The organism is Bacteroidota bacterium (assembly GCA_016706255.1).
GTDB lineage: Bacteria > Bacteroidota > Bacteroidia > Chitinophagales > BACL12 > UBA7236.
Window position 1 is genome coordinate 57,672 of sequence record JADJJZ010000011.1, and the last position, 115,343, is coordinate 173,014.

Annotated in this window: 89 protein-coding genes and 1 tRNA gene (2 of these 90 cut by a window edge); 52 read left to right on the plus strand and 38 right to left on the minus strand. The window is 37.1% G+C overall.

Going from position 1 to position 115,343, the window contains the following annotated elements; genetic code table 11:
• Positions 1-725, plus strand: partial view of an 8-amino-7-oxononanoate synthase gene (locus IPI65_14775; GenBank protein ID MBK7442736.1) — the 3' portion only. Its footprint begins 430 nt before the window's first position; only the last 725 of its 1,155 coding nucleotides appear in the window; its start codon lies beyond the left edge, outside the window; the stop codon is at positions 723-725.
• 8 nt (positions 726-733) lie between these two features.
• Positions 734-2,281 (plus strand): FAD-dependent oxidoreductase, encoded by a 1,548-nt coding sequence (locus tag IPI65_14780; protein MBK7442737.1) that lies wholly within the window; start codon positions 734-736, stop codon positions 2,279-2,281.
• Here IPI65_14780 and IPI65_14785 read toward each other — a convergent pair.
• The 3 genes from IPI65_14785 to IPI65_14795 form a co-directional block, all read right to left on the minus strand.
• The gene (locus IPI65_14785) at positions 2,273-2,764 is read right to left on the minus strand and encodes a 2'-5' RNA ligase family protein (GenBank protein MBK7442738.1); all 492 of its coding nucleotides are present in this window, start codon (positions 2,762-2,764) and stop codon (positions 2,273-2,275) included. The genes IPI65_14780 and IPI65_14785 overlap by 9 nt on opposite strands.
• 84 nt (positions 2,765-2,848) lie before the next feature.
• The gene (locus IPI65_14790) at positions 2,849-4,384 is read right to left on the minus strand and encodes a serine hydrolase (GenBank protein MBK7442739.1); all 1,536 of its coding nucleotides are present in this window, start codon (positions 4,382-4,384) and stop codon (positions 2,849-2,851) included.
• A complete protein-coding gene (locus IPI65_14795; protein ID MBK7442740.1) occupies positions 4,374-4,997 on the minus strand; it encodes a WbqC family protein in 624 nt (207 codons plus the stop codon). Before IPI65_14795 ends, IPI65_14790 begins: the two co-directional genes overlap by 11 nt.
• A gap of 64 nt (positions 4,998-5,061) precedes the next feature.
• On the opposite strand from IPI65_14795, the gene IPI65_14800 reads away from it, so the two are divergent.
• Both IPI65_14800 and IPI65_14805 read left to right on the plus strand, forming a co-directional pair.
• Entirely contained in the window at positions 5,062-6,531 is a 1,470-nt protein-coding gene (locus tag IPI65_14800) for a GWxTD domain-containing protein (GenBank protein ID MBK7442741.1), read from the plus strand.
• 17 nt (positions 6,532-6,548) lie between these two features.
• On the plus strand, positions 6,549-7,616 hold the full coding sequence (locus IPI65_14805; GenBank protein ID MBK7442742.1) for a glycosyltransferase family 2 protein: 1,068 nt from the start codon (positions 6,549-6,551) through the stop codon (positions 7,614-7,616).
• Between the two features lie 1,172 nt (positions 7,617-8,788).
• Here the strand turns inward: IPI65_14805 and aroQ are convergent.
• Entirely contained in the window at positions 8,789-9,235 is a 447-nt protein-coding gene (aroQ, locus tag IPI65_14810; protein MBK7442743.1) for a type II 3-dehydroquinate dehydratase, read from the minus strand.
• Positions 9,236-9,318: 83 nt separating this feature from the next.
• Between aroQ and xerD the strand changes: the two genes are divergently transcribed.
• Both xerD and IPI65_14820 read left to right on the plus strand, forming a co-directional pair.
• The gene (gene xerD, locus IPI65_14815) at positions 9,319-10,221 is read left to right on the plus strand and encodes a site-specific tyrosine recombinase XerD (GenBank protein MBK7442744.1); all 903 of its coding nucleotides are present in this window, start codon (positions 9,319-9,321) and stop codon (positions 10,219-10,221) included.
• A 189-nt stretch (positions 10,222-10,410) separates the two neighbouring features.
• Positions 10,411-10,494 (plus strand) — tRNA-Leu (locus tag IPI65_14820).
• Between the two features lie 68 nt (positions 10,495-10,562).
• Here the strand turns inward: IPI65_14820 and IPI65_14825 are convergent.
• The 7 genes from IPI65_14825 to IPI65_14855 form a co-directional block, all read right to left on the minus strand.
• Entirely contained in the window at positions 10,563-10,784 is a 222-nt protein-coding gene (locus tag IPI65_14825) for a PspC family transcriptional regulator (protein ID MBK7442745.1), read from the minus strand.
• A gap of 23 nt (positions 10,785-10,807) precedes the next feature.
• A complete protein-coding gene (locus IPI65_14830) occupies positions 10,808-12,073 on the minus strand; it encodes a DUF2851 family protein (protein MBK7442746.1) in 1,266 nt (421 codons plus the stop codon).
• A 60-nt stretch (positions 12,074-12,133) separates the two neighbouring features.
• The gene (pyrF, locus tag IPI65_14835) at positions 12,134-12,952 is read right to left on the minus strand and encodes an orotidine-5'-phosphate decarboxylase (GenBank protein MBK7442747.1); all 819 of its coding nucleotides are present in this window, start codon (positions 12,950-12,952) and stop codon (positions 12,134-12,136) included.
• A gap of 448 nt (positions 12,953-13,400) precedes the next feature.
• Positions 13,401-14,399 carry a hypothetical protein gene (locus tag IPI65_14840; protein MBK7442748.1) on the minus strand — a complete coding sequence of 333 codons (999 nt, stop codon included), beginning with the start codon at positions 14,397-14,399 and terminating at the stop codon, positions 13,401-13,403.
• Positions 14,400-14,434: 35 nt separating this feature from the next.
• A complete protein-coding gene (locus IPI65_14845; GenBank protein ID MBK7442749.1) occupies positions 14,435-17,539 on the minus strand; it encodes a hypothetical protein in 3,105 nt (1,034 codons plus the stop codon).
• A 145-nt stretch (positions 17,540-17,684) separates the two neighbouring features.
• Entirely contained in the window at positions 17,685-18,260 is a 576-nt protein-coding gene (locus IPI65_14850) for a hypothetical protein (protein MBK7442750.1), read from the minus strand.
• Positions 18,261-18,292: 32 nt separating this feature from the next.
• Complete coding sequence (locus IPI65_14855; protein MBK7442751.1) at positions 18,293-20,029, minus strand: T9SS type A sorting domain-containing protein; 1,737 nt, start codon at positions 20,027-20,029, stop codon at positions 18,293-18,295.
• Positions 20,030-20,679: 650 nt separating this feature from the next.
• On the opposite strand from IPI65_14855, the gene IPI65_14860 reads away from it, so the two are divergent.
• From IPI65_14860 to IPI65_14870, 3 genes are all read left to right on the plus strand, one after another.
• Positions 20,680-20,937, plus strand: coding sequence for a hypothetical protein (locus tag IPI65_14860; protein MBK7442752.1), 258 nt, complete (start codon positions 20,680-20,682; stop codon positions 20,935-20,937).
• 395 nt (positions 20,938-21,332) lie between these two features.
• The gene (locus IPI65_14865) at positions 21,333-21,713 is read left to right on the plus strand and encodes a hypothetical protein (GenBank protein ID MBK7442753.1); all 381 of its coding nucleotides are present in this window, start codon (positions 21,333-21,335) and stop codon (positions 21,711-21,713) included.
• Positions 21,714-22,010: 297 nt separating this feature from the next.
• A complete protein-coding gene (locus IPI65_14870) occupies positions 22,011-23,486 on the plus strand; it encodes a T9SS type A sorting domain-containing protein (protein ID MBK7442754.1) in 1,476 nt (491 codons plus the stop codon).
• Between the two features lie 214 nt (positions 23,487-23,700).
• Here the strand turns inward: IPI65_14870 and IPI65_14875 are convergent, their stop codons facing one another.
• Positions 23,701-25,179: a T9SS type A sorting domain-containing protein gene (locus IPI65_14875; protein ID MBK7442755.1), complete on the minus strand. Its 1,479-nt coding sequence runs from the start codon at positions 25,177-25,179 to the stop codon at positions 23,701-23,703.
• Between the two features lie 1,110 nt (positions 25,180-26,289).
• On the opposite strand from IPI65_14875, the gene IPI65_14880 reads away from it, so the two are divergent.
• Entirely contained in the window at positions 26,290-26,547 is a 258-nt protein-coding gene (locus IPI65_14880; protein ID MBK7442756.1) for a hypothetical protein, read from the plus strand.
• Positions 26,548-26,956: 409 nt separating this feature from the next.
• Positions 26,957-27,349 carry a hypothetical protein gene (locus tag IPI65_14885; GenBank protein ID MBK7442757.1) on the plus strand — a complete coding sequence of 131 codons (393 nt, stop codon included), beginning with the start codon at positions 26,957-26,959 and terminating at the stop codon, positions 27,347-27,349.
• Between the two features lie 524 nt (positions 27,350-27,873).
• On the opposite strand, the gene IPI65_14890 is transcribed toward IPI65_14885, so the two are convergent.
• The 3 genes from IPI65_14890 to IPI65_14900 all read right to left on the minus strand — a co-directional run bounded on the left by IPI65_14890 (position 27,874) and on the right by IPI65_14900 (position 29,956).
• Positions 27,874-28,242, minus strand: a complete 369-nt coding sequence (locus IPI65_14890) for an ORF6N domain-containing protein (GenBank protein MBK7442758.1) — start codon at positions 28,240-28,242, stop codon at positions 27,874-27,876.
• 331 nt (positions 28,243-28,573) lie between these two features.
• Positions 28,574-28,819: a NifU family protein gene (locus tag IPI65_14895; GenBank protein MBK7442759.1), complete on the minus strand. Its 246-nt coding sequence runs from the start codon at positions 28,817-28,819 to the stop codon at positions 28,574-28,576.
• A 30-nt stretch (positions 28,820-28,849) separates the two neighbouring features.
• Positions 28,850-29,956, minus strand: a complete 1,107-nt coding sequence (locus tag IPI65_14900) for an Mrp/NBP35 family ATP-binding protein (GenBank protein ID MBK7442760.1) — start codon at positions 29,954-29,956, stop codon at positions 28,850-28,852.
• Positions 29,957-30,094: 138 nt separating this feature from the next.
• Here IPI65_14900 and topA point away from each other — a divergent pair, with 138 nt between their 5' ends.
• From topA to IPI65_14920, 4 genes are all read left to right on the plus strand, one after another.
• Entirely contained in the window at positions 30,095-32,452 is a 2,358-nt protein-coding gene (gene topA / locus IPI65_14905) for a type I DNA topoisomerase (GenBank protein MBK7442761.1), read from the plus strand.
• Between the two features lie 54 nt (positions 32,453-32,506).
• Complete coding sequence (locus IPI65_14910; protein MBK7442762.1) at positions 32,507-33,382, plus strand: transglutaminase family protein; 876 nt, start codon at positions 32,507-32,509, stop codon at positions 33,380-33,382.
• A 39-nt stretch (positions 33,383-33,421) separates the two neighbouring features.
• Positions 33,422-34,363 (plus strand): hypothetical protein, encoded by a 942-nt coding sequence (locus tag IPI65_14915; protein MBK7442763.1) that lies wholly within the window; start codon positions 33,422-33,424, stop codon positions 34,361-34,363.
• Between the two features lie 2,736 nt (positions 34,364-37,099).
• Positions 37,100-37,846 carry a TonB family protein gene (locus IPI65_14920; protein MBK7442764.1) on the plus strand — a complete coding sequence of 249 codons (747 nt, stop codon included), beginning with the start codon at positions 37,100-37,102 and terminating at the stop codon, positions 37,844-37,846.
• An 18-nt stretch (positions 37,847-37,864) separates the two neighbouring features.
• Here the strand turns inward: IPI65_14920 and IPI65_14925 are convergent, their stop codons facing one another.
• Entirely contained in the window at positions 37,865-38,485 is a 621-nt protein-coding gene (locus IPI65_14925; GenBank protein MBK7442765.1) for a TetR family transcriptional regulator, read from the minus strand.
• A gap of 53 nt (positions 38,486-38,538) precedes the next feature.
• Here IPI65_14925 and IPI65_14930 point away from each other — a divergent pair, with 53 nt between their 5' ends.
• Positions 38,539-39,090, plus strand: coding sequence for a cupin domain-containing protein (locus IPI65_14930; GenBank protein ID MBK7442766.1), 552 nt, complete (start codon positions 38,539-38,541; stop codon positions 39,088-39,090).
• Positions 39,091-39,401: 311 nt separating this feature from the next.
• Here IPI65_14930 and IPI65_14935 read toward each other — a convergent pair whose 3' ends face one another.
• Positions 39,402-40,556 (minus strand): IS4 family transposase, encoded by a 1,155-nt coding sequence (locus IPI65_14935; GenBank protein MBK7442767.1) that lies wholly within the window; start codon positions 40,554-40,556, stop codon positions 39,402-39,404.
• Positions 40,557-41,822: 1,266 nt separating this feature from the next.
• Here IPI65_14935 and IPI65_14940 point away from each other — a divergent pair.
• The 3 genes from IPI65_14940 to IPI65_14950 all read left to right on the plus strand — a co-directional run bounded on the left by IPI65_14940 (position 41,823) and on the right by IPI65_14950 (position 43,622).
• Positions 41,823-42,107 carry an N-acetyltransferase gene (locus IPI65_14940; GenBank protein MBK7442768.1) on the plus strand — a complete coding sequence of 95 codons (285 nt, stop codon included), beginning with the start codon at positions 41,823-41,825 and terminating at the stop codon, positions 42,105-42,107.
• Between the two features lie 409 nt (positions 42,108-42,516).
• Positions 42,517-42,816 (plus strand): hypothetical protein, encoded by a 300-nt coding sequence (locus IPI65_14945; GenBank protein MBK7442769.1) that lies wholly within the window; start codon positions 42,517-42,519, stop codon positions 42,814-42,816.
• Positions 42,813-43,622, plus strand: a complete 810-nt coding sequence (locus tag IPI65_14950; GenBank protein MBK7442770.1) for a hypothetical protein — start codon at positions 42,813-42,815, stop codon at positions 43,620-43,622. The genes IPI65_14945 and IPI65_14950 overlap by 4 nt, the downstream gene beginning before the upstream one ends.
• Here IPI65_14950 and IPI65_14955 read toward each other — a convergent pair.
• The 3 genes from IPI65_14955 to prfB form a co-directional block, all read right to left on the minus strand.
• Positions 43,563-44,384 carry a hypothetical protein gene (locus IPI65_14955; protein MBK7442771.1) on the minus strand — a complete coding sequence of 274 codons (822 nt, stop codon included), beginning with the start codon at positions 44,382-44,384 and terminating at the stop codon, positions 43,563-43,565. The genes IPI65_14950 and IPI65_14955 overlap by 60 nt on opposite strands.
• Positions 44,385-44,483: 99 nt before the next feature.
• The gene (locus IPI65_14960; protein MBK7442772.1) at positions 44,484-45,257 is read right to left on the minus strand and encodes a hypothetical protein; all 774 of its coding nucleotides are present in this window, start codon (positions 45,255-45,257) and stop codon (positions 44,484-44,486) included.
• A gap of 146 nt (positions 45,258-45,403) precedes the next feature.
• Positions 45,404-46,481 (minus strand): peptide chain release factor 2 gene (gene prfB, locus IPI65_14965; protein ID MBK7442773.1). Its coding sequence is split into 2 segments (ribosomal slippage): positions 45,404-46,432 and positions 46,434-46,481, totalling 1,077 coding nucleotides; the frame shifts between segments, so codons are not numbered across the junction.
• A 354-nt stretch (positions 46,482-46,835) separates the two neighbouring features.
• Here prfB and IPI65_14970 point away from each other — a divergent pair.
• From IPI65_14970 to IPI65_14980, 3 genes are all read left to right on the plus strand, one after another.
• Positions 46,836-48,476, plus strand: a complete 1,641-nt coding sequence (locus IPI65_14970; GenBank protein MBK7442774.1) for a glycerol-3-phosphate dehydrogenase/oxidase — start codon at positions 46,836-46,838, stop codon at positions 48,474-48,476.
• A gap of 96 nt (positions 48,477-48,572) precedes the next feature.
• Positions 48,573-49,922 (plus strand): PhoH family protein, encoded by a 1,350-nt coding sequence (locus tag IPI65_14975; protein ID MBK7442775.1) that lies wholly within the window; start codon positions 48,573-48,575, stop codon positions 49,920-49,922.
• Between the two features lie 362 nt (positions 49,923-50,284).
• On the plus strand, positions 50,285-52,165 hold the full coding sequence (locus tag IPI65_14980; GenBank protein MBK7442776.1) for a type IIA DNA topoisomerase subunit B: 1,881 nt from the start codon (positions 50,285-50,287) through the stop codon (positions 52,163-52,165).
• Between the two features lie 66 nt (positions 52,166-52,231).
• On the opposite strand, the gene IPI65_14985 is transcribed toward IPI65_14980, so the two are convergent.
• From IPI65_14985 to IPI65_14995, 3 genes are all read right to left on the minus strand, one after another.
• Complete coding sequence (locus IPI65_14985) at positions 52,232-53,779, minus strand: hypothetical protein (protein ID MBK7442777.1); 1,548 nt, start codon at positions 53,777-53,779, stop codon at positions 52,232-52,234.
• 11 nt (positions 53,780-53,790) lie between these two features.
• The gene (locus tag IPI65_14990) at positions 53,791-54,420 is read right to left on the minus strand and encodes an RNA polymerase sigma factor (protein MBK7442778.1); all 630 of its coding nucleotides are present in this window, start codon (positions 54,418-54,420) and stop codon (positions 53,791-53,793) included.
• 89 nt (positions 54,421-54,509) lie between these two features.
• The gene (locus IPI65_14995; protein MBK7442779.1) at positions 54,510-54,797 is read right to left on the minus strand and encodes a hypothetical protein; all 288 of its coding nucleotides are present in this window, start codon (positions 54,795-54,797) and stop codon (positions 54,510-54,512) included.
• Positions 54,798-54,990: 193 nt separating this feature from the next.
• Here IPI65_14995 and IPI65_15000 point away from each other — a divergent pair, with 193 nt between their 5' ends.
• The 10 genes from IPI65_15000 to IPI65_15045 all read left to right on the plus strand — a co-directional run bounded on the left by IPI65_15000 (position 54,991) and on the right by IPI65_15045 (position 67,882).
• Positions 54,991-57,645 carry a DNA gyrase/topoisomerase IV subunit A gene (locus tag IPI65_15000; protein ID MBK7442780.1) on the plus strand — a complete coding sequence of 885 codons (2,655 nt, stop codon included), beginning with the start codon at positions 54,991-54,993 and terminating at the stop codon, positions 57,643-57,645.
• A 581-nt stretch (positions 57,646-58,226) separates the two neighbouring features.
• On the plus strand, positions 58,227-59,897 hold the full coding sequence (locus tag IPI65_15005) for a T9SS type A sorting domain-containing protein (protein ID MBK7442781.1): 1,671 nt from the start codon (positions 58,227-58,229) through the stop codon (positions 59,895-59,897).
• 542 nt (positions 59,898-60,439) lie between these two features.
• Complete coding sequence (locus tag IPI65_15010; protein MBK7442782.1) at positions 60,440-60,748, plus strand: hypothetical protein; 309 nt, start codon at positions 60,440-60,442, stop codon at positions 60,746-60,748.
• A 2-nt stretch (positions 60,749-60,750) separates the two neighbouring features.
• A complete protein-coding gene (locus tag IPI65_15015) occupies positions 60,751-60,894 on the plus strand; it encodes a DUF2256 domain-containing protein (protein ID MBK7442783.1) in 144 nt (47 codons plus the stop codon).
• Entirely contained in the window at positions 60,895-61,581 is a 687-nt protein-coding gene (locus IPI65_15020; GenBank protein MBK7442784.1) for an SDR family oxidoreductase, read from the plus strand. It abuts the gene before it with no gap.
• Between the two features lie 4 nt (positions 61,582-61,585).
• Positions 61,586-62,053, plus strand: coding sequence for an SRPBCC family protein (locus IPI65_15025; protein MBK7442785.1), 468 nt, complete (start codon positions 61,586-61,588; stop codon positions 62,051-62,053).
• Between the two features lie 68 nt (positions 62,054-62,121).
• Positions 62,122-63,978 carry a gliding motility-associated C-terminal domain-containing protein gene (locus tag IPI65_15030; protein ID MBK7442786.1) on the plus strand — a complete coding sequence of 619 codons (1,857 nt, stop codon included), beginning with the start codon at positions 62,122-62,124 and terminating at the stop codon, positions 63,976-63,978.
• Between the two features lie 177 nt (positions 63,979-64,155).
• Positions 64,156-65,238, plus strand: a complete 1,083-nt coding sequence (locus IPI65_15035) for a DUF4118 domain-containing protein (GenBank protein MBK7442787.1) — start codon at positions 64,156-64,158, stop codon at positions 65,236-65,238.
• Positions 65,231-65,914, plus strand: a complete 684-nt coding sequence (locus IPI65_15040) for a response regulator (protein MBK7442788.1) — start codon at positions 65,231-65,233, stop codon at positions 65,912-65,914. The genes IPI65_15035 and IPI65_15040 overlap by 8 nt, the downstream gene beginning before the upstream one ends.
• Before the next feature lie 18 nt (positions 65,915-65,932).
• Positions 65,933-67,882 (plus strand): KUP/HAK/KT family potassium transporter, encoded by a 1,950-nt coding sequence (locus IPI65_15045; protein ID MBK7442789.1) that lies wholly within the window; start codon positions 65,933-65,935, stop codon positions 67,880-67,882.
• Positions 67,883-67,949: 67 nt separating this feature from the next.
• Here IPI65_15045 and IPI65_15050 read toward each other — a convergent pair whose 3' ends face one another.
• Positions 67,950-68,390 (minus strand): SRPBCC family protein, encoded by a 441-nt coding sequence (locus IPI65_15050; protein ID MBK7442790.1) that lies wholly within the window; start codon positions 68,388-68,390, stop codon positions 67,950-67,952.
• Positions 68,391-68,528: 138 nt separating this feature from the next.
• Here IPI65_15050 and IPI65_15055 point away from each other — a divergent pair, with 138 nt between their 5' ends.
• The gene (locus tag IPI65_15055) at positions 68,529-69,476 is read left to right on the plus strand and encodes a galactose oxidase (GenBank protein MBK7442791.1); all 948 of its coding nucleotides are present in this window, start codon (positions 68,529-68,531) and stop codon (positions 69,474-69,476) included.
• A gap of 2 nt (positions 69,477-69,478) precedes the next feature.
• Here the strand turns inward: IPI65_15055 and IPI65_15060 are convergent, their stop codons facing one another.
• Positions 69,479-72,340 (minus strand): SBBP repeat-containing protein, encoded by a 2,862-nt coding sequence (locus IPI65_15060; GenBank protein MBK7442792.1) that lies wholly within the window; start codon positions 72,338-72,340, stop codon positions 69,479-69,481.
• A gap of 526 nt (positions 72,341-72,866) precedes the next feature.
• Between IPI65_15060 and IPI65_15065 the strand changes: the two genes are divergently transcribed.
• From IPI65_15065 to IPI65_15075, 3 genes are read left to right on the plus strand one after another with little or no spacing between them, the layout of a single operon-like run.
• Entirely contained in the window at positions 72,867-74,096 is a 1,230-nt protein-coding gene (locus tag IPI65_15065) for a T9SS type A sorting domain-containing protein (protein ID MBK7442793.1), read from the plus strand.
• A 20-nt stretch (positions 74,097-74,116) separates the two neighbouring features.
• Positions 74,117-75,382 carry a T9SS type A sorting domain-containing protein gene (locus IPI65_15070; GenBank protein ID MBK7442794.1) on the plus strand — a complete coding sequence of 422 codons (1,266 nt, stop codon included), beginning with the start codon at positions 74,117-74,119 and terminating at the stop codon, positions 75,380-75,382.
• 1 nt (position 75,383) lies between these two features.
• Positions 75,384-75,770, plus strand: a complete 387-nt coding sequence (locus IPI65_15075) for a DUF4907 domain-containing protein (protein ID MBK7442795.1) — start codon at positions 75,384-75,386, stop codon at positions 75,768-75,770.
• 60 nt (positions 75,771-75,830) lie between these two features.
• On the opposite strand, the gene IPI65_15080 is transcribed toward IPI65_15075, so the two are convergent.
• Positions 75,831-76,484, minus strand: coding sequence for a response regulator transcription factor (locus tag IPI65_15080; GenBank protein MBK7442796.1), 654 nt, complete (start codon positions 76,482-76,484; stop codon positions 75,831-75,833).
• Between the two features lie 39 nt (positions 76,485-76,523).
• A complete protein-coding gene (locus IPI65_15085; GenBank protein ID MBK7442797.1) occupies positions 76,524-79,544 on the minus strand; it encodes a hypothetical protein in 3,021 nt (1,006 codons plus the stop codon).
• A 132-nt stretch (positions 79,545-79,676) separates the two neighbouring features.
• On the opposite strand from IPI65_15085, the gene IPI65_15090 reads away from it, so the two are divergent.
• The 4 genes from IPI65_15090 (at position 79,677) to IPI65_15105 (ending at position 82,198) form a co-directional block, all read left to right on the plus strand.
• Positions 79,677-79,739: a hypothetical protein gene (locus IPI65_15090; protein ID MBK7442798.1), complete on the plus strand. Its 63-nt coding sequence runs from the start codon at positions 79,677-79,679 to the stop codon at positions 79,737-79,739.
• Positions 79,736-80,407, plus strand: a complete 672-nt coding sequence (locus IPI65_15095; GenBank protein MBK7442799.1) for a hypothetical protein — start codon at positions 79,736-79,738, stop codon at positions 80,405-80,407. Before IPI65_15090 ends, IPI65_15095 begins: the two co-directional genes overlap by 4 nt.
• Positions 80,408-80,735: 328 nt before the next feature.
• Positions 80,736-80,933 carry a T9SS type A sorting domain-containing protein gene (locus tag IPI65_15100; GenBank protein MBK7442800.1) on the plus strand — a complete coding sequence of 66 codons (198 nt, stop codon included), beginning with the start codon at positions 80,736-80,738 and terminating at the stop codon, positions 80,931-80,933.
• A gap of 29 nt (positions 80,934-80,962) precedes the next feature.
• Complete coding sequence (locus IPI65_15105) at positions 80,963-82,198, plus strand: ankyrin repeat domain-containing protein (GenBank protein ID MBK7442801.1); 1,236 nt, start codon at positions 80,963-80,965, stop codon at positions 82,196-82,198.
• 186 nt (positions 82,199-82,384) lie between these two features.
• Here the strand turns inward: IPI65_15105 and IPI65_15110 are convergent, their stop codons facing one another.
• Positions 82,385-83,239, minus strand: a complete 855-nt coding sequence (locus IPI65_15110; GenBank protein MBK7442802.1) for a phosphatase PAP2 family protein — start codon at positions 83,237-83,239, stop codon at positions 82,385-82,387.
• A gap of 17 nt (positions 83,240-83,256) precedes the next feature.
• Positions 83,257-87,111, minus strand: coding sequence for a TraB/GumN family protein (locus tag IPI65_15115; protein ID MBK7442803.1), 3,855 nt, complete (start codon positions 87,109-87,111; stop codon positions 83,257-83,259).
• A gap of 170 nt (positions 87,112-87,281) precedes the next feature.
• On the opposite strand from IPI65_15115, the gene glgB reads away from it, so the two are divergent.
• A complete protein-coding gene (gene glgB / locus IPI65_15120) occupies positions 87,282-89,246 on the plus strand; it encodes a 1,4-alpha-glucan branching protein GlgB (protein ID MBK7442804.1) in 1,965 nt (654 codons plus the stop codon).
• 67 nt (positions 89,247-89,313) lie between these two features.
• Here the strand turns inward: glgB and IPI65_15125 are convergent, their stop codons facing one another.
• On the minus strand, positions 89,314-89,505 hold the full coding sequence (locus tag IPI65_15125) for a cold shock domain-containing protein (GenBank protein MBK7442805.1): 192 nt from the start codon (positions 89,503-89,505) through the stop codon (positions 89,314-89,316).
• Between the two features lie 430 nt (positions 89,506-89,935).
• Here IPI65_15125 and IPI65_15130 point away from each other — a divergent pair, with 430 nt between their 5' ends.
• The 3 genes from IPI65_15130 (at position 89,936) to IPI65_15140 (ending at position 93,922) form a co-directional block, all read left to right on the plus strand.
• Positions 89,936-90,535, plus strand: coding sequence for an outer membrane beta-barrel protein (locus tag IPI65_15130; protein MBK7442806.1), 600 nt, complete (start codon positions 89,936-89,938; stop codon positions 90,533-90,535).
• Positions 90,536-91,607: 1,072 nt separating this feature from the next.
• Positions 91,608-92,675: a tetratricopeptide repeat protein gene (locus IPI65_15135; GenBank protein ID MBK7442807.1), complete on the plus strand. Its 1,068-nt coding sequence runs from the start codon at positions 91,608-91,610 to the stop codon at positions 92,673-92,675.
• Between the two features lie 845 nt (positions 92,676-93,520).
• On the plus strand, positions 93,521-93,922 hold the full coding sequence (locus IPI65_15140; GenBank protein ID MBK7442808.1) for a hypothetical protein: 402 nt from the start codon (positions 93,521-93,523) through the stop codon (positions 93,920-93,922).
• Positions 93,923-94,398: 476 nt separating this feature from the next.
• Here IPI65_15140 and IPI65_15145 read toward each other — a convergent pair whose 3' ends face one another.
• From IPI65_15145 to IPI65_15180, 8 genes are all read right to left on the minus strand, one after another.
• Positions 94,399-94,548: a hypothetical protein gene (locus tag IPI65_15145; protein ID MBK7442809.1), complete on the minus strand. Its 150-nt coding sequence runs from the start codon at positions 94,546-94,548 to the stop codon at positions 94,399-94,401.
• Positions 94,535-95,119, minus strand: coding sequence for a zeta toxin family protein (locus IPI65_15150; GenBank protein MBK7442810.1), 585 nt, complete (start codon positions 95,117-95,119; stop codon positions 94,535-94,537). The genes IPI65_15145 and IPI65_15150 overlap by 14 nt, the downstream gene beginning before the upstream one ends.
• A 30-nt stretch (positions 95,120-95,149) precedes the next feature.
• Positions 95,150-98,638 (minus strand): glycosyl hydrolase, encoded by a 3,489-nt coding sequence (locus IPI65_15155; protein MBK7442811.1) that lies wholly within the window; start codon positions 98,636-98,638, stop codon positions 95,150-95,152.
• 155 nt (positions 98,639-98,793) lie between these two features.
• A complete protein-coding gene (locus tag IPI65_15160; GenBank protein MBK7442812.1) occupies positions 98,794-99,519 on the minus strand; it encodes a hypothetical protein in 726 nt (241 codons plus the stop codon).
• A 115-nt stretch (positions 99,520-99,634) separates the two neighbouring features.
• A complete protein-coding gene (locus IPI65_15165) occupies positions 99,635-100,879 on the minus strand; it encodes a T9SS type A sorting domain-containing protein (GenBank protein MBK7442813.1) in 1,245 nt (414 codons plus the stop codon).
• A 110-nt stretch (positions 100,880-100,989) separates the two neighbouring features.
• Complete coding sequence (locus tag IPI65_15170) at positions 100,990-101,565, minus strand: hypothetical protein (protein MBK7442814.1); 576 nt, start codon at positions 101,563-101,565, stop codon at positions 100,990-100,992.
• A gap of 2 nt (positions 101,566-101,567) precedes the next feature.
• A complete protein-coding gene (locus IPI65_15175) occupies positions 101,568-102,293 on the minus strand; it encodes a T9SS type A sorting domain-containing protein (GenBank protein MBK7442815.1) in 726 nt (241 codons plus the stop codon).
• Positions 102,294-102,347: 54 nt separating this feature from the next.
• Positions 102,348-105,200 carry a TonB-dependent receptor gene (locus IPI65_15180; protein MBK7442816.1) on the minus strand — a complete coding sequence of 951 codons (2,853 nt, stop codon included), beginning with the start codon at positions 105,198-105,200 and terminating at the stop codon, positions 102,348-102,350.
• A gap of 257 nt (positions 105,201-105,457) precedes the next feature.
• Here IPI65_15180 and IPI65_15185 point away from each other — a divergent pair, with 257 nt between their 5' ends.
• The 8 genes from IPI65_15185 to IPI65_15220 form a co-directional block, all read left to right on the plus strand.
• Positions 105,458-107,608 (plus strand): T9SS type A sorting domain-containing protein, encoded by a 2,151-nt coding sequence (locus tag IPI65_15185; GenBank protein MBK7442817.1) that lies wholly within the window; start codon positions 105,458-105,460, stop codon positions 107,606-107,608.
• A 10-nt stretch (positions 107,609-107,618) separates the two neighbouring features.
• Positions 107,619-109,556 carry a T9SS type A sorting domain-containing protein gene (locus IPI65_15190; protein MBK7442818.1) on the plus strand — a complete coding sequence of 646 codons (1,938 nt, stop codon included), beginning with the start codon at positions 107,619-107,621 and terminating at the stop codon, positions 109,554-109,556.
• A gap of 27 nt (positions 109,557-109,583) precedes the next feature.
• Positions 109,584-111,071, plus strand: coding sequence for a T9SS C-terminal target domain-containing protein (locus IPI65_15195; protein MBK7442819.1), 1,488 nt, complete (start codon positions 109,584-109,586; stop codon positions 111,069-111,071).
• Positions 111,043-111,444, plus strand: coding sequence for a T9SS type A sorting domain-containing protein (locus IPI65_15200; GenBank protein MBK7442820.1), 402 nt, complete (start codon positions 111,043-111,045; stop codon positions 111,442-111,444). Before IPI65_15195 ends, IPI65_15200 begins: the two co-directional genes overlap by 29 nt.
• A 16-nt stretch (positions 111,445-111,460) precedes the next feature.
• Entirely contained in the window at positions 111,461-112,069 is a 609-nt protein-coding gene (locus tag IPI65_15205; GenBank protein ID MBK7442821.1) for a hypothetical protein, read from the plus strand.
• Between the two features lie 71 nt (positions 112,070-112,140).
• On the plus strand, positions 112,141-112,617 hold the full coding sequence (locus tag IPI65_15210) for a T9SS type A sorting domain-containing protein (protein ID MBK7442822.1): 477 nt from the start codon (positions 112,141-112,143) through the stop codon (positions 112,615-112,617).
• An 8-nt stretch (positions 112,618-112,625) separates the two neighbouring features.
• Positions 112,626-114,842, plus strand: a complete 2,217-nt coding sequence (locus tag IPI65_15215) for a T9SS type A sorting domain-containing protein (GenBank protein MBK7442823.1) — start codon at positions 112,626-112,628, stop codon at positions 114,840-114,842.
• 48 nt (positions 114,843-114,890) lie between these two features.
• Positions 114,891-115,343: the 5' end (the start) of a T9SS type A sorting domain-containing protein gene (locus tag IPI65_15220; protein ID MBK7442824.1), read on the plus strand. Its footprint extends 1,692 nt past the window's final position; 453 of the gene's 2,145 nt are visible here — the first part of the coding sequence; its start codon is at positions 114,891-114,893; the stop codon falls past the right edge of the window.

The following is a 115,343-nucleotide window of genomic DNA, read 5'->3' on the forward strand; positions in this document are numbered from 1 at the left end:
TGGCTGTTTTGGAAGATAAATTACAAAAAGCAAAAGGTGAAAAATTTATTGTTATAGAGTCCGTTTATTCCATGGACGGGGATATTTGTCCCCTTCGTGAAATTGTAACATTAGCCAACCTGTATCAGGCTGCAATTATTTTAGATGAAGCACACGCAACAGGAGTGATAGGAAATAAGGGTGAAGGATTGGCACAACATTTAGGTTTACAGCATCAAATTTTTGCACGCGTACACACCTTTGGAAAAGCCATAGGCAGCAATGGTGCTGTGGTTTTGGGGGAGCCGGTATTACGCAATTATCTGATTAATTTTTGTAAACCATTTATTTACTCTACTGCACCAAATTATTTGCAGGTATTGGCTGTTTCTAAAGCATATCATTTATTACAAAACGGTGAGGCTGCAATCGCTCAGTTATGGGAAAATATTAATCGATTTAAATTTCTCACACAACGATTTTCACATATTTCGATTTTAAAAAGTGATTCCGCTATTTTCAGTGTAATTATTCCGGGAAATGAAGCGGTTAAATTAGCAGCAAAATATATTCAAAATGCGGGTTATGATGTACGTGCTGTGTTATCACCGACAGTTCCGGCAGGAAAAGAACGTTTACGCATTTGTTTGCATAGTTTTAATACAGAATTAGAAATTTTGCGATTGGTAAAATTGCTTGAACAAATTGTAACAATTATTGATAACGATTCAACTGAGGAAGCCTGAATAACATTATGGAGCAAATAATAGATATCATTGTTACACCGGAAATTGCTGCAAATATGCAATCCATTAAAAATGTTGTTGCAGAAAAAGCAGGAATTGCGGAACCAATTTATTGCGAATTGGTGAAACGTTCTATTGATGCACGTTCCAGGCAAATTAAAGTGAATCTGCGTGTGAAATTTGATACCATTCCTTTAAAGGAAACAAGCTGGGATTTACCACAATATCCGCAGGTATCAAATGCTGAAACTGTTGTGATAATCGGAGCAGGTCCTGCAGGATTATTTGCAGCATTAACATTACTGGAGCGCGGATTTAAACCCATTATTTTTGAAAGAGGAAAAGATGTTCGTGAGCGCAGACATGATCTTGCGGCCATTAATAAATCAGGAATCGTAAATCCGGAAAGTAATTATTGTTTTGGAGAAGGTGGTGCAGGTACTTACAGCGACGGAAAATTATATACCCGTTCCGATAAACGCGGAAATATCAGTAAGGTGCTCGAATTATTTGTGCGATTTGGTGCAAGTCCTGAAATATTAATTGAAGCACATCCGCATATCGGAACAAATAAATTACCGAAAATAATTACCCAAATGCGCAACACCATAATTGATGCAGGCGGGGAAATACATTTTAATACTAAAGTAACCGATATTAAAACTTCCTTTGGAAAGGTTACCGGTGTGCAGTTAAATGGGGATACTGATTTTAATTGCAGCAATGTGATTTTAGCTACAGGTCATTCTGCAAGAGATATTTTTGAGTTATTACATCGCAATCAAATACTCATTGAAGCAAAACCATTTGCGCTTGGGGTAAGGATAGAACATCCACAACAAATAATTGACCGCATGCAATATCATTGTGATGACCGCGGACAATATTTACCACCTTCATCGTATGCCTTGGTGCAACAGGTAAATGGGAGAGGCGTGTATTCATTTTGTATGTGCCCCGGTGGCATTATTGCACCATGCGCAACTGCTCCGGGCGAAGTGGTAACCAATGGTTGGAGCCCGAGTAAAAGAAATAATCCGTTTGCCAATTCGGGATTTGTGGTGAGTGTGGAATTAAAAGATACCAAACCATTTGAAGATTACGGACCATTGGCTGCATTACAATTTCAAAAAGCTACGGAACAACTTTGTTATGATGCTGCAGGCGGAAATCAAAAAGCTCCTGCACAACGTCTGGTGGATTTTGTTGATGGAAAATTATCATCTAGGTTACCCGATTGTTCCTATCAGCCCGGATTGACATCTGTACACCTTAAAAACGTATTACCACAATTTATTGCAGGACATATCAAACAAGCATTAATTCAAATTAAATCTACTAAGCGCGAATATTTTACCAACGAAGCCGTTTTAGTTGCTCCTGAATCAAGAACTTCATCTCCCGTAAAAATTCCACGTGATGCTACTACATTGCAGCATGTTCAAATAGCGGGATTATTTCCTTGTGGAGAGGGTGCCGGATATGCCGGTGGCATTGTAAGTGCTGCTATGGATGGTATGCGAATAGCGGAATATATTGCAGTGCATTCAAAATAAACTTAAGTTTTTATTAGCCATTTCGAAGCTGCGAATCGTGTTGTATTTCGTTACCGTATTTGTTTTAATTAATTTCCGCCATGTAATTACATTACATTCAAACGATGCAGTAAAATTGCGACCCGTAAAATATTTGCGTGCTACTTTATATTGATCTTCTGTTAGTCCGCGCGCAATAGTAATATGTGGTGTTTTGCCGACATTAAAATCAACTAATTCATCATATTTCGCCATTTTAATTTCTGCCGCAATTTTTTTTCTGAAGGTGGTTATGGCAGATTTACTTTGTTCGGATAATTCAACAAAAATGGTTTTATTATTATAAAATTCACCGAAATTATTGCACTCCACTATTATTGGTAATTGGTTGCGACAAATAATTTCCAGTTTTTTCTCCAGCATTTTAACCCGCTCATCATCAGCCATTGCAGCAAACAGCATGATAGAAGGGTCAGCTTGTGCGGTAGGAAATTTACCTACCACACTTTCTAAGCCTTGTTTAAATATTTTAACTGTTTTCTACAATCTCCGTATTGGGAACAATTGCAGCAGAATAAACTTCATCCATCATTCCTGTTTCACAAATTCATAAGGTAAAAAATCAATAAAATCATTGATGGTGATGGTCACACTTTTTACTTTATTATTTTCCACAGTAAATGGCGTTTCCTTAACTCCCCAGCTTACAGGATTGTAATAACAGATAAATTTATTTTCACCAACCGATTTTAAATTGCCTGTTAATTGTGGGTGATGTGCGAAATGAATTTCCAAAGCGCCGTTTTTATTTTCAATAGTAATTTCACCGTAAACACTGTTGTAATATTTTCCGGTATAAGCATTTAAATCAAGCGCAGGTTTGTGATTTTTTTCAATCAGTTTCGCCCATTCTGCCAATTGAATATCCGTTTCCTGATAACCCGGCGCATAAAATCCATAATAAATAGATGATAAATTGCGATATGGTAAACCTAAGTAAGCTTCGAAAATTTGATTTTGTAATGCTTCGTATAATCCATTCGCATCTGTGTTAGTGAGTACAATTACACCAAGTTGAGCTTCCGGAACTACCAGTGTTGTAGTAACAAATCCGTTTGCGCCACCGCTATGTGTCATTAGTTTTTTGCCTTCGTAATCTTTTAAAAACCAACCTAATCCGTACAAATTAAAATGTTGTGATTTATACAACCCAGATGAACCGGAACCGGCGACAGATCTTGGTAATCTGGTATTTTTAATTGCGTCGGCAGAAATTATTTCTTTGCCTTCAAATTTTCCATTCGCTAATTGTAATAACAACCAGTGTGAAAGGTCATTAACGCTAGAATTGATGCTTGCAGCCGGACCTAAATTATCTAAATTGTCATAATCCAGTTTCACCAGTTTGCCATTAAAAATGGTATAAGGTGAACATTTATTTTCATCTTTTAATAAGGCTGCATAAGTTGTAGATGTGCGTGTCATTTTTAAAGGATTAAAAAAATGATATTTTAAATAATCGTCCCAACTGGTATCGGTTACAGCTAAAATTATTTCGCCTGCTGTTAAAAATCCGGCATTACAATATCCATAGGTATCACGAAAATCGTAAGGCGGAATATTTTTTTGCATGTTCTGAATTAATTCTTTTCTGCTTAAATTACTATCCCAGTTCAGAAAATCGCCCTGAAAGGTTTCAAAACCCAAACGATGCGACAAAACATCTTCAATCGTTACCATTTTGGTTATTTCAGGATTATTTAGTGCGAAATAGGGGAGGTAATTAATCACTTTATCATTTAAAGAAATACGGCCTTGTTTTTCGAGAATAGCGAGTGATGTGCCTGTAAATGCCTTGGTATTACTGGCAATCATAAACAAGGTATTTGCATCAACAGGTTTTTTAGTTTCCAAATCGGTAACACCATAACCTTTGGTTGCAACTACTTTTCCGTCTTTAACAATGGCAATCGCTAATCCGGGCACCTGCCAGCGCTGCATTTCACGTTGAATGTAAATGTCCAGACTATCGGTAATAAATGCCGGTTGCTGTGCAGTTAAGCAATATCCTGTTATCAGAAACAAGGATAGTAAACAATATTTTAGCATAATTTTAAATTTCATTGAGTTCAAATTTACCTTTATTAAAAATAGCATCAATAATACTCAGGTTTTCAAAAAAAGGAAAGCGATCGGAAAATACCTGATTGTATGGTTCAAAATTGGTATTTTCCGGATAAATTTTTGGTTTAATTAAATCTCTATAATCTTCATAACCATCAACACCTTTTTCGAGGTATTGTTCCGTAAAAGTAATTTCAGGTTTTAATTTTAAAATAGTGAACACCACCTTTAACGCTGCCATATTCAATTCAAGCAGGGTTTCGAATTTTTTATGATATAAGGGCGCAATTAAATCTTCAAAGTATTCAAAATAGGCACTTCTGCGATAGCAACTCGTTAATGTCATCCAATGATTTTTTTGCCAGTTCATTTCATAACTGATTTTGGTATTGCCTACTGTTTTACGTTCATCATGTTTGTGTTGTAAAGGTATGCTGAGGTGTAAAACGCCGTTGGGACTCAAAATATGACAACGATTGCGATAACTTGCTTTAACAAAACTCGAACTGATGTCCAGACAAATACGGTCACGGCCATCCAATAATTTCATCCAGGCAACCGGGGGCAGATAATGGGGTTCAATTAACAGAATTTTGCTGTTATTTTCTGACATTAAAATGATAGTTTAATTCCGTCTCAATCAAAATAAACTGTAATTTTAACATAATTTTCGGTCTATGAAAAAAATCCTACTTGTCGCCTTTGTGGTAATGATTGCCAAAAGCCTTGTTTTTGGGCAATCGCTCAACCAAAACACCACCGTAAGGGCATGTATGTTTCTGCATCCTGAAGATGGCGCCTACTTTGAAACTTACCTCATTGCAGGTGCTAATGCATTAAAATATGTTCCGGTAAAACCCCGCGGTTTTGCTGCCGGAGTCGATGTGCAAATTTTAATTACACAAGGTGATAAAGTGCTCAATTTCGATAAATACCGACTCAATACACCAACCGTTTACGATACAGCAAAAATTGATTTCAGCATTATTGACCAAAAACGTTTATTCGTGCCAAATGTAGCTTCTGTAGTAGAAGTTAAAATTACAGATATCAACGATTCATTAAATAGTTTTACCTACACCGAAGTATTCAGTTCATTTATGACCGGTGTTGTGCAGATTTCAGATATTCAGTTTGCGGATACGTATAAAATGACATCGGTAAAAAATAATTTTACTAAAAATGGTGTTGAATTACAGCCATATCCATTAAACTTTTTTCCTTCAGGAAGAAATAGTATTATTTTTTACGGAGAAGTTTATAATACCGATAAATATCTTACCGATGATCAGTTTATGATTACGTATTCGATAAAAAATGCCAGCACTGATGAATTTAATCAGCAATTTTATCAATACACAAAAGCAGATAAACAACCGGTATTTTCATTCGTTAAAGAAATGGATATTGCTGATTTACCGGGCGGAAATTATAATTTAATTGTTGAGGTCAGAAATAAAAAAAATGAACTGCTTGCTATGCGCAAAGTATTTATTCAACGCGCAAATGCCGGAGCAATCAACAATTGGGAAAATATTCAGATGATTAATACATCAGGCACTTTCGCCGATAATTATACGGAAGAACAACTCAATTATTTTTTAGATGTTATTAAACCGGTTGCTTCTGAATCGGATCGAAATTTAATTGAATCGTTGAGCGACAGGGTAGAGCCGGATATGAAAAAGAAGTTTCTATACAACTTCTGGGTTGAACGCAATCAGGTGGATCCTTATGCAGAATGGCTGGCTTATCTCGACAGGGTGAAAGAAGTAAACAGTAGTTTCGGAACACCATCACGCCCCGGATATAAAACTGATCGAGGAAGGGTATTTCTGCAATACGGCAGACCTTATGATGTTGTTACCAGTGTGAATGAACCGGGCGCTTACCCGTATGAAATCTGGTTTTACACGACTTTACCGGATAAACAAACCAATATTGGCTTCGCGTTTTATGAGCCTTCCATGGTTTCCAACGACTATATTCTGATGCATTCCAATGCCCGCGGCGAAATAAACGACGAGCGCTGGAAGGTGAAACTTTACGAAAATGTGGCTTCTCCGTCCGAATTAATGGATTTTGATAATACCAAGGTGGAAGATAAAATTGGCGGCTACAGGGCAGTTGACATGTATGAATTTTAGTATATCTTTATCCGTTCATGCATCAGGAAGATATTCTGCAAAAACCGCTGGTTGCGGTGGTTATTCTTTCGTGGAACGGACAACAATACTTGGAGCAGTTTCTGCCTTCGGTTGTTAAGCTGAGTTACCAGCCTTTGGACATTTATGTAGCGGATAATGCATCTACAGATAATACGATAACATTTCTCGAACAACATTATCCTGCAATTAAAATTATTCGTATCAGCAAAAATGAAGGTTTTGCTAAAGGATATAATGTTGCGTTAAAAGATGTAGTTGCTGATTATTATTTACTCTTAAATCAGGACGTTGAAGTTGAGCCTAATTTAATTGAGCCATTATTGGAAAAAATGGAATCGGATGTAAATATTGCGGCTGCACAACCTAAATTATTAGCTTACCATAATAAAAATCAGTTTGAATACGCCGGAGCTGCCGGTGGCTATATCGATAAACTGGGATATCCGTTTTGTAAGGGAAGAATTTTTGATGTTGCGGAGATGGATGAAGGGCAATACAACACAGCAGGTGAAATATTTTGGGCTAGTGGTGCTGCATTATTTGTGCGGGCCGATTTATTTAAACGGTTTAAAGGATTTGATCCCGACTATTTTGCACACATGGAAGAAATTGATTTGTGTTGGCGATTTAAGCGTGCAGGATATAAAATCTGGTATGTCCCTGAATCCGTGGTTTATCATGTTGGTGGTGGTTCTTTGCCAAAAGAAAATCCGCATAAAACCTATCTCAATTTCAGAAATAATTTGTTCATGATTTTTAAAAATTATGAAACGCAGGAATTAATCTGGAAGTTACCGGTAAGAATTTTATTAGAAAATGTTGCATTTTTAAAAGCCTTGTTGCAGGGAAAATGGAAAGAGGCTTTTGCAATATTTAGGGCAGATTGGCATTTTGTTATTTCAATACCATTACAATTAAAAAAGCGCTACGATAACTGGAAAAATTATCATCGCAACCGCATCGATACCACTCGTGTTCGCAAAACCGGCTATTTTTCCGGCAGCATCGTCTGGCAGTTTTTCATCCGCAAGCGCAAGCGGTTCAACGATCTTCCAAGTGAGTAATGAGTGATGAGTAATGAGTGGTGAGGAAGTAAAAAGCAAATTACTTGCACTTAATTTCATTTTTATAAAACAGCCGAAACCACAAAGAAAATACAAAGAGAACAGCCCACTGAGGACACAGAGGGGTTTATAGTAAGATTAAATTATTTATATTAATTGAAATTAAATACTAAAAATATAAATGGTTGAAAAATTTCTCCGCGAACTTTGTGTGCATTTTCTCTGTGGGCTCCGTGGTTACGGCTGTTTCAGAAATTTACTTACTCTTAATTTTATTTTTAAAACAGCCGAAACCACAGAGAACAAAGAGAGCCCACTGAGGACACAGAGGGGTTTATAGTAAGATTAAATTATTTATATTAATTGAAATTAAATACTAAAAGATAAATGGTTGAAAAATTCTCCCGAACTTTGTGTGTATTTTCTTGGGCCTTTGTGGTTTCGGCTGTTTCAAGAAAGTAAATTACTTGCACTTAATTTCATTTTTATAAAACAGCCGAAACCACAAGAAAATACAAAGAGAACAGCCCACTGAGGACACAGAGGGGTTTATAGTAAGATTAAATTATTTATATTAATTGAAATTAAATACTAAAAATATAAATGGTTGAAAAATTTCTCCGCGAACTTTGTGTGCATTTTCTCTGTGGGCTCCGTGGTTACGGCTGTTTCAAGAAGGTAAATTACTTACACTTAATTTTATTTTTTAAAACAGCCGAAACCACAGAGAAAATACAAAGAGAACAGCCCACTGAGGACACAGAGGGGTTTATAGTAAGATTAAATTATTTATATTAATTGAAATTAAATACTAAAAATATAAATGGTTGAAAAATTTCTCCGCGAACTTTGTGTGCATTTTCTCTGTGGGCTCCGTGGTTTCGGCTGTTTCAAGAAAGTAAATTCCTTGCAATTAATTTCATTTTTTAAAACAGCCCAAACCACTAAGACGCTGAGGCCACAAAGAAACACGAAGATTTAAATACACTTAACTTAGCGACCCTTAGCGGCCTTCGAGCCTTCGCGGTTACGGCTGTTAAAAAAATGTATTAGCTAAGAATAATTTACAATCAAAGAAGAAATAAAATCCATCAATCCCCATTATCCCCAAATTGAAATCGAGTAACACTTCACCTCATATCTTGCAGTCCCCACTCATCTCTCATTACTCATTACTCATAATATCCGCTCAGCGGATCACTCTGCTTCAAAAAATATTTAATCGCCAATGCATAACCTTCCAAACCTAAACCAACAATCAAACCTTTACATTTTGCAGTGAGCACATCATTATGGCGATACGCTTCTCTTGCAAAGGTGTTGGAAATATGCACTTCAACCACAGGCGTATTTATTGAACTAATCGCATCAGCAATTGCAATAGAAGTATGCGAATAACCACCCGCATTAATCACAATTCCATCATAAATAAATCCCACCTCATGCAGTTTATCAATTAAAATACCTTCCACATTACTTTGAAAGTATTCCAATTCCACATTCGGAAATCGCAGTTCAAGTGTTTTGAAAAAATCTTCAAATGTTTCGCTGCCATAAATTTCAGGTTCGCGAACACCAAGCAGATTTAAATTCGGACCGTTTATGATGATGATTTTCATTAGTGGACAAATTTACAATTATTCACAATTCGAAATAGCATAAGGAATAAAAGCGTTGAGTAAAATGCATCTATCTTTTCACCGTGAACTGGAATGCTGCGATAAAGGAATTTAAAAACTACCTCCAATTGGAGAAATCACTATCCGCCAACTCGGTAGAAGCCTACATGCGCGACATTGGAAAATTAGCTACCTTCCTCGAAAAAAATTACCCCAACACAGCCCCCGAAAACGTCAACCGCGAACATCTGGAAGGTTTTTTAATCTTTTTACACGAAATCAGCATGAACGACCGCAGTCAGGCCAGGATTATCAGCGGTGTAAGGGCGTTTTACAAGTTTTTGCTCATGGAAGACCTTATAGACAACGATCCGAGTCAGCTGCTGGACTTGCCCAAACTGAGTAGAAAATTGCCTGACACCCTCTCTTACGACGAAATAAGCGCTATTATCTCCGCAATTGACCTCAGTACACCGGAAGGTCAGCGCAATAAAGCCATTTTTGAGACCTTATACAGCTGCGGACTACGAGTAAGTGAATTAACAGGTTTAAAAATCAGCGACATGTTTATGGACGATGGTTTCGTAAAAGTCCGGGGTAAGGGCAACAAAGAACGTTTGGTACCAATAGGGGATAGTGCTATAAATTATATCAATATCTATAAACAAACCGTTCGCAGTCATATTGGTGTGCAGCGGGGTTTTGAAGACCATTTATTCCTGAACCGCAATGGTAGAGCACTTTCCAGGGTTTATATCTTCATGCTCATCAAACAACTCGCCGAAAAAGCCGGCATCAAAAAATCCATCTCCCCCCATACCTTCCGCCACTCCTTCGCCACCCACCTCATCGAAGGCGGTGCCGACCTCCGCGCCGTCCAGGAAATGCTCGGCCACGAATCCATCACCACCACCGAAATCTACACCCACATCGACCGCGAATTCCTCCGCGCCACCTTAATTCAATTCCATCCGAGATTCAAATAATTAACAAGGAACACAGATATAACAGATTTAACGGATTTAACAGGATTAATTTTTCTACTTCAATAGCAAATTGAGTTAAAATTTAAAAAATCCGTCCATACCCGTTTAATCCGTTTAATCAGTGCCTGCCTGCCGTGGTAGGTTCCTTTTTGAACATTCCGGAATTCGTATTACCTTTGCACCCGCCTTGCCCAGGTGGTGGAATTGGTAGACACACTAGCTTGAGGGGCTAGCGCCCGCAAGGGTGTGCAAGTTCGAATCTTGTCCTGGGCACTTCTTACCTCCCAAAACAAAAATTAGTATAATATTCTGATTAACAAATAATTAGGCAGACTTACCTATTATAAATCACGAATCGGATCAATTTTATCGCGCAGGTAATTTTTAAGATTTACCCAAAAAGCAATTATCATATAAATAATCACCGGTGACCCCAGTGCTAAAAATGAAGCATACACAAAAAACAATCGCACACGACTCGACGCTATACCCATTTTTTCTCCCAACCAGGCACAAGCACCAAAGGCGCCGGTTTCTATAAGGTGTTTGATTCGATATAACATAGTTGGTTGTTTTTACAAATATATTAAATTTTCCCGCTTTTCAAAATAGTGAAACCAACACTACACTCCAGGCAACGTTTATTGCTGCAATAATTTTTTTTCAATTCGAGCAGCGCCTGACTGTCACCCGCGTGTTTTGCTTTTATGCCTAAACGTTCCCACTGCCTAGTGATGGTATTGTTTTCCGCTTCTAAATGTTCGAGCAAATCAACAGCATTTACGCAAATTTGTTCATTGCCGGTTTTTTTACCGTACAAAAAAAGTAAAGGCGCAATGGTATTTATCAAAATCAAATCGATAGTATCCTTTCCCAGTGTTGCCGATTTAACTGCTGCTGCTTTTTTAAAATGATAATGTTCCTTCCAATATGCCGAAGCCTCCGCCTGAAATATTTTTTTTATCGATTTACTATCTACACAACTTAATATTGCTGAAAATAAACGGTCGTGCGCGGATAAAAATGACGCGAGCTGACTCATCCGAACCGTCGGGAAATTTGCAGGCCGCATCCGCAAAAATTTCCATTCCAGCGGACGAATTCCTTCCAACCGGTATTTTGATTTCAGAAAAACATATTCCGCCTGCAACTGATGCGGATATAATTCGCGGAAACTGCCTTCCAAAAATCCGGCCTGACCAAACAATAATGCTTCAATTTGTTTGGGCTGATTTAAATGTTTTAAAATAATTTTATAAGGCAAACTTCTTGCAACACCTTCAAATGGATCAGCATTAATATTGGTGCCGAAATTTCTTGCAATTAACTGATAACAGGTTTCTTCCCAATCCTGATTATTTAATATTAATCTGTTTTCTACATTAAGCGCTTTTTGTTCCAGCCTTTCTGTTAATAAGCGGTTAAGTTGTTGTTTAATCGTAATTTCATTTACTGCATGCAAACTTTTTTCACAAGGAATCCACGCAGCAGTTTGCATCATAAATTTATAAGTATCAATTAATTTTTCATCGATTAAATTTTTTAATACCAGCGTTGGCATTTTACTTTTTTCATCGTCGTGTATATACACCGCATGTAATATCACATTGTCGTAAGCCCTGTCGCTGCTGTGTTTGTGCTCATTCCATTCCGATGAACGGATATGAATTTCAACATTACCGGCCCAGGTAGTTCCTCCAATTTTAATACGTGCATTCGTAAAATCCGGACCACTATGTGTATTGTGGTCGCCATTGTGAATTAAGGTGATTGGGTCACCGTCAGTTGTAAAAATACCGGTAGTGGTAAACAACTTCATCTTCCAGATAAACTGGAGAAATGCTTCGTTCATAAACAAATTTTTAAGGGTAAAACAATAAATTTTTATTATCCTGCGATAATAGCACGCAAGTTATAAAAATTTATTTTCCAACAAAAGATTTTCCATTTCTTTTTGCACTGCCTGTGCTTTTTTGGAAGCTGCTTCAGCAAAGTCCGTTCCCTTGCTTGCATAAATAATATCGCGTGTAGAATTAATTAATAATCCGCAATCTTTATCTATTCCGTTCCGCGTAACCGCGGCTAAGTCGCCGCCCTGTGCACCAACGCCCGGAACCAGTAAAAAATTATCAGGTGCAATTTTGCGTATGCGTGTAAAATAATCCGGATGTGTTGCACCAACAACAAACATCAAATTTTCGGGATTTCCCCAAGTGTTAGCTTTTTTTATAACGCGTTCAAATAATTGCTCATCATTTTCCTGCATCAGTTGAAAATCGCTGCTGCCTTTATTAGATGTTAATGCCAACAAAATAACCCACTTGCCTTCAAATTGTAAAAAAGGTGTAACGCTATCCTCACCCATATAAGGCGCAACGGTTATGGAATCAAATGGCATATTTTTGAAAAAAGCCTCCGCATACCGCGACGAAGTATTACCAATATCACCACGTTTGGCATCAGCAATAGTAAAATGGGTTTTGCCGATATACGCTACCGTTTTTTCCAGACTCGTCCAACCCTTAGCGCCATAAGCCTCATAAAACGCCACATTGGGTTTATAAGCCACACAATAATCGCGCGTAGCATCAATTATTTGTTTATTAAACTCAAAAATCGGATCTTCCGTATCCAGCAAATGCGCCGGAATTTTATCTAAATCAGTATCCAAACCTACACAGAGGTAGCTTTTTTTATCCCGAATTTGTTGTATGAGTTCAGCTTTGTGCATAATGTTTTGCAAAGTAAATGAATTATTAGCATTCACCAACAAGCATTTAAACACCACCCCAAAAAACCGATATTAAAAAGTAACTGCATCCTCCTAAATCAAATTATTAATATTTGGAGCATCAACATCCCCCACGCCGGCAAAATCTGCACCGGCTTTGCGCTCCAACAAACTTATTTTCTCCAATCTTACGGCGAACCGGCTGTTCCATTGGTACATCGGTACATTAAATCATTGGTACATTAGTTTGTTTCCGCTTCAATCCGGGCTAGATGAACATTTCTACAATTCATCACAAATAACCAATTAAATTTAAAAACTGCGGTGTTATTGATTGAAATTCGCATACAATTTAATATTTATTCAACAACCAATGTTTCCGATCCAATCATTACATTATTGCTCAATATTTCAATAATATAAAGTCCTGATTGCAAATCTATAATACTTAACCATGATAAAAATAATCACTTCGGAGTTGCTGCGATTTTATTTTTATCCCAGTAAGATTATATATATTTACAATGTTGTTTACATTTAAATCGATATTATTTAATTGAATATATACAATCTCATCTGTAGGGTTAGGGAATACTTTAAAAGTTGGTTGTTGATCTTTTATAATATCTGATCCCTTTCGTAATTCTATTTCAGGTATATCGTCAATTATTTCAGGGTAGTTTTCCCTATATACATAACTAAGTATATTTTGTGCTGCCACGCCTGCGGGAGTTTCTTTATTAGCTATGTTTCTGATAATTGATTCTTCTATCAGAGAGATTTCATTTAATAACCTTCCTGAACTATCGATACTCAATATTATTGAATAAAGCACTTTGAAGTCACTGCCATTTTGATCAGTTTCGTTGTAGTTATTTAACAATTCAAATGCATCACTATATTGAGTGGTTGATGCCAATAAGCCAATTTTATTTTGAATTGCCCAATCTCCGGATTCCAAATTCAGGATTGCAAACGCAGAATCTAAATCACTTTCCTTGATACGATCACTTATTGATTCTGTAACCGCTTGTTGTCTTTTAGTTTCAAGAACATCAATAGTTGCAAGTAAATCGTTCATTGGAGAGTTTATTAATTCGTCATTAATAATATTCTGATTCAAGGTTTGAACAATTGTTGGAGATACTTCATAGTTGCTACTTTCAATAGTATTTGCAGTAGAATCTGAAATAGGGTAATTATTACCCATTATACCTAATAAATCGCTTGCAACTAAAGGTTCCTCTTGCACTAAGGTTTGTAATGCTTTATCACTGAGATAAGGGCTTTTTTCAGTTAATTCATAATACAATTGAGACGGTGAAACACCTCCAGAAATATCTGAAATTAACAATTCCGTATTTCCTCCGTCAATTTTTTCGTTTTCCACATCAATTGCCTCTTGAAAATTTGCTGCTTCTGTCATCATCATTCTTTCTTCATGCACTCCTCCTAAGGTTGAGGCACAATCTTCATCGCCACTTACATTGCAATTGTGTAAAGTAATTTTGTTGTTGTATAATCATTTGGTATGTAAATGCTTTCAGTATGATGCCTGTAATTCAACGTAATGCTTGGGATAATTCTGAAATCACTTTCGGAACCTCCGTCATGACTAAATTGATTCCCTGCTGGTTGTGTAATAGAAGCATTACAGATTCCTTGATTACCAAGAGTTCCTGAAGTAACGATAATATTGTAATTTGCAATAGGTGAAAGGAAGGTATTGCAATGGATTTGAAGTTTTGAATTATTACCTTGGCTTCTCATGCCAATTTCTATATCCTCAAAAGTATTTCTATAAATCTCAGTTGAAGCATTTGAATTATTTTCAATTAATATTCCTGAACAATAATTGGAGCTTGAACTTAAGGTTTCATATTTCGTAAAATAGTTACCTTCAACTTGGTAATTTATACAACCTTCAAGATAAAGTCCATATCCGGTTTTAGTACTGTAATCTGGAACTTTAAAATTATTTCGGGTAATATCTGAATTCGTTACCGCAGAAAATAACACTGCCCGCTCATTATTTGTAAAATTTACTCCATAAATTGATATATTTCTTGGCCTTGCTGCTGTATTCGCTGCGTAAATTGCTCGATAATATCCGGAGAAATTTGAGTATTGCACTTCACAACCTTCTTCAGCAAGACCTTCACAAAGTTCGCCTTCAACTCTATATGTTGCGTTGATACTTTTAATCGCAATTGGATAGTTTACATCAATACAATTATTGAATGTATTTGTGAAATTGCAATATCTAAAATCAATACCATCCACATCGGTTAAAAATACATCAGCAGGACAAATCGTTTCACAAGGCAATGTTTCATCTTTAATAAAATTACAACTGACAAATTCACTGATATTATCATCATTAGTATTTGTAGGTGAATAATCGTAAGGTCTCATGTCTATACTAACTTGATTATTATGGAAAATTGCTGTATTACCTACGATAATTCCCCCATAAAATGAATTGTCCGTTGGCGATGTTGAATTAAATGTTGTTATTCCAGTTACAGCATTTTCAATAGTGCCACCGTTTTTAATAAAAACAACACCATGATCATCCCCATCAACAGGATATGCACCTGAATAAATATTTCCAACAGAAATGGGATGAGCAACACTATTTCCTTTACCCCAAACTTCAATTCCTTGCCAGAAATCACAATGGTTAGTAATTGTTCCTCCATCAACAATTAACGCTCCACCATTTTCTACAATAATTTTTCCATTTAGCCGCATTCTAACTTCGCAATTTACAATCGTTAGACGTGCACCTGTATGTATGACAATATCACTATATGCATCCATTGATTGAGTCCAATTTATATCTCCAGTAATTTCTATTTGGGAAGAAATTATCGGTAATGGTGTTTCCCAAATTCCAAATCCAAAAGTGCTTGCTCGGAGCGTGCTTGAACAATTATTAATTTCGAGGTCATTTACGCTACAGTATGGGAGATTGTCATTGAAACATTCCCATGCACCTTCCCCAGATGTAGTACCTGGCGTTTTGTGCCATATAAATACACCAACATCTGTACCAGCAAACAAAACATCATTTGTCCCATTCCAATATTCCAAAGTTAAAACAGGGTAATTGGGGAGACCTATTGATCTATTTATCCAAGTTAATCCGCCATCCATGGAATAGTATACCCGACCACTTTTTTCACGAGAATTAGTTGTTAAGTAGTTATGGTCAAAACTCATTTTTGTACCTCCAAATGCAATCCAGATCTCTAGAGGGTTATGAGGATCAATGACAATGTCTGTTATCCAAGAATAATTAATTTGACTAAGTACATCTCCATCTATAATATTAGGTGTTCGATCATTTACTTCGTATGGATCACCCCCTGCACTATGATAAATTGATCTGACAAATTTAATATTATCAGTTATTGTTTTGGGGCCCTTGGTGGCAATATAATAGGTAGTATCGGTTAATAGCGGCCAATTCTCAACTCTTATAAATGTTGAAATTGCTTCCTTAGATTGAGGTTCCGTTGCTAAAACATCCAAATCCTTATAATAAATTGCACTTTTTTGAAAGTAGGTGTTGGCAGGGCCATTTGTAAAGGTTCCACTTAATTCTTTACTAAATTGAAAAATATCGACTGTTCCTTCAAAAAAGTTACCACTTTTATCAAAATCAAATGGCCGGTATGACCAACCGGCTTCATCATCGTTAATAGTAAAACCTGCTGCAGGATTCGGTTTTGGAATAAAGAGTTCGTGCGCAGAATATCCACCAGGGGCTAATGTGAGCGTCCACGTTATTGATGGTTTGAAAAAACCTCCATTAACATGGTATACGCCAATGTTTGGATCAATTGGAGATATTTTTGCTCTTTCATAATCACCTTGCCCTAGTCTATTATTAAAAGTCAAGTTATTGGGTATTAAAGGGTCTTTTGTGATTAAGTAACCATTCCCATCGCCCGAACTAGCCAAAATTTTATTATCCTCTAACTCAGAGTTAGAAAATGCATTAAATTCAGTAATTGCTAAGCCGTGGCCATTAATATTTACCCATTGACCGTCATTATCTAAAGGCCCTCCATCAAATATTAGTTCTTTCGTTGCACAACGGCTAATACCTCCATCATGAGCAATAAATATATAATCTTCAATATCAGACTGATAATAAGCCATGGCTCTGATATCGGCATGAGTATTTGCACCATAATAACGACTTGCTGTATAAAATACAATCGGATCAGATGAATTTGGCAGATCAGCTTTGAATAATTCACCCTGTGCTCGACGGATGAAACACATATCTAATGCGTCTGGACAAACCAACAACTCTCTTAATTCATAAAGATTATCATCGGCATAGTATCCTGATGTCAAGCCACTAATATCATGCGTATTGGCGATTGAAATTGAAAAGGGGTTGGAAACGTCATATTGATATAAATAGGAGATAGTAATGTCAGTACCTGCATCAAAAGAAAAACAATAATAAATGTACATAGTGGTTGCATTTGCACAAACTGCACTACATTTAAAATCAACTAACGTAGAGCCTGGTGGTGGCACAGGAGCTGCAGGAGTAGGAACTGGCAACCAAGTTAATCCTGCGTTTGGCGTATAATATACATCAGATGTACTGCCCCCAATTGAACTAATTACTTGAAAGTTTGGATTCTCTGGTAAAAAATCAATTTCGCTTGAATAATGCTGTGAACCAGTTGTGAAATCATCTAAGGTTTTAAAAGGTCCAGTCGCTGGTCGTTAAATTTTTTACATAAATATTGGGGCCATTTAATACATAAAGATCACTACTACCCGGTTTTAAAAACAGATGCATGCTTCCAATATTGCCTGTTCTAGTAAACGGATGTCCTACTAAGCTTGGATCAATATCCATTGAATAATCATATTGCCATGAAATACCATTATTATTTGAAAATGCAATTCCAACCGAATATTCATTAATTTCAGTTCCAAGGAACTGTGTAGCTAAATAAATTCTATCGTCGTTTGCTAATGGCGTGCCGTTATCATAAACAGCAATACCTTGGACTCCGCATGCAGGTAGTTGAAACCCTGTTAAATTTGACCAATTTGCACCACCATCTGTTGATTTCCAAAGGCCACTAGCTCTTGTTCCTAACAAAATATACTGTGGGTTATTTGGAGATACCCAAACACTGATTGCTCGGCCCATATTGCTAACAGTATAGTCATCAACAGGCCCAATTAATTTCCAGTTGGATGGTAAATACGAAGGATTACAGCTAACAGGATCTTGACCAAAGGTTAATCGGATTGAGAAAGAGGTCAAAAGCACAAGGATTGATGTGAATTTTATCATAATCAATTATTTTTATGATTGACATAAACTAAGGAGCTCGAGATTATTTCACCATTTATAATGAGTGTAAAAAAATAAGGCCCACTTTTGAAATTACTCGTATTTAACTCTGTTAGCATTGAATCAATTTCGGTTGAGTAAACCTTTTGCCCTATAGTATTATAAATCTCTAACAAAGCTGGAAAGTGATTACCACTATATCTTATAGAGATTTGTCCTGAAGTTGGGTTTGGAAACACACTAAATAAATTGCTGATAGGGTTTGTAACGATTGGACTGCTTTCAAGTTTGAATTTTACAATCCAGGCATCTGTTGTCCAAATGAATGGAATTCCAAGTTGGTGCCCACATGTTATATCATAATTTGGTAATGTATCTGGGACTGGACATTTGCCGAAAAAAAAGAGTGATGAGTTAAGTTTTACCAGACCCCCATAAAAATGCGATCCACCTAGTTCGCCATCCAAAGTGCTTCCACCAAAGTTCATTGACCAAACTAAATTTAAATTGCTATCAGTTTTCATGAGCCAATAATCAGAAGCAGAGCCATTATTATAGTTATCCGGTAGATCGAAATCTAATGACGAACTCAATCCGATAAAATAGTTATTTTTATTTTCATCTTCTGTGTGAGTTGAAAGGAAATCTGTTCCTGTACCACCAAACTGTGACATATTGGTCAATTCCAAACTATCATTTATGTAACCAACGGCACCTTCAAAACCAGAATGTCCTTCTGGAGACGGGAATAATAGAGATGAAGCATATCCGCAGCCAACTATTGTAATTGTATGATTATCATTAATAAATATTTCACCGTCTTGTATAGTCAAGTCATTTAAAGATGAAATAACATTTGTTTTAATAATGTCACCATAATTGTTTAGCTCAAATAACCATCGTTTAGTTTCTCCAACCAAACCAAGTCCAATCAAGTCAAAATTTGATGATTGCGATTGAGCTTGAATTACGTATTTATTGGGTTCAATTTCAACAGGATCACCTAATGGAATTTCGTCATCGCTGCCACCATAATTATGAACCCATTCAATTAATCCCAATGAATTTAATTTCACTACAATTACATCTCTCGAAGTTGAAGAACCATAGTGATTGGGGATATCGCCATCTTCAAAAGCAGAACTGCCTGTAATAATCGCCCCACCATCTGATGTTGCTAAAATACTTGTATAAGTGTCTAAACCCGAACTTCCGATGGATTCCCCCCAAATAACACTACCATTTGAATCAACTTTAAGTATAACAATGTCTTGACCTCCATTATTACCTGAGAATGTTCCATTTGTTGCAGTAGATATACCTGCTAATAAATATTCACTGTTAAATTCAATAATATCTTCTAAAGTTGTAAATCCATCTGAGCCACCGAAACCAACTTGCCAAATTAAATTAAGCGAAGTATCAAATTTCATTAAAATACTTGGATATGATAAGGTGTCAAAATCCGTTGCATCTCCATCGGAACCTCCATAAAACGTTAATGCTAATAAATTTTGATCGTTTGTAATAATGGCATCTGTAAAATAATCATCGGCGGTTGTCCCAAAACAATAAGTTTGAACAATAGTAGGTTGACTAAATAAAATAAGACTTTTTAATATGAGTAATAACAAAGGTAAAACCTTGTTGTAATATTTATAAAAAGTATGACAAAGTAACAAGGCACCTGATGGTAAATATAGCCTCTTGAACAAATTATGGTTACTTGTCAATTGCATTTTGTTACTATTTACTGTAAATATATGAAAATGCAATTAAATATCCAAGTTTAAAAAAAAATATTAGCTTGGTTGCCTTACGGCTTAATGATGCATTTTACATAAAATAGAGCAGTAAGTATATTGCTTGCTGCTTGCAAAGTCGAAGGATACATGAGCGCAGAACGGCTGTTGATAGGAACGGCGCGCTGGGTGGGTTCTTGGGAGTCATCGCAAATAGAAGCAGTTTGCTAGGCCAGTCAAACAGGCATGGATCAAGCAATGTATATTGATTTCACGCAATTGCATAGTCAAAAAAAGAGTCTGAATCCATATATTTGATTTGCCTTTCCTTTTTTTATTAAAAAATACTATATTGTAACTCGGTAGGGGAATTATAAGTATCAAAACTCATCAAAATGACTAAAATAAATTGTATTTCCCGATGCTTGAAATTATTCCTTGTTATTTTATCCTTAAAGGGGTATGGGGATAAGTCTTTTGGTCAAAATATAATTAGCAACAATTCCGATTCAGTAGAAAATTTCAATGTCATTTATACGTCACCGGAAAATGATTCGGGTGCAGTTGTCGTGTTCAATTCATTTTTGCTAATCCCTGGTTTCGCGAGCACAATATTTGCAAGCCCCTGGAACCCGGATGAAATTGAAATGAAATCGATATTCTCAGAAACATATGCATATTTTGACTCAAAAGTAAAAAGTCAATCTCCCTGGCAGCAATATGTAAGTGGTTTAGACAGTAATGGCAATAAAATTGTTTTCGTCCGATATATTAAATTTACCGATGAGACATCATACCTAAAGCAGTATTTCCTAAAAAAAATAATATTCGTTTATGATGACCTATTTATACATAACCTGTTTTATAATTTCACCACCAAACGTTTAATTTCATTTGATTCCTAAAAGCCCCAATATCAATAGGTTTGCCGATTTGTTGGGGTTAATAATTTTTACTATATTTGTAGACCATAACCTTTAAAACCAACCACCATGCAATCAACCCTAATTGCGCTGCTCAGCACCATGTTCGCGACCCTGATGTTGTATTTTTTCATTTATAAACAAGGGTTTCGTTTTAATGTATATTCCAATATTATCATTCTTGTACTGGTAAGTTTGTTTTTGGGATATCATATTTCAAATATGTCCGCTCAGGGCGCATGGTATCAATATTGTTTGATTGGAATATTTGTCTACGGAATTTATAATGTGTTGATGAGGGTTAAGCAACAGATTGAATGGAGAGGGTAGGAGATTGAGGGAGTATTGATTTTTTGTGTTGAATAATTTTATATTTGATGAATTATATATACAAAATAACACTGCCGGTTTTTTTAATTATTTTATTTTCTTGCGATACGGGTATTTATTCAAAATCAAAACCAATTGGTACAAATTATTATGTGGCTGAAGTTCCAAGTCATTCGGGTAAAACGTTAATATATCTCTTAGAAGGGGCTTCAGGTTATCAGGTTTTGGTGCATGACATAAAACGAATTTGGGCTAATAATGAATATATTTTTATTGAAGGGTTTGACTTTAAATCGCAGCAATTGATGTATTATATTTTAGGTATAGGGTATGTTTTATATCCTGAGCAAGTTTTAATTGTTACAAAAGAGGAATTTGAAACAAGAAAAAAAGAACAAACATTCACGTTTTTAGAAATCTATAAATAATTTTATCTTTCGTCCCTACAGGACTTGCTTGAGGGGTGTGGGTGGGTGTTGCTACCATTCTTTCGTCCTTACAGGACTGGTGGTTTACGCATTCTGTTTTTGATACAAACAGAACTCTTGATCCTGTAGCCTCTGGACATAAAACAATTATACCAAACTCAAATAAATGCGGCCTTTTTATTAAAAAACGTATTTATTTATATCACCCTATTGTGGTATATCAAACAAACTTCGGTGCATTAAATTTGTAAATTGTTTTTTTCAAATGAAATAAGAAAACAGTTAAAATTTGATAGAATGAATAAAATACTAACATTAATATTTGTGCTATTCGCTTTGACAAGGCCAATTGCTGCACAAAGTTTTATACAAATGGGGTTAGATATTGATGGGGAAGCTGCTGAGGATGAGGCCGGCACTTCGGTGTGTATGCCTGATGGTAATACGATTGCCATAGGCGCTTATTTAAATGATGGAAGTAGTTTAAATGCAGGGCATGTTCGAATTTATTCGTGGAACGGCAGCGAATGGTTGCAAAAGGGAGAAGACATTGAAGGAGAGGCGGATCAAGACCGTTTGGGTTGGTCGTTAGATATGCCGGACAACAACACGATTGCAATTGGTGCTTATTTAAATGACGGAAGTGAAATTAATGCAGGTCATGTAAGAATTTACAATTGGAATGGAAGTGCCTGGATACAAAAAGGTGCAGACATTGATGGAGAAGCAGCTGATGACCGCTCTGGTTGGTCAGTAAGCATGCCCGATGCAAATACAGTGGCAATTGGTGCTTATCAAAACGGTGGTAATGGAAATGATGCCGGACATGTTAGAATTTACGTTTGGAATGAGGTTGCATGGATACAAAAAGGTGGCGACATTGATGGTGAGGTGGCAGAAGACCTTTCCGGCCACGCTGTAAGTATGCCTGATGCCAACACAGTTGCAATTGGAGCGCATCGCAATGACGGAGGAACTTACCATGCCGGACATGTGCGCATTTATTTTTGGGACGGATTAAATTGGGTGCAAAAAGGTCCTGATATTGATGGCGAGGCTGCAGACGATTATTCCGGTTCAGCAGTAAATATGCCTGATGCAAATACAGTTGCCATAGGAGCATGGGGTAATGACGGAAATGCTTCAAACGCCGGCCATGTTCGCGTTTACACCTGGGATGGCGTTACATGGACACAAAAAGGGATAGATATTGATGGAGCAGCAGCAAATGACGAATTTGGTTATTCAATTAGTATGCCTGATAATAACACAATAGCAATAGGCGCTCATCGTGCAGATGGAAACGGTTTAGATGCCGGCCAAGCGCGCATCTATAAGTGGGATGGCAGCACATGGATGCTCCTAAGTAGTTTTGACGGTGAATTGGTTGGTGATGAGTCCGGCTGCTCAGTAAGCATGCCTAACGCAAATACAATTGCTATTGGTGCTCGTTATAATTCAAATTCAGGATATCATGCAGGCCATACGCGAATTTATTCATCAGCTGTTGAGGTAGGTATTTTAGAAACAAACTTTTCTAATAAAATTGTAGTTTATCCAAACCCAACTAAAGGTGAATTGAATATCGACTTAGGTGCAAGCCATAATAACCTTACTGTCACAATAACCAACATTTGGGGACAACAAATATTAATGTCAAAACATAATGATACCAATTACTTGAAACTCAACATTCCAGGACCCGCAGGTATGTATTTTATTGAAATTAGTTCTGGCGATTATAAAACAATTTTAAAAATTATTAAAGAGTAGATTTTTAAATTAGATATAGTTGGTCGATTCAAAAAAAATATTAAGCAGTTTTAAAATGGTTAAACATTGGGAGGATTATTTATTTTAGTCAATGTACCACTAAGTCTCGATGAGGCTCTAAATAACTCAAAGTTTATACTGAAAACCATTATATACAACAATTAGTAGCATACAAGATCATCGTTTTATTTCACCTTTTTTTACAATTTAATACTCATTTCTTCATCATTTTAAGCGATGTTTTAAATTCAGCACTTGTTAAAGTAATTAAATACATCCCGGAAGGCAAATCTTCTAGATGTATTGTTGTTTCAAATTTTCCCTCGGCGATATAAACATCTTCTTTTCTAAATACAGTCTGATTGGAAATATTTATTAATTCGATTAAAAATAGTCCGCTTTGTGTCAATTGTGTCGAAATTGTGACATATCCATTCGATGGAGTTGGATAGACTGAAATTTGATCGTTATCAATTGTTATATCAAAGGTTTGAACATCCATTGAATCACAACCTGGAACTAAACATCCTAAACTATCAAGCTTCAACAACCAAAAGTTTTGATTTTCTATTCCAATTTCACTAAAGCCTGATCCAAGTAAAACAATTTCACCTGCACTACCAATTTCCATATCTAATAAACGACTATCGTCATAAACATCTATGGATGAAATATAAATCCTTTCCCAATATGGTTCCCCATTCGTATTTATTTTACTAATTAAACCAAAATAAGTCCCAAGATAGTTTGAGGCAAAATAACCACCGACAATTAAGTCACCATTTGGCAATTCACGAATAAGTTCCGGGAATAAATCCTCATATTCTAATGTATCCAAATCAAAACTTGTGTTGTAGTGCCACTGAATGTTGCCATCAATATCGGTTCGATAAACAAATGATTGATAGGGTGGGACTGGGAAATTGGCTCCAACTCCATAGTATCCTCCTTGATTGGATAAAAATCCCATACTAGGACAATCCTCATCAAATAGGAGTTCTTGGATTATTTCGCCATCAATATCTATTGACCTAATCTTATATCCTTCTGGTGTGCAAAAGAGGTTTCTACTTACTAAGTATATGGTATCATTTTTAATATCAAAACTTGTTGAGGCAATTTCATTTGAATTTCCATAGGGTTTTTGCCAAATAAATTCACCATCGGCAGTTGTTTTAATTAGTATACTGCCATATATATCGTTATCATCTGTAGCTAAAATTATCAAATTTCCATCGCTTAACTCCATTACCTGAAGTCCTTTTAGGTCATCATCAAAATCAAATTCCTTTAAAAATATTGTATCTCCGGTGTTTGGATTAAATTTTACAAGAATGGCAGAATATGTTATTGCTGATAATTTACTGCCACAAAATACAATGTTTTCGTCCTGGGTTACTATGCCGGATTGTGGACCGCAAAAAAGATGTATGGAAGGCTCACCGATAAAATTTGTCCATAAGATATTTCCCTCTAAATCCGTTTTTGCAAATTTAAGTTTTTGGTCAAAATAATCGCCAATTTCAATTCCCCATCCTCCTCCAATCAATATATACCCATCATCTTGCTCTACTAATGACCAGCCAACTTCATCCCCATTAGCAAAATCAATAGTTTTATTAAAGGTTGTCTGACTAAGCAGACAACCTTTAATTGAAAAAAATGAAAATAAAAAGAATAAAATTAACTTCATTAATTTTGAATTATTTTTTCAACTTTAATTTAAAAATCACTTTTAAATAATTTTCGTATAAATAATTCCGAATGGAATCGTCTGCAATCCAAACTGAACCCTGAATTTTTGAATTGATTAAACAGTTTTATCTTGCTCATTTTTTATTGTTTACAATATCGTAACATGTCGATTCAGTAAACATAAGAAATCATTGCGAATAAAACAATTAGTTTGAATAAGTTCAGCCATTTTTTATGCTTTATTTGCAACAAAAAGGAGCCTGGTTGTTCAGTAGAAGGCATTTTTCGTTACCAATCTGTCGTCCTTACAGGACTTGCTTGAGGGGTGTGGGTGTGCGTTGCTACCATTCTTTCGTCCTTACAGGACTGGTTGTTTGGTGGAGGGCATTTTTAGTTACTATACTGTCGTCCCTACAGGACTTGGTTGTGGGGTGTGGGTGGGTGTTGTTACCATTCTTTCGTCCTTACACGACTGGTTTTTCTGTGGAAGGCATTTTTCGTTACCATTCTGTCGTCCCTACAGGACTTGAACGATGTGTGTGGGTGTTCTTTGCTACCATTCTTTCGTCCTTACAGGACTGGTTGTTTGGTGGAGGGCATTTTTCGTTACCATTCTGTCGTCCCTACGGGACTTGCTTCAGGGTGTTGTGCATTGTTACCAGTTGCTACTGGTCTTTTAGGAGATTCGCACATGGATTGAAAATTAAACTTAATAAAATCCTATTGAAATTCATATTGTTTTTTACGAACTAAATGTTCAATAGAAAAGCCTAAAATCATATTTTTGATGAAACTTTTAAAAAAAATACTCTCTGAGGAATCAGCAGGAAGTAATTAAGTATCAAAACTCATCAAAATGACTAAAATAAATTGTATTTCCCGATGCTTGAAATTATTCCTTGTTATTTTATCCTTAAACGGGTATGGGGATAAGTCTTTTGGTCAAAATATAATTAGCAACAATTCCGATTCAGTAGCAAATTTCAATGTCATTTATACGTCGCCGGAAAATGATTCGGGTGCAGTTGTTGTGTTCAATTCATTTTTGTTAATCCCCGGTTTTGCGAGCAAAATTTTTGCAAGCCCCTGGAATCCGGATAAAATTGAGATGAAATCGATATTCTCAGAAACATATGCATATTTTGACTCAACAGTAATAAGTTTATCTCCCTGGCAGCAATATGTATGTGGTTTAGACAGTAATGGCAATAAAATTGTTTTCGTCCGATATATTAAATTTACTGATGAGACATCATACCTAAAGCAGTATTTCCTAAAAAAAATAATATTTGTTTATGATGACCCATTTATACATACCCTGTATTATAATTTCACCACAAAACGTTTAATTTCATTTGATTCTTAAATGCCCCAATATCAATAGGGTTGCCGATTTGTTGTGGTTAATAATTTTTACTATATTTGTAGACTATAACTTTTTAAACCAACCACCATGCAATCAACCCTAATTACCCTTCTCATCACCATGTTCGCGACCTTGATGTTGTATTTTTTCATTTATAAACAAGGGTTTCGTTTTAATGTATATGCCAATATTATCATTCTTGTTCTGGTAAGTTTGTTTTTAGGGTATCATATTTCAAATATGTCCGCTCAGGGTGCATGGTATCAATATTGTTTGATTGGAATATTTGTCTACGGAATTTATAATGTGTTAATGAGGGTTAAGCAACAAATTGAATGGAGAGGGTAGGAGATTTGGGCAGTTATAGCTTCAAATAATTTTGTAGGCTGCCAAAACTATTTATTTTATTATGCTAAAGGGTATAAATATTGCACTGTATATTTTTGTTGTTTTTCTATCAATGATGCTTCTTGGACATAAATATCCTCATGTTTCTAAGGAGTATAATATTGATGAAATGTATTTCGTTTTATTTGCCAATACCAGGAGTGAGGCAGAGTTAAAAAGGACTTTTACGAAACAAATTGAAAAAAGAAATAATGTACTTCAAGATTATATGATTGTATATTGGATGCGGAAAAATGGTAATTGTTATTTCCGCGAACAGATTCAGGAGAATTATAAGTATTATTCCAATATTATGGAAGATTCCGTTTTATTGGACCAAACAGAAATAAAATTTATTTTGGAGACCGGCACACTAAATGATGAATTAAATGAACTTAACCAAGTTTGTAAATAATTACCAATTAAACAAATCCGGCCGCATTTTGCCAGTGGCTAACCTTGTTTGCTTAGGAATTATTATGCTAACATACGATTATTTTGAACCGGCATCGCAATTGTTTACGCCAAAACAATTTGACCGCATTATTTTTACTTGTTTCTCTTTAATGCTGCTAATTAATAGTTTGATTTATTTTAAAGAGCGCGAAATGTTTTGGAAATCGGGAAATTATTATTGTTATTTAGGATTAAATGTTTTGTTGTTAATTTATTTGATATGTTATCCGCGCTTTTTCCCGTTTTTACCTCTTTAATGATATGATGAATTAACTGGGCGCAAATGCATCCGTCCCTACGGGACTTGATTGAGGGGTGTGGGTGAGTGTTGTTACCATTCTTCGCCGGGGGCTTTTTGTTACCATTCTTTCGTCCCTACAGGACTTGATTGAGGCGTGTGGGTGGGTTTTGCTACCATTCTTTCTTCCTTACAGGACTGGTTTGGAGCGTAGGAGATAGACACATATACTTTGAAACGTTCATTTATTTCTTTATTTTTTCAGGAAGCTGAAATCCAATTTGTGTTCGGGGCTGTTTTTTTTGTTTCATTAATTCGTCAATATAACTGAAAACAACTTCAATGTTTTTATCCTGATTTTCAATTTTAAGTTTGATTCGTTCTAATTCCAATTTTAGTTCAGCATGTGATACAAAGAATTCACGTAGCTTCACAAACAATTCAATTATTTTGATACTAACCTTTATTGCTCTTTCACTTTTTAAAACATTGGCTAACATTAATATGCCATGCTCGGTAAATGCATATGGCAATGTTCCTCCTAATTGTTTTTTGGATGGTATCGCATTTTGCGATACCATAAGTTCAACCTCCTGTTCATTTAATTGGAACATAAAATGTTCTACTTTTTTAAAATACCTGATAGTTTATTTAAAGTTTTTAATTAATTCAAATAATAAATATTCAAATTAAACCCTCCTAAAAATAAAATGTGAATAATAACATTTACTGATATTCTAGCCCGGGGTGTAGCGGAAAACCCGCAGGCCGCCGGGGCGGACGAGGATTTGGAGCGGAACACCGGAACAAAATTCCAATCGCAAGCGCGATGTTGCTGCTCCAAAAATTAATAGAACAAAAATTGGAAACAAAATGTCAATCCTTACGATAAATTAATCCGTCAAAATCCGTCTAATCCGTTAAATCTGCGTTCCTTTTACAACTTCAAGCTACCGTTTCAATTCCCTTAATCTCCGGTATTGCTTTTTTGATACTTGCTTCGACACCGGCTTTCATGGTCATGAAACTCATTGGGCAGTTTTCGCAGGCGCCCAGCAGTTTTACTTTTACAACTAAATCGTCGGTAATTTCTACCACTTGAATATCACCGCCATCCTGTTTGAGATAAGGACGAATGGTGTCGAGCGAAATTTCAACCTGCTCCATGATAGATGTCATATTCGTTGTCATAACTAATGCAAAATTAATCAAATTAATCAATTACCCTCTTGTGATTTCCACCACCTTGGTGGCAGCTTTTTCATCGTTGCGTATCGAAATAAACCGCGCTGTATTATTAATCACCTCGTCGAAAGCTGCCTGTAAAATCGGATTACTATCGTCCAAAATTGCCGGCTTACCACTATCTCCGCCTTCGCGAATACTTTGAACCAGCGGCAATTGCCCTAACAATGGCACCATATATTCCTTCGCCAGCAAATCGCCACCGCCTTTTCCGAAAATGTAATATTTGTTCTCCGGTAACTCAGCAGGTGTGAAATACGCCATGTTTTCAACCACACCGATTATCGGCACATTTATATTCGGCAAGTTAAACATACTTGCCGCTTTTCGCGCATCGGCCAATGCTACTTCCTGAGGCGTGGTAACTATAATAGCTCCCGTAATTGGCACCGTTTGCACCAGCGTTAGATGCACATCGCCCGTTCCCGGAGGCAGGTCGATGATGAGGTAATCTAATTCGCCCCAAATACAATCTGTGACAAACTGACGTAAAGCGCTGCTCACCATTGGGCCTCTCCATACCACCGCCTGGGTTTCGTCGACCAGATAGCCAATAGAAAGCGATTTAAGGCCATAAGCCTCAAGCGGTATCATCATAGCCTTACCGTTTTGCTCTACAATTTTCGGTTTAGCGTCTTTAAGGCCCAACATGAGGGGTATACTCGGACCGTAAATATCGGCGTCCATAATGCCCACTTTGGCCCCCGTTTTAGACAAGCCAAGTGCCAGATTGACCGAAACGGTAGACTTTCCAACACCACCTTTTCCCGAGCAAACGGCAATAATATTTTTAACACCCGGCAGCAAAACCTCATTATTGCCCCGTACCGACGATACCCGGGCGCTCATATTGATATCCACAATCGCTTCTTTATCCACAAGATGTTTTACGGCATTCATGCAGGCGCGGTGAATTTCTTCCTTCATGGGACATGCAGGGGTGGTAAGTTCAACGGTAAAACTTACTTTTTTGCCCTCAATCTGAATGTTTTTAACCATTCCAAGGGTTACAATATCTTTGTGCAGGTCCGGATCATCTACATTCCGCAGCGCGTCTAAAATCCTTTTTTCGGTGATTTCCATATATATAATAAGGTGTAAAGTTACTGTCTGCAGAACAAAACTCGGTGGATATTGGTTTGAAAGATGTAGATAAAAAATTAGTCGGGACACTTGTATGTTCGGCAGAAAATTATCTTTGCACCTAAGTAAACCGTTGAGATGGCAAAAAATTTAATGATTGTGGAGTCGCCTGCGAAGGCAAAAACTATTGAAAAATTTCTTGGGAAAGATTTTGTGGTGAAGAGTTGTTATGGCCATATCCGCGACCTGGAGAAGGCAAATTTTGGTATCGATTTTGAAAAAAATTATGAGCCGAAATATGTGATTTCGCCCGATAAGGAAGCCCTGGTTAAGGAATTGAAGAAGCTCGCGAAAAGTGCTGAAGAAATTTGGTTAGCAACGGATGAGGACCGCGAAGGAGAAGCCATTTCCTGGCATTTATGTGAGGTTTTGGGCTTAAATGCTAAAAATGCGAAACGTATTGTTTTCCACGAAATCACTAAAAAAGCCATTCAGGATGCGGTGGCAAAACCACGTTTCATAAATATCGATTTAGTTGATGCGCAGCAGGCACGCAGAATTTTAGACCGCATAGTAGGTTTCGAATTGTCGCCACTGCTTTGGCGCAAAATCAATATGAAAACTTCCTTGTCTGCGGGACGCGTGCAAAGTGTTGCTGTGCGGGTTTTGGTGGAACGTGAACTGGAAATAAATGCTTTTAAATCGGCATCGTCGTATAAAATAACTGCCAATTTTATTGTAAAAGATGAAAATGGTAAAGAATACACGCTAAAAGCCGATTTACCTGAAAAATTGGAGCAGGAAGGTGATGCAGAAAAATTTGTAAACGATTGTAACGGAGCAAAATTTGCGGTTGCCAATATTGCGGTTAAACCGGCAAAAAGAACACCTTCAGCACCATTTACCACTTCTACATTACAACAGGAAGCCTCAACGAAACTCGGATTTTCGGTTGCCCGAACCATGATGATTGCCCAAAAATTATACGAAGAAGGGCATATCACTTATATGAGAACGGATTCGGTAAATTTAGGTGAACAGGCAATTGAAGCGGTGAAAGCTGAAATTGTAAAAAATTACGGGGATAAATATTCTAATCCGCGCAAATTCAAAACAAAATCGGCAGGCGCTCAGGAAGCCCACGAAGCCATTCGCCCAACGTACATGGAAAATCATGAAGTGGAAGCCGATTTCGATGAAAAACGTTTGTATAAACTCATCTGGAAACGCACCATGGCCTCCCAAATGGCCGATGCGGAACTGGAAAAAACAGTAGTAGATATCGACATTTCATCACGCAAAGAAAATCTGGTTGCAAAAGGTGAGATTATTAAATTCGACGGATTTTTAAAAGTATATACCGAAGCGCTTGAAGATGTTAAAGATGAAGATGCTACATTATTACCACCATTAAAAATTGGTCAGGATTTAGCATTAACTGAAATGACCGGCGCACAAAAATTTTCTAAACCGGGTGCACGATATACGGAAGCAAGTCTGGTAAAAAAATTGGAAGAATTAGGTATTGGCCGACCTTCTACTTATGCACCAACAATTTCTACCATTCAGAAAAGAGAATACGTAGAGAAAAAAGATAAAGAAGGTGTGGAACGTTCGTTTATTCAGTACACCTTAAAAGATGGTAAAGTGCAAAAACAAACACTTACCGAAACGTATGGTGCTGAACGCATGAAATTATTTCCTACCGACTTAGGTATGCTGGTTACCGATTTTTTAATTACCAATTTCCCGCAAATTCTAGATTATAATTTCACCGCAAATGTGGAAGAACAATTTGATGAAATTGCAGTTGGTAAAATCGACTGGCATAAAATGATCGATGATTTTTACAAGCCATTTCATGCCCACATGGAAGTAACCACCAAAACAGCTCAAAAGATAACAGGAGAGCGGTATTTGGGCTTACATCCAAACGGTGAACCACTGAAAGTGATGATGGGAAAATACGGTGCCATGGTGGTAATGGGAGAGACGCTGGATCCAAAAGAATTAAAGAATAATCCCGACGCCAAAAAACCAAAATTTGCCGGTTTACTCAAAACACAAAACATGGCAGAATTAACTTTGGAAGATGCCATTAAATTATTTGAGTTGCCAAAAACAATTGGCACTTATCGCGAAGATGATGTAGTGGTTGGCATTGGTCGATTTGGCCCATATGTGCGCAATATGAAAAAGTTTTATTCTATACCAAAAGGTACGGAAGCAGCAAGTATCACTTTAGAAGAAGCTATTGAATTAATTTTGGTGAAAGATGAAAAAGATGCGAATAAACTGATTCACGATTTTCCTGAACATGAAGTGCAGGTGTTGAACGGACAATACGGTGCATATATTAAAAAGGGAAAAGAAAATTATAAAATTCCAAAAGATAAAGTGGCTAAAGATTTAACGCTTGATGATGTTTTGGATATTATAAAAAATACAGACCCTTCAGTAAAAGGAAAAAAACGTTTCGCAAAGAAAAAAGCATAAGTGGTTTTTAATTGGTATGATTTAATTTTGAGTTGAAGCGGAAAAACGGACACAGTGAGTAATGAGAGTGAAATAGCGGCGTTGATTGCATTGTTAGACGACAATGATCAGGAAGTGTTTGACCACGTATCTGCAAGGTTAATTGCGCTGGGGCCAATGGTGATAGAGAAGCTGGAAGATGCTTATACTACCATTCCGAACCCTGTTATGCAGGAGCGCATCGAAGAATTAATTCATCACATACAATTTTTACGCGTAGAACAGGATTTACAAATTTGGGCTGCCAACGATAATAATGAATTATTAAAAGGATTATTAATTGTAACGCGTCACCAGTATCCTGAATTAGATGAAGATAAATTATTAAAAACTATTTCGCGTATTCAAAAAGATATCTGGATTGGCATAAATAATTATCTCTCGCCACTGGAACAAATGAATGTGGTAAATCAAACCTTGTTTTCACATTATCAGTTTCTCGGATTAAATAATGATGATGATGAGATGCGTTACATGTATCTCAATATTGTGGTGGATGCCTTTAAGGGCAACCATTTCAGCATTGGGTTATTGTATTTGAGTTTATGTCAGCAGTTGGATTTACCTGTATATGGTGTATGCCTAAGTTCACATTTTATTTTAGCCCGCACCCGCGAATTTATTTCCGATTTCGACGACCGTGAGGCAGCAAAAAATGAAGTGTTGTTTTATATTAATCCTTATAACAAAGGGTTAGCATTCAGCGAAAAAGAAATTAATATTTTTCTCAATAAAATTGGCGCTCAGCCAAACGATAAATATTTTGCACCGGCATCGAACAAACAGGTTTTGCTGGAATATGTGCAATATTTAATTCAACTGATTAAAAAACCTGCCGACCAGTATAAAGCTGATGATTTAAGAAGGCTGGAAGATATTTTAGCAGCATAATTTTATTTAGCACTTTCACTTTTATATCTAAATTTGTGCATGCGCATTTCCGGCTTCACATTTATTCGTAATGCCGACAAACTCAGTTATCCGATTCGGGAATCGCTGATGAGTTTATTGCCGCTTGTTGATGAACTGGTAATTGCAGTTGGCGACAACGACCCGGGTGATGGCACTTTAGATTTGATACATGCAATTAACTCCCCGAAAATTCGAATTATACATACCGTTTGGGACACTAAAACCTACCCTAAAGCCCAGGTTTACGCGCAACAAACTGACTTAGCACGCGCAAATTGCACCGGAGAATGGTTATTTTACCTTCAGGGCGACGAAGTGCTTCACGAAATGGATTATGCCACAATACGGTCACGATGCGCGGAATTGCTTGAAAACCACGAAATTGAGGGTTTATTGTTCAATTATTACCATTTCTGGGCCGATTATCGCCACCAAAACCGCTCCCACAGTGCTTACAGTCACGAAATTCGCATCATCAGAAACAGGCCTGACATACATTCATTTGGTGATGCCCAGGGTTTTCGTCGTATACCGGAGTTTACAGGAAACTACCGTCAGCAGGAGGGCGTTTACAAATTAAAAGTAGCGCGTGTAAATGCAGCAATATATCACTACGGCTGGGTTCGTCCCCCGGATTTTATGATGCAAAAACGCAAAATGAGTAATACGCTGCATCACGGTGCAGATACCACAACCGAAAATTTTACCGCAACAAAATTTGACTACGGTCCGGTTGGAAGAAAACCGTTATTTAAAGGCACCCATCCCGCCATCATGAACGAACGTATTGCACAATTTAATTGGGGCGATCAATTAAATTATTCCAAACATCAAAAAACAATAAATCGCCCCTTACAAAAACACGAAAAGCTCAAATATCGCATTTGGAGCTGGTTTGAAATTTATGTTTTTAGACGGCAGATTTTTACTGCGGCGAGGTATGGGGTGAAGAGGGTTTAGGTGCGAATTCAGCGATCGGCAACGGAAGTGAACACCTAGGTAAGGCGCATTGCACGCTTCGATGGATTGATTAGCTAATTAGCTGATGGGGGTTTATCGATGGGATGACATTCTTGCTCAAATTCGGATGTTCAATTGGTACATTTGCACATTGAATAGTTTCTCGCAAAGTCGCGAAGGTTAAGGTTTATATAATGTAATATTTCAAGCGCGCTAAGCTTTTAAACCAGGTTCACGCGGAACAAAGGAAAAGTCGGAGTCGTGAACCGCTGTTTAATTGGGCATTGGGCACATCGGCACATTTGCACATTGAATAGTTTCTCGCAAAGTCGCGAAGTTTAAGGTTTATATAATGTGTTATTTCAAGCGCGCTAAGCTTTTACACCAATTGCACGCTGAAAAAATCGGAGCGATGAGCGGCTGTTTATTTTGTAAATTGGATGGATGTTTTTTATCTACGGTGAATAAATATCATAAGGTAACACTAAATTCCTCTGTGCACTCAGTGGGCTGTTTTCTTTGTATTTCCTCTGTGGTTTCGGCTGTTCAATTGGTACATGGGTACATTGGTACATTTGCACATTGAATAGTTTCTCGCAAAGTCGCGAAGGTTAAGGTTTATATAATGTAATATTTCAAGCGCGCTAAGCTTTTAAACCAGGTTCACGCGGAACAAAGGAAAAAGTCGGAGTCGTGAACCGGCTGTTTAATTGGTACATTGGTACATCGGTACATTTGCACATTGAATAGTTTCTCGCAAAGTCGCGAAGTTTAAGGTTTATATAATGTGTTATTTCAAGCGCGCTAAGCTTTTACACCAATTGCACGCTGAAAAAATCGGAGCGATGAGCCGGCTGTTTATTTTGTAAATTGGATGGATGTTTTTTATCTACGGTGAATAAATATCATAAGGTAACACTAAATTCCTCTGTGCACTCAGTGGGCTGTTTTCTTTGTATTTCCTCTGTGGTTTCGGCTGTTCAATTGGTACATGGGTACATTGGTACATTTGCACATTGAATAGTTTCTCGCAAAGTCGCGAAGTTTAAGGTTTATATAATGTGTTATTTCAAGTGCGCTATGCTTTTACACCAGGTTCACGCGGAACAAAGGAAAAAGTCGGAGTCGTGAACCGGCTGTTTAATTGGGTACATTGTGCATTTGCACATTGATTAGTTTCTCGCAAAGTCGCGAAGTTTAAGGTTTATATAATGTGTTATTTCAAGTGCGCTATGCTTTTACACCAGGTTCACGCAAAACAAAGGAAAAAGTCGGAGTCGTGAACCGGCTGTTTAATTGGTACATTGGTACATCGGTACATTTGCACATTGATTAGTTTCTCGCAAAGTCGCGAAGTTTAAGGTTTATATAATGTGTTATTTCAAGTGCGCTATGCTTTTACACCAGGTTCACGCAAAACAAAGGAAAAAGTCGGAGTCGTGAACCGGCTGTTTAATTGAGACATTGGCATCAGTGCATTTGCACATTGATTAGTTTCTTGCAAAGTCGCGAAGGTTAAGGTTTATATAATGTAATATTTCAAGCGCGCTAAGCTTTTACACCAGGTTCACGCGGAACAAAGGAAAAAGTCGGAGTCGTGAACCGGCTGTTTAATTGGTACATTGGTACATCGGTACATTTGCACATTGGTTAGTTTCTCGCAAAGTCGCGAAGGTTAAGGTTTAAATTATGTGTTATTTCAAGCGCGCTAAGCTTTTACACCAGTTGCAGGCTGAAAAAATCGGAACGATTAACCGGCTGTTTAATGTGTAAATTAGATGGAAGTTTTATTTCTAGGAAAATAAATATCATAAGGTAACACTAAATTCCTCTGTGCACTCAGTGGGCTGTTTTCTTTGTATTTCCTCTGTGGTTTCGGCTGTTCAATTGGTACATGGGTACATTGGTACATTTGCACATTGATTAGTTTCTCGCAAAGTCGCGAAGTTTAAGGTTTATATAATGTGTTATTTCAAGCGCGCTAAGCTTTTACACCAGGTGCACGCTGAAAAAGCGGAGCGGTGAGCCGGCTGTTTAATGTGTAAATTAGATGGATGTTTTTTATCTACAGTGAATAAATATCATAAGGTAACACTAAATTCCTCTGTGCACTCAGTGGGCTGTTCTCTTTGTATTTCCTCTGTGGTTTCGGCTGTTCAATTGGTATGGGTACATTGGTACATTTGCACATTGATTAGTTTCTCGCAAAGTCGCGAAGGTTAAGGTTTAAATTATGTGTTATTTCAAGCGCGCTAAGCTTTTACACCAGTTGTACGTTGAAAAAAGGAGAGCTGAACCTGCCCCTTATTGGGTAAATTAGATGGATGTTTTTTAATCTACGGTGAATAAATATCATAAGGTAACACTAAATTCCTCTGTGCACTCAGTGGGCTGTTTTCTTTGGGTTTCCTCTGTGGTTTCGGCTGTTTAATTGGTACATGGGTACATCGGTACATTTGCACATTGATTAGTTTCTCGCAAAGTCGCGGAGTTTAAGGTTTATATAATGTGTTATTTCTAGCGCGCTAAGTCTATAAACCAATTTCACGCGGAAGAAAGGAAAAAGTCGGAGTCGTGAACCGGCTGTTTAATTGGTACATTGGTACATCGGTACATTTGCACATTGATTAGTTTCTCACAAAGTCGCGTAGGTTAAGGTTTAAATAATGTGTTATTTCATGCGCGCTAAGCTTTTACACCAGTGTCACGCGGAAAAATGGAAAAAGGCGGAGTTTTATGCTGATAAACCAAGCAGCTGAAATTTTCACGGCTAGAATGATTAATAATTTTTCTCCTAAATTTGTAAAAAAAGCAACCATGCAAAAATTTTGTTTTACACTTGGGTTTATCCTAATTACATATATATCCACTGCTCAAACAAGTCAGACAACTTATTACAAAGATGAAAATTTGAAAAAAGAAGTGCCTGAAGAAAAGGCAGTTTATAAAAAAACAATTACACAATCCGAAGACGGAACAATTACTGTTGAAGCAATTAATATCATTAAACAGGAAGTGATTTTTTTTGAGGCGACTAAAAATAGTGAACAAGTTGGTGTATGGATTAATCCTAAAAGAGAACACAAAGTGCTCAATTATGATTTTCAGTTAATTTATAGCAAAGACACTTGTATTAACACAACGCCTAAAATGGCTGATTATTTTAAAGATAATGACTCGCTGCAATACAAGGCACCAAAAATAACAAGCGGCGAGCAATCTATTTTTCAATATATAGGTAGCCATACCTACTACCCGCGGTTGGCCCGTGACAATGGAATTGAAGGTACAATATACCTAACGTTGATCGTTGATGATAAAGGCAAAGTTTCTAGTGTCAGCGTGAACCGCGGTATACAAGTCACGCTGGATAAAGAAGCTGCTAGAGTGCTTAATTCATTAACTTTCGACGGACCTGCTACACTAATCGGTGTGCCCGTTGGATTTTGTTGTGTTATACCTATAAAATTTATGATGAGCTGATTGTATAAGCTTGTTCCACTAAGCTTGTAATCCTGCTAAAAAATGCAATATTTCTTTTTCTCCCTTTTTAGAAGTATAGGGTTGAATCGTTTTTGCCGTTAAAATTAAATAGTGATGGATTTGGTTTTCTACACTCAATCTGCTTTGTGAGACAGCTGCTTCTGATATCCAAAAACGGATAATCAACGAAAGTGCAGAAACTAAATACTCAACATCCGATTTATCCTTGAATTTGAGAAACCCATTTTTTATAAGATGCGAAATATTTGCGCTGATGGCCATATTTCTGCTCGAAGCGGTTTTTTTATATTGGGACTTAATTACTTTGTTTTGCTCCATAAGATGCACAAAACTTAATAACAAACATCGATACTGCACGTGATTGTGAAAAACTTGTTGTAGCATGTTCAGAAATTCAGCCAAAGTGATGCTTTCACTGGCTACTACAACCTTAGAGTTGGCATCTTTTAACCCTTGTGAAATCGCAAATACCAAGTCATCCTTCGTTGGATAATAATAGGTGATATTACTTACGCGCATGTTAAGATGGGCGGCTAATTCGCGCATACCGACATATTCCACCCCTTCATTATTGAATAATTCAAGGGCTTTTGAAAATATTTTTTCTTTTGTGGTCATAAAATTTGGACAATGTCCAAAAATAGCTATTTTTGTTTTATAAATTGAAAATTATGCAACATACTTATCCACTTACAATTGAAAACTGTATAGGCGAAAAACTCACATTTACCGGAATAGAAAAAACACTTAAGGGCGACCGTGTATTGGTGATTGGAAATTGTAAACCCGGTGCAGGTCCTGCCATGCATGTGCATTTTCAGCAAGATGAATGTTTATCAGTTGTTTCGGGAAAAATGGGTTATCAGGTTTTAGGAGAGGAACCGAAAATGGCTTTGCCGGGTGAAACCGTTTTATTTAAACGCGGCACACCACATAAATTTTGGGCAGCCGACAACCATCCCCTGGTAGCCAATGGATGGATAGAACCTGCAAACTCGGTGGTGTTCTTTTTATCTGCTTTATATGCAGCACAAAATAAATCCGGTAATGCACAACCGGAGGCTTTCGATGGTGCTTATCTGGTAACGAGATACAAATCAGAATATGATATTAAAGAAGTGCCTACATTTGTCAAAAAAGTAATATTTCCAATAATTGTTTTAATTGGTAAAATACGTGGTAAATACAATCATTTTGCAAATGCACCGGAGCCGTTAAAATAAAACAAGCGCATTAAGTTTCTCGCAAAGTCGCGAAGGTTAAGGTTTATATAATGTAATATTTCAAGCGCGCTAAGCTTTTACACCAGGTTCACGCGGAACAAAGGAAAAAGTCGGAGTCGTGAACCGGCTGTTTAATTGGTACATCGGTACATCACTGTTGTCCGGTAAAACTCATATGATTTTACGAAGTTGTTTATTTACGGTGGTTTTAGGTTGCAGATAGTTGCTTTTTCAAGGTGAAGCCCTTAGGAAGTTAAAAGACAGTTGTGGTGATGGTGGTTTATAAATGCTAAGCATTTTTTCGGGGTCGATTAAAAATCAATGATGTTAAAATAGTTCATCAGATGTTGCCTAATCATGCCTGATATTGTAGAATAAGCCCAATGCTTATTTCCTGTTTGGTTAACTGTTTTTTGTATTATTCTCACTAATAAATCACATATCAAAGTTGCCCATATTTGTATTTCTATTGCATTGGGATTATCGCCTAAAAAATATTTTAATGGATAACGTTGTTTTATGCGCTTGAATAATGTTTCAATTTGCCATCTGCGCTTATACAAGTCTGCAATGACTTCCGGATCGCTAGTGTAATCATTACAAACAAATTGAAACATGCGTTGCTTTTCCTCATCCCAAAATTCAACTACTCGGGCTTTAATTAAGGGGATTTTTTTTCGATTACTTGGCCGACCTAATTCCACATAATTATCAGAGCGGACACCTGAGTCATAGGCTGCTTCCGACACAGGGCGGTGCACCAGCACTTTTACAGAAGCATCCCTTTTAAGTCGGCTTACCCATCTAATACCGTGATTACCCCATTCAGCGAACTGCTTGTAATTGGTGTAGGCTTTATCAAACAACACAGTAGAGTTATCAGGCACTTTAAGTTGGTGTAAGAAAGTTAAATCATGTTCTTTGGCTTCACTAATAAAAACAAATGCAGGTAAATCATGCTTGGCATTTATCATCATGTGCGCTTTAACACCACCCTTCTTTTTTCCATTTTGTTTAGCGGTACCGGCACCGCGCATCACTGAATTAAAGAGACTAAATGTTGTTGAATCGATGATAAATAAGTCATCATCGATATTTAATGGACGGCGGCTGTCCGGTAAACCGAAATAGGTATCATAAAGCATGTGATACACACTTTCGAAGAATTTGGCAGGACGGCGTTGATTTGCTTCTGATAACGTACTTCTTTTTGGTGTATCCAGCAACCCTAAATGATTGAGTTTATTTAGGCCGTAACCCTGCATTCCTGTAGTGATTTCACGCAAATTGGTGGCATTGAAAAATGCACCATATAACATCGTGATCAAATGGTCATATGCCATAAATTTCTTGCAATATCGATTTGCATTATGCAGTTTAGACAAACGCTCGATTTGTGCCCGGGGTATTAAAGAAAGTAGTTGATTGAATACCGGCTGTCCGGTAAAAAAAGTACCTTTGCGCATAAGTTTAGTTTTTGGTCGCAAATCAAAACTAACACTTATTGGGAGTTCTTCGGAGCTCCCTTTTTATTTATAATTATTTTTTACCGGACACCAGTGATCGTACATTTGCACATTGATTAGTTTCTCGCAAAGTCGCGAAGGTTAAGGTTTAAATTATGTGTTATTTCAAGCGCGCTAAGCTTTTACACCAGTTGTACGTTGAAAAAGGAGAGCTGAACCTGCCCCTTATTGGGTAAATTAGATGGATGTTTTTTAATCTACGGTGAATAAATATCATAAGGTAACACTAAATTCCTCTGTGCACTCAGTGGGCTGTTTTCTTTGTATTTCCTCTGTGGTTTCGGCTGTTCAATTGGTACATGGGTACATTGGTACATTTGCACATTGATTATTTTCTCGCAAAGTCGCGAAGATTAAAGTTTATATTATGTGTTATTTCAAGCGCGCTAAGTTTTTAAACCAATTGTACACTGATAAAGCAGAGCGTTGAAACGTTTTTTTATTGGGCAAATTAGATGGATGTTTTTTATCTAGGGTGAGTAAATATCATAAGGTAACACTGAATTCCTCTGTGCACTCAGTGGGCTGTTTCTTTGTATTTCCTCTGTGGTTTCGGCTGTTCAATTGGTACATGGGTACATTGGTACATTTGCACATTGATTATTTTCTCGCAAAGTCGCGAAGGTTAAGGTTTAAATTATGTGTTATTTCAAGCGCGCTAAGTTTTTACACCATTTGTACGCTGAAAAAGCGGAGCGATGAGCCTGCTGTTTATTTTGTAAATTAGATGGATGTTTTTTAATCATGGAAAATAAATATCATAAGGTAACACTAAATTCCTCTGTGCACTCAGTGGGCTGTTTTCTTTGTATTTCCTCTGTGGTTTCGGCTGTTCAATTGGTACATGGGTACATTGGTACATTTGCACATTGATTATTTTCTCGCAAAGTCGCTAGGTTTAAGGTTTAAATAATGTGTTATTTCAAGCGCGCTAAGTCTATAAACCAATTTCACGCGGAAGAAAGGAAAAAGTCGGAGTCGTGAACCGGCTGTTTAATTGGTACATTGGTACATCGGTACATTTGCACATTGATTAGTTTCTCGCAAAGTCGCGAAGTTTAAGGTTTATATAATGTGTTATTTCAAGCGCGCTAAGTTTTTACACCAATTGTACACTGATAAAGCGGAGAGTTGAACCGGCTGTTTATCGGTAACTTATAAGCCTGTTAATTAGCGCATCATCACATTAATATTTATATTTACACAATGGAAATTCAACAAACTGATAACCATAAGAGGGGAAGTTTTTTCATTGAGATAAATGGAAAAAAAATGGCTGAAATGACCTATGTTTGGGCTGGGGCCGGTATAATTATTATTGAACATACGGAAGTTGACGACGCATTAAGAGGTAAAAGTGCCGGCAAACAACTTGTTGCTCAAGCAGTGGCGTTTGCACGAGAAAAAGGTATTAAAATTAAACCGCTTTGTCCATTCGCGAAATCGGTTTTTGATAAAATTGATGATTATCATGATGTCTTGAAAAATTAAAAACTACGTAGCTATTTTGTGAAAAAATTGAAATGTGTTGGGTTCAATATTAAATCAGTGCTATTTCAATTTCTTAAGATATTTAATTTAAATAACTGGGGCGTGTGCCGAAATGAACATTAGTTGATAGCTAAACAATCCGATACGGCACCGTGCTTTCCGCTCCAAATCCTCGTCCTTCGTTCCTCAGTCCTGCGGGTTTTACGCTGCAATCACTCACGCGGGGTTTCGGATTAATCATCTCATGGATGTCCGCGCATTATGTATTTTTGGAATGACGCCAAATAATGTAAATAAACAATTAATTAAGTAGAATTGTATCTGTTGGTTAATAAAGGTTAATCATTGTAATAATGTTCACTATCGGCGCGATTATTGTAAATTTGAAACTAAATTATCATTTATTACCATGGCTAACAACACTTCGCAACATATATTAAACACCGCTGCCAACCTTTTAGGATTCTGTTTATTCGTAATTACATCACTCCATATTGCCAGTCGCACTGAAACGCATATAATTGATGAGCTTACTTCAGGCGTGGCGGTTTTGCTGACTTTTGCATGTTTGTTTTCATTTATTTCTATCAGAACCGTTCATCCAACTAAGGAAAGGAGATTGGAGAAAATTGCTGACTACCTTTTTGTAACCTCTCTTGCCGGTATTCTCATAATCATTTTACTGATTACATTGAACTTTATTAAATGAAAATTTATAACAAGCTACCGGCAATTACTTTGGCTTTCTGGGTAATGAAAATTTGTGCCACCACTTTGGGTGAAACTGCCGGCGATTTGTTATCTATGACTTTAAATGTTGGTTATGCTTTATCCTCTATCATTTTATTAAGCGTTTTTTTGATAACGCTCATTATTCAGTTATCTGTAAAAAAGTATCATCCTGTTATTTATTGGGCCGTTATTTTATCTACCAGCACCGCAGGAACCACTATGTCCGATTACATGGACCGCACACTCGGATTGGGTTATGCCTTAGGTTCCTGCATTTTAATTGTTTTGCTGCTTACAACATTATTTATCTGGTTTCAATCAGAAAAATCACTTTCTGTTACTGAAATACGCACAAAAAAAGGTGAATTGTTTTATTGGACTGCCATATTATTTTCCAATACCCTTGGCACAGCCTTGGGCGATTTTCTTGCTGATGATTCCGGTTTGGGCTTTGCTGGTGGAGCCATATTAATTGGAACATTATTAATAATAATAATCGCCTGTTATTACTTTTCTAAAATTTCGCATGTGGTTTTATTTTGGGCGGCATTTGTTTTAACACGCCCTTTTGGCGCTACGTTCGGCGATTTGCTTACTAAGACAAAAGATCAGGGCGGACTCAATTTTGGAACAAGAGGCGCATCAATTACTTTGGGCTATTTTAATTTTGCTGATTTTAAATGCGCAACTCAAATTGAAAAAAGAAGCGAAATTCGAACAGTATTAATATACATATTCAAAAAGTACGTGTTTTATCTGATTGTCCTGATTCGTTTCGATTAATTCTTGCAAAACCCCATTTTTGTTATAGGTTGCATCGATAGTAAATTCTGAAGAAATTAATTGAACCGGCTGAATGCCATGATATTTAATTTTGAAACTGGTTGTGTCTCCATTATAGAATGTAACAATACATTTAGTTATTCGTCCAAATCGAATGGTATACTGCTCGCTGTAGAGAAATGATTGCAACTCATTTGATTCAGTTTTAATAATCAGCGCAGGAGTATTCCTTTTATATTTAATGAGCTTACTGAAATTTCCATATTCTTCGTATTCGAATATTTGTGGATAGCCGAAAATAAACTTTCTTTCGTCAGAAACGCCTTGGGATACGATATAATCGCAATAATTTTTTGAGTTATATTGATAAGTAATATTTGTAATTCCACTGGATGATACTTTCTCTACAAGCTCGTTTCTAACATAACTACAACTGTAAAAATTTACCATTGTATCCCGCTTTTCATTGATATAATATTCTGCAATAACATCCCCGAACGAATAATAGGTAAAGCGTCTGGAAAAATAAAATTCATTATTTGTGTAGTTTGTAACTGCAATTCGATTTCCTGACCTATCAAAACGAATTGTATCAGTTTTAATCGGCAAACTATCATCTCCAAAATAAGTATTTGAAATCATTACCCGGCAAGTGGGAATATTTCGTTCAAAAAATGACAAGTATCCTTCCTCAAATAATTGTCCGGATACTGCACTTAACAAAATTAAATTAAACAGTATCAAACAAATGTTATGGCGCATTTCTTATGTCTTGAAACATTATAAAACGAAAAAGTCGGCTGAAAATATATTTCAACCGACTTAACAATTTTATTCAATTTTGGGCTGCAATTTGCTTATTTATTCAATGGTGACGCTTGCTGTATTTATAAAAACATCTTCCTCATTATAAATATCTACATAATAAAGTCCCTTTTCTTTAAAAGTGGCTTTGAATGCAAAATAATCCCAATCTTTTTCGATACTTACCGTAAAACTCATGGTGGGTTCTCCAAATAAATCATCCTCTTCGTTAAAAATATCTACATAAACATATTCTGATTCAAAAGGGCGGTTGTTATTTGCTACATAGCAGGTAACAGTAACACTGTCAGAGGTTAAGTAAAATACGCTCGATTCGCCAATTAAATTGATACTGGCATCCACAGTATTACAAAATCGCATTTCTGAATTTTCATAATAGTAAGTATCTATTTTATTGGTATCGCTAACAATTGTATAATCTATAGCTACATCAAATTCTACGCTAGCCATTTCATTACCATTAAACATCATGGTTGCTTTGTAATCGCCGGGTGTTGTGAAAAATTGATCGCGTACAAACCAGGAAGTCGTGTTATCTGAAGCAGGAATCGTTTCAAACGGAATGTATTTATTTTGAGTTACATCCCATTGATCAATATACAAATACCAAACGCCACTAGCAAAATTGGAAGGTTGCTTATATAATATGTAAACATATCCGCCTTCCTTTGCTACATCCCATGATGCATATACACCGGAGGGGTTTCCACTTTGGTCGTATGACTCACATAAAACAATACTTTGAGCCCGTAGTCCCAAGCTGAAACAAAGCATTAAAAAGGCTAAAACGAGGTTGTGTTGTGTGCGCATAATTTAAAATTTTGGGTAAAGTTATATTAATTATAAATGCATTTCAAAGGATAAAAAATATAAAATTATTGTTGATTAAAATCACATTTACCGCATAAAAAATCCGGAATTATAATACTCCGGACCTTTCATAATTATTTATTTTATTACTCCATAAGCAGGTAGGCTTTGATAAATTCATCCAAGCCTCCGTTTAATACAGCATCTGCATTTCCGGTTTCATAACCTGTTCTGGCATCTTTAACCAATTTATAAGGATGTAAAACATAATTTCGAATCTGGCTACCCCATTCAATTTTCTTTTTGGTGCCTTCAATTTTATCTTTTACTTCCTGACGTTTCTGCAATTCTAAATCATATAATTTACTGCGCAACATTTGCATAGCCATTTCACGGTTTAAACCCTGTGTTCTGTTCACCTGACAGGCAACAACAATACCGGTAGGTAAGTGGGTTACCCGCACTGCCGTTTCCACCTTATTTACATTCTGACCACCGGCACCACCACTTCGGAAGGTGTCCCAGGTTAAATCGGAAGGTGAAATATTAATTTCAATGGTATCATCAATCAATGGCGAAACAAACACACTGGCAAAACTCGTATGCCTTTTTGCATTGCTGTCGAAAGGAGAGATGCGCACCAAACGATGCACGCCATTTTCACTTTTCAGCAAACCATAAGCAAACTCACCATCAATTTGTAATGAAGCACTTTTAATGCCCGCCACATCACCTGCCTGAAAATCGAGTTCCGTTACTTTAAATCCGTTTTTACTCGCCCACATATTATACATGCGGTATAACATACTCGCCCAATCGCAACTTTCTGTGCCACCAGCACCTGAGTTTATCGTTAAAATTGCAGGTAATTGATCTTCATGTTCGGTAAGTGTCGATTTAAATTCCAGCTCGTCCAGTATTGCCTGTGATTTTACATACTGTGCTTCCAATTCCTCTTCACCCGCCTCACCGGCTTGCGAAAATTCATATAGCACTTCCAGGTCGTCAACGGCTGCTGCGGCATCATTATAGCTATTAATCCAGATATTGTTAATCTTGATTCGCTTCAACACCACCTCAGCATTTTTCGGATCATCCCAAAAACCCGGCTGGTGTGTAATTTGTTCGTCTTCTCTTACTTGTGTAACCTTATCATCGAAGTTAAAGAAACCTCCTCAAAACAAGCAGTTTTTCTTTTAAATCTGTTAAATGTTCGAATGTCATGCGGCAAAGATAGCCAAATTAGGGAATTAGCAAATTGGTTGATTAGCAAATTAGCTAATTGGGTGAGGAGGTAGATGTTGATTTAGAGTTTTACAAGGCACGCTTGGTTGAATTAGCAAATTAGCTTATTAGCAAATTAGCTGATGGGGTGATTCGTAAACTATAAATTATTCTTACAAATCAACATCCTGTTATTTTTTGCAAAAAAATAACCCTCAAATTTCATTAATCACTTTTAGCATTCTCAAAATTGACTATATATCGACGCATGTGCACAAGCGATAAACCCCATTTGCTAATTTGCTAATTGCCAAATTTGCTAATTAATTTCACACCTTTGTAAAAATTCCACGCTTGTCGCTCAACACATTACTTCGGAACGAAAATTTGGCAAAAGCCCGGCAGGTCACCTATGACCTTATTATTATTGGAGGCGGAATTACGGGGGCTGGAATTGCACTTGATGCCGCTGCAAGAGGATTGAAGGTGCTTTTGCTTGAAAAATACGACTTCGCAGGTGGAACTTCTTCAAAATCGACTAAGCTGATTCATGGCGGATTACGATATTTAAAACAGCTGGAATTTGGATTGGTGCGGACGGTTGGAATTGAACGTGCTGTTATTCATAAACTTGCACCACATTTGGTTGAACCTGTTAATATGGTGTTGCCGATTTATAAGGACGGCAGTCTCGGCAAATTTTCCACATCGCTGGCATTACGCATTTATGATGCACTGGCGCAGGTGAAAAAAGAAGACCGTTATTATCTTGTAGATAGTAAATTAATGTCTGAACTGGAACCCCTCATAAATAAAAACGGATTATTAGGTGCGGCAATTTATAAAGAATTCAGAACGGATGATGCACGATTAACATTGAGTGTTATTAAATCAGCAAATCAATACGGTGCAGACTGTTTTAATTATCTGAAAGCAGAAAATTTTTTATTTGAAAATAATAAAATTACCGGCGTTATCGCAAGAGATTTAATTAGCGATAAACAAATGGAATTTAAAGGCACATTTGTAATTAACGCTGCAGGCCCATGGGTAGATGATGTTCGGAGTTTAGAAACATTACCTAAAGGGAAAAAATTACATCTCACCAAAGGTATACATATTGTTGTTCATAAATCGGATTTACCTGTAAAACATGCCTTGTATTTTGATGTTGCGGGTGATAACCGTATGATATTTATTATTCCGCGAGGTGATATCGTTTATATTGGGACTACTGATACGAATTATACCGGCGACAAAGATAATATCAGCCTTACTACAGAAGATGCCAATTACCTGATTCAGGCTGTAAATGCTTTGTTTCCTGAACTTGCGTTACGCAATAATCAGATTTTGTCGGGTTGGGCCGGTTTGCGGCCGCTAATACATGAGGAAGGAAAGTCACCATCTGAATTATCTCGAAAAGATGAAATATTTATTTCAGATAAGGGATTGATTTCCATAGCAGGAGGTAAATTAACCGGTTACCGGAAAATGGCTGAAAAGGTTGTTAATCTGCTCGCAAAAAAAGAAAAAAAACTCGGTAAACATATTCCTGCAGGTCATACGATAAATATTAAATTATTTGGCGCTGATTTTAATATCCCAATTGAAGAATATATTGAAAGAAGAACAGGTGAGGCAAAACAAATTGAGGTAAGCAGAAAAACAATTACCTATTTAGTACATAATTACGGCACTGCTACAGAAGATATCATTAACCTGGCATTTGAAATAGGAAATTCGGTTAAAAATGCACACTTAAGAATATTAACGGCTGAAATAATTTATTGTATTGAAAATGAAATGGTAACCAACGTGAGCGATTTTATTATTCGCAGAACAGGATTATTATATTTCGATATGCCAACTGCCAAGGCAATATATACAGATGTGGCAAATGTTATTGCTGATAGATTAAATTTAGATGAAGTCGAAAAACAGCAGCAAATTGAATTCTTTTTAACTGCCCTTGTACAGGTGCTTCCGGCCTGAGCTGTACGCTGGTACGTACAATTATCAACAACTATGTGGTATAACCTTGTTTGTAGTTCTGCAAACATAAGCTAATCTTGGATTACAAACCACGATATGGCATTGAAGAAAAAAGCTAAAGTGCAGGAGGAGAAAAAAATTTTCATTCTAGACACATCGGTTATACTGCACGACCATAATTCTGTAAACAAATTTGAGGAACATGATGTAGTTATTCCCATAACAGTGCTGGAAGAATTAGACAACTTCAAGAAGGGTAACGAAACCATCAATTTTGAAGCAAGGGAATTTATTCGATTTCTCGATAATAAATCGAAGGAAAGTACTTTGCAGGAGTGGCGACCAATTAACGGACGCACTACAGGGCGCATGCTGGTTGCCATGTATGAACATACCGGTTTAAATGCTGAAGAAGTTTTTGGAGAAGAAAAGCCTGATCATAAAATATTGAATACGGCTTTGGTTATGAAACAAAAATATCCGACGCATAAGGTTATTTTGGTTACAAAAGATATTAATCTTCGTCTGAAAGCCAAGTCGCTCGGACTTTACAGCGAAGATTACAAAAACGATAAAATTGAAAATCCCGATTTATTAAAGGAACCAATTGAAACAATTGAAGGGATTGATCACGAAACAATTGATAAAATTTACAGCGACGGATTTATCGGATTTAAAAAAATATTAAAACAGGAACCATTTTCCAATCAGTGTTTTATTTTGAAAAATGGCAGCAGCAGTGTATTAGCAAGTTATAATTCTGAAGAAAAAGTATTTGAACGAATTAATAAAGCTACTGCATACGGTATTAAACCACGTAATGCTGAACAGGTATTTGCCCTAAATGTTTTACTGGATCCGGATATTAAACTGGTAGCATTACAGGGACAATCAGGAACCGGGAAAACCTTGCTGGCATTGGCTTCTGCATTAGAACAAAGAAGAAATTATAAACAAATATTTCTTGCCCGCCCAATTATTCCATTAAATAATAAAGACATTGGTTATTTACCGGGCGATATTAAATCCAAACTGAATCCATACATGGAACCACTTTGGGATAATTTAAAAATGATTCAAAATCAATTTGAGCAAAACGACAGCGAATACAAAGCAATTGCGCAAATGATTGAACAGGAAAAACTCGTCATTCAGCCACTTGCTTATATTCGTGGTCGCAGTATTTCCAATATTTATTTTATCATCGATGAAGCTCAAAATCTCACACCGCTCGAAGTAAAAACCATCATCACCCGAGCAGGAGAGAACACAAAAATCATTTTCACCGGCGACATCAATCAAATCGATACACCCTATCTCGATACCCACAGCAACGGATTGAGTTATTTGATAGACAAGATAAACAACCACCCAATGTGCTCCGTAATCACCCTCCAAAAAGGCGAACGCAGCGAACTCGCCAACCTGGCCAACGAATTATTATAAAAAAATAGCATAAAAAAAGCAACCCCGCTCTGCGCAGTCGGAGACTGCGCAGCCGAACCGCGGTCTCCCGACCGATAGGTTTAAATTGTAATTCCAAGTAACCAAATAATTCCAATTATAAAGGTGGTCCAAGACCATCACCGCTCTGCGCTGTCTCCGACTGCGCTGAGGCTTCCGCGGTCTCCGACCGTCTTGATTTAAGTAACTATTGAAGTTTGAATTAGATATTTGTTTTTGTTTACAAGATGGTCAAAGACCATGTAAGCCTCAGCGCAGTCGGAGACAGCGCAGAGCGACATACAAACGTAAACGTGTGCATATCATTCATCTGAACTCGGATTCAAATCTGCTATTTTCGCGCTATGGCTAACACGAACTATAATTATTCGGAAGATCATATCAGGACCCTCGACTGGATTGAACACATGCGGATGCGTCCGGGGATGTATATTGGTAAACTTGGTGATGGTTCATCGGCGGATGATGGTATTTACATTCTGGTAAAAGAAGTTATCGATAACGCCATCGATGAATATATGATGGGTTACGGGAAAAAAATTGAAGTTGAAATAGAAGAATATAAAGTTACGGTTCGCGATTACGGTCGGGGTATTCCGCTGGGGAAAGTGATTGAGTGTGTGAGCGTTATGAACACCGGAGCGAAATATGACTCTGCGGCTTTTCAAAAATCGGTTGGTTTAAATGGCGTGGGAACCAAGGCGGTTAATGCTTTAAGTCACTACTTTCGTGTAGAGGCCTTTCGTGAAGGAAAAACTAAAATGGCTGAATTTGAAAAGGGAATTTTGAAGAAAGATAATAGCATCACTAAAACCGATCAGAAAGACGGCACATTAGTTACATTTATCCCTGATAATGCCATCTTTAAAAATTATCATTTTATTCCTGAATATCTCGATAATCAGTTGTGGAATTATGTTTTTTTAAATGCCGGATTAACTATTCATTATAACGGACAAAAATATTATTCGCAAAACGGCTTACTCGACTTATTAAAACGCAAAACGAATGAAGAAGATTTACGTTACCCGATTATACATTTAAAAGGCGACGATATTGAATTGGCACTTACCCATAATAATGAGTATGGTGAAGAATATTATTCATTTGTAAACGGACAATTTACCACTCAGGGTGGAACACACCTTGCTGCTTTTCGTGAAGGAATTGTAAAAACCGTGCGTGAGTTTTACAAAAAAGATTTTGATGCTTCCGATATTCGTCAGGCTATTGTTGGAGCCATTGCTATACGCGTGCAGGAGCCCGTTTTTGAATCGCAAACTAAAACTAAACTGGGCTCTATCAATATTGCTCCCGATGGCATTACGGTTAAAAGTTTTGTGGTAGATTTTATTAAAAAAGAACTCGACAATTATCTCCATAAAAATCCGACTACAGCCGATGCATTACTTAAACGTATCTTACAAAATGAACGTGAAAGAAAAGATATAGCAGGTATTAAAAAATTAGCTAATGAACGTGCTAAAAAGGCAAATCTCCACAACAAAAAACTGCGTGATTGTCGCTTCCATTTAGGGGAAGATAAACACGAAAAAACAAATAATTCGACCTTATTTATTACGGAAGGGGATAGCGCCAGTGGTAGTATTACCAAAGCCCGTGACGTGGAAACACAGGCTGTATTTTCGTTAAAAGGTAAACCATTAAATGTATACGGACTAACTAAAAAAATTGTATACGAAAATGAGGAATTTAATTTATTGCAACACGCATTAAATATAGAAGATGGTATTGAAGGATTACGGTACAATCAAATTGTAATTGCAACAGATGCCGATGTGGATGGTATGCATATACGATTGTTATTGCTGACCTTCTTCCTTCAGTTTTTCCCTGACCTGGTAAAAAACAATCACGTGTATATTTTGCAGACACCATTATTCAGGGTGCGGAATAAAAAAGATACCATTTATTGTTATTCGCAAACAGAAAAACAAAATGCCGTAAACAAATTGGGTAATAAGCCGGAAATCACACGCTTCAAAGGTCTTGGTGAGATTTCACCTGATGAATTCAGCGGATTTATTGGTGAAAATATTCGCCTTGAACCCGTAATCATCGGCAAAGAACAAACCATACAAAGTACGCTCGAATATTATATGGGAAAAAACACACCTGAACGCCAGGGATTTATTATCAAAAATTTACGTGTTGAAAAAGATGTAATAGAAGAAGAGGAAGTTATTGAGGCGGAAGCTGAATAAATTTTTTCTTTTAAAATACTTTTTTATTGATTTAAGGAATTGATATTACAGTGTATTATCAATTCCTTAAAATTCTATCCTCAATCCGAGTTGAACTCCGTATCCTGTAAATCGCTGATCAATTGTTGCATCTGAATTTACTGAACCTAAATTCCATCGCATTAATCCGTTTAAACCTAATCCGATTTGGTCGGTAATCATATACTGAATGGAAGGTTTTGCTATCCAGTTAAAATTAGATTGTTTGAAATAACTTAAACTAATTTCCTCGAAACCACTCACCGAATCATTTGGATAAGTCACCGAAACCGAATTCGTTAAAGCCAATGCAGGACCGGTTTGTAGGGCAAACACCCAATTACCGGCATGATATTGATATCCAACTAATAAAGGAAATTCGAGGTAACTGATTTTGTTGGTTCCTGAAAACGTTTCTTCGAAAGAATCGATCGTAATTATAGCAAAGGAATCAATCACTATCATGAAAGTATCATAAATGTATTCCATAATAGTATCACTTGTGTAACTTGTAAAAGCATAATCCACTTCAGATTGATAATTGTAAGCATTTACACCAGCTGCAATGCTGAAGTTATTTATCAATAATCCGCCATTAACAGATAACCCAAAACTGTTAACTATACTTTCATTGTTATTGCGATAATTAATCCAGTCGTTCAAATTAGGATTGTTGGTGCTTAAGTTAGTTTGAACAAAATCAACTCCAAAAGCAGCTTCTGCAAACCACTTTGGCGTAAACGATTTTTTTGGAGAAGGTTGTTTCGTATTATTGGAAATGGTTGGTTCTTGTTTAGTTTCTGCACCAATTGAATCGTTTGTCTTTGTTAGGATGTCTAAAGGCTCATTACTTTTAACTTGATTTTCATTGTCCGCAATAACATTATCGGCTTCCTGAATTACCTCAGTTTTATTTGCCGGAGTTTCATCTTTAGTCGCTACAGGGTCGGCTGTTTTTTCGCTATTATTAGCTACCACGATTGTTACATCATCTATTAGTGTTTGCTGATTGTTATTTGTTTTGGTTTCGGATGAAATAATGGTAGCCGGCTTAACTGTGGCGGAATTTCCATTCTTCACCATTGCATTATTTTCCGTTGCTGCTTTATCTTCCATCTTTTGTTTCCGTAAACCTTTCGTTTTTTTCAGGATTTTGTCCTTGATGCCTGAATTTACATTTTTAACTTGTTGATTATCAGATGATTGTGAATTGTCATCTACCCCCAAAATATTTTCATTTTTTTGGGAACTTTTTGATGTTGATTGGTGTTTAGTGTTTAATTCTTCGCCAGTTCTATCTTCCTTAAATATTTCAGTATTGTTGTTTTTAGCAATTTGATCTTCATTTTGTTGCTTATTGTAATTGTTTAATGCCAGATAGGTGCAAATACCTACTGCGACAAAAGCAGCACCGAACAACCAGAATTTTAATCTGTTGCCACCTTTACCTTTTTTGAGTGTATCGAAATTACTTAGGGTTTTTTGAGCATCATCCCAGTATTTTTCATCAAACTCAAAAGGACGGTCGTGCAGTCCATCCCGAAAGATTTTATCTACCGGATGCTGCTCGTTTTTATTGTTCCTTTTATCTGACATAATTAAATTACTTAACTAAGTTCGTTTATCATTTGTTTTAAAAGTGTGCGGGCATTATTTACATGCCATTTACTTGTGCCTTCGCTTATTTTAAGTAAGTCGGCAATTTCTTTATGACTATACCCGTCAATTGCAAAAAGGTTAAATACTTTCCCCGTTACTTCAGGCAATTTTTGGAGCATATTGTTTAACTGTTCACTGCTAATTTCTTTATCGTAATCATTGTCAACGGAATGTTGCTCATAATTAACGGTTTGGTGATCAGAAAAATCTTTTAATCGTGTTTGTTCATTATACAGTTTATTTTTTCTGAAGGCATCAATTATGGTATTAATCATAATACGTCGCATCCATAACTCAGGTGGGACGTGGCTTTTACGTTTGTCTGCGTTTAATAAAATTTTGAGAAAACCTTCATTTAATAAAGCCATTGCATCGTCGAAATTTTTGGCATAACGTGAACAGATACCCATTAACAAACTATAACTCTGTTTGTATAATGCATATTGGGCCTGCTTATTCCCTGTTGCTGATTGGTTTAATAATTCCGGCGTTATGCCCATGTTGTGGCTATAGACAAATGTGTTGTCTTTAAGTGGTAAAGTTATACGGTCATATTGTATTTGTTTTATCGTAAACAAAGTTTTTTATGTTGAACAGTTGTAATTATGAACAGCAATTAAAAATCCTTCCCACCCCAAAAAAGGAGCGGGAAGGAACCTATCAGCATTTACGGAATCGAATCTTCATAAATTGAATCACCGGGCCAGATTATTGAATCTTCAGGCCAGCCTATAGTATCGCCGGGCCAATCGATATCGGTGGAATCATCCGGCCATCCGATATCTGTCGTGTCTCCTTCATCAATCCAAATGGAGTCACCCGGGTCATAAATTGTGTCTGTCAGGTCAGGGTCAGCACCGCCTAATCCATCAAAAGGAAACTCATCACAAGATGCATAAGCAATGGCGAGTAACACGAGGAGGAGCGCATACATTTTACTCAAATTTCTGTTCATAAAACCTGTTTTTAGTTATGATTAAATACTTTCAATACTATACACGTAACTAATGCTTCCATGGTTGGGTAGGGTTAGCTATTTGTCACAAAAAACACCCTTTGCCACTTGTTAGGTGGAAAACTTCTGTATTATGCTCTATACCTTATGTTTATTTTTGGCTTTGCCTTAAAAGGCAGCATTTATAAGTATCATGGCAAAGAAAAAAACCGATAAAAACGAAGAAGAGGAAGAAGGAAAATCGCAGGATATTACCCCAATGCCTGTGAAAACCGGTGTTACGCATGTTTCGGGCATGTATAAGGACTGGTTTCTGGATTATGCGAGTTATGTAATCCTGGAACGCGCTGTGCCTGATATCCGCGATGGTGTGAAACCCGTTCAACGCCGCATTTTACATGCCATGCGCGAAATGGACGACGGTCGTTTTCACAAGGTGGCCAATGTTATTGGACAAACCATGCAATATCACCCACACGGTGATGCTGCAATTGGCGATGCTTTGGTAAATATTGGTCAGAAAGATCTGCTAATCGAAACGCAAGGTAACTGGGGCGATGTAAGAACCGGCGATGATGCTGCTGCTCCGCGTTATATTGAAGCACGTTTATCCAAATTTGCCTTAGAAGTTGTTTTTAATAAAGAAACTACCGAATGGCAATTAAGTTACGACGGCCGTAAAGCCGAACCTGTTTTTCTACCGGTTAAATTTCCACTTGTTTTAGCAATGGGTGTTGAAGGTATTGCGGTGGGTTTATCAACCAAAATCCTGACCCATAATTTTTGTGAATTGATTTTGGCAAGTATTGAAGTATTAAAGGGAAATCCCACCAAAATTTTACCCGATTTTGCCAATGGCGGATATATAGATGTTTCCGATTACAACAGCGGAGAACGCGGAAGCAAAATTCGTTGTCGCGCAAAAATGGAAGTTGCGGACAAAAAAACAATTTTAATAAAAGAAATACCTTACGGTACCACAACATCATCCTTAATTGACTCAATTATCAAAGCAAATGATAAAGGGAAAATTAAAATAAAAAAAGTAACGGATAATACTGCCAAAGATGTTGAAATTGCCATTGAATTAGCAGCGGGTGTTTCGCCTGATGTTACTGTTGATGCGTTATATGCGTTTACGGATTGCGAAATTTCGATTTCACCTTCTACTTGTGTGATTGAAGATGATACACCTTTATTTTTAACGGTAGATGAAATTCTTCGCCGCTCAACAAAAAATACAAAAAACCTGCTCAAGCTGGAGTTGGAATTACGTTTAGAGGAATTAAACGAAAAATGGCATTTCAGCTCGCTCGAAAAAATATTTATTGAAAACAGAATTTACCGCGATATTGAAGAATGTGAAACCTGGGAAGCAGTAATTAAAACAATCGATAAAGGATTAGACCCATATAAAAAATTATTGGTTCGTGAGGTTACGGAAGATGATATTGTTCGGTTGACGGAAATAAAAATCAAACGTATTTCAAAATTCGATGCATTTAAAGCGGATGAATATATTCGTGCATTGGAAAATGAAATGAAAGAGGTGAAACATAATTTACGTCACCTCACCGATTATGCAATTAAATATTTTGAAGATTTACTGAAAAAATACGGCAAGGGAAGAGAACGCAAATCGGAAATCAGAAAATTTGATACCATAGAAGCCAAAGCGGTTGTGGCAAACAACGCCAAGCTGTATGTCAATAGGGAAGAGGGTTTCGTTGGTTTCGGATTGAAAAAGGATGAATTTATTTGTGACTGTTCCGATATAGATGATATTATTGCCTTTACGGATGAAGGTAAAATGAAAGTAGTGCGCATTGCTGATAAAGTATTTATCGGTAAAAAGATTGTTTACGCGGCAGTGTGGAAAAAAGAAGACGAGCGTATGACGTATCACATGATTTATTCCGACAGTAAAAGCGGAAAGGCATTTGCAAAACGATTTAATGTTACGGCTATAACGCGTGATAAAGAATATGATCTTACACAGGGTAATCCTAAAAGTAAAGTATGGTATTTTTCTGCAAATCCGAACAGCGAAAGTGAAGTTGTAAATATTCAATTACATCCAAATGCAAAAGCTAAAATAAAAATATTCGATTTTGATTTTGGTGAATTGGCTGTGAAGGGACGTTCCAGTATGGGTAATACCATCACCAAATATGGTTTGCGCAAAGTGGTGCAAAAAGAAAAAGGCACTTCCACTTTAGGCGGAAGAAAATTGTGGCTGGATGAAACAGTAGGCAGATTAAATATTGATTCAAGAGGCAGATATTTAGGTGAATTTGATACAGGAGATAATATACTGGTTATATATCGTGATGGCAATTATGAGCTCACTAATTTTGAACTCAGCAACCGATTCGAAATGCGCGATGTGATGCTGGTAGAAAAATTTAATGAGAATGATGTGATTTCTGCAGCTTATTGGGATAATGCTTCGAAAAATATGTACGTAAAACGTTTCTACATAGAAGCAATTGTGCCCGACAAAAAATACCCATTTATTTCGGAAACCCCCGGTTCAAAATTATATTATGCAACCAATCATCCATTTCCTGTTCTTGAATTGATTCTTGTAAAAGGCAGAAAAGGAGAGGAGGTAACTGAATTAATTGAAGTAGCCGACTTCATCGACATCAAAGGCTGGAAAAGTCAGGGCAACCGTTTGAGCCAATATGAAATTAAAAAAGTAACCGGCAAAAAAGGTGAAACTGAAGAAACAACCGAAGAAGAAACTCCCTCCAAAAAGAAAACTGATGTAAAAGTTGGCACTCAAATGGAATGGGATTTAGATAAAAAGGCGAAGGATAAAGGGGAGCAGACGAAGCTCTTCTAATGTGCTGATGTGCTAATTTGTTGATGTGCTGATTAACAGCCGGATAATGTACCAATGTGCCGATGTACCAATGTACCAATGGAACAGCCGAATTTGAGCTAAAATTTAATTCGGAGCTCCCGTTGAGGGTAATAAATATTAAACCTGTGTTCAATTTGCTAATTGAACTGTCGAATTTATCTTAAATTGTCATTAAAACGATAAACCCCCATTAGCTAATTTGCTAATCGGCTAATTTGCTAATTTATTCTCTGATTGCCATCCAAACGAAAACTCCCATTAGCTAATTTGCTAATTAATCAATTTAACAGCCATAACCGCAAAGAACCAAAGGCCACAAAGTGACACAAAGTTTTAATACCATTCACTTAGCGATACTTAGCGGCCTTAGCGCCTTAGTGGTTTTGTTCCTAAAATGAACATCTAAAATATTAATGTGCTATTGCGCCAATGAAGTAGCTGAATTTGTCGAATAATTGAAATTTTTAGCACGAAATCCCTTCAGCAAATTTGCTAATCAGCTAATTAGCTAATTAACCTCAAAGATTTTATTTTGTTAAATTTGATTTCAAATTCGCATCATGAAAACGTTTTATATTTTGGTTGCCCTGTTGTTGCTTAAGCCTTTTGGTATATCTGCCCAACAAATTCCTGATCAGGAAAATGTTGGCGAGTTGATTAATGTTCCCTGCACTTATGACACGATACAATTTGTAGACCTGGCTGCAGGTTGGATAGCTTACCAAACATTGGATAATACGTCGTATGGCCCGGTAGACACTACATTATGTATTTCCACCAAGGCAGATCCAGGTTATTATGGGATTTCGTTTGATATTGATGAAATGGACACTTCAAAACCTGTATTTTTAAAAGCAGTTTTTAATGATACCAATAAGATTAAGTTGGACTCAAATTTTGTGTATCATTTATCTCTTTATGGTTATTATTTTGAAGATTTTGAAATTGGAGCCGATACAATTGAGTATTACAAAAGTGCAATAATACTTGGTCTCGAACATCCTGATAATACTGATACTACCTTTGTAATTGAACAACAATACCTGAACCTAAGTACAAACGGTTACAGCTACGATATTTGTTTTGCAAGTTCTAAATTTGAAGAGCAGTATATCGCTTCTTTTATTTTTAAGCTTAATCTGAAGATGGATATAGAAGATATCATTTATTTGCAAATACCATATGTAGAGCCGGTTTATGAAACTGAAATTATTGAAGATTTTATTGGTGGAGGATATTTTGGTGCAGATGATCATTATAACATAAATTACATCGACTGGATAGGAGGGACTCAATACTATCTTGGAGTGTATGATAAGCCTGATTACCCATCCGTTCTAACAATAGATACACTTTTAGCAATGCCGGAACCCAATACGGATTATAGTAAAATAATTGATATTACATTCTCAAATTGGAATACTTTTATACAACAAAATTATACGTTATTAGCAGGAAGTATGCCGCTCGTTGACACTGTTCCACATGCTGTAAATTTAATCTTAGAAGATGATGGTATGATGTGCGAAGCCTACGATGTTATTTATGGCAATCGCGTGTCATTTATTTACCGTGGTGGTATGATTGATTTGCCGACACCGGGATCTTGTTTTAATTTTTACCCGGGCTCTACTTTTATTGTTGATGATAATGCAAAACTCGAATATGGTTTATCGGGTTCAGGTATGTTATGGTTGCATTCCGGAAGTGCGATTGAATTAAGAAAAAATGCCAAATTAATTATCGGAAATACGGTTAAAATATCTGATGCAAGCGACAAATTTGATAATGTTTATATCACCCTCGACGAAGGTGATTCATTAATTTTTCAAAATGGCAGTCATATTAAATTGGATACCGCTACAGATAATATGTTTATTTGCCTGTATATGAAGGGTGGGTATGCTGATATCAGCGGTTTGCCAATAGCAGAACAAAAGTATATTCGTTTTATATATCCCAATCAGAAACAGGAGCCTATAAATGTACTGAATCTTTATCCGAATCCATTTGATAATCAGATTGTGGTTGAATTTACCTTGCAGCAAAACGAAAATATCACCCTAAATGTCTATAATTTAAAAGGCGAACAATTATACTCACGTTCAGAAAACGGACGAGAGGGCATAAACAGTTATGCAATTCCATTAAAGGGATTACAAAAAGGTAACTATTTGGTAGAAATTACAGATGGCACAAATACGGTTGTTGAGAAGGTAGTAAAACTTTAAATCAGCAGGAGCTATTTAGCAAATAAGGTAATTAGCAAATTAGTTAATTAGCAAATTAGCTAATTATACCTCCGATAGTCATTCAATCGAAAAGCCAACATCTTCTAATTTGCTAATTTTCTGATTCACCATCCGAATTAAACTCAAATTGTCATCCGAAAACCACAGCCTCTATGCTATACTTCCGAATTAAACTCAAATTGTCATCTAATCGATAAACCCACATTAGCTAATTTGCTAATCGGCTAATTTGCTAATTAATCAATTTAACAGCCATAACCGCAAAGAACCAAAGGCCACAAAGTGACACAAAGTTTTAATACCATTCAATTAGCGATACTTAGCGGCCTTAGCGCCTTAGTGGTTTTGTTCCTAAAATGAACATCTAAAATATTAATGTGCTATTGCGCCAATGAAGTAGCTGAATTTGTCGAATAATTGAAATTTTTAGCACGAAATCCCTTCAGCAAATTTGCTAATAAGCTAATTAATCCCCAAATGAACAATCCTCACCATACCGTGTTTTAATAAAAATTGCATCTATGAACATGATTCTAGCCACTTTGCTGAGTTTGGTAATGGTAACTTCAGCACCTAAAGATTATTATTCGTTTACACTGCGCAACGACAGCGCAAAGTCAATCCCGCTCAATATTCCAACTGTGATGAATCCAAACTTGTCGCCATTTTCGAATAGTGGTGTTTCATTAAAAGAGGGACAGGAAATTTTCTTTTATGAAAATAAAAAGAAATATTTATTACTCACCGTTACACCTGATTTAGAAGGCGATACACTTTATGTAAATGAGTTAATTAAAACACGTAAAGTTGAATTAAATATCGATAAGTAACAGTGCACAAAAAATTGCATCTCCCCCAAAAAACCTGCCCTGTTTGTAAACGTGAATTTGCATGGAGAAAAAAATGGGAAAAGGTTTGGAACGAAGTAATTTATTGCAGCGAAAAATGTAAAAGAAATAAAAAAGGTATCACTTAAATGAAAACTTATTTAGTAGTTGGTGGTTCATCCGGAATTGGTGCTGCAGTGGTTGATGAACTTGCTGAAAAAAATACGGTAATCGCTACTTATTGTAAAAATTACAAAAAGGATATTTCAAATGTAAATTTTCATGAATTTGATGTATTTAATAACAATCCGATAACATTTATTCCTGAAAAGCTCGACGGTTTGGTTTATTGTCCGGGAAGTATTTTATTAAAACCATTTGCCAGAATTAACGAAGCTGATTTTTTAAAAGATTATCAGTTGCAGGTTGTTGGCGCAATAAAAATAATTCAGGCTGCTTTACCTGCGCTTAAAAACAGTGAACAGGCTTCGGTTGTTTTATACTCTACAGTTGCCGTCCAGCGCGGGTTTACATTCCATTCGCTGGTATCGGCATCAAAAGGAGCTGTGGAAGGATTAACCAGAGCTTTAGCCGCCGAATTTGCACCTAAAATACGATTCAATTGTATTGCACCTTCTATCACCAACACACCATTGGCATCAGATTTATTAAACACACCGGAAAAAATTGAAGCGAATGCACAACGACACCCATTAAAAAGAATTGGAAATGTATCGGATATTGCAAAAATGACTGCATTTTTGTTGTCGGAAAACAGTAGTTGGATGACCGGAGAAATTTTACATGTGGACGGTGGCATGAACAGCATTAAATAAAATTATGGGCGTATATACAATCAACACAAAACAAAATTTGCCAATCACCTTACAACAGGCTTGGGATTTTCTTTCTTCTGCAAAAAATTTAAAAGAAATTACGCCCGACCACATGGGGTTTCACATTTTAACAGAAAATTTGCCCGAAAAAGTATATCCGGGCATGATGATAAAATATACTGTTCGTCCGGTTTTAAATATCCCTATGGTTTGGGTTACCGAAATTACGCAGGTAAAAGATTTGCAATTTTTTATTGACGAACAACGTGTAGGCCCTTACCGCATCTGGCATCATGAACATCACTTAAAAGAAATAAACGGAGGCGTTGAAATGCGCGATATTGTTACTTATCAGCCTCCAATGGGATTTTTAGGCAGTATTGCCAATAGCTTATTTATTAAAGCACAATTAAAAAACATTTTCGATTACCGGGAGAAAAAATTAATTGAATTGTTTGGCCCAATGCCTTAAAACGTATCGTTACAATTTTAACTTTTGAATTCCTGATTGGTTTTTTCTATATTTGAAAAAAAGAACCAATGCAAACAAAACTCCTCCTCTTGTTGTGCGGTATGGTGATTATACAGATATCATCTGCTCAGTATAATCTTGTCCCTAATCCGAGTTTTGAAGTGTATAATGCATGCCCTGTTAGTATTTCAGGCTTCGAATTTGCAACAGATAATTATTGCGATGATTGGTATGCAGGAAGTGGCGGAACCCCCGATTATTATAACGCTTGTGCGGGGCCGGGTTCTATGGTTAGTGTGCCCGATAATTTATTTTCTGATGATCAACCTGCCAGAACCGGTGATGCTTATGGCGGGTTTTGGACCGATTTATACGACAATAATTCATTTATATATCGCGAATATGTGCAACGTAAATTAGCTACTCCGCTTGTTGCCGGCGAATGTTATTATGTTGAATTTTGGAGTGCACCCGCAACACAATCGGACTTTGCGGGTTCCGATCATGCTACAACTGATGCAATTGGCGCCTATTTTTCGACGGTAAAGGTTGGTGATGCTTTTGGCAGTGAGGTTTTACCATATACACCTCAAATTGATAATAACGGTTCAGGAAATTATATTTCTACACCCGGCGACTGGACTAAAATATGTGGATTTTTTGAAGCAGAAGGTGGCGAAGAATGGATTTGTATCGGGAATTTTCATGGTGATGATGAAGTTACCGTTGTTGCTTATGAGGGTGGTGTTTTAGCAGCATCACCTTTGGTGTATTTATTTATTGAAGATGTACTGGTGAGTCCAATTGATTCAATGTTGTATTTGCCTGATACTGTTGTGTGTTCCCCGCTGGTTTTAACTGCACCAACTTGTGCAAACAGTTATTTATGGAGCACCGGAGAAACAACGAGTGAAATTACGGTATATGCCTCAGGAGATTATTGGCTTGAAATGGAAACAGGCTGTGGAGTAGTTAATGATACTGCAACAATTTTATTTGTTGAAGACTCCGTTTACACCTCAGAAGAAACAACAGAAATTTGTTTTACGGAATTGCCTTTTACTTTAAATGCCTCACCATCTTATGATGCCTATTTGTGGAGTACCGGAGCAACTACCGATAATATTGTTGTAACAGAATCCGGAACATATTACGTGCAGGGTTATGCCGATTGTGCAACATTTATTGATTCATTTATTGTTGATGTTATTGAACCAATTGGACTGTTTCCTGAATTAGGCGATGATCAATTAATTTGTGATGCAACTTGGGAAATTGTTTTAACTGTTCCATCGGGTTTTGAATCATACGAATGGAGCACCGGTGAAACAGATGAAAGTATTACAGTTTCTTCAGCAGGAACATATTCCATAACCGTTGAAAGCGCCTGCGAAACATTTTCTGATGAAGTAACATTTACTGAAGACCCATATTTAAATGCAACAATTGAACTGGGAGAAGACTTGGTTTTATGTCCTCCCGGAGGCATAGAAACACTATTAATTGATGCAGGTGGCAGTCTGCCGAATTATACCTGGAGCACAGGTGAAACAACAAGCGCAATAACAGTTGATGCACCAGGCACCTATTTTGTGTCATCCGACTTATTATGTAACGACCCAAGTGATACCATTCGCATAACTTATTGTGAAGATATTGCTGTTCCCAATTCATTTAGTCCAAACGGAGATGGTTATAATGATAATGTGTATGTAATTGTAATTGATCCGAACAGAGTTATTTCATTTTTAATTTATAACCGTTGGGGGCAATTAGTATTTGACGGTAATGCCTCAAACTTAAGTTGGGACGGCACCTTTGAAGGTGAAGACCAGCCTTTAGGTAGTTACGTATATGTGCTGAATTATTTGTCGACAACGGGTGAAAATTTATCGATGCAGGGAAATATAACCTTAGTAAGATAAATAGCTGAAAGTGCTACTGCATAAGCATTTTAGTATGTTGTTTTATTCATTGTGATACAAAACAACACTGCCGGTATGTGCTGAAATCTTTATAAAATCTTTATATCCCGGGCATGTCGTTTAATACCAAATTGATAAAAGCAGGATTACCTTTGTGTTGTTAAACAACAATTGGCTATGCCCGGTATGTTATCTTCCAAAAATTCTTTACAGCGACAATTTATTATAAGTACACTCGCTGTGTTAATTATGGCCACCGGCTGTTATTTTTTATCAGCCTATATCGGTTACAAAACAGTGGCATTAATTTTAATGGCAACAGTTTCTGTGGTAGCGATGTTTCTCAGCATCTGGCCTGTTTTATGTGCAGCTGTATTGAGTGCTTTAATCTGGAATTTTTTCTTCATCCCGCCGCACTTTACTTTTCACATCAGTAATACAGAAGATACATTGATGTTTATGATGTATTTTTTAATTGCCTTGGTTAATGCTGTGCTGACAAATAAAATTCGTTCAACAGAAAAACAAACACAAAAGAAAGAGGAAAAAGAAAATACCCTCAAATTATATAATACCTTATTAAATTCATTATCACACGAATTAAAAACACCGATAGCAGCTATTATTGGGGCAACAGATAATTTGCAGACCGATAATATCAAGTTAACAGAAACAAACAGGAGAGAACTTACCGAGGAAATAGCCAAAGCGGCATGGCGACTGAACCGTCAAGTGGAAAATTTATTAAACATGTCGCGGTTGGAATCAGGAATTATTGCACCTAAACTCGACTGGTGTGATATCAATGAATTAATTTATGATATTGTAAACCGCTTAAAGGATAATTACAAAACACATCCTTTTATAGTAAGTGTAAAAGAAGATGTTCCATTATTTAAAATTGACCAGGGACTTATGGATCAGGTTATTTACAATCTGGTTTATAATGCAGCAATTTATACACCTAAACATGCTTTAATCACTATAAAAGCATTTGCTCAGGATGATTTTCTGGTAGTAATTGTTCAGGATAATGGTGACGGTTTTCCTGCAGATGAACTGGAAAATGTTTTTGATAAATTTTATCGTTTACAACATGCACATGCAGGTGGAACGGGACTTGGATTAAGTATTGTAAAAGGTTTTGCTGAAGCACAGGGTGGAACAGTAAGATTGGAAAATATTGCAGATGGTGGAGCGAAATTTACGGTTATAATTCCTGCTGAAACTACATATATGAAAAATTTAAAAAATGAATAATCCGGAAATATTAATCATAGATGACGAGTTGCAAATTTGTAAGTTGTTGCAAATAACACTCGAAAGCAGTGAATACAAAACTGCTGTTGCCAATACCGGAAAAGAAGGATTGATTAAAGCCGCAAACCATCCACCGGATTGCATTCTACTCGATTTAGGTTTGCCTGATTCCAGCGGTCACATTGTGTTGCAACAATTACGCGAATGGTACAATAAACCGATTATTATTTTATCTGTTCATTCTGAAGAAAGTGAAATTGTAAAAGCATTGGATGAAGGTGCTAACGATTATTTAATTAAACCATTCAGAACGGGTGAACTATTAGCACGAATTCGATCAGCCATGCGTCAGTCAACTACAGAAAATGAAGCAATGGTAACCATATTTAAAGGTGTTGAAATAGATTTGGTTGCAAGAACAGTCCGTAAAAACGGTGAATTCATTAAATTAACCGCAACAGAATATACGTTATTATCGCTCTTTGTAAAAAACGAAGGTAAAGTATTAACGCATCAGTATTTATTGCGTGAAGTGTGGGGACCCGGTTATATTCAGCAGTCACAATATTTGCGTGTATTTATTGCACAATTGCGCAAAAAAATTGAAAACGATCCCAATAATCCAACAATCATAGTAACAGAGTCAGGCGTGGGATATCGCTTGTCTGTTGATTAATAGTAAAATAAATTAGATATGCATCTGGCAAAAGATAGTAAGATCAATAAAATTACAGCAGCCTCATTATTAGTAGCTCTTGGAATTATTTATGGTGATATCGGAACAAGTCCCCTGTACGTTTTAAAAGCCATTGTTTTAGACCGCCCCATTGAAGAAGTATTAGTGTTAGGAGGTGTTTCCTGTATATTCTGGACACTTGTTTTTCAAACTACATTAAAATATATCGTGCTTACGTTGCGCGCGGATAACGAAGGTGAAGGTGGAATTTTTTCGTTGTATTCATTAGTCCGTCGTTATGGAAAAAAATTGGTGATACCAACAATTTTAGGTGCAACTACATTACTTGCTGATGGTATTATTACACCACCAATTTCTGTTTCATCGGCTGTGGAAGGATTGGAAATTGTTCCGGGAATGGGACATATTCCAACTGTGCCAATTGTAATTGGAATTTTATCACTCATCTTTTTTATGCAACGATTCGGGACACAAAAAGTAGGTTCTGCTTTTGGACCGGTAATGGTTGTTTGGTTTTCGATGTTGTTTGTTGTTGGAATAAGTCAGATTATACATTATCCGGATGTATTTAAAGCGCTAAACCCAAAGTATGCATATGAATTATTGGTATTATATCCAAAAGGATTTTGGCTTTTAGGTGCTGTATTTCTTGCTACAACCGGAGCCGAGGCATTGTACTCAGATTTAGGGCATTGTGGTAGAAAAAATATTCGTATTACCTGGGGTTTTGTTAAAACCTGTTTAATGATAAATTATCTCGGTCAGGCAGCATGGTTATTACACGAAGGCGGAGCAACTCTGGATGGCAGAAATCCATTTTTTGAAATGATGCCACACTGGTTTGTTATTCCGGGCATTTTAATCGCCACAATGGCTGCTATTATTGCTTCTCAGGCTTTAATCAGTGGTAGTTATACATTAATTAATGAGGCCATGAACTTAAACTTCTGGCCGAGAGTTTTGGTTCGCCAACCCACCGATTTAAAAGGACAGATTTATATCCCGAGTGTAAATATTATGTTGTGGTTAGGTTGTGTCGGAACGGTTTTATATTTCCGTTCATCAGAACACATGGAAGCAGCGTATGGATTTTTTATCACCATCACCATGTTAATGACTACCGTATTATTAACCTATTTCATGTTGTATCGATTAAAATGGAATAAGTTTTTAGTATTCGGAATTGTTTCATTTTTTGCAACAATCGAAATTTCCTTTTTTATTGCGAACGTGGTTAAAATTAAAGAAAGCTGGACCTTCTTGTTTTTTGCAATGTTTATTTTCCTCACCATGTATATCTGGTATAGAGCGCGCAAAATCAATAATCGTTTTACCAAATTTGTTGACATCGGAAAATATACCAAACAATTAATTGAATTAAGTCACGATGATGCGATTGCAAAATTTTCGACACATTTAATTTATTTAACAAAAGCTGATTATCGCCACGAAATTGAAGATAAAGTAATTCGCTCCATCTTTTCCAAAAAACCGAAACGTGCTGATGTTTACTGGTTTGTTCACATAAATCGCACTGAACATCCTTACACTTTAAACTACGATGTTTCAGAACTGGTAGATGATAAGGTAATTAAAGTAACCATCCATGTCGGCTTCCGCGTGCAGTTGAGGACAGAATTGTATTTCAAAAAAATTGTTCAGGAACTCGTTGCCAACAAAGAATTAAATCTCCATATCCGCCCCGATGGTTCTACAAAATATAATGCGGAACCCGATTTTAAATTTGTTGTTATCGAAAAATTCCTTTCTGTTGAAAATGAATTCTCATTAAAAGAAGGTTTATTAATGAACACTTATTTCTTTTTAAAACGGATCAGTCAGCGTGATGAACGTGCCTTCGGTTTGGATAAAAGTGATGTGCTCGTAGAGCAGGTGCCTTTAGTTTATGCGCCTGTGCAAACTGTTGAACTTACTAGATTAAATTAATTTATTACACAAAATAATCCCGGTTGCAATCAATATCAGCAACCGGGATTATTTTTTGCATATGATTTTAATTGCTGCTTTCAGCAAATAGTTTAAAATCATCAAGAAATTTTTGCGACTGTTTTTTAAAAGCTCCAGGCATTAGCGTACTGATTGTTTTCATCATGAATCCTGAAAATTTAAATTCAGTTTCAGTTATCCATGTAGTGCTTCCATCACCATTATCAATAAATGAATTGCTGACGTGATTCCACACATTTTTAGCTTCATAAATGCCTGCAAATATTTTTGGCAAATTGCGTTCAGTTATAGTTTCAGTCATTTCAACAAGTCGGTTACCCATTTGATAAATTAATTTTGAAACAGCACCTGGCTGACCTGCAACACCTTTTATCAACTCAAAAGATTGTAAACTTGGTTGCCAGTGTTTCATGTTGTCGGGATTATCAAATAGGGCAATTACTACGTCTATCGGTTTTTGAATGACTATTGAATTTTGATATTTCATAAAGCGAAATTATTATATCTGAAGAAAATGTAGCGTAAAATGTTGTGTCAAATAATTTTATGATAAAACATGGCTACTTGCAATTTTTACAAATTATTGTAAATTTAACATGAAAATAACACGAAAATAACCTGATTTATGTCGCGACCTCTCCTCAAAACCCTTGCCGTAGCAGCGTTTTTATGTTTTTCCATCAATCCCATTGATGCTGAACTCAAATGGGTTGAAAAAGCCAATTTTGGTGGTGAAGCCCGTCACCGAGCCATAGGTTTTTCGGTAGGTGGTCGTGGTTACATGGGTCTTGGGCATTATAATTCAATTGTAGATGTGCTGTTTAACGACATCTGGGAATATGATCCCGGCACCAATACCTGGGCACAAAAAGCGGATTATCCTGGCGGAAAAATGTTGCAGGTGGCAGCTTTTACCATTGGCGATATCGCATATGTAGGAACCGGGAGAGATGAAGGATTTGTTGAGCACAGGGATTTTTATGCCTACAATCCTAAAATAAACGAATGGACACCAATAGCAAATTTTGGCGGAACAGCAAGACATGGTGCCGTTGGATTTTCCATTGGTGATAAGGGTTATGTTGGCACCGGCAGCGATTTTAATTACCGCAAAGATTTTTGGGAATACAATCCCGCAACAGATATCTGGACACAAAAAACCAATTTCCCCGGAGCAGGCCGAATTGCTGCAGTGGGATTTGCCATTGGCAACAAAGGTTATATCGGAACCGGAAATGCCTATTCTTCCACAAACGATTTTTACGAATATGATCCCAATACCGATACCTGGTCAATGAAGTCAGATGTTCCCGGACCTACACGACAGGAAGCATGCGGTTTTGCAATGAACGGTTCCGGTTATATCGGCACCGGTGATGATTATTCAAGTGGCACAAATTACGACGACTGGTGGCGTTATCGCCCTGAAACCGATACTTGGGATTCTGTTCCTGAATTTCCGGGAATAGGTCGCAGATATATGAGTGCATTTACTATCGACAATCACGCCTATTGCGGACTCGGCACCAGTGGAACAAACATGCGCGATTTGTGGGAATTAAAAGAATTGTGATGTTAATTCCGGAAGTAATAAAAATCTTCTGCTAAATATTCCGTTCCAAAATTTATTTTAATAAAGTAAATTCCACTAGACAAATTTGGTAAATTTAAAGTAAGTGTATTTGCTCCTGAACTAATCATGAAGTCTGAGTAATAAATAGTTGCGCCATTTAAATCGATAATTTGTAAACCACTTTGTAAATCACAAATAGCTTGTATAACTATTTCAATACCATTGTTATCACTGGTAATTACTTCGATGGAATTTTGAAGCGATGTAACGGTTATCGGAATTATTCCCTTTTCAACGATATCACCTGCATCATCAATTGAAGATAATTTATAATACCAGGTGCCCGTTTGCAAACCATAATCATCAAAAGTGTATTTCATCATTTCGGTACTATTGCCTTTGGCAGTTATTTGACCAACAGGAATAAATATTTCACCATCAAGTGACTTTTCCAACAAATAAAATTCTGTATGTAACTGACTTGATACGGACCAGTTTAATCGTACAAAATTATTTATCTGAACAGCGGTAAATTCGGTAACATCAACAGGTAAAGCGCAAACAATATCGATACTGGCAACATTAATATTACAATCTGCATCCGTTACTGTTACGGTATAAACATCAGGACATAACCCGGTTGCAATTGCAGTAGTTTGACCATCACTCCACAAATAGGAATACGGTTCTACACCACAATCAGGAATGGCAACAGCAGTATCAATACAAAAACAAAAATTAGAATTTTCGGTAGTAATATTTAACGGAACAGCCACGAACTTGCCTATAAATGCTTCATTATCGCCGTTATGTGTTCCATCATAATAAGCAGTTCCACCCGGATCTACTAAAGGCACCGCAGCACCCGGATCATACTCATTATATTGCCCGGTCATATAAAGTGATTTTCCATCTAATTGTGAAACGCCAATACAGGCATCTAATTCTTCATTATCATAACCATAATAAGTTGCCCAGGTTATTAATCCGTAGTCAGTAAATCTGGTTATAAAAATGTCACCAAAGTCTTCATATTGGTCGTCGTAATAACTTGAACAACCTGCATCATATACAGGCATATCAGTTGATGCTGTTGTAATTACAAAATAAATATTTCCGCAAAAATCTTCTGCTAAAATATCCCATTTATGTGCACTTTCATTTGAATTTCCGCCTAAATAAGTTGCCCATAAACGATTACCGGTATTGTCAAATTTTATGATTTGACCATCAGATATTCCACTCAAAACCGACTGATAAAAATATCCTGCATCAGCAGTAGGAAAATTGTTCGACCGCGTCCATCCGCCAACGTAAATATTATCGCTTACATCTGTAATTACACTATTGCCATAATCTGCATCTAAACCACCATAATATGTTGCCCATTGCCGTGCACCGGTATTGGTAAATTTTAAAACATATAAATCCGTATCACCGGCCATCGTATTTTGATAAAAAGTACCGGCATCATAAATTGGAAAATTTGTAGAACGTGTTTCGCCGGTTACAAAAATATTTCCGCTGCCATCTGATGCAATGGAATTGCCAACATCATATAAACTGCCACCATAATAAGTTGCCCAAATGCGTGTTCCGGCATTATTAAATTTTAAAATAAATGCATCCTGAACACCTCCCATTGCTGCCTGATAAAAAGTGCCTGCATTTAGTTTAGGAAAATCTGTTGATTCAGTATATCCTGTAACAAAAATATTACCGGAAGGGTCTGTAGTTATGCCATAACCACCTTCTTTTTTATCACCACCATAATATGTTGCCCACATGCGTGACCCTGATGCATCAAACTTTAAAATAAATACATCCTCATCACCGGTTAATGCAGCCTGATAAAAAGTGCCCGCATTGTAAACCGGAAAATTTGGAGAAACAGTTTCTCCCGATACAAAAATATTGTTACTGCCGTCTGTAGTAACTGAATATGCCCATTCCTCTTTATTTCCACCATAAAATGTAGCCCATAACAGTGCTTCAGTTGGTGAGAACTTCACTATCATGGCATCTTCAAGTGGTGCTTTTGCTCCCTGGTAAAAAGTGCCTGCATTTAATGTTGGAAATCCCGGCGAATCTGTCCATCCTACCACAATTAAATTGCCATCGGCATCCGTTGTTACGCTGTTAAAACATTCTTCTTTATTACCACCAAAATAGGTGCACCAATATAATTGCGGATCAATAGTAACCGATACATCATTGTCATATTCATTCAAATGAAAATTTACGGCAACTTTATGTTCGTTTATTTGTTGTAGCTCAAAATTGGATAGTATGTTAATGCCACTTATTGTTTCGTAACTGGTTGGAGCAAGTTCAGTAATATTTCCAATAATTGTATTTATGTTTATATTCCCATCATCATCAAGGGTAATTGGGAAATTAGAATTATAAATCAATTTAATTGCTGCCGCATTAATGCCCGGTGCTAAAATAAAATTATATTTTAAACCGGTTTCATCATCCAATAAAATTTCCCAGTCAATTCCTTCATAAATATTTTTAATAACCACTTTCCCAAACCCATCTGCAGCAACGCCTAGTGGCACCAGCTCATTAAAATAATTAAGCTTACAGCCGGCTGTATCATAACCATAAACATTTTCAGCCAAAATAACTGCATTATCTAATTCAATATCCATTCTTTCCCAATGCCATACTTTTTCATTCAATAAGCTGTCATTGGATAATATCGGTTTTAAAAATAAAAGGGTAAGTCCTTTTTTCGTGATGAATATGTCAATATTGGGAACACTTGCAGTAAATAAAACTGAAGGAACGGCATTACCATCCATATCCTTAAACTGACCGAGATTTTCAATAAAATAACTGACAGTTGTTGCCGGCATTATTTGTGACTTTGCCGGTTGAACAAAGGTTAAACTTAACAATAAGAAAAAAAATTGTGTGCGAAGTACATTAAGGGAAAACATCCTTTTTATCATATACTTCAATTTGAAAACAAAGGTGATAAGCCAAACCCCCGAATAAAAGGACAAAAATCACCTGCTTCCAATCACAATTTCTCCGCGATACAGTCTGTTCCGGATTACAATTTTAATTATATTAAATCTAAATAGGTTGTATCGCTTTATGCATCCCCAATAGCAGGGTTTACTTACCTGAATTTTTGTAAATTAAATGTGTATACATATAAATTGAGCTGCCCTTTTTCCGTCAATAAATTCATTAAAATAACCTTAATATTTTAGCAACAACCACGGCATTTGGGCAATAACCGAATGAAAAATCGGGCAAATTTGTAATTTGGTGTTAATTTTTATTAAATTTATGTTTTCAAATAGTTTTGAGGTTTTCCACATCAATTTTGGAATTCCTTGTAACATAAATGCCTGATAACCAAACACATATACATTGAAAAAACTCCTCTTTTCCTTCATTTTATGCCTTGTTTTTTACACGGGTAAGTCACAAAACACCTGGTCAACTATCGCATCCTTCGGTGGTGGTGAACGCGAACGAGCCATAGCCTTTGTTATTGGCAGCCGGGCATACGTTGGAACAGGTATCGATTCGGCCAATATTTGTAAATCCGATTTATGGGAATATGACCCGGGCACAAACAGCTGGACGCAGAAAGCAAATGTTCCCGGAAGTGGGAGGAGAGATGCTATCGCATTTGCTATCGGCAACCGTGGTTATGTTGGCACCGGGTTAAATGGAATTCTTGCATGGGCAGGAACAAAACGAAAAGATTTTTATGAATATAATCCGATAACAAATACGTGGACAACAAAAGATGAATGGGAAGGAAATTTTGGAGGCGGCGTTTATTTTGCTTCTGCATTTTCTGTAAATGATAAAGGATATCTCGTGTGCGGAAAATTCGGACCAAGTTATTATTCAAATGAATTATGGCAATATGATCCTGTTACGAATGATTGGTCGAAAAAAGCAAATGTTCCGGGAGGAACAAGATATGGTGTTACTGCTTTTGCAATGAACGGCAAAGGTTATGTTGGTTGCGGTGCTGATGAAAATTATTATGTGAATTCATTTTATGAATATAATCCAAATACCGACGTTTGGACCGAACGAGCACCATTTCCGGGTTCACCACGATTTAATGCAATTGGTTTAGCAATTAATGGTCGCGGATTTATCGGTTTAGGAACCGATGGCGGTTATCAGAAAGATTTTTATGAATATGACCCCGTTTCAGATCACTGGATGCAAAAAGCAAGTATACCCGGCGCTGAACGCCGCTCCTGCGTTGCCTTTACCATCGATGGTTATGGTTATGTAGGTACCGGAAAAGGAGTAGATGGTGTTAAAAGAAGTATGTATAAATACAAACCGTATTTTTTATTTGCTAATGAAAATATAGGTGAAAAAATTGCTGCAGAAGTATATCCAAATCCAGTTCAGCAACATGCAAATATCACCGTTAAAAATATTGAAAATGCAGATTTAGAATTAACTGTTTTTAATGCAAACGGTACTGCGGTAGCACATCAGAAAATACAAGGCAATACATTTAATTTCAACCGCGGAATTTTACCCGATGGTATTTATGTATACGAAATAACAGTTACTAATAACACTGAAAAAAATTATTTATCCGGAAAATTATTTTTACAATAATCACACTCAGAAATACATACATGAAAAAATTTATACTCCTCAATAGTATTGTTTTACTTTCAGCAAGTTCCATTTTTGCACAACCGGCATGGGAAAAAAAGGCAGATTTTCCCGGCGATGGAAGAAGTGCAACTTCAACTTTCAGCTTTAGCGATTATGGTTATATCGGACTCGGTTACGATGGTGAAGATTTTCGTCGCAGCTTTTATGTATATGACCCGGTTAACGATAGTTGGATTCAAACCGAAAGTCTGGGAGGCGCAGTGGGAAAGGGTTTGGAACGAAACCTCGCTGCAAGTTTTACCATTGGCAACAAAGGATTTATCGCAACAGGTCAGGGTGGAGATCCGTTTTTGAACGACTTTTGGGAGTATGATTATTCAACAAATATCTGGACACCGGCACCAAATGTTGGTGGTATCGACAGACGTGGTGGAATTGGTTTTGCTGCTGCCGGAAAAGGATATGTTGGTTTAGGTCAGGATGTTTCCGGTTATAGAAAAGATTTATGGCAATTTGATACACTCACAAATACATGGACGCAAAAAGCAGATTTTGTTGGCAGCGCACGCCGATTTGCTGTTGCTTTTGTTGTTGATGAAAGAGTATTTGTTGGCACCGGTGATGACGGCGCATTCACCAACGATTTTTATGAATATATTCCCTTCACAAATTCATGGATTATAAGAAATGATTTCGCAGGCAGTCCGCGTTACAGCGCAACTGCATTTGCCGTTAACGGAAAAGGATACCTCACTTGTGGTTATGATACTACATTAGCAAATAGAAGTGATTTCTGGGAATATGACCCAACATTTGATACATGGACACAATTGGTGGATTTCCCCGGTGGTCCGCGCGCGAATGCTGCTGCATTTGTTATCGATACACTCGCATTTGTTGGTATGGGTTACGACACTTCGTTTTATTACGATTTATGGCTTTGGGGCGATACGTCCGAAATAATTAAACCGGATACAGCTGATACTACCATTGCAGTTTATAATATTTATGCAAATCCGGCAACAATTTTAATTGCACCAAATCCAATTTATGGAAATGCAACAATTCAAATTCAATCGACAACCCATTACGAAAATATTAAAATTCAAATAATCGATTTATCCGGTAAAGATGTTACCCAACAATGCCGCATCACCGATGTGCAATATGTCAATAATACGTATAACTGCAATATTGAAAATCGTGATTTACCTCCGGGCACTTATCAATGTGTTATTAAAGACAAAAATATTATCGGTGTAAAACAATTTATCGTATTGTAACATGTTTAGAAGCATCATTTACATTGGTATAATTATTTTTTTGGGGGGAAGGTTCATTTCCTGTAAGCCGGAAACGAATTCTATTAATTCAACTACTGATAACGCTGTTACTAATCCCGGTACCAACCCAGATATCGGCGTGGCAACTGCTGAAGTAAAAACAACAATTATCGCCGTTGACGGTGGATGGGGTTATGATGTATCGCTTAATGGTCAGCCTTATATTCATCAGGTACATATTCCCGCAATAAATGGCAATCACGTTTTTATTTCCGAACAGGAAGCCCAAAAAGTGGCTGACCTAGTAGCCCAAAAAATTCAAAACAACGAAATGCCACCCTCTGTAGATGTTGAGGAATTAAATGCATTAAATATTACGATAAAATAGTTTATAATTCGTGTAGCTATCGTATACACAAATTGTTAAATAAATTGATTGAGCTGAATTTTACCAGTTATTTTTTGCAGCTAAATTTACCAACTGTATTTTACTGCTAATGTGCAGTTTTGTATAAATATTAGCAATATGTTTTCTAACAGTATTAGGACTAATAAATAATTTTTCAGCGATGGCTTTGTAGTCGCTTCCTTGTACTAATAACTTTAATATTTCCATCTCCCTGTTCGATAAATCACTAGGCTCTGTAACACTTTTTTCGTTTACCAATGGATTAACCATCAGATTTAATGTTTTCCGTGCTATTCTGGGCGACATTGGTGCGCCTTCTTCATAAATGGCCTGTTTCAAGCCTTCCAAAATTGTTGTAATTTTTTCATCCTTAAGAAAATACCCAGATGCACCGGCCTTTATCGCTTCAAAAAGTTTATCGTCATCATCAAAAACGGTAAGCATAATAAATTTCACTTCAGGATATAATATGCTCCCATTATAAACGGCCTGTATACCATCCATTTCAGGCATTTCAATATCCATTAATACAATTTCCGGCCTTGTTTTAGAGGTTGACAATTTCATCTTATCCAAAAAATCTTTTCCATTTACTGCGGTAAAAACAATTTCCACTTCATTGGAATACACAATCTTTTCAGAAATAGATTGCCTGTTTTGATATTTGTCGTCAACTATCGCAAGTTTAATCATAAGATGTAAATTTACTCAGGCTTTGCCTGTTCTGAAATACTACATTTGAAGTATTTTGTTATGTAATACAGTTAAGTTAATCGTAGTGCCTTTGGATATTCCCGATTGTATATTAATGTTTCCACCAATTTCCTTTGCCCTGGCTTTCATGTTTTCAAGTCCATAATGTACATGTTCATCAATCTGTAAAGGGTCAAACCCTATTCCATTATCTGCTATACTCAACAAAAATGTACCTTCTAAGGTAGTGGTTATTTCTACCTCAACTTTACTAGCTTTTGCATATTTGAGGCAATTGTTCGCAATTTCCTGACCAATCCTGAATATATGTAATGCTGCTGAAGGGCTAAAGGTAACATTCATCATAATCTCCTCTTTAAATACTAAACTGATTTCAGGATTAAACTGCATTTGCTTTTGAAAAAATGCTTTTAACCTGTCACTTAAATCCTCAACTTCTATGCTTTCTTTATTTAATGCCCAAATGGTTTCACGTAAATTGCTGATTACATGTTGTGCAGTGTTATTTATTTCTAAAAGCCGCTTTCGCTTCTCGTCTTCGGTATTTACCTTTACCGGATTAATTATCCAATCAATATTTGAATTAATAAAACTTAACTGAGCCCCAACATTATCATGCAAATCGCGCGATATCCTTTCCCGTTCATCCTGCAGTTTCTTTTGAATTTCAGCAAGTCTGCGCTGCTTTCTGGTATTGTATCTGTTAATTTGCAGCATGACAAAAACAAGCAGTGCAACAAACAAAATAATTAACAACATTCTAAACCATACTGTTTGCCAGTAGGGCGGACTAATATTGATATACAATTTCGCCGGTATAAAATTCCACACATTATCATTATTACTGGAAATAACTTCAAATACATAATTGCCCGGTGCTAGGTTCGGGTAACGAACAAATCGTTGATTATGTGCATCAACCCATGTTTTATCCACACCTACAAGACGATATTTATATTGATTTAAAGCCGGATTCGTAAATTCAATTCCGGCAAACTGAATAGAAACCGTATTTTCATCATATTTTAAATGCAACGATTTTAAAAAGGCGTAACTAGTGTCACTTATTAGCGGCTCGTCGTTTATTAATATATTATTTATAAGGGTAATAGGCAAAATCGGATTATCAGAAATCGCTTTTGGTTTAAAGTAATTTACGCCTTTAATACCACCTAAATAAAAATACCCGTTAATATCTCGATAAAATGCACCTGTATTAAATTCATTTGACTGAACACCATCACTTTTGGTATAATTGCGGAAGGATAATTTATCGTAATTAAATTGGGAAATACCCTTGTTATGGCTCATCCAGCAGTTTCCATCTGCTTCAAATAAAATACTGTAAACATATTCATTCGGCAAGCCGTTGCTAGTATTAAAAGTATTTTTCAACTTACCCTGAACATCTAAAACAAATAAACCTTTATCCCCGCAAATCCAAATATCACCGTTAGGGTGCTGTGCAATACATTTTACGTTTAAATCAACCGGTAAATCAAGCTTGTGCCAGTTTTCACGCGTTTTAACATAAGCGCCATTATAACTCCCAACCCATAAATGATTAATTTTATCAGAAAATATATAGTTGGTATTTGCATTAGGAATACTGTCAATTTGTTCAATCTTGAATTTGCTACTGTTAAAAGTTCCGCGGTAAATAAAACTATTTCTTACAAAAAGAATGGTAGAATCATTGATTTTTGAAAAACAATTCGTGAAATTATCATTGGAGTTAAAATCAGGTTTAATTTTTGTTAAATTGGAAATTACACTTTCATAGTGATTCGTTTTCCAATCTAAAATGCCAACATCATTATCAAGTGTAAATCCGACTAAAATTTTATTTTCAGATAATGGCATTATCGAATTTACAGCGTCAGCTGGCAAATTCGAATTTTTAGTGTCAATATGTTTAACCAGTTCATTATTGTCTGTATATACATCTATTCCACCATCAAAATAGCCTACAAATAAATTTTTATCACTTTTGTTTATTGCTTTTACAATGGTAAAATTTTCGTTGTATGGCGTTAATAATTCGAATTTTTTGCTGTTCATTAAAAAACACCTTACGCCACTTGCTGTAGTGCCTGCCCATAAATTTCCACTGCGGTCTTTAAAAAGGCAATCGCCAATAGCAATGTTTTCGGCAGGTATTTTACTGAAAACAAATCGTTTTATCGATAAATTTTTCACATCTAGAATAAAAATACCATCGGTTGTACCGGCATAATAAAGGTCACTGCTATAAGGAATAATACAGTTCACAAAAACCAATTTGTCCCGATCACTTAAATAGGCATCCGTAATTGTAAATTCATGTATATTAATACCTTGCTCATTTACATATAATATACTGTTATGGCTACCTGAAATTAAAAAGTTGTTCTCTGATGTAATACAAATCCCACCTAAACGCGGATTAAGAAAACGATTAAATTGTTTTGTTTTAATATCGAATTTATAAATGCCACTTACTTCAAGTGCAAGATAAATATTGCCCTGGCTGTCAAACTTCGCAGTTACACATTTTTCATTATTAATTTCCTTAAAGCCATATTTATTGACAATTTTACCCTGTTTGTTAAACTCAACAATCCCTTCACCATAAATCCACGTCCAAACATTTCCCTTTTTATCTTCACCAACTATTTTATTAATAATATCTCTGTTTTTTTTTGCCGGATAAAGAAAAATATTATCAAATATTGCGGTTTGCTGATAAAATTTACTGATACCGCTGGTGTGTGCAATCCATAAGTTATTCTCAATATCTGCATAAACATCATGTCTGCAATTTTCAGAAATGCTGCTCGAATCACCTGAGTTGTTTTTATATATGGTAATATTAAATCCGTCATAACTGCATAATCCATCTAATGTGCCAAACCAAATCAAACCATTTTTATCCTGCGTTATTGACCATACGCTGTTTAATGGCAATCCATCATCTACAGTCAATATTGATGATGGCACTTGTGCAAATGTGAAGTGACAAATCAATAGGAACAGTATACTAATAATAGGTTTTATCATAATGTATTATTTCAACTGGAATTACCCTTCTTAAGCAGGGTCACTGTAGGTAATTCTCAATAGATGGGATAAAGGTGCTTTAAAATTAATCTTTTTCATGTTTACTATAGCGCAAACCATTAAAAATACTGCATATGTATTATTGCCCGGAATCCGGCGTGTATAGAGATTTGTATCATAAATAAAACATTATGAAAACAAAATTTTATCTGATACTTACTTATTTGATGTTGCAGTTAACCTTTGCTCACGCACAATGGGAAAGCACTGCTCTTGGGCCATTTAATGTGGCTGAATTTGCTAACGTTGGTGGTGAATTACATACCTACGGGTTATTGGCAGACTATTCAAGTACTGATAATGGAGATACATGGACAAAAGATACTTTGTTAGGTATGGGCACAACTCCTTTTGTTACCGCTTTCACAAAATCTACGGATACCTATTTTAGTGGTGACCCTTACGGACATATTTATGCATCAAACGACGGAATAAACTGGAGTTTAAATTATGATTTTGGAATGGTTGCTTCAATTCCATACATGGTGGCAGAAGGAAATAATATTTATGCTGCCATAGATGGATTAGGTGTTTTATATTCAAATGATAACGGTGCCTCATGGACCCTTGGCGAAGGCGGGCTTGGAGGAAATAACCATTATATCAGTCAAATTATAATTGTGGGCAGCGATTTATATATGTCAACCTTAGGCGGCGTTTTAAAATCTACCGATGGTGGCGCTAACTGGGTGGTAAAAAATTCCGGTTTGCCTGATTTAATGCAATGGAATCGCCTTCTCGCAAGGAGCTTTACTTACATCCGGTTACGGAGTTGGCGTATTCAGGTCTACCGATTTAGGTGAATCCTGGACTCAAATAACCGCTGGATTTGATGGATTCTTATTTGTTGGCGGATATTATACCTATGGTGATATTGCAGTTGTTGGCGGCTCATTATGTAAAGCACATTTTTCAACAGACGGCGGTCAAACCTGGACCCTCATTCCACAAGGAACAGGGAGTGGCTTCGATGTATTTAACAGATTTATTATAGACAATGGCTATTTATTTGGCGCAACTACAAGCTGGGTTATAAGAGTTTCTTTAGAAGACCTTGGTATTGATGAAGTTGGCATTCAGAATGAAATTAATTCCGGCATTAAAATATATCCAAACCCTGCCGTTAATACTTTGTATGTTGAAACATTAAATGATATCAATTATCAAAATATGTATATACAAATAACAGATATCAACGGAAAAATTGCAGCCCAATATGCAAATAGTAATAATGAAATTGATGTAAGTAATCTGCCCAATGGAATTTATTTTCTTACCGCATTATCCGGAGCAGTGCAGTTTCATCAGCAATTTATAATTGCCAAATAAAATATGAATTACAGACTAAAATTAATATTATGAAAAAATTATTTTGTTTTTGGATAGCCACTTTTTTCTTGTGCACAATAAATGGCTTGTTTGCCAATGCTACAGACGACTTATGGGCCGGCTTAAAACAGGCAGATTACGCAAAAGCATTGTCCGCAATTGCAGCTGGTGCCGATGTTAATGCAGACGATCCTGCATTTGGTTCGCCGTTAAATTTCGCATCCTGCTGGGCCGATGTTGAGGTAGTTCAAGCACTATTAGACGCAAAAGCAACCTTAAATTATATTGCAGCAGCAAACGGATATTCACCATTAATGAATGCAGCAGCCTGGGGGAATATTCAGGTGGTCAAAATATTATTAGCAGCAAATGGTGATATGCATGTAAGAAATAAACTAGGTCAAACCACACTTGCAGTTGCAATGGGTTCAGGCAAAGTTGAAATAATTGATATGCTGATTAATGCCGGTGCTAATCCTTTGGAAAAATATGATATACTGGCAACAAAAGACCAAACATTGCTGAATGCATTATTGACAGTGATGTATCCAAAAGCAAAAATCGAAAACCTTAAATCAATTCAAACTACTCTTGCCGGTATGGGGGTTACCTTTCCACCTCGCCTAATTAATGCAACGGAAAGCGATTATTCCACTCCCGGAGAACTTGCTGAATTGTTATTAGAAAATGGTCTGGATCCAAATCAAACAGTGCAGGGTGGGTGGGGCAATATTTTAAACCAGGCAATCGATATGGGAAAATATGATGTTGCATTGCAGTTAATTACACACGGCGCAACTACTAACCCTGATCTAGCCATAACTGTAAAAAATAAAGGAAACGACAATGCCGTTTTTCCGAATGTTGAATATACAAATGGTGATTATCTGCTCGTAGCCGTAATTTCAGGCAATCTGGAATTTGTAAAATGTATGGCTGAAAAATACCCGGATCTTATTCATAAAAAGTACGATGGCAAAGGTTTTGTTAAATGCAATTCTGATAAAATAACAGCCAATTTTACAATTGAAGGAGTTAATTTATTAATGATTGCCGCTGAACATGGAAATTTAGCTATCGTTCAATATTTTTTCGAAAAAGGATTTGATAAAGATGATTTTGTTGAAGCAAAATGGGATTTTGTCAGCAAAAAACAAGGCACATGCCCCATGTTAACAGTACGTAGAACTATGGGTTACGCCAAAAGCTCCGGAAATCAGGAAATAATGGATTTAATTAAATCAGCAGGAGGGAAGGGAGAATAATTAAAACCCTTACGATAACTAAACCAACTTCGTGCATCTACGAGGCCTTCGTTTCTTTGTGGTTTGGCTGTTCCAACACAAAGTAACAAAGGCCACAAAGTTGCGCTAAGTAAAAAACTTAAATTAAACCTTCGCGTATCTTCGCGGCCTTGGCGTCTTCGTGTTGTGGCTGTTCCAAAAATTAAATTAAAAGGTTAATAATAAATTAGCACCTTTAAAACCCATATTAAAATTCGGAGCAACCACAACATCTATATTATCCATTTCATGCAACTCCGGCAACAACAATCCGACACCCGCACCTAAAAGATACCCCGCAACAACATCCGTATAAAAATGTTTTCCTGCTGCAGTCCTCAAATACCCAACCACCAAAGGCACCGTTGCTGCTGCTCCCCAGGTTATAATTTTTAATCCCCTTTGGTCAGTGTCCAAATAATAATCATTAATTAATCGCGCAGCAAAAAAACAATTATATGCAGTCGAACTCGTATGCCCACTCGGAAAGGAACTGCTCTCATCTTTATATAAGCGATAGCTATCTGAATAATTGGTGTTATAAGCATAAGGGCGTATCCTGCTCACAGTGCTCTTTAAAACTTCAGTAATACCCAACGTAAGCAAAGCACCTTCTGCATAAATTACACCATTCGTAAAAAATATCTTTTTATCCGGTAAGGTAGATAAAATTACCAAACCGCTGATACCAAATGAAACATAGTTAATTAAATCACTCATTACATCCGCATGCGCAGCATCCAGCGAATCGAAATACACAACCGACTGCTCAAATGTAGGAATGTTTGTTACAGATAATGCAGATAAATCCGATGTCGTTAATGGTATCGGTTTATAAAATAAATCACTGCCAAGAAATAAAAGTGAAGGTGCAAACAGTTTAACTTCATTTTCAAAATTTAAAGCATAAACCGCTTGCACCTTACTGGTAGTATCTCCAAAGTTTTTGTAATTACCTGCATTAGCTGTTGTAAATAAAACAACACAAAAAAGCAATAACAAAAACCGGAAATTATAACGCATAATTTAAAACCAAGCTATTAATAATCGTAATCATAATCGTAACCATAATTAGTACCCGGCAATTCAACCCGCACACGACTGCGACCCGCTAATTCAATCGCTTTTATGATATCGGTAATTTGTTCCTCCATTTGCTCTTCATCCAAAATTACATCACCATAGTGCACAAAATCAGGTTCTAAATTATAAGTGCTGTCTGCCATCGGCTGTAATCCAACACAGTCCAAATGCCAGGTTTTATCATTATCTAATTTACTTTTATAAAAATAAATATAACCATGTCCTAACTCGCAATCAACCTCTCTACGGGTTACAAATTCAATACTGTCCTCCTCATCCGTCAATTCATATTGATATAAAATAGCCTCGGCAATACTACGTTGATTACCATAAGCTGTATCAATTTTCGACACAGCCTTGAAATCCGTTAATTTATTAATCACTGTATAACGGTAAGCACGCGTTTTTTGTAAATTCGTCCAAACACTATCAGGAACAGATATTTTTGAAGAATACGCCGTCAATGCAGTTTTATAAATGAGCTCATCATTTTTACTTTTATAAATTTTATCGAAATACGTTTTCACTAAAGGGTCGTCATAAAACTCAGACAGTGCTAAAGTGAAATAGTCAAGCAAATTCGTTGCCCAACCGTACTTCATGTCATTAATATACAAATCGGAATAGTTCGAACTATAATTTGAACTGTAATTTCTTGAAGAATAGTCACTGCTGAAAATTGAACTGGTTTGATCAGGTCCATAGTGATACTCATCAAAATAATTTTTACTTCCAATTAATGATTTCAGCGTTGTAAAATAGTTTTTATTGCGGTAGTTATTATACGAATAACGATCAACTTCATTCGATCCACTCACATTGCGTTTAAATTCAGCATTGGCTTCCGCTACTAATTGTTTTTTAAATGGCGCGTATTTGGCAGTATTTAAACTATCCTGCTTTATTACCAGCGACAATAAACGATAGGTTGCAAAACGATATTCCGGGAAGCCCGAAAAATCTAAAACCTGAGGATACAGTTTCGCTGCCAATTCTAGTGTATCTAAATATCCACTGAAAATATAACTCAACGAATTACCATTTTTAGCCAAAGGTGTTTCAACATACAATAACTCCATAAAGGTTGCCAATGCAGTATCTGTTTGTTTAGCCGACAATGCTGATAATACTGCTAACTGTATATTCGAAGTATCACCCGCATTAATATAAATTTGTTTTAATGCTGGAATTACAGACTTGTCTTTTAATCCGCCCAAAGCCATTATAAACGTTTCCTTTTCAGTGGCCTTGAGTTTGCGGAAATTACTACTGTTTATAAATTCAATCAGCTTAGGTGCATCACTATCAACAAATTGATTCACACGAACCGATTTAATCGACTGCTTCCGCAAAACTGAATCTTCACTGTTTAATTGCTCAAAATAGCTATCAGATGCCGTGCTGAAAATAGAACGTCCTGAAATAGAATCAGAAGGTGTAAACGTATTGTAAAATGTGCTCACAAAAGCACTAGGTCCGTCAACTGAATCAATTACTGTACTCAGTTGAAACAACACATTATCCTTCAAAATAAACTTGCGATAAACTGCACGTGTTGAACCGGTATCCGTCACAATAAATTCCAGAGATTGCACAGCACCTTTTTCTTCAAATTTTCTTCTGCTGATCGTGTAATTGTCGTATGCCACATAATTGCTGTCAAACGAATTCCAAAATTCAATCTTATCATCATAATATCTGAACTTGTGATATTTATGATAACTAACCGCAATATTTTCAGGTGTAATTTCCGAACTGAAATTACTATGTTTATTTTCAGATAAATAACTCACATCTTTTTCCTCATCTTCATCATCATAACCATAATCGTATGAATTATAACTGTTGTATTCAATTTCATCAATGGTAAGTAGCGTATCCACCGCAGGCACAATCGTTTTAACACTGAACAACATTGCAGTGTCCGAGTATAGTTCAAATGGCCTTGAATATTTAAATGTGGAAGTATTAAAGCTGTTAAAATAAGCGTCAGGCCTTGTTTCACTTGGCGACATACTAGCCAACAAATAAAAATACGGCCCATTTACCACCACCTTGGTATGTATATAATTAGCATTGCTTTTACTTACCTGCTCATAACTGAGTTTATTATTTACTAATTGATAAGCGTCACTTGTTACCGCATATTTATCTTTTTTAAATTGTTCGGTAAACATATCCGCAATACGTTTTAACTCAAAACTGTCTTCTTCAAATGAAGAATTATTATTGTAATAATAAGTATTTGCATAATAATAATTATCGTTTTCCTGCGCTTGCACCGTTGCAATTGCCTGCTGATTATACACCGATTCATTTTCCAAAACTTCATAACTTATATGATTCGCAGGCACCGAAACGCTGAACAATCCCCATTTCGGCGTATAAGTTTCCCAGGTATTTTTAGTTACCGGTTTAAAATTAATACTCGAAAAAAATGTTTGCATTTCCTTCGATTTAACAACAAACTCACCCAACCCCGACGATTTAAAAATAATTGTTTCAAATGGTGTCACAAATAATTTAATCCGCAAATAATTGCCGCGTTTTGTTTTACTCACAATATCTAATCCCGGATAACCTGTATTCGATTTAATTGCCGTTTTTGAAACAATATCACCCGGAACATTTTCAAATAATAAATTATCAATATTCGCTAAAATTTCATCCTGCGTTTGATGTTGCAACATGCCATAATGCGCCATACGAATTACATTGTAATAGGCACTGTTCGCCATGTCGGGATATAATACATAACTGTAAGTGGCGTTTCCACCTAAATCATACAGCTTACCCGGCGAACTTACTGTAAATAAAGAATCGCTGGCATATTGCATGCTGGTTGGGTGACTAAAATAAATTGCATCGATTTTATTTTTTTCTTTCATGCTTTTTCCTGTAATTTTTCCTTTTACAGGGCGCACGGTATAACCCATATCGCGCAATATTTCAATGGCTCCGCGTTCACCCGGTAAATGTGCTGCACCAATTCCGGTGAACATCACTTTTCCGGTTCTTAAAATCGAATCCATGCGACGCATCATATTCGCATTTCTTTCTTCAATAAAATATTTATGGAAATTAGCAGTAGGTGTGGTAATTAATTCTAATGAATCCAGTTTGTCCAAGTCACCTTCGCGATAAGCCTGATCAATTTGTTCACGAATACTTACATCTTCTTCATCAAACGCATCCATCATTTTACGTTTCTCGATGTATTTTTTTTCTTCATCCTCATCATCCGAAGTGTCGTATGCTTTTTCTAATAATTTTAATACTTCCTGTTCACCTTCCAATGCAGCAATTTCTTTCGATAATTTTTTTCCGCATTGAAAAATAAATAAATCGAGGTAAGTCTCTTCTTCATATTCCGTGCGCTCAGCTTCATAACGATATAAATAACCGTTTATCAGCCAGCTGTTATCCTGAAACATATTGCCATAAGCTCTGTCGTCCGGTATCTCTAACTCAGCTATTCGTGTATAGATATCTCCGCCATAATAATCTGACCTAAATCCGTAAGATGATTCACTGTAAGTATTATTATCCGACTTATCCGGATTGCCAAAATCATTTTCTATCCATGTTTCCGGATTACTTTCCAGCGCAATAACATCTGCACTGTGCAGCGCAATAAAAAAACTATCTGTAAGGTGAAAAGCAATGCGGTCGCTCACGTGCATCGTACCATATATGTACGATGGCTGTGTCAATCCGTTGCCCGTAATTTCCCATAAAAGTGATTTCGATTGTGCCTGAATGCCCGTGTAGCAGAGTAGTAGCGTAATGAGGAGTCCTGAGTTTTTCTTCATGTTTAAATAGGTTAGTGGTTATGCAATGATAAGCATTAATACGTAAATCGGTTACACTTTCGTATGCGAGTATGTGCTTTTTCTGTCATACATTTTCCGCACATTACGTTCCTGCACACGATAACCTTATTTCTTGCTTAATAATGCTATGCGCTAATTAAATTTGCATCATGGAGATGACGATTCGCTACGATTACTCAAAATTTACCGACTACGATATTCATTTATTCCGCGAAGGCAAACATTTTAAATTGTGGGAAAAATTCGGCGCACATATTTTAGACACCGAAACGGAAACCGGTGTTTACTTCTCCGTTTGGGCGCCAAATGCATTGGCAGTGCATATTACAGGCACATTTAATAATTGGGATAAACAACAGTTTCCCCTTCAAGTGCGCGGCGATGGTTCCGGCATTTGGGAAGGCGTGATCAATACCGCCATGCCGGGCGATTTATACAAATACATCATTCTTGGCAAAAACAACGAAACCTACGAAAAATCAGACCCCTACGCTCGTCGCGCTGAACCTGCTCCCGGAACAGCAAGTGTAATTTGGGACAATACATACACCTGGAACGACAATGTGTGGATGGTAAAACGGAAGCCGTTTGAGTTCAATAAACCCATGAGCACTTACGAAGTTCATCTCGGCTCCTGGGGGCGCCAACAGGACGATCCAAACGCATTTTTAACCTACCGTCAACTCGCAGAAACCCTCGTGCCTTATGTGAAGGAAATGGGTTATACGCATGTTGAACTGCTTCCAATTACCGAACATCCTTTTTATGGTAGTTGGGGATATCAAACCACCGGCTATTTTGCGCCGACATCCCGCTATGGAACTCCTCAGGACTTAATGTACCTCATCGAATGTTTTCACAAAGCACATATCGGTGTGTTGCTCGATTGGGTGCCATCACATTTCCCTGATGATGGTCACGGACTCATCTTTTTTGACGGAACACATTTGTATGAGCATGAGGATAAACGCAAAGGTTTTCACCCCGACTGGAACTCCTATATTTTTAACTACGGACGATATGAAGTAAAAAGTTTCCTTATCAGCAGTGCGCTATATTGGCTGGAATGCTACCATATCGATGGTTTGCGGGTTGATGCCGTGGCCAGTATGTTATACCTCGATTATTCGCGAAAAGAAGGAGAGTGGCTGCCCAACGAATACGGCGGCAACGAAAACCTCGAATCCATTCAGTTTCTCAAAGAGCTCAACGAACGTTTATATACCGAAATACCATCAACAATCACCATTGCAGAAGAATCCACCTCCTGGCCGAAAGTCTCCAAACCCACATACGACGGCGGTCTCGGCTTTGGTATGAAATGGATGATGGGCTGGATGCACGATACGCTCGCTTATTTTAAGGAAGAACCATTTTACCGCAAATATCATCAGGACAAGCTCACATTCAGCATGTGGTATGCTTTTAGCGAAAATTTTGTGCTCAGTTTGTCTCATGATGAGGTGGTGCATGGCAAGTCATCTCTGCTCAACAAAATGCCCGGCGACGAGTGGCACAAGTTTGCCAATATGCGTTTGATGTTTGGATACATGTTCACCCATTCATTCCCGAAACTCATGTTTATGGGTGGCGAATTCGGACAAACAAAAGAGTGGAACCACGACCAGAGCCTCGACTGGCACCTGCTGGAACATACACCGCACAAAGGTTTGCAGCAATTTGTTAAAGACATGAACCACCTGTACACCGGCGAAAAAAGTATGCACGAAAACGACTACAAACAGGAAGGTTTTGAGTGGCTCGACCTCACACACCGCGACGATTGTATCCTGATTTGGAAACGCCAGGGCAAAAATGCGAATGATCATTTAATTATAGTTGGCAACTTCGACCAGCAAACCCATATCGATTTCCCGGTTCCCGTGCTGCAACGCAACCATTATGTTGAGTTATTGTCCAGCGATGCCGAAAAATATTACGGCTCCGGCTTGTTAAATGCCGGTTTACTGAAACCTGAAACAATTGAAGAAAATACTACTGATGACGATGGAAATACAACACTTACGAAACGTCACAGTTTAAAAATTACCATTCCGCCGCTCACGTTAATTGTGTTGAAACCTGTGCTGAAACTCAGAAGGAGCAAGGCCTGAAAAGCAAAAAGGGAATCAGTTTTTCAACCGATTCCCTTTTTAATGAAAATGATGTTACAGATATAATTTACGCAAGTTTTACGTTCACTGCATTCAATCCTTTTTTGCCTTCCTGAAGGTCATAAACAACATTGTCGTTTTCGCGAATTTTATCGATCAGGCCTGAGGCATGTACGAAATATTCTTTTTGTGTTGATTCATCTTTAATGAAACCAAATCCTTTTGATTCATTATAGAATTTTACTGTTCCTGTATTCATTGTAATTTTTAATTTAGACAAAGGTACGCATAATTAACATAGTACGCGGTTTTTCCACAGGTCAGCACCTAAATATGTGCATTATGCAAGGTCAAAAAACTACCTAACCTGTACTTAAACCCAAACTTATGTATAATGGTATCAGTAACAAATAGATAAAAATTATGCGAATAAACTAACGTAATTAAATTATTTTATAAAAATATGTAAAATTTTTATGATTGGTTATCAAAATGGTAATTTCGCCTGAACCCCAATTCCCGCTTGAGCTGCATCAAATTTATTTTTTATTTTTTTTTACCCTCAACCTCAAATTTGGCATATTTCACGCATTTTGTAGCAGGCCGAGCATCGTATTTGGCACAACACTTGGTTTAAGGGCAATCAAGTTGATGAAAATAAATCAACCCCTAACAATAAACTTACAGTTATGAAAAAGATGAAATTAATGGTTGCAGCTATTGCATGTTTTATCATGCTTTCCAATTTCGCTAAAGCGCAGGATTTTACACCCGGCTCGCTCACCTTTTCTGCCGGCTACGGTTTTCCAAGTATTGCCAAAACCACGTTTAAATTGGTGGAGGGCGACAATATTAATTCATCGTTTTATGGTCCTTTTTACGGAAAAGCCGAATTTGCCCTCAACGAAACCGTTGGTTTTGGTGTAAACTTCGCTTATGCTTCCGGTTCAGCCACATATCTGACTCAGGATAACGAAATCGACACCCTGTTTTACAATTCAGGTGTTAATTACAAGGCCTTCAGCATTTTGGCCCGTTTCAACTTCCACTTCGGTAACAGCGACCGTTTCGACCCATACGCAGGTATCGGCCTTGGTTACAGAAACAACAATTACAGCTACACCGGTGGCGATCCCGACAGTCAGCCCAGCGACATCAACGGCTTCTTCCACATGGGTGCCGACCTCACCATAGGTGCCCGCATGTATTTAACAGAAAACATCGGTATTTACGGCGAAGTCGGCGTAGCCAAAACCCCCATCCAGGTAGGCCTCGTAATAAAGTTGTAGTCAAAAAAGTTAAAGAAAAGAATAATGAAAAAAGGTTGCCCACAGCAGCCTTTTTTCATTGCCAGAAATGCTTCGTAAAAATAAAATTTTAAAAATTTGGAGCAACACCATCCCGCTCCGCTAAATCAATCCCTACCGGCCTTCCATTCCAATAAACCACAAATGCTCGCTCTATCACATAATTCGGCTGTTCCATTGGTACATCGGTACATTCGCACATTGGTACATTAGTTTATTTCCATTACAGTCCGGGCTAGAACATCTTTATCGTCACCAATAAACACCATAAAAATCCCCGCGCTGTCGTAAGGTCTCCTGACCTGCGACTCGACTCATGACCATGAAATCGACTCATTAAATTCAACTCAAAACCCGCTGGCCACGACTGTCGATTCAACCTCAAAACAGCGTCTGCGACAAAAGCTCAAAATCCACTTTCGAAGCCCCCGCTGTCGCCCGGTCTCCCGACCTGCGACTCGACTCATGACCATGAAATCGACTCATTAAATTCAACTCAAAACCTGTTGGCCACGACTGTCGAATCGGCTCGAAACAGCGTCTGCGACAAAAGTCTCAAAATTACCTTTCGAAGCCCTCGCTGTCGCCCGGTCTCCCGACCGGCGACTCGACACATGGCAATGAAATCGACTCATTAAATTCAACTATAAAACCTGTTGGCCACGACTGTCGATTCAACCTCAAAACAGCGTCTGCGACAAAACTGATTAGTAACAAACTTTTATTTGGTTTAACAACCTACTTTCAATTAACCTAATCTCTAAATTTTAAATGTTATAACTTGTTTTTTTGAATATTAAGTAGTTTTGATACAAATGACAAAATTGGTTGGTTGTAAACACCTTCGAGTTATTGTTTCTATTTAAAGTTGTATACTTGGAAAGCAAATAATTATTAACAGGTATCATATACAATCCATATATAAAAAAAACACCGCTAACTGATCATGGATTACTTCCCGGTCATACTTTTATTTTTTGCGCTGCTTGTTTTCATCACAAGAACGTTCACGGTTTTATTGCATGAACTTGGGCATGCAATTCCGGCAATACTTATGTCAAAAAAAGCCGTTACAATTTATATTGGTTCTTATGGTGACCCAAAAAAGAGCTGGCATTTTAAATTAGGGCTTTTAGAAGTATGGTTTAAGTATAACCCATTTTTATGGCGCCTTGGCCTCTGTATTCCGTCGGCAACACAGATGTCTATAAATAAACAAATCATTTACATCTTAACAGGACCTTTAACATCACTAATGATGGCAATAGTTGCATACTATTTTACATTAACAGATGACGTTAATAGTTTTCTAAGAATAATTCTCATAATTTTTATAGGGTCATCAATTTTGGATTTATTAATAAATCTAATACCTAATTCAAACCCCATAAAACTTTATGACGGCAGTTTCGCCTTTAATGATGGCTATCGATTATTAGAACTCTTTTACTACAAAAAATTTCCTAAAGAATATATGGTCGCTGCTGATCTATACAACCAACAAAACTACGCAGAGGCCGCCATCAAATTTAACAGCATTTTAAAAAGTGGGCTGAAGAATGAAAATATTTATAGATTAACAATAGCAAGCTTTTTGCAGGTGAAAAATTATAAACAAGCAAAAGAAATATCTGACGAATTTATGATTCATGGTAGTTTAAATTCCGATGATTTTGCAAACACTGCCATTTCTTATTCACATTTAAACGACCATGACAAGGCAATTGAATTTTATAATAAATCTTTAGAAATAAATCCAAAAAATAAATATTCTTTGAATAACAAAGGATTTACTTTAAATATTCTTGAAAAATATGAAGAAGCAATACCGATGTTTGACAAAGCGATTGCGATTGATACCGCATTTGCCTATTCATACAATAACAGAGGGCTCGCAAAAATAAAAATTGGTAAGCTAGAAGAAGGACTTAAAGACATTAATTATTCACTCAAACTTGATGAAAATAATGCTTATAGTTATCGTAATCTTGGTATCTACTTTTTCGATATAAAAGAATATGCAACTGCATTGGAATTATTTACTAAAGCCAAGGAACTTGATAATTCAACATACCAGATAGACGAACTGATTTATCAAGCAGGAATCCAAATACCTAAATAGCAAAATCGTTAACACACCTGCCGTCGTCCGGTCTCAAAATAGCCGACTTGATTTTATAATGAACCCCACACTTTAAATTTCTATTAAAATCAATTTTACTAATTCAGTCTAATCGGATTTGACTTTGTTTCAGGATTATAAACGAATCCTACCCCTTTAGGTTTACCTACCAATCAGGCAGGGGTAGCATATTTTTAACACCACCCTCTCCCAAGATCGAACAGAACCCCGTAGGTTTACCTACCGACCAGGCAGGGGTACCATATTTTTAACAAAACACCCTCCCAGAACCGAATCCTACCCCTTTAGGTTTACCTACCGATCAGGCAGGGGTTCCATATTTTTAACAAACACTGTCCCAAAACTGCATTCTACCCCTTTAGGTTTACCTACCGATCAGGCAGGGGTAGCATATTTTTAACAACTCCCTCTCCCAAGACCGAGTAGAACCCCGTATGGGGTGAAACAATTTTTGATAGAGGCTTCAAAAGTATCACCTAGCCCGGGTTGTAGTGGAAATAAACCAATGTACCAATGTAATTATTCCGCCTCGGCGGACAATGAAACGACCGCATTTGATGGTAACTATGAATTAGCGGTTTATTGCAACGGAAAACCGGTGCAGATTGCCCTGGCGTGGTGAATGTTGCTGCTCTAAATAATTCCCTAAAGTGACAAAAACAGAAAAATTTAAAATTACTGCACCCGATGTAGTCCGCTCTCCCGAAAAGGATACCATTTTTTTTTATTGATTAGATTTGAACAGTTATTTAATGTAAATAAATGAAATAAATTAAAAGTATTCTTACATTTAAACATCGGCAATTTTTTTTACTTATTGTTACATGTGTTTGGATCTTTCCAAGCTCAAAATCCTAAAAAAATTATTAGAAATGGCCACATCTATACATTCCAAAATCTACAACTTTAACGATAAAACCAAATCAAGGGAAATAAAATCTATCCTGCAAAAATTATCTAATAAAGAACAATTACTTGTTGGTATTGAAGATGAAGGGCGGTCAGATGAAAGGCTGGGCAATTTATTAATTCAACGAACCGGATTTGATGGAAATGAATTTCTCGCTTGCGAAGCTTTTGCATACACATCAACACCTTGGCGAAAAATTTCAATTGAAGCACTTGTTGAAATAATAATGGCAACTAAAAGCAAGAGCTTTAAAAAATTAGAAAAGTGGAAACCTATCACACAAGCAATAGAAGGGAAAATACTAGGAGATTACTAATAAACTTGAAACCCGCTGTCGCCCGGTCTCCCGACCGGCGACTCGACTCATGACAATGAAATCGACTCATTAAATTCAACTCAAAACCCGCTGGCCACGACTGTCGATTCAACCTCAAAACAGCGTCTGCGACAAAAGTCTCAAAATCAACTTTCGAAGCCCCCGCTGTCGCCCGGTCTCCCGACCGGCGACTCGACACATGCTAATGAAATCGACTTATTAAATTCAACTCAAAACCTGTTGGCCAAGACTGTCGAATCGGCTCAAAACAGCGTCTGCGACAAAAGTCTCCGAATTAGATATGGATCACACCATATCATTTTTCATCCAAATTCCCTTCAGTCAACCACCTCAACACCGGTCAGGAGACCGGGGTGGCGTCTGGAGTTGGAAACTCCACGACAACATCAATTATGATTAATAATCAGAATTTTAATTGTAAGGTGAGTGCAAGTTTTCCTTAAATTGCAATTTTGTTAAGGTTTAATTTTTACGATTTTATTGTCTCGTATTACCACCAATTCACTGTTTTTAGTTTTCTTAAATTCCAAAAGTTTTTCATAAGCTTTTTCAAGACCCTTTATGATTCTAATTTTTTCTTCTATTTGGATTTCAATTGTTGTCATAATGTTTTTTTAAGAGGTTAAATTTCTCCTGATTTAAAATATTAAGTATACCATCAATTTGTTTTTCCGCTAAAAGCTTGTGTTCTCCTTCCGAATTGTCAAAAAATAAAGCGCCATCAACAATTGGAAGATAAATGTCAAATAGATTTTGAATTCCTCTTACATATCTTCTTTCAATTATTTTAGATTCAATATTATGTCCACCTTCTGAAACTCTTATTTTTACTCTTTCTTTTGCTAATTCAACGGTTTGAAGCCAAAAAAATAACAATGTAACACGATAACCCTTTGCCTTAGCGTCGATGATTTTACTTTTATAACTTTTGGTTGATAAGGTTGTTTCAAAAGCAAAGTTTTTATTTTCGAAAAGTAATTCATTGATTCGGTTGAGCATTATGCGTCCAGCCTCAAAAGACACTTTTTCCGGTTGAAACGGTGATAATCCTTTTGCAATTTCATCGGCATTGACAAATTCTTTACAATCCAAAATTTCCGGTAAAATAGTAAATGATGCAGTTGTTTTGCCAGCACCATTACAACCTCCAATTATGTAAAGTTTTTTATCATTCATTACCGCAAATTTACAAATTATAATCAGCGACTAGGATGCTGTCGGCCGGTCAACCGAAAGGCAACACGATGAATGAAAATGAAATCGACACATTAAATTCAACTCAAAACCCGCTGGCCACGACTGTCGATTCAACCTCAAAACAGCGTCTGCGACAAAAGTCTTGTAATCAACTTTCGAAGCCCACGCTGTCGCCCGGTCTCCCGACCGGCGACTCGACTCATGCAAATGAAATCCACTTATTAACTTCAACTCAAAACCTGTTGGCCACGACTGTCGACTCGACCTCAAAACAGCGTCTGCGACAAAAGTCTCAGAATTAACTTTCGAAGCCCACGCGGTCAGGAGACCGGGGTGGCGTCTGGAGTTGGAAACTCCACGACAACACAGCCTGGAGTTAGAAACTCCACGACAACAGAAGTGGTTTACTTCGACTTCAAAAACGTATCCCGATCCGTCAACACCACAGGAGGCAATTTTGACCGAATAATCGCAGCATTGTAATTCTGCAGGTCGCCATTTACTAACGCGTTTGATTTCGTTTTGTAGTTTTTCTACTTCTTTGGCATACAACTCAAGTGCTGTTATTTGAACATCAGTAGGTTTACCTTCGTAACCGCCGACTGACATGTATATTTCGGCAATTTTTTCCCTTAAGCGCACCTGACCGGTAATACCACCTTCTCCTGGTTGGGTGGCGGATATTTTTTCGTGTAAAACATCCATTTGAGCAGCATATTTCATCGAATTAGCGCGCAAGCCCTTGTTTTTAACACTATCGGCCAAAGCACGCGTTTGATCACGAATTTCCAATACCTGGTTGTCTACATAAGCCAGCTCCTCAAGCAAATGGTAAGCTTTCATCAGCGTTTCCCTGCGCAAGGCTTTATCGGCTTCACTATGGGTTAATGCAGCATTACCGCGTATTGTTAATTGTGTTGAAAAACTATCCGTTCCTTTAATCAGGTCGATACGATAGGTTCCGGGTTCCATGTCGGGACCAAAAGCAGCTTCTCCAAGCACATTTGGTGATACGGGAACTTTTGGTGGCGGCATCATGGTTTGGATGCGCACGATATTTATCCCTTTGCGGGTTCCGGCAGGTTGTTGTTTCACAAAATTGCCTTTGCTATCGTAAATTCGGATATACATATCGCCAACCATATGGCGTTTTTTCAGGTAATAGGCTACCACTGCGCTGCCATTCGGGTTCTCGCCGACAAACTCGTCGTCGCCGGGGAAATCCTGAGTGATACCGCCCTGAGGTAGATAGTATGGACGTGTTGGTAAAAAGGCAACATCTTTATCCAATATATCAAGCGTGAAATTGCGCAGGATAGTGATATCGTCAATGATAATAATTCCACGACCATGAGTAGCTAAAATCAGGTCATTGTCTCTCGGGTGTATCACCATATCGAACACACCAACCTGTGGAATATTGCTGTTTAAAGCAAACCAGGTAACACCTTTATCGATACTGGCGTATAACCCGAACTCGGTTCCTAAAAACAACAAATTGCGGTTAACGAGGTCTTGTTTAATAACGTGACAGTAACCCTTAACTGATTCATTTACAAGGCTTTTCCATGTCTTACCGAAATCACTGGTGTAGAACACATATGGTTTCATGTCGCCATTGCGATGTGCGTCAAACGTTACGTAAGCACCACCTTTATCGAAATTATCGGTCTCGATTCCGGTTACAAATGCAAACGCGGGTACACCGGGAATATTCGCATTCACCAGACTCCAGGTTTTGCCGCCATCGGTAGTTACCTGTAAATTGCCATCATCAGTTCCTGCCCAAATGATGTTTTCATCAAGTGGTGATTCGCTGATGGCAAATATGGTAGTATTGTTCTCGGCTGAGGTATTGTCGGCAGTTAAACCACCGCTTTTTTCCTGTTGCTGACGTTTAGGGTCATCGGTACTCAAATCCGGTGAAATCGGCTGCCATCTATCACCTTTGTCTTTAGAGCGGAATAAATACTGGGAACCCACATACAGCCATCCCGACTTTTTGCCGAAAACAACGGCTGCATTCCAGTTATAACGCAAATCTTCTGTGCTGGCATCCGGAAATGGTTTAATGAATTTACTTTCACCTGTTTTCAGGTTACTTCTGTAAATTTTGCCACCCTGATACTGCCAGTAAACAATATTATTGTCGGTTTTATCTGCGAAAGCATTAAAGCCGTCACCAAAACCAATGGTTTCCCAATCGGCATTCTGAATGCCACCCGGGCGACTGCTTGGCGCTTTCCAGCTGCCGTTATCCTGCAATCCGCCATACACATTGTAAGGTGTATTCATGTCCACGCTCACATGGTAAAACTGCGCAACCGGCAAATTTTCACAGTGGCTCCAGGTATTACCCTTGTCGCGACTGATATACACACCACCATCGGTTCCTAAATACATCAATCTGTTATCGAGCGGACTCACATAAAAAGCGTGCAAGTCGCTATGGTAAGCACCACCTTCTACGGAAGCACCCTGGAATATCTTGCCCCCATCATTACTTACCAATAAGCCGAAGCCGGGCTTGTAAACACGATCAGCTTCAACAGGGTCGGGGCTAATATAACTAAAGTAGAAAGGTCGTTCACCCATTGCAGTTTGTTCGCTCATTTTCAACCAGTTAGCGCCGTTATCTACAGATTTATATAAGGCAGATTTTTTCGATTCTACCAAGGCATAAACAGCATAAGGCGCAACCGGTGATACGGCAATTGCTATACGTCCAAGCGTTTCGTTAGGTAAACCTGCGCTGAGTTTTACCCAGTTGGCACCACCATCGGTTGATTTATATAAAGCACTTCCCGGACCACCTGAACGGAAGTCGTAAGCTGTTCGGCGATGATCCCACATGGCGGCATACAATACGGAAGGATTTTTCGGATCCATTGCCATACTGGCGCATCCGGTGGAGGGATTCACATATAATGTTTTAACCCAGGTTTTACCACCATCGGTTGTTTTGTAAACACCACGTTCTTCACTATCGCTCCATAGGGCACCTTGAACTGCCACGTAAGCTGTATTGCTATTGTTCGGATCAACGATGATTTTGGAAATGCGTTCGCTGTTCGGCAATCCCATAAATTCAAACTTTTGACCACCATTTGTTGTTTTATAAATACCGGTTCCAACACTCACGCTATTGCGCACCCATGGTTCACCGGTGCCTACCCAAACAGTGTCAGGATGTTTCTGGTCGATACAAATTGCACCGATACACTGCGTATAATCATCAAAAATGGGCTTAAATGTTGTTCCCTGATTTTTCGATTTCCATAAACCTCCACCGGCTGCACCCACATAAACAATATTCGGATTACTGTTCACAGCATCAATAGCTGCAATCCTTCCACTCGTCCGCGCCGGCCCGATATGCCTGCCCTCAATAGCACTAAAAGTTGAAGCAGTTATCGCTGTTTGAGCTGCTGCCTGAAAACTACATCCTGCCAACAAAAACAGGCCTAAAAGTTGATTTTTAAACGAGTGGTATCTCATATAGTATGGTATATAGTGATAATCAAATAATTGATTTACAATTAGTTATGATTTAAAAAATGCCCAAAATCACAAACGCCGTTTTATAACAGCGTTATGTGTTTCAAACATTTTCGAATTAGCCGGGAACGAAAAAACAAGTCTTTACTGAAGGCTTATTTTGTCACAATCGGTTTCTCAAATTTCGACTGATCGTACTTAATGTCAATTTCGTATTTGTCGATAACGATTACTTCACCCTGATTACCATTGTAACGGTTTTCGATGGTGCCCGGTAAAATAATACCGTTTACATCTTTGTAGTTGCTGTAAAAAGTATCACTTTCTACCTCTACACCGTTAATTGTGGTTTTGGTATGGGTTTTAATCATGAGGTAACTTTCGGTATCGATATAAGAAGAATACACATCGCCTTCAGCGGTGGTAACGTCAATTTTATAACACATGGTACCTTCCACGTCAACTGTAGTGTCTAATTCAACTTTGTAGCCTTTGTCTTTCCAATCCCAAAGCATGCCATCCATATCAGCCTGAATTTTTAAACCTTTCAGTTCATCGGCAGTCATTGGCTGTGCTTCAGTTGCGCCGGTAAACGGATTTAACATCCAGCCTTCGGTGCCATTGTAGGTTTGAATGAAGGTTAAACCCTGAAAAGTGCCTTCAATACGAATATTATTAGGGCGAGCTGAAATCTGCACAAAAGGGATTTCCAAACCACCCTGGTTGAGTTTTCCGGTTGAAGTAAGCGTTTCAACTTTTTTGAGTTGTTTTTGGCCAATTGCGTCAAAATGTTCTTTTAAAACGTCGTCGAGGTTTTGAGCTGTGGCAGGGATAGTTGCAATCGTAACTAAAAATACGAGTGCTGACAATACTTTTTTCATAATAGATGTGATTGAATTTAAGTGTTAAAATTAGATAGATATTTTGGTTGATTATACAACTTTGGTGTTAACAACAGGTTAATGTTTGCCCTCCATTGCAAAAGCTAAGCCAAATCTATTCAATCACTATCTGACGGATCGTTTTAACCCCATTCTTTTCAGCCTGCAAAAGATATAAGCCCGGCTCTAAACCCGAAAATTTGAACAACGCTTCTCCAATACCGGTATGTATATCCATTTTAACCGGATAGCCGCTTAAGTTCGACAACGTATAGGTGAGTGATTCAGCGCCATCTGCAACTACAACAAAATGGTCGTGTGCCGGCAAGGGGTAAATTTCAAAACTTACAGGTGCATTAAAAGAGGCAATTTTGCTTTCCTTTGTAACCCCATCTTCAGCAACAACTGATAAACGATAATATGATTTACCGGTTATAGGGTTTTCATCAATAAAGGAATAGGCATTAGCAGTTTCAGCATTAATTTGTGCAAAAGTTTCCCAGTCGCTGCCATTTTGCGATCTTGCTAATTCAAAATAGCCGTTTTGAGGTAAATTTTGCATATTCCACCGAAGTGCAGCACTTTCGTTCATTGCTTCGGCCGTAAATTCCGTTAAACCGTCTGAAAGCAACAAGCCGCACATCAAATACATATAACTATGCATATTCTGGCGAATATTGACACATTCATCATTTGGCCAGTGCCATGATGCAGTAGTCATGCCACCAAAAAATAAATGCCCAAGACCCCACGCTTTTTCTGATAAAACCCATTCATCAGGGGTATAAGTATCTACAATTAAAGGTGTTAAATCTGAGCCGGTAACGTAGGCGTGCGCATAACTTGGTCCCCACATTTCGGTGGCTAAAGGCGTAAAGGGTCCGTTCCAAATTGGGTGGGTTAATGCATCGGGACCATTCATTACATCGCCCGGCCATGCGTAAGGATACCATAACCACACATCTCCAAAACCACAGCTTAATCCGTCGCCTACATTTGGTGCTGCGTTCATAAATAAACTTCCGCCATTATATACCCATTGTTCAATTAACGACTGGTTTGCGTTGAAAAATTCTTCCATGTAATCGGTATGACTTTCACCACCTTCCATAAATACATAACAGGTATTATCATTAAAAATGGAGTAGGGGTCGCAATATTCGTAAAAGGCCATGCTCCAGAAACCTGCGCCAAAAACTGCATCTAATGTAAGAGGATTGGAATCTGCATAAGGCGCCCATCCGCAACACCAGGGCTCATCTATGTCGGCCCGCATGTAATATACGTCGGTTGCTTGGGTAAAGCTTGCGCTGCACCTTAATACAATAGTGATGAGCAAGCAGAGGCTATTCTTACTCATAGTGTGGGTTTTAAAAATGTGAAAAATTGACTGTCGCTATGTCAAATTTAACAAATTTTTGAAATACAAAACAATTTCAAAAATATTTTTAATCCACTGATTGTCAATACTTAAAGATGAACCGCCACAACAAATGTGTCTTTTGCGTAGGTAGACATGTTTTTGAGGTCGACTGCGATGTTTTCATTCCACTTTTTTTGCTCAACGGCGTTTCTGCTGTAATCGGTAGCAGCCTCGTAAATGCTGTCTGCAGTATTCATGTCTTTATGCGCAGCACGTTCTAATTCACGCATTACACTCTGATAATTTTTATAGGTAAGTGTTGCATTTTGAATCGACTGTTTTAATTTTCTGGAATATAATTCCGTTATATCAAAATGTACTTGTTCATGTGTTAATGTATATGCCGTTGTATCCGGTTTAGTCCAGGAAATTTTTGGGTCGAAAAATGCTTCTACAATTACAATTAATGAATCTTGTCGTGCAGTGCCTTTATAACTCATTCTGAATCCGACATAAGAAACGGCAATTGCGCCAAAATCAGGATCCGGTGTTGCTTTATAATCTTTCCAGTGCAACTTCACATTATTATCGTGATAAATGAGTGTATCATCAGGTTGCGGTAACATCCAGGCCGTACTTAAAAGGACGATAAATAAAAATGGTAATGTGTATTTTTTTTGCATGTTTATTGAATGGTAATTGTGGAATAAAAAGGTAGTTTATTTTCCTGTTGTAATTGTAAAAAATAATATCCGTTTGTTATTCCGGTTGTTGCAATTGAATTCGTATTTGTACTGCCGGAAGCAATAATATCTCCAATCAGATTATATAAAATGTAAGTAGTTTTTTGGGGGGTAGATGCACTTGCATCGAAACGTATCCAATCGCCCGCTGATATTGGGTTTGGATAAACCTGAACATTTGTTGTATTGCCGATATTTTGGATGGCATTTGTTTCAGGATTTAAATTAACAACATAATTATTTTCAAAATAACAGGAATCGGTAACCGGAATTAAATTATTCACCCATAATTGAAAAGTAACTTCATAATTTACAGGTATAGATTCGGTAACATCGTAATAAATATGTACCGGTACGGTAACACCAATATTCCATGCTGAAGCAAATACCATCCAGTTTAAATTTACCGGGGCTAAACTCATTCCTGCAGGCAGTGGTGTAATGGGAATTAATTTAGCCTGGGGATAAGCGAAATAATCAGTAGCATGATTATTTGTTAATTGAAATGTAATCATTGAATCACCATAACTAATTACATCAGTTGCCTCTAAAATAAACTGATTATCTACAACAACAATTGGAATGTCGTTACATAATTGTGCATGAACATTTTTATTCAGGAATGAACATCCAACCAAAAAAATAATGAAGTATATTTTATTGCGCATGAATTTTAGTTGTATAAAAATTAAATATAAAACAATCCTATAAAATTAAGTGTATTAAAACTTCCAGCTTAAACCTAATAACAAGTGACGTTGTTCGTAATATCTTGCAGGATTATCCGGTGGAGTTCCGTATGAACGGGGGTCACGCGGGTCGATAAATGCAGGGTCGCGCCATTCGCTCGGAACCGGGTCGCCGTAGGCATATGCCTCGCCTGTAACCGGATTTACAATTGCAGTATTTAATGTATTTAATACATTCGTCAGCTCAAAAGTAAATGCCAGTTGTGTCGTCTTTAAATCCCACCATTTTTTGTAAGTAATATTCAGCCAAAAATTACTTGCGCCAATTTCAGAATATCTTTTTACAGGATCAGAAACAATTTCATAAATTGGTCTGCCTGATATTGCTTCGTATCCTGTTAATTCGTAAGGTGTATAGCGTTTACCGGTTCTGTAAATGGCTTCCGTATAAAAGGTCATTTTATTAATCCATGTTTTTCCAAATGCACCTTTATCATTATCGAGCATGAAAATTAAATATGTTTTTGCATCAATCGGACTATCCCATGCAAGTGGTGTTTCAATTGATGTTTCTGAATTTCCTGTTGCTAAAATATTGCCCAATGCTTCTGATGCGGATGAGCTTTGGCCCGTTGCAATACTGTAACTTAACGAAATACTTCCGCTAAACCATTTTTGTACACGTTTTAAATAAGCAACCTCAATACCACGCACACGAGCATAATCTGAATTTATTCTTATTGTTCTGGCAACTTCTCTTCCTGTAGCATCTTCAATTAATACGGTACTGGAGGTAATAAAATCATATTTATCTTTCCAGAATGCAGTTACATTAATGGCATCATTTGATGTTATAGATGATTTTAATCCCAATTCATACGCAATATCTACCTCAGGATTTAAATCAGGATTGCCAATAAAACCTAATGTTGAACGGTCGGCAAAATATGGGTCCATACCCGTGTAAACATAGCTGGGATGCGGCATTACCGTGCTGTGTCCGTAATTAAAAAACAATACCTGATTTTCTTTAATTGGAAACGAAGCTGAAAATTTCGGTAACAAACGCATTTTAAATCTGCGTTCACCTAAACCATAACTATCGTTGTAATATGCATCTCTGAAAGCATCTGCAATTGTAGTCGTCGGATCGGCAACTGCATCATCCAAAAATTTCCCCGGAAACCAATATTCGAGTCGTAAACCGGCTTCTGCAATTAATCCTAAATATTTTAATTTATCGGAAATAAATAAAGCACCTGAAAGTGGATTTACTTTCCATACATCACTGATATCACCCAAACGATATGATTGCGAATAAGTGCCATCGGCTAATTGAATCGGTGCGCCTATCCAAGGACGTGTAATATCGATCCACTGATACTCCTGTGGTTTTAATTCTGTTCCGAAAAATAATTTATTGCGCGTGTCTTTCGAATAAATATTTGCTGAAGCACGAATGGTATATTCCAACACATAATGGTCGTGCCATAATGTTGCAATACCGCCATTATTGTATAAACCAGGACCGGGATTTACAAAAACAATACTGTCGTCAGGGTTAAAAACCGTAGCAGGGTAGGTGACAATACTTTCCGGGTCAAACTCGGTATTCACCACATCAGGTCGCCATGGAGCACCGTTGGCATCTGCACGTAGTTTTACATATAAACGGGAAGCGGTAATCTGGTAACTCAGCGTATTGCTGACAGTCTGGCTCCATTTTATGGTTTCGAGATTGGTATCGTGGGTATAAGTATTGGCATTATCGGGCTGTAAGGCAAACAGGAATTGATATCCGGGATTAAAACTCACATCGTTTCCGGTAACGCGCAACATGTTATAATCCTGATTAATGGTGATACTTTTTAAATACGTGAAACTGAGTCGGCGCTTGGGGTCAAATTTGTAATCCAACTTCAACATGCCCGCCCAGCGGTTATCCTGGTATGGCGACCATTGTGTATTGGGATATAAAGATGAAACCACCTGCTCGGCAGCGGCGCCGGCACCATTTGGAGAATTGGGAATAAAGGTGTCGCTGAAATTGGTTTTTAGTGTAGTATAAAACGTCAGTTTCTTCTTAAAAGCAAGCGGACCGCCCATTCCGAGCTCCATTACCTGTTGGTTCCAGGTGCTGCCGGCTGTTTCGTTAAATCCGAAATTATCGCGTTTATAGCCTGCATTAAATTCAAATTTTTCGTCGCCCGATTTGGTTTGTGTATTTACAATACCTGCAGTAGCGTTACCATATTCCACACCTGCACCACCGGTAGTTACGTCAATTTTGGCAATACTATTTGTTCCGATATCTATCCCGAAACCCGTTCCGCTCAAGGGGTCACGGGCAGAAACATCATCAATATAAAAACCTGTTTCATAACTCCTCCCACCGCGAATATGCACCCCATCAGCACTTTGAACAACGCCGGTTTGCATGTTTACCACACTTTGAATCTGGCGAACAGGTTGCAGGTCAATTTCCTTGGAAGTAAGCGTGGTGCTGGTTTTGGCGTCTTCTACATCCACCAGAGGTTTGTCGCCATAAATCACCACCGCATCATCAAACGTGAGCACCGTAGTTTTCAGCTTTACATCCAGCTTTTTTTGTTCGCCTTCGGTAAATTTCTGGGCAGTAAACAGCGTTTTTTCGTAACCGATGTAAGTAAACTGAATATTGTATTCCCCGGCCGGAATGCCGCTGATGGTATATATTCCATCAAAATCGGAAATGGCACCCATTGTAGTTCCTGTGAGAATAATATTAACGCCGGGCAGGGTTTCGCCGGTGCCGGCATCGGTAACTTTACCTGATAAAGTTGCGGTTTGAGCATCAACAAAAAATGCTGCCAAAACCAAACATAAAACAGATAAAATTTTCCTCATTGCCTCAAAGTTGAATAATTTGAATGAATTAGTAAAAAAAGCTTGTGGAAAACAATGAAATTAACGTAGAATTAAACCGGCAGGAACGCCTGAAAACCAATTACTTTTTGGGCATATGTCACAAAAGGCCGGTTATTTTTTGATAATTTTTGGTGAAAAGGTTTTGGATGGTTATTTTTAGTACTGAAACACCCCATGTTTTCTGCGTTAGCATTTTGCGGGAAATGGGTAATTTTTTATTAACAAAACACACAACTATGCGTAAATTGCTCCTCAACCTTTGTACTTTATTTTTATTCCTTTTCCTTTTTGGAACGAACCTTCATTTATCCGCTCAAGCACCCGCCATTGAATGGCAGCAAACCTACGGCGGAACCGAAGCCGATTTTATGAACGTTGCTCTCAGCACATCAGATGGCGGTTACTTTTTTGCAGGCGATTCTTATTCTTCGATTACCGGAAATAAAACAGAAAACTCGAATGGCGCTACCGATTTTTGGGTAATTAAAACTGATGCCACGGGAACAATCCAATGGCAAAATGCAATCGGCGGTTCTGCTTACGATGTATTATACGATGCACATCAAACACCGGATGGCGGATTTATTATTGGTGGATATTCCAGTTCCGGAATTTCAGGTGATAAAACTGAAAGCAATTTGGGTGAACAGGATTATTGGGTTTTAAAACTCGATAATACCGGTGCAATTACTTGGCAAAATTCACTGCGGACAAATAAAAATGATATGTGTACTTCGATACATCCTACCGCTGATGGTGGGTATATTATCGGCGGATTTTCTGCGGGTGGAATTAATGGCTATAAAACTACAGCAAGCAAGGGATTGGATGATTTTTGGATTTTAAAACTGGATGCAACAGGTAATATACTCTGGCAAAAATCAATCGGCGGAAGCGGAAGCGATTTATTGGTTACACTGCGCCAAACTACTGATGGTGGCTATATTGTAGGCGGTTCATCCATTTCAAATTTATCGGGTGATAAAACAGAAAACAGCAACGGTGCTTATGATTATTGGATATTGAAATTAAATGCAACCGGAAATATTGTATGGCAAAATACCATCGGTGGCAGTGATATGGATGCGTTGAGTGATGTAATTCAGACATCAGATGGTGGTTATTTAATTGGCGGATATTCATCATCCGGAATTACAGGCGATAAAACTGAAGCAAATTTAGGGTCCGATGATTATTGGATTTTAAAATTGGATGATTTAGGCAATATCACCTGGCAAAATACCATTGGTGGATCTGCACGTGATGTGCTAACCGGATTACATCAAACAGCAGATAACGGTTATATCATAAATGGATATACACCTACAGGCATTTCCGGTGATAAAACAGAAGGAACTTATGGTGGATTTTCGTACGGCGATTACTGGGTAATTAAAGTTGATGAAACCGGTAATATCATCTGGCAAAAAACAATTGGCGGAAATGGTGAAGATTTAAGTGGTGGATTAGATATAAATGCAGACGGCTCGATTATTATTTCAGGAACTTCTATGTCGCCTGTGTCAGGAAATAAAACAACGCCATTTTATGGTATTGCCGATTTTTGGGCAATTAAACTGGAAACGGATTGTATTGCGGAAGATGAAATATGTAATGGCATCGACGACGATTGTAACGGAATGGTAGATGATGATATTGCGATGTTCGCAGTGGCTTATCCTGATGGAGCGACAAGTGTTTGTCAGGGAAATACTGTTTTATTGATTTCGGAATACAGTGGCGATGATGTACAATGGACGCGCAACGGCTCCAATATTCCGGGCGCAACTGCTGATACCTATGTTGCAAATAAAACGGGTATGTATGCGGTTACTACCAGCAGCGCATGTGGTTCTGTTTCTTCCGGTCCGGTGGTGGTTACGGTAAATAAAAATCCAAATGCAGGAATAACTGCAATCGGACCAACTTCCTTTTGTCCCGGTGGCAGCGTAACATTAACTGAAGCGCCTATTGCAGGTTGTGTGTATCAATGGTATAAAGGTGGTGCTCCCATTGTTGGTGCTACAGGATTAAATTATGTTGCAACTACTTCAGGAAATTACAGATGTGGTGTTACAAAAGTTGCAACCGGATGTTATAAAAATTCAAATGTAATTGCGGTAAATGCAACTTGTAAAGAAGGAATAATGAATAATAATGATTTGGTAATTTACCCAAATCCTGCTACTTCATTAATTACTTTGGAATCTACCGATGCAAATCCTAAAACAGTAACAATTACCGATGGAATTGGCAGCGTGATAATGGAATTTGAAACAAATGAAATGTTAATTGAAATTAATATTGAAAATTTACCTTCCGGTATTTATTATATTAATTGTCATGCAGAAAATAATATTTCTTCCAATAAATTTATTAAAATTTAATTAGGTTCCAATGATCAGAATATCCGTAATTTATAAGTTGCTAAATTCAAGCGCTTTCCGCAATACAATAATATGTGGTATTTTTTGTGTTGAAGGAATTTTTAAAATATACGCGCAGGCACCGGAAATTCAGTGGCAAAATACGATTGGTGGAAATAAAGAAGATGTAATTTATAGTTGTAAAAAAACTTTAGATGATGGTTTCATTTTAGGTGGAACAAGTACATCTGCAAGCAGTGGTGATAAATCGGAAAATAACATGGGTTTATCCGCAACTACAGATTATTGGATTGTAAAAACAGATGCAGCAGGCAATATTGAATGGGAAAATACAATTGGTGGAAATAAAGATGATGAACTCAGAGATATCATTCCAACAGCAGATGGCGGTTATCTGGCAGCAGGTTTTTCATATTCAGGTATTGGTGGCGACAAAACAGAAAGCCGCATTAGTGGTCCTTTTTATGCTGATTATTGGGTATTAAAACTTAATGCAACAGGAGATATTCTATGGCAAAATACAATAGGTGGTGGTTTTGATGATGAACTTTATTGTGTTATTGAAAATGAAGACGGCAGTTTTTATTTAGGCGGACAATCAAGTTCAGAGATAGGCGCTGATAAAACTGAAAATGCATATGCCATGGATGTCTGGATTGTTCAAATAAATGAAACAGGCAACATTATTTGGCAAACAACAATAGGGGGATTGCTGGGCGATTACCTGACATCGATGAAAAAAACATCAGACGGAGGATTAATTCTGGGTTGTTATTCTTATTCTGAGGCTGGTGCAGATAAATCAGAAAATTGTTATGGCTATTATGATTATTGGATTGTAAAATTAGATGCATCAGGAATTATAGAATGGGAAAATACAATTGGCGGAAATAATCCTGATTATTTAAATGATATAACAGAAATTCCAGGTGGCGGATATCTGGCAATTGGAGGGTCATCTTCCGATGCCTCCGGCGAAAAATCCACAACAGCTTTTGGCGGGTTTGGATATGATGACTATTGGATAATTAAATTGGATGCGAACGGTAATTTGATATGGGAAAAAATTTATGGCGGCGATAGTGGCGATTATGCAACCTGTGTAACAGCTTTGTCGGATGGTAATTTTTTAATTGGCGGTAATTCTTCCTCACAAATTTCCGGTAACAAAACAACCGGCACTTTTGAGTTTACGATAGATATTTGGATAATTAAAATTGACAGTGATGGCAATATCATCTGGGAAAATTCTATTGGTGGAGATGGTTACGACTATGTATTAGAAATGCCAATTGCAGCTGATGGCGGCGTTTTGCTTGGAGGGTTTTCTTATTCGGGCATATCAGGCGATAAAACAGAGGCGAATAATGGTATTGCTGATTTTGCTGATTTATGGATAATAAAAAATTATCCGGAAATATGCCCGATTCCTGTTGGCATTTTTGCAAATAATATCACACCGAATAAAGCAACTATTCATTGGGATAATATTTTGGGCGCAGATAATTATCAAATCTGGTACAGACAAACTGGAATCGGCCCTTGGATTAAAAAAACAACCGCTGTCAATTCTAAAACACTTAAATCATTAATGCCGGAAACAGATTATGAATATAAAATTCGTGTTTTATGTGCAGATGGCAGTTATGGTGATTTCTCAGAAATTTATTCTTTTACCACTTTGTCTTTACGTTCTGAAAATAATTTGATTTCAAATTATACCGTTGCGCCAAACCCGGCAGGTGAAAAAATAATTATTAATGGATTACTACCTGCTGAAGCAAATATGGCTTTATACGATGTTACCGGAAGAAAAATAAATGAATTTAATATTTCAGACAAAAATTTTACAACGGAAGTAAATTTAAATAATTTACCTGTCGGCATTTATTATATTACAATTGTTCAAAACAATCTAGCACAAACAATTCAATTTATTCATCAATAACGAAAAATCATGAGCAAATCAACACACATGACAAAGGTTAAAACCTTTTTGGTAAGCACTGCTATTGTGCTTGGATGTAATACGGTTATAGCACAATCACCGGGTATTCAATGGCAGGGTGTATACGGAGGAACTGCCTCCGATTATCTTACTTCTTCGCGTCAAACACCCGACGGAGGTTATATTTTTGGCGGATATTCAAACAGCGGCATCAACGGAAATAAAACCGAAGATAAAGTTGGTTTATACGATTACTGGATCATTAAAACTGATGCAGATGGTAATATCGAATGGCAAAATACAATTGGCGGCACACAAAACGATTATTTAAATAATGTGGAACCAACTGCAGATGGTGGATATATTTTAGGTGGTACTTCTTTTAGTGACAGCACTGCCGATAAATCAGAAAATAAAAATGGTGCTCAGGATTTTTGGATAATAAAAATAGACGGTTCCGGAAATATTGTTTGGGAAAATACCATTGGTGGTGATGCCTATGATTATTTACATATCATTCATCAAACACCTGACGGCGGATATATTGCAGGCGGTTATTCCGATAGCGGATTGAGCGGTGATAAATCAGAAGCTGGTCAGGGATTTATTGACTATTGGATTGTAAAACTAGATGCTTCAGGAAATATTGAATGGGATAACACCATAGGTGGAAATGGTTCTGATAATTTATTTGATATTTCGCTTACTACAGATGGTGGCTATATCGTTGCAGGTGGTTCTACAAGTGGAATTAGCGGCGATAAAACAGAAGCTGCTGCAGGTAATGATTACTGGATATTAAAGTTGGATAATTCAGGCAACATCGAATGGCAAAATACACTTGGTGCTGCAACAGAAGAAATTCCTGCCAGCATTGTTCAAACAGGAGATGGTGGATATTTAGTAGGCGGTAAATCAAACAGCGGAATTAGTGGTGATAAAACAGAAGCTAATATCGGCAACAACGACTATTGGGTAATTAAATTAGATGCTTCCGGAAATATCGAATGGCAAAATACAATAGGGGGCACCGGTTCTGATATTGTAAATAAAGTGATGCAGGCAAGCGATGGTGAATATATGATTGCAGGAACTTCATCCAGCCCTTTAAGCGGTGATAAAACTGAGGCTTCTATTGGTTTGGATGATTATTGGTTAGTGAAAATTGATGAACTTGGTGTAATAAAATGGGATAATACCATTGGCGGAAATAAAAGCGATAATTTAGTAGATGTGCAGGTTACAAACGACAATGGTTATATGCTCGGCGGTTACAGCAGCACAAATGTAAATGGCGATAAAACAATTGCCGGTTTTGGTGGAATCGATTTCTGGGCAATTAAATTATTACCTGAAATTTGCCCTGTTCCTTTTGGTGCTTATGCAGATAACATTACTGCAATTAAAGCAACTGTTCACTGGAACCCAATACCAAGTATCGAATTATTCCAAATCTGGTATCGTCCTGTAGGAACGCCAACATGGATTGAAAAAAACAACTACAACAAATTCTAAAGTATTAAAATCATTAACACCTGAAACTACTTACGAATACAAAATAAGGACTAAATGCCTCGACGGTGAGTTTGGCGAGTTTACAGCTTTAAATACATTTACTACATTGCCTTTGCGTGAGGCAAATATGAATGAACGTTCATTCATTGAGCTTTATCCTAACCCTGCTAACGGAATTGTAACTATCAGTTATGAAACAACATTTGTGGTTGGAAGTGTAACACTTGCCGATATTACAGGAAAGGTAGTATTAAGCACAACTTTAACTAATGCAACAACAGCAATAAATATCTCCGGTATACCGGCAGGTTTCTATATCGTTATTACAAATTTTGATGGTAATACCATTTCAGAAAAATTAATCATACAATAAGTATAAAATTGATATCATGAAAAAAAATATCAAATCGCAACAATCAAAACTAATATCGTATTCCGCAATGGCGATACCGATAATTTTTGGCGGACAAATAAACGGACAAATTGTATATACCGACTTAGATCCGGATGTGGTCCTTAATCCTGAACCGACCTGCATACCTGTGCCGGGGGAAGAGTTTTATTGTTCCGATTTTTTGTTTTATGAACTTGATATTAACGCCGATGGGAATCATGATTTTGGAATTATGGCTCAAGTAGCTTACTGGAGTATCTGGCCATCTAATTACAATACCAACAGAATGGAATTGTTTGTTTACAACGACAATTTTGTTGGTGGTAATGATGGATTTGTCGATTTATTTTCGGCAGAAGAAAATATTGGTGTAGGGATAGACTTGACGAATAGTGTTGACCCATGGATGGCTTATTGGAATTATGAAAATGTTGTTGCTGCGGATGGACAATTTTTAGATTCCGAATATCAGTTTGCTGCCTTGCGTATAAAAGTCGGACCAAATAAATATTATGGTTGGTTACGGGTTAGTATTGATAGCGTTGCAGATAAAATTACGATACATGATTATGCTTTAATGCAAGCAGCCTCGCACCAATTTTAGCTGGTGCTACAGGCGGTTGTTTTCCACCTTCCATAGCAGGTGTTACAAATATAACTGCAAGTTCAGCGAAATTGCTATGGGCACCAAATCAGGAAGCCGATAAATTTCAATTGTGGTATCGGCAGGTAGGTGTAGGAGGGTGGACTAAATTAAATGTTCTCGGTAATGCAAAACAACGCACTATACCCGGATTAAATTGTGATGCAACTTATGAATGGAAAATAAGGACTAAATGTGGAGCTGAGTTTTCTGAATTTTCATCCTTACAAAATTTCACTACGGCAAGTTGTAAAATAGGTGGTGACGAAAGTGATATTGCTCCTGCGTTAATTGTGTTTCCCAATCCTGCTACAAATACCATAACTGTTTTTTCGCAGGAAGATATTGAATCGGGAACTTATACGATTGCCGATTTAAATGGCAAGGTAGTTTTATCAGGTAATTTGTCTGGGGCTGATATAAATATTGCCTCATTACAATCGGGCATGTATTTTATTTCGATTACATCAAACGGAAATACTTATTTTGAAAAAATTATTAAGCAATAAATCATTTTATGAACTATAAATACTTTTTCTATTGCGTTGTTGGGTTATTGATGAGTAGTAATATTTTATCCGCACAATTACCAACCATTTATTGGGACAACACCATCGGGTCTAGAGATGGTGATTATTTATATGCTATTGATGTAGCTGATGATGGAAATATTTTTATTGGAGGCGAATCTGGTGGCGCAGCGTATGGTGATAAAGCTGAAGATCAGGTTGGAGGTCTTTTAGTATATGGTGATGCATGGGTATTAAAATTAAATCCGGCTGGTAATATTCTGTGGCAAAATACAATTGGAGGTTTGAGCAGCGATGACGTTGATTGTATTGAAGCGACTCCGGATGGAGGATGTATTGTTGGCGCCTCTTCAGGTTCATTAATTGGTGGCGATAAAACCGAAAATTGTTTTTTAACGCCAGGCGGTGTACATACTAAAGATTATTGGGTTGTGAAATTAAATTCAACCGGTGACATTGAATGGCAAAATACAATCGGTGGAGCAGGTGACGATTATATTCAAGCAATCCGTCAAACACCTGATGGTGGATATATTCTTGGCGGATATTCATTTTCAAAAATTTCCGGTGATAAAACTGAATTTAATATTGGTGGCTCGAGTTATTGGATTGTAAAAATAGATGCATTCGGAAATATTATGTGGCAAAACACTATTGATGGTGTGAATGAAGATAAATTGACTAGTTTAGATTTAACTGCAGATGGTGGATATATTTTGGGCGGTTATTCTAAATCAGGAATTTCAGGAGAAAAAACAGAAGCTTGTTTTAACAACAGTTTTGATTACTGGATAATAAAAGTAAGTGCAACAGGAAATCCTGAATGGCAAAATACCATAGGCGGAAATAACGATGATGCTGTTACAAGCATTCGACAAACTATGGATGGTGGTTATATTGTTGCCGGAACTTCTAAATCAAATGTTACCGGAGATAAGACATCGCCTTGCAGGGGAATGGACGATTTTTGGGTAATTAAATTAAATACCAGTGGGGCAATTACCTGGCAAAAAACAATTGGTGGAACGCAAACAGATGCTTCTTGTCAAATTAGAGAAAAACCTGATGGCGGATATTTTCTTGCAGGTTATTCAACTTCAGGAATTGGTGCTGAAAAAACCGTTGATTATATTGGTTATAGTGATTTTTGGTTGCTGGAATTAGATGCGCTGGGAAATATAACATGGCAAAATGTCTATGGTGGTCTGAGTTATGAGAATTTCGCATCCCTGGAATTAATGCCGGATGGCGGTGTAATTATGGGAGGTAATTCCAATTCAGATATTTCAGGTAATAAAACCGAAAATGCCTTTGAATATTATGACGGTACAAATAGGGACGATTATTGGTTAATTAGATTGGCAGGCGATGAATGTGTTCCAACTACTGAAGTATGTAATGATTATGACGAAGATTGTGATGGTAATGTTGATGAAGGCGCAGCACCTAGTATATCGATAGAAGCAACCAATACTACAACATTTTGCGAAGGTGGGTACGTTCCTTTGTATGCAACTTATACCGGCAACGGAACATTACAATGGAAACGAAATGGAAATAATATAACTGGTGAACATTATGCCGTTTATAAAGCAACAACAAAAGGAACTTATAGTTGTAGAATTACAACTGATTGCGGGTCTGCATTATCCTCAGATATTGTAGTTACCGTTCCGAAAAATCCCACAGCAGCAATCACTGCAGGCGGACCGGTTGTTTTTTGCGCGGGAGGGAATGTTGTACTTTCAGCTAATACCGGTGCGGGATTATCATATCAATGGTATAAAAATGATGTTGTGATTGCCGCAGCAACTTCAATTAATTACACAGCTTCAACACCGGGAACGTATACTTGTAAAGTAACCAAAACAGCTTCCGGTTGTAATACTATTTCTAATCCTGTTTTAGTTTCCATTCCATGTAAAGAAATGGAAGAATTAATTTCAAGTATGGCATTTGATATTTTTCCAAACCCTACAAACGGATTTGTAACTATTCAAAGTAATATACCTGTAGTTGAAGGTCAAGTTCCAATTATAATTATAACAAATTCCATGGGGCAAATTATTTACAACGAAAGATCAAATTTGAATCAATTTGAAAATACTCAAACCATTAATTTGTTACACATTCCAAACGGTGTTTATCAAATTACGTTATTTACCGGCAATTTCTATAAAACTGAAACTATTATTAAACAATAAATAAAATCATCTTTTTAAACATATTCATTCATCAAATAAATTAATCTAATGACAAAATTTACAACCCCATTATTTTTAAGTATCTGTTTATTGTTATTAAGCATGAACATGAACGCACAAGCCCCTGCAATTCAATGGCAGAAAACTATTGGCAGTTCAGGATATGATTTTTTAAACTCCATCGGTCAAACATCTGATGGCGGTTATATTATGGGTGGATATTCTGATGGCAATATTAGCGGATATAAAACTGAAGATAATTTAGGTGGCGATGATTATTGGATCGTGAAATTAAATGCCTTAGGAAATGTGGAATGGGAAAACACCGTTGGTGGTGGCAATTTTGATCGTTTTTACTCTGTTGAGGAAACTCCTGACGGCGGTTTTATTTTAGGTGGTCAATCGCTAAGTGGCGGAGGCTGGGGCGATAAATCGGAAAGTAATAAAGGTGGTTATGATTACTGGATTGTAAAGTTGAATGCAGATGGTGTGGTAGAGTGG

Bases quoted from the DNA above. Each gene is read 5' to 3' on its own strand.
- IPI65_15165 (MBK7442813.1), bottom strand. From the start codon at position 100,879: ATGAGTAAGAATAGCCTCTGCTTGCTCATCACTATTGTATTAAGGTGC.
- IPI65_14920 (MBK7442764.1), top strand. From the start codon at position 37,100: ATGCTGATAAACCAAGCAGCTGAAATTTTCACGGCTAGAATGATTAAT.
- IPI65_14855 (MBK7442751.1), bottom strand. From the start codon at position 20,029: ATGCAATTGACAAGTAACCATAATTTGTTCAAGAGGCTATATTTACCA.
- IPI65_15010 (MBK7442782.1), top strand. From the start codon at position 60,440: ATGAACATGATTCTAGCCACTTTGCTGAGTTTGGTAATGGTAACTTCA.
- IPI65_15105 (MBK7442801.1), top strand. From the start codon at position 80,963: ATGAAAAAATTATTTTGTTTTTGGATAGCCACTTTTTTCTTGTGCACA.
- IPI65_14940 (MBK7442768.1), top strand. From the start codon at position 41,823: ATGGAAATTCAACAAACTGATAACCATAAGAGGGGAAGTTTTTTCATT.
- IPI65_15095 (MBK7442799.1), top strand. From the start codon at position 79,736: ATGAAAACAAAATTTTATCTGATACTTACTTATTTGATGTTGCAGTTA.
- IPI65_14935 (MBK7442767.1), bottom strand. From the start codon at position 40,556: ATGCGCAAAGGTACTTTTTTTACCGGACAGCCGGTATTCAATCAACTA.
- IPI65_14915 (MBK7442763.1), top strand. From the start codon at position 33,422: ATGCGCATTTCCGGCTTCACATTTATTCGTAATGCCGACAAACTCAGT.
- IPI65_14955 (MBK7442771.1), bottom strand. From the start codon at position 44,384: ATGCGCCATAACATTTGTTTGATACTGTTTAATTTAATTTTGTTAAGT.
- IPI65_14950 (MBK7442770.1), top strand. From the start codon at position 42,813: ATGAAAATTTATAACAAGCTACCGGCAATTACTTTGGCTTTCTGGGTA.
- IPI65_14830 (MBK7442746.1), bottom strand. From the start codon at position 12,073: ATGAACGAAGCATTTCTCCAGTTTATCTGGAAGATGAAGTTGTTTACC.
- IPI65_15040 (MBK7442788.1), top strand. From the start codon at position 65,231: ATGAATAATCCGGAAATATTAATCATAGATGACGAGTTGCAAATTTGT.
- glgB (MBK7442804.1), top strand. From the start codon at position 87,282: ATGGAGATGACGATTCGCTACGATTACTCAAAATTTACCGACTACGAT.
- IPI65_14960 (MBK7442772.1), bottom strand. From the start codon at position 45,257: ATGCGCACACAACACAACCTCGTTTTAGCCTTTTTAATGCTTTGTTTC.
- IPI65_15155 (MBK7442811.1), bottom strand. From the start codon at position 98,638: ATGAGATACCACTCGTTTAAAAATCAACTTTTAGGCCTGTTTTTGTTG.
- IPI65_15075 (MBK7442795.1), top strand. From the start codon at position 75,384: ATGTTTAGAAGCATCATTTACATTGGTATAATTATTTTTTTGGGGGGA.
- IPI65_14975 (MBK7442775.1), top strand. From the start codon at position 48,573: ATGGCATTGAAGAAAAAAGCTAAAGTGCAGGAGGAGAAAAAAATTTTC.
- aroQ (MBK7442743.1), bottom strand. From the start codon at position 9,235: ATGAAAATCATCATCATAAACGGTCCGAATTTAAATCTGCTTGGTGTT.
- IPI65_15125 (MBK7442805.1), bottom strand. From the start codon at position 89,505: ATGAATACAGGAACAGTAAAATTCTATAATGAATCAAAAGGATTTGGT.
- IPI65_14885 (MBK7442757.1), top strand. From the start codon at position 26,957: ATGCTAAAGGGTATAAATATTGCACTGTATATTTTTGTTGTTTTTCTA.
- IPI65_14865 (MBK7442753.1), top strand. From the start codon at position 21,333: ATGAATTATATATACAAAATAACACTGCCGGTTTTTTTAATTATTTTA.
- IPI65_14995 (MBK7442779.1), bottom strand. From the start codon at position 54,797: ATGAACAGAAATTTGAGTAAAATGTATGCGCTCCTCCTCGTGTTACTC.
- IPI65_14930 (MBK7442766.1), top strand. From the start codon at position 38,539: ATGCAACATACTTATCCACTTACAATTGAAAACTGTATAGGCGAAAAA.
- IPI65_15195 (MBK7442819.1), top strand. From the start codon at position 109,584: ATGACAAAGGTTAAAACCTTTTTGGTAAGCACTGCTATTGTGCTTGGA.
- IPI65_15170 (MBK7442814.1), bottom strand. From the start codon at position 101,565: ATGCAAAAAAAATACACATTACCATTTTTATTTATCGTCCTTTTAAGT.
- IPI65_14870 (MBK7442754.1), top strand. From the start codon at position 22,011: ATGAATAAAATACTAACATTAATATTTGTGCTATTCGCTTTGACAAGG.
- IPI65_14925 (MBK7442765.1), bottom strand. From the start codon at position 38,485: ATGACCACAAAAGAAAAAATATTTTCAAAAGCCCTTGAATTATTCAAT.
- IPI65_15070 (MBK7442794.1), top strand. From the start codon at position 74,117: ATGAAAAAATTTATACTCCTCAATAGTATTGTTTTACTTTCAGCAAGT.
- IPI65_15020 (MBK7442784.1), top strand. From the start codon at position 60,895: ATGAAAACTTATTTAGTAGTTGGTGGTTCATCCGGAATTGGTGCTGCA.
- IPI65_15175 (MBK7442815.1), bottom strand. From the start codon at position 102,293: ATGCGCAATAAAATATACTTCATTATTTTTTTGGTTGGATGTTCATTC.
- IPI65_15080 (MBK7442796.1), bottom strand. From the start codon at position 76,484: ATGATTAAACTTGCGATAGTTGACGACAAATATCAAAACAGGCAATCT.
- IPI65_15145 (MBK7442809.1), bottom strand. From the start codon at position 94,548: ATGACAACAATTGAAATCCAAATAGAAGAAAAAATTAGAATCATAAAG.
- IPI65_14825 (MBK7442745.1), bottom strand. From the start codon at position 10,784: ATGTTATATCGAATCAAACACCTTATAGAAACCGGCGCCTTTGGTGCT.
- IPI65_15215 (MBK7442823.1), top strand. From the start codon at position 112,626: ATGAACTATAAATACTTTTTCTATTGCGTTGTTGGGTTATTGATGAGT.
- IPI65_14800 (MBK7442741.1), top strand. From the start codon at position 5,062: ATGAAAAAAATCCTACTTGTCGCCTTTGTGGTAATGATTGCCAAAAGC.
- IPI65_14875 (MBK7442755.1), bottom strand. From the start codon at position 25,179: ATGAAGTTAATTTTATTCTTTTTATTTTCATTTTTTTCAATTAAAGGT.
- IPI65_14890 (MBK7442758.1), bottom strand. From the start codon at position 28,242: ATGTTCCAATTAAATGAACAGGAGGTTGAACTTATGGTATCGCAAAAT.
- IPI65_15185 (MBK7442817.1), top strand. From the start codon at position 105,458: ATGCGTAAATTGCTCCTCAACCTTTGTACTTTATTTTTATTCCTTTTC.
- IPI65_15030 (MBK7442786.1), top strand. From the start codon at position 62,122: ATGCAAACAAAACTCCTCCTCTTGTTGTGCGGTATGGTGATTATACAG.
- IPI65_15205 (MBK7442821.1), top strand. From the start codon at position 111,461: ATGAAAAAAAATATCAAATCGCAACAATCAAAACTAATATCGTATTCC.
- IPI65_14780 (MBK7442737.1), top strand. From the start codon at position 734: ATGGAGCAAATAATAGATATCATTGTTACACCGGAAATTGCTGCAAAT.
- IPI65_15035 (MBK7442787.1), top strand. From the start codon at position 64,156: ATGCCCGGTATGTTATCTTCCAAAAATTCTTTACAGCGACAATTTATT.
- IPI65_14945 (MBK7442769.1), top strand. From the start codon at position 42,517: ATGGCTAACAACACTTCGCAACATATATTAAACACCGCTGCCAACCTT.
- IPI65_15135 (MBK7442807.1), top strand. From the start codon at position 91,608: ATGTCAAAAAAAGCCGTTACAATTTATATTGGTTCTTATGGTGACCCA.
- IPI65_15025 (MBK7442785.1), top strand. From the start codon at position 61,586: ATGGGCGTATATACAATCAACACAAAACAAAATTTGCCAATCACCTTA.
- IPI65_15130 (MBK7442806.1), top strand. From the start codon at position 89,936: ATGAAAAAGATGAAATTAATGGTTGCAGCTATTGCATGTTTTATCATG.
- IPI65_15045 (MBK7442789.1), top strand. From the start codon at position 65,933: ATGCATCTGGCAAAAGATAGTAAGATCAATAAAATTACAGCAGCCTCA.
- IPI65_15180 (MBK7442816.1), bottom strand. From the start codon at position 105,200: ATGAGGAAAATTTTATCTGTTTTATGTTTGGTTTTGGCAGCATTTTTT.
- IPI65_14895 (MBK7442759.1), bottom strand. From the start codon at position 28,819: ATGACAACGAATATGACATCTATCATGGAGCAGGTTGAAATTTCGCTC.
- IPI65_15110 (MBK7442802.1), bottom strand. From the start codon at position 83,239: ATGCGTTATAATTTCCGGTTTTTGTTATTGCTTTTTTGTGTTGTTTTA.
- IPI65_15085 (MBK7442797.1), bottom strand. From the start codon at position 79,544: ATGATAAAACCTATTATTAGTATACTGTTCCTATTGATTTGTCACTTC.
- IPI65_14880 (MBK7442756.1), top strand. From the start codon at position 26,290: ATGAAATCGATATTCTCAGAAACATATGCATATTTTGACTCAACAGTA.
- topA (MBK7442761.1), top strand. From the start codon at position 30,095: ATGGCAAAAAATTTAATGATTGTGGAGTCGCCTGCGAAGGCAAAAACT.
- IPI65_15160 (MBK7442812.1), bottom strand. From the start codon at position 99,519: ATGAAAAAAGTATTGTCAGCACTCGTATTTTTAGTTACGATTGCAACT.
- IPI65_14790 (MBK7442739.1), bottom strand. From the start codon at position 4,384: ATGAAATTTAAAATTATGCTAAAATATTGTTTACTATCCTTGTTTCTG.
- IPI65_15005 (MBK7442781.1), top strand. From the start codon at position 58,227: ATGAAAACGTTTTATATTTTGGTTGCCCTGTTGTTGCTTAAGCCTTTT.
- IPI65_15060 (MBK7442792.1), bottom strand. From the start codon at position 72,340: ATGCCGGCAACAACTGTCAGTTATTTTATTGAAAATCTCGGTCAGTTT.
- IPI65_15140 (MBK7442808.1), top strand. From the start codon at position 93,521: ATGTGTTTGGATCTTTCCAAGCTCAAAATCCTAAAAAAATTATTAGAA.
- IPI65_15150 (MBK7442810.1), bottom strand. From the start codon at position 95,119: ATGAATGATAAAAAACTTTACATAATTGGAGGTTGTAATGGTGCTGGC.
- pyrF (MBK7442747.1), bottom strand. From the start codon at position 12,952: ATGCACAAAGCTGAACTCATACAACAAATTCGGGATAAAAAAAGCTAC.
- IPI65_14900 (MBK7442760.1), bottom strand. From the start codon at position 29,956: ATGGAAATCACCGAAAAAAGGATTTTAGACGCGCTGCGGAATGTAGAT.
- IPI65_14985 (MBK7442777.1), bottom strand. From the start codon at position 53,779: ATGTCAGATAAAAGGAACAATAAAAACGAGCAGCATCCGGTAGATAAA.
- IPI65_15115 (MBK7442803.1), bottom strand. From the start codon at position 87,111: ATGAAGAAAAACTCAGGACTCCTCATTACGCTACTACTCTGCTACACG.
- IPI65_15055 (MBK7442791.1), top strand. From the start codon at position 68,529: ATGTCGCGACCTCTCCTCAAAACCCTTGCCGTAGCAGCGTTTTTATGT.
- IPI65_14805 (MBK7442742.1), top strand. From the start codon at position 6,549: ATGCATCAGGAAGATATTCTGCAAAAACCGCTGGTTGCGGTGGTTATT.
- IPI65_14860 (MBK7442752.1), top strand. From the start codon at position 20,680: ATGAAATCGATATTCTCAGAAACATATGCATATTTTGACTCAAAAGTA.
- IPI65_15050 (MBK7442790.1), bottom strand. From the start codon at position 68,390: ATGAAATATCAAAATTCAATAGTCATTCAAAAACCGATAGACGTAGTA.
- IPI65_15000 (MBK7442780.1), top strand. From the start codon at position 54,991: ATGGCAAAGAAAAAAACCGATAAAAACGAAGAAGAGGAAGAAGGAAAA.
- IPI65_14980 (MBK7442776.1), top strand. From the start codon at position 50,285: ATGGCTAACACGAACTATAATTATTCGGAAGATCATATCAGGACCCTC.
- IPI65_14795 (MBK7442740.1), bottom strand. From the start codon at position 4,997: ATGTCAGAAAATAACAGCAAAATTCTGTTAATTGAACCCCATTATCTG.
- IPI65_15190 (MBK7442818.1), top strand. From the start codon at position 107,619: ATGATCAGAATATCCGTAATTTATAAGTTGCTAAATTCAAGCGCTTTC.